This window comes from Streptomyces albicerus (assembly GCF_008905045.1).
GTDB lineage: Bacteria > Actinomycetota > Actinomycetes > Streptomycetales > Streptomycetaceae > Streptomyces > Streptomyces albicerus.
Genome location: NZ_VWMY01000022.1, coordinates 20340 through 135682 on the forward strand (window position 1 = coordinate 20340; position 115343 = coordinate 135682).

Sequence of the window (115343 nt, forward strand, 5' to 3'; positions counted from 1 at the left end):
ACGGGGATGGCACGACCTATCGAATCCCGTCGGGAGGTGAACCGCGTGTACGTCTGCAACTGCTTCGGGGTGACCGAAGCGCAGGTGAAGAAGCACGCGGCGGAGGGTGCCGGCACCCCCCGGCAGATAGCGTCGGCCTGCAAGGCGGGCACCGACTGCGGCTCCTGCGTACGACGCATCCAGGCACTGCTCGGCCGGGACGCCTGCCCCCGCCGCGGGCTGGCCGACCAGGGCATGCCCGTGCTCGCCGAAGTGGAGCTCTCCGAGGCAGAAGAACTCGAAGAGGCTGCTTAGCTCTCCGCCTGTCCGGCCCTGCGACTGCCTAGCTCTCCGGCTGCTCGATGAGCTGCGCGATGTAGAGCGCCTCGCCGAGCTTCTCCACCAGCTCCAGCTGGGTGTCCAGATAGTCGATGTGGTGCTCCTCGTCCTCGAGGATCGACTCGAAGATGTTCGCCGAGGTGATGTCGCCCTTGTTCCGCATCACCTCGATGCCGCGCCTGAGCCGGTCGATCGCCTCGACCTCGACCTGCCGGTCCGCCTGGAACATCTCGGTGACCGTCTGCCCGACCCGGACATGGAACAGCCGCTGGTAGTTCGGCAGACCTTCCAGGAAGAGGATCCGGTCGGTGAGCACCTCCGCGTGCTTCATCTCGTCGAACGACTCGTGCCGCGTGTACTTCGCGAGCTTCGTCCAGCCGAAGTTCTCCTGCATCTTCGCGTGCAGGAAGTACTGGTTGATCGCGGTGAGCTCAGCGGTCAGCTGCTCGTTCAGGAATTCAAGGACCTCGGGGTCGCCCTGCATCGCAGAGGCTCCTTCCAAGCGGGGGGACTGGCAGGTTGCGCCGCATGATTCCACCGGCTTCGAAGATCGTCCAGTAAGTGCATGCTTAGTAAGTAAGTACATGCTTAGTCCGGGTTATTCTGAATTGCCTGAATCGGGATGGACCTGGTCATGTCCACCTGCCCAGGTCTGTCAGGATGGAGTCATGGGTCAGCCGGTGGGTCGTGAATCTGGAGAAGCAGCGCAGTCGGAGCTTCCGCCGGGGCAGCGACTGCAGCGGGGATGGCCGGTCACGCACTACGGGCCCGTACCGAAGTTCCGCCCCGAGCGCTGGGAGTTCAGGGTCTTCGGCGCCACCGCCGACAGCGAGAAGCACTGCTGGACCCACGAGGAGTTCACGGCCCTGCCGTACGCCACGGTCGTGGCCGATCTGCACTGCGTGACGAAGTTCAGCATGGTCGGCGCGGAATGGGGCGGCATTCCGGCCCGTACGATCCTGGAGATCGCCCCGCCCGCACCCGCCATCACCCATGTGATGGTCTGGGCGGAGTACGGCTTCAGTTCGAATCTGCGCCTCGACGACTTCGCGTCCGAGCGCGCGATCTTCGCCACTCACAAGGACGGCGAGCTGCTCACCGCGGAACACGGTTTTCCGCTCCGCCTCGTCGTGCCGCACCTGTATGCGTGGAAGGGCCCCAAGTGGGTCCGCGGCATCGAGTACATGACCGCCGACCGCCGCGGCTTCTGGGAGGAGCGCGGCTACCACAACATCGGCGATCCCTGGCGCGAGCAGCGCTACTCGTACCAGGAAGAGCCCGGGGACGGCCCCGAGCTCTGAGTCCCGCATCGTTTTCCCGGCTGTGCAGAGCCTGGGATTTCAGTGGTGGTACTGGTGCACCACCGCGTGGCCCTTGCCGCGGCCGATCATCCACTTGTTCACGGGCACGGTGATCACGAAGGCGGCGGCCAGTGCGATGGCCAGCACCCACCAGAACATCGCGTCTGTGAGGTGGGCTTCCATCATGCCCGGCCAGAACGCGATCACGCCGTTGTCGATCAGCTCCATCACCGTGATGGAGAGCGTGTCCGCGGCGAGCGCGACCCGGATCGCGGTTCTGAGATCGACGCCGGCCTTGAGCACACCGCGCAACGTGAACGAGTAGCCGAAGAGGAACGCCAGGGTGATCGCCAGGATCATCGTGGGTACGTTGCCCCAGCCCAGCGCGGTACCGATCACCATGCCGAGGACCTCGCCTATGGCGCACCCGGTGAGGCAGTGGAGGGTCGCCTGGGCGGCCATGGACCAGCTGACCTTGCCAATGCCGGGCGCGTGGCCCTCGTGCGCGTGGCCCTCGTGTCCGTGGTCCTCGTGCGTGTGGTGCGCGTGTCCGGCGTGTGTGTCGTGCTCCATGGAAAGCCCCCAGTGTCCGGTAGCGGTTCCTGCGACTGACAGGAACCGTATACCCCCCTGGGGTATTTCCTCAAGAGGGAGATCCAGTGTGGGTGCCGCATGGTTTCTCAGCCGTCCCGGAGCTTCTTGAGCCGCTCCACGTCCGCCGCGTGCCCCAGCTTCCCGCCGGGCGTCTCGATGATCAGCGGTACGCCCTCGGTTGCGGGGTGGGTCATCAGCGCGCGGAACGGGTCCTCGCCGATATGGCCGGCGCCGATGTTCTCGTGGCGGTCCTTGTGGGCGCCGACCACATCCTTGGAGTCGTTGGCGTGGATCAGCTTCAGCCGGCCCTCGCCAACCGTGTCCACCAGCAGATCGAGCGTCTGGTGCATCCCGCTGGGCCCGGTCAGGTCGTGGCCCGCCGCGAAGATGTGGCAGGTGTCCAGGCAGACGCCCAGTTTCGGATGAGCGTCGAGCGCCTCGAAGTACGGTCCGAAGTCCCAGGTCCGCGAGCAGAGCGAGGAGCCCTGGCCGGCCGTCGACTCGAGGAGCAGATACGGGTCGTCGTCGTGGGTCAGCTCGTCGAGCAGCGGCAGCAGATGCTCGCGTACCTGCTTGAGCGCGACCGAGCGCTCCCGGCCGCCGGTCGCCGAGCCGGTGTGCACGACGACGCCCAGCGCCCCGATCGCGCGCCCGCGGCGCAATGAGTGCCGCAGCGACTCCACCGACTTCTCCACGGTCGCCTCGGTGTGCGAGCCGAAGTTGATCAGATAGGGCGCGTGGACGTACGCGGGGATCGACCCGGCGGCGCAGGCCGCGCGGAACTCCTCGTCCTGGAGCGGGTTTCCGGGCGGCGTCGCCCAGCCGCGCGGGTTGGCGACGAAGACCTGGACGGTCTCGGCGGCCAGGTCACGGGCGTACGAGAGGCCTACGGAGGCGAGGCCTCCGGCGACGGGGACGTGGCCGCCGACGGGGTTGCGGGACTGCTCAGTGCTCACTCGTTCAGGGTGTCACGTGGTCCCGGACGTCCCGTCGGCGGATACACGCACCTACCCGTACGGGGCGGATGCCCGCACCTGCCCCGTACGTACTTCTGCGTCCGCCGGTCTCGATCCTGTACGCACTTCCGCGTCAGCCGATCTCGATGGTGATCGTCGACCCCTTGGGCGCCGTGTCGCCGCCGTCCACCGACTGGCCCTTGACCGTGTCGCCGAAGAGGCCCAGCAGGCCGCGGTCCTCGTCGACCTTGAAGCCGGCCGCCTCCAGTTCCTGCTTCGCATCGTCGACCTTGTCGCCCACGACGTCCGGGACCTCGATCATCTCCGGGCCCTTGGAGATCGTCAGCGTGACGGTGTCGCCCTCGGCCGCCTGCCGGCCGGGACCCGGTGCCTGCTCGGCGACCTGACCGGCCTCGTACTCGGAGGTGACCCGGCCGGAGGCGACCTTGACCTTCAGGCCCGCGTCCTCCAGCTCCTGCCTCGCGTCCTCGAGGTCGTCGCCGAGGACCTCGGGCACGTCCACCGGGCTGCCCTTGCTGACGGTGATCGCGATGGCCGAACCCCCGCGGCGCTCCGTGCCCGCCCCCGGCTCCGTGCTGATCACGAAGCCCGGCGTGACCTCGTCGTGGAAGGCCTTGGTGACCATGCCCGGCACCAGGCCTTCGTTCCTCAGCCGCTCCTTGGCCTTGTCCAGCGCGTAGCCCTCCAGGTCCGGCACGCGCACGATCTCCGGGCCGCGCGAGACGACCAGTGTCACGGAGTCGTTGTCACGGATCCGGTCGCCCGGCGCCGGGTCGCTGTTGACGACCCTGCCGCGCTTGACCGTGTCGCTGTACTCGCGCTTGATCTGCTTCACGTCGAGCCCGGCGTTCGCGAGCTGATTCTTCGCCTCTGCCTCGGTCTTCGTGAGTACCGGCGGGACCTTGGTGAACTGGCCGGAGTTGATGTACCAGACGCCCGCGCCGAGTCCGAGGGCCAGCAGCACCACGGCGACGATCGCGAGCAGACCGCGGCGAGGAGCTATCGCGCGGCCCCGGCCGCGGCGCGGGGGCTCGGGCGGCGGGGACGGCAGGAAGCTCGTGCGGTTCAGCTCGGCGTCGTCGTCGTTCACCGGGAGCGGCCGCGGCACCGACAGCGAGCGCGGGATCACGCTCGTACGGTCCTCGGCGTTCTGGTGGTTCGTGGTGACCGCCTGCGGTGGCACCGCGTCCAGCTGGTCGGCGCTCAGCGCGTTCCGAGTGTCCAGGACCTGGGCGAGCAGCGCCACGGCGTCGTACGGACGGACGTCGGGATTGCGCGCGGTGGCCGAGGTGACCAGCTCGTCGAGCTCGTAGGCCAGGCCGGGCACGGCCGCCGACGGCGGGGGCACGTCCTCGTGGAGGTGCTTGTAGAGCACCGCGGCGGGCGAGTCACCCGAGTGCGGCCGGTCGCCGGTCAGCATCTCGGAGAGGAGGATGCCGCACGCGTACACGTCGACCCGGGGGTCGGCCGTGCCGTGTTCTATCTGCTCCGGCGCGAGATACGACACCGTGCCGAGCACGGCCCCCGTCGTGTTGGTGACCGTGTCCACCGCCCGTACGAGACCGAAGTCCGCCACCTTCACCCGGCCGTCGTCCCCTATCAGGACGTTCTCCGGCTTCATGTCGCGGTGCACGAACCCGGCGCGGTGCGCGGCTCCGAGCGCGGCGAGCACCGGCTCCAGGATGTCGAGGGCGGCCCGCGGCTGCAGCGCCCCGCGCTCGCGCAGCACGTCCCGCAGGGTGCATCCGGCCACGTACTCCATCGCCAGATAGACGTAACTGCCGTCCGTGCCCTGGTCGAAGACCTGCACCACGTTCGGATGCGCGAGCCTTGCCACCGACTTGGCCTCGCGGATGAAGCGGTCGACGAACGTGGCGTCGGCCGCCAGCGTCGGGTGCATCACCTTGAGCGCGAGCACCCGGTCCAGGCGGGTGTCCACGGCCCGGTAGACCGTGGCCATCCCGCCGACCGCGATGCGCGCGTCGACGCGATAGCGACCGTCGAGCACGTGCCCGACTAGCGGGTCCTGAAGGGTCGTATCCACGCAGGTGAGTGTACGAGCCGACACTGTCAACGCCGCCCGCACTGGCGATACCGGGGCGGGACTGCAGCCGAGCTGTGACGCACGTCGCAGGGCGGCGACCGCTGTGCGGCGTACGCGTTCGGACAGGTGTTCAGACCGACTTCGGGCAGACGCTCAGAAAGCGGGCCTTTCCGGGTCCAATCGCGCGACGCCCTCCACGGGAGAGGACGCCTCGGCGAAGTGGCGGCGCGGAATGCGGCCCGCGCGGTACGCGAGCCGGCCCGCCTCGACCGCGTGCCGCATGCCCTCGGCCATCAGTACCGGCTCCTGCGCCCGCGTCACGGCCGAGGCGAGCATCACACCCGCGCACCCCAGCTCCATGGCGAGCGCGGCGTCCGACGCCGTACCGGCCCCCGCGTCCAGAATCACCGGCACGCGCGCGTGCTCCACGATCAGCTGGAAGTTGTGCGGGTTGCGGATCCCGAGCCCGGACCCGATGGGCGAGCCGAGCGGCATGACCGCGGCGCAGCCCACGTCCTCGAGTTTGCGCGCGAGCACCGGGTCGTCGTTCGTGTACGGGAGGACCGTGAAGCCGTCGTCGACGAGGGTCTCGGCGGCGTCGAGCAGCTCGATGGGGTCGGGCAGCAGCGTGCGCTCGTCGGCGATGACCTCCAGCTTGACGAGGTCCGTGCCGAGCGCCTCCCGCGCGAGGCGTGCCGTCAGGACGGCCTCCCCGGCGGTGAAACAGCCCGCCGTGTTGGGCAGCACACGGATGCCGAGCCGGTCGAGCACGGACAGGACCGAACCGTGGGCCTCGGGGTTCACGCGCCGCATCGCGACCGTCGTCAGCTCCGTGCCGGACGCCACGAGCGAGCGCTCCAGGACGTCGAGGCTCGGCGCGCCGCCGGTGCCCATGATGAGGCGGGACGTGAAGGACGTACCGCCGAGGACGAAGGGGTCGTCGGCCATGGGTCAGCCTCCTTGGACGGCGGTGAGGACTTCGACGCGGTCTCCCTCGGAGAGGACCGTTTTCGACCACTGCGCGCGCGGGACGACGGTTTCGTTGAGCGCGGCCGCGACACCGGAGGGGGCCGCGGTGAGGGTGGCGACGAGGGCGTCGAGGGCGGTGCCCGCGGCGAGCTGCCGCCGCTCTCCATTGACGATGACGTTGACGTTCGTGCTCGTGCTCGTGCTCGTGCTCGTGCTCGTGCTCGTACTCGTGCTCATGCGGGCTGCTCCGTGAGTGCTGCGGTGCTGAACCGCCTCGGGGTGAACGGACGGGCCACGTCCGGGAGTTCGCCGGTGGTCAGGACATGCGCCATGGCGTCGCCGGTGACGGGTGTGAGCAGCACACCGTTGCGGTAGTGGCCGGTCGCCAGGAGCAGCCCCGGGAGGTCGGTCGGGCCGAGCAGGGGCGCGTTGTCGGGGGAGCCAGGTCGCAGTCCGGCCCGCGTTTCGGTGAGCGGCAGCTCGGTGATGCCGGGCACGAGTTCGTGGGCGTCCCGCAGCAGCTCGTACACGCCGCCCGCGGTCACCGTCGTGTCCCAGCCCAGCTCCTCGCTGGTCGCGCCGACGACCAGCTCGCCGCTCTCGCGCGGCACCAGATAGACATGGCTGCCCCGGACGACGGCGCGCACGGTCCGGCTCAGGAAGGGCGCGTACCGCTTCGGCACGGTCAGCCGCAGCACCTGTCCCTTCACGGGACGCACCGGCGGCAGCACGGCGTCGGGCACGCCCGGGAGGCTTCCGCTGAGGCTGCCCGCGGCGAGCACGACCTGGCCCGCGGACAGCTCTGTGCCGTCGGTGGCGACGACTCCGGCGGCCCGGTCCCGTACGACGGTCAGCCGCTCGGCCCAGGTCCGGTGGAAGGTCACCCCGGCCCGCTCGCAGGCCGCGACCAGGGCGCCGGCCAGCCGCCGCGGATCCACCTGGTGGTCGCCGTCGACCCGCAGGCCGCCCCGCACGCCCGGCGCGAGCATCGGCTCCAGGCGCCGGCACTCGCGGCCGCTCAGCCACTCCGACTCCAGGCCCGACTGGCGCTGCAGGGCGTGCAGTTCACGCAGATGGGCGCGGTCGTCGGCGTCGAGCGCGACGGCGAGCGTGCCGCACTGCCGGTAGCCGAGATCCTGGCCCGTCACCTCGGTCAGCTCGGCGGCGAAGTCCGGATAGCGGCGCGCGGAGGCCACATTGAGGCCGAGCAGGGTCTGCTCGCCGTAGTGGAGCTCGGTGACGGCGGCCAGCATCCCGGCCGCGACCTGCGCGGCGCCACCGCCGGGTTCGGGGTCCACGAGCGCGGTCGTGAACCCGCGCTGCGCGGCCCGCCAGGCCGTGACCAGGCCGATGATTCCGCCGCCGACGACGAGGACGTCGGATGTCCCCGATGGGCGCGGTGTCCTCTGAGGCGATGCTTCTGGTGTACGCGACATGGGCGTCCAGCCCCTCCCTTCGCCGGCATGACCCGGATCAGGTTCGTACGGTCGGAGGCCGTCCCAGCCTCCCTCTCAGCCCGGTGCGTCCGGGCTCCCGCGAGTGCTCTACGTTGGCCACCCTAGCCCTTCGTCTCACACCTCAGTAAGGGAGCCTTCACGCATGGCCCGGTCGCTCGACGGTCTCGTTCTCGCCCCGGTCGCGGACCAGGCCCCAGGTCAGGTGGGTACGCGCACCCGGTTCGCGTACCACGAGAAGGCGGGCCGGATCTGGGCCGAGTACGCGGGCGGGGACGTCGTACACGGCCACCTGGTGGGCACTCGGGAGGGCGACCGGCTCGACTTCCGGTACGTACAGCTGAAGCAGGACGGCACCACCTCCTCCGGGCACTGTGTGTCGCAGGTCGTCGAGCTGGCCGACGGGCGCGTGCGTCTGGAGGAGACCTGGGAGTGGGAGTCGCAGGCGGGCAGCGGGACAAGTGTGGTCGAAGAGGTCACCGAACGCTGACGCTGTGCAACAGCTCACTGATCGCGCCCCCTGACTGACAATTCGTCGGTGTCTATGGTGATCGTGTGAGCGAGCAGACGCAGGGGCGGAGCCCGGCGGCGCGACGGAGCGCCGTGATCGTCGGCGCCGGCATGGCCGGCGTACAGACGGCCGTCGCCCTGCGGGAACAGGGCTTCACCGGCAGCGTGACGCTGATCGGCGCCGAGCCCCACCAGCCGTACGACCGGCCGCCGCTCTCCAAGGCCGTACTGCTCGGCAAGGCCGAGGGCTCCGCCTTCGACGTCGACTTCGAGGCGCTGGGCGTCGAGCTGCGTCTGGGTCTCGAGGTGACCGGCCTCCGTCCCTCGCGGCACGAGCTCGACACGGCCGCCGGGCCCGTTCCGTACGACGTCCTGGTCGTCGCCACAGGTGCGGAACCCATCCAACTTCCGGGCGCCGAGGGCGTACCCGGAGTCCATCTGCTGCGCACGCTGGACGACGCCGAGCGGCTGCGCCCCGTACTCGCCCGGCAGCACGACATCGTGGTGGTGGGCGCGGGCTGGATCGGCGCGGAGTTCGCCACGGCGGCGCGCGAGGCGGGATGCGCGGTGACCGTCGTCGAGGCCGCCGGCCGGCCGCTTGCCGGCGCGCTGCCCGCCGAGGTGGCCGCTCCCATGGCCGCCTGGTACGCGGACAGCGGGGCGTCGCTCCGCACCCACGCGCGCGTGGAGCACGTCGAGCCCGGCGCGGTGGTGCTCGACGACGGCTCGCGGCTGCCCGCGGGCGCCGTCGTCGTCGGCATCGGGGCGCGGCCCGCCACGGCCTGGCTGGCCGGCTCCGGGATCGAGCTCGGCGCGCATCGCGAGGTGGTCGCGGACGACCATCTGCGCACCTCCGTGCCGGACGTGTACGCGGTCGGCGACTGCGCCTCGTTCCCGTCGGGCCGCTACGGCGAGCGCCTGCTCGTCCACCACTGGGACAACGCCCTCCAGGGTCCCCGTACGGTCGCCGCGAACATCGTCGGCGAGACGCCCGCCGTGTACGACCCCGTGCCGTACTTCTGGTCCGAGCAGTTCGGCCGCTTCGTCCAGTACGCGGGCCATCACGCGTCCGCCGACACCGCTGTGTGGCGCGGCGACCCGACCGGACCGTCCTGGTCGGTGTGCTGGCTCCGCGAGGACCGCCTGGTCGCGGTCCTGACAGTGGGGCGGCCGCGGGACCTGGCGCAGGGGCGGCGGCTGATCGAGGCGGGCACCCGAATGGACCCGGCCCTGCTGGCGGACCCGTCGCGGCCGCTGAAGACGACGACGATCTGAAGACTCCGGGCGGTGGGGCAGTCTTTCCCCGCCCTTTCCTCGCCTTTTCCTCGCCCGTTCCCTGTCCTTTTCCCGCCGTGACGGCGACGGTTCCGACTGTCCTGCCCGGCGGCGTCGAACGGCCGACGGGGTGTCCGACGTGCGTCAGCCTCGGGGTCGAACAGTGCGTCCCCGGCCAGGGTCGTGGCAGGCTTGTCTTCGTGACCGAGATTGACGCAAAGATCGATGCTCTCGTCCCCGCCTGGCTCACCCTCCCCGACATCGCCGAACAGCTCGGCGTCGAGGTGACCCGCGTCCGGCAGCTGGTCAAGGATGGCCAGCTCATCGCCGTACGCCGTGGTGAGAACCGCGCGCTGCACGTCCCCGCCGCCTTCATCGACGGGAACGAACAGAAGGTCGTCAAGGGCCTGTCCGGCACCCTGACGCTCCTGCGGGACGACGGCTTCACCGACGAAGAGATGCTCGAGTGGCTCTTCACTCCCGACGAGAGCCTGCCCGGCACCCCCGCGCAGGCTCTGAGCGAGAATCGCGGCACGGAGGTGAAGCGCCGCGCCCAGGCGCTCGCCGTCTGACCTGATCACGCCGCCCGGCGTACGGGCCGCGCTCCATACGGCCCGTACGCCACCGATACGACACGGGGGACCCACGCATGCCCGAATCCACCGCACGCGCGCAGCTCGCCGACGCCCGGGTCTACCTGTGCACGGATGCCCGCAAGGGCCAGGGCGACCTCGCCGACTTCCTGGACGCGGTCCTCGCGAACGGCGTGGACATCGTGCAACTGCGGGACAAGGGCATGGAAGCGGCCGAGGAGCTCGAACACCTCGCTGTGTTCGCCGAGGCCTGTCGTCGGCACGGCAAGCTGCTCGCGGTGAACGACCGGGCGGACGTCGCCCACGCCATCGGCGCCGACGTGCTGCATCTGGGCCAGGGCGACCTCCCCGTCCCCGCGGCCCGCGCGATCCTCGGCGACGAGGTCCTGATCGGCCGCTCCACGCACGCCGAGGCGGAGGCCGCGGCCTCCGCCGTCCAGGGGGGCGTGGACTACTTCTGCACCGGCCCCTGCTGGCCGACCCCCACCAAGCCGGGCCGCCACGCACCGGGCCTCGACCTGGTCCGGCACACGGCCGGGCTGGCCCCGGACCGCCCCTGGTTCGCCATCGGCGGCATCGACCTCGGCAATCTCGACAAGGTGCTCGAAGCGGGCGCCCGCCGTGTCGTCGTCGTACGGGCGATCACCGAGGCGGACGACCCGGGCGCGGCGGCGGCGGAGTTTGCGAAGCGCCTGCGCGCGACGTGACCTCGAGAATTCGAGGCATTCGAGACTCCCTCGAGCCGTGGTGTCCGAGGGGTGGACAACAAATCGACAAATGGGGCAATTCTCCAGATCCGGTTGGGGGACCGTCGCCCCCTGGTTAACCTGCGGGTATGGCCCTCGGATCTGCTTCCACCAGGACTGACCGCGCACGCACCGTGCGTGACATGCTCGCTACCGGCAAGGCGACCTACTCGTTCGAGTTCTGGGCCCCGAAGACCGAAAAGGGCGAGCGGAACCTGTGGAACGCGCTCCGCCGGGTCGAGGCCGTCGCACCCAGCTTCGTCTCCGTGACGTACGGCGCCGGCGGCTCCACGCGCGCGGGCACGGTCAAGGCGACGGAACAGATCGTCGCCGACACGACGCTCACCCCGGTCGCCCACCTCACCGCGGTCAACCACTCCATCGCGGAGCTGCGGAACATCATCGGCCAGTTCGCGGACGCCGGGATCCGGAACATGCTCGCCGTGCGCGGCGACCCGCCAGGCGACCCGATGGCCGACTGGGTGCCGCATCCCCAGGGCCTGACCTACGCGGCCGAACTCGTCCGGCTCATCAAGGAGTCCGGCGATTTCTGTGTGGGCGTCGCGGCCTTCCCCGAGATGCATCCGCGCTCGGCCGACTGGGACATGGACGTCGCGCACTTCGTCGACAAGTGCCGCGCCGGCGCCGACTACGCGATCACGCAGATGTTCTTCCATCCCGAGTCGTACCTGCGGCTGCGTGACCGAGTCGACGCGGCGGGCTGTGAGACCCCGGTGATCCCCGAGGTCATGCCGGTCACCAGCGTGAAGATGCTGGAACGGTTGCCGAAGCTCAGCAACGCCTCGTTCCCGGACGCCCTGAAAGAGCGGATCCTCACAGCCAAAGACGATCCGGCGGCTGTACGCTCCATTGGCATTGAGTTCGCTACGGAGTTCTGTGCGAGGCTGCTGGCCGAGGGAGTCCCCGGGCTGCACTTCATCACGTTGAACAACTCCACCGCGACGCTGGAAATCTACGAGAATCTGGGACTGCACCACCCACAGCAGGCCTAGACCGGTCGCATTGTCGTACGACACACTGCGTAGCGGCCACCTGGGAGAGGGGCGTACATGGGCTGGACGGTCCTCTACATCGCGTTCGGCATCGTCGCGCTGTGGCTGCTCGGCGAGGTACTTCTGCAGTACAAGGCGCGGCTGCGCTGGCGACTGCTGGCCTTCGCGGGCTTCCTCGGTGTGGTGCTCGGTGTGCTGATCCCGTCCGTGGTGATCATCGGCCTCGGTGCGGCCGCCTTCGCCGTCGGGCAGACCTACGTCACGCTGTCGTTCCGCAGCGGCTTCGCGGCCGGCTGGGCCGTCACCGGCCGCCCGGGCGCCAGCAAACGCCGCCGCGGGGAGGAACGGGACCCGACGCTGGAGGTCACCGACCTCCAGGCCACGGACAGTGGAACGTATCCGCGCGAGGACTTCGGCGGGGACGACCCCTACGGTCGCGACGACTCGGTCTTCGGACAGCGCCCCGAGAGCGCCGCCGAGTCCACCTCCGTCTACGAGCCGCAGCCGCTGCCGGACGACACGGGCCAGTACGGCGTCTACAGCGCCGCCGCCTACGCCGCCGCCACCGACGCGGCCTCCGCCCAGGCCCAGGGCCAGGACCCGCTCGGCCAGAACTACGCGTACGACGCCTACGCCGGCTACGACCAGCAGCAGTACGGCTATGACAACGGGCAGCAGCAGTACGCCGCCTACTCCGACCCGTACATAGGCACGCAGTCCTACGACGCCGCCTCGTACGGCCAGTCCTACGACGCCTCGCAGCAGCAGTACACGCAGCAGGGCTACACCCAGGACCCGTACGCCACCGGCACCGGCACCTACGGCGGCGAGACCCCGGCAGGCGGCGTCTGGGTGCCGCAACAGCGCACCAACGAGGACCCGTACGGCGGCGAACTCCCGCCGGAGCAGCCGTATCCGTACGACGGCAACAGCAACGGCAATGGCAACGGGCAGCAGGGTGGCGGGTACGACGAGCAGTACCGGTTCTGAACGGGATCGGTGCCGAGCAGGCCGGTGATTCGCGGAGCGGTGCCGAGCAGGGCTTGCGGCGACCGGCCGCCCCACCGCTTACTGCGAGCCCCGGAAGTCCGGCCCCTCCACGATCAGTCCGGCGACCAGCGCACCGGACATGCCCGCGTGCGGCAGTCCGCCACCGGGATGCGCCCAGCCGCCGACCGTGAACAGGCCTGGTATGCGGGTCGTGTTGGCGGGCCGCAGCAGCGTGCCATACGCGCCGGCCAACGAGGGAGCAGGCACTCCGCCGCCCTCGGCGCCGGTCTCCCGCTCCGTGTCCACGGGGGTGCGGACCTCGCGCCACAGCACGCGCTCGCGCAGGCCCGGTATCGCCCGCTCGGCGGCGGCGACCATACGGTCGGCGAAGGAGTCGGCGGCACCCGCCGCGGCCCAGTCGTGGTGTGCCAGGGACGGCACCGTCGCCGTGAGCACCACGGACTCGTGGCCGTCGTCGGGGCGCAGCTGCGGATCGTCCGGGCGGTGCAGCCACACGGTGGGCCGCTCCGGTGGCGTACCGAGCCCGAAGAGGTCCAACTCCCCGGCCCGGTCCGTGGTGTGCACCACCGTGCGGTGTGCGGCGCCCGGCTCGCGCGGGCCGCGCAGCGCGAGGCAGACGACGACCTTGCCGCAGGACAGCGATGCCAGGCCCGGCTCGGGGGCGTCAGCCTCGTACAGCCTCCCGTGGCCCGTCATCTCCTCCAGCCGCTCCGGTGAGCCGCCCACGACGAAGTCCGCCTCGGCGACGGTCCCGTCGCGCAGCTCCAGGCCCGCCGCCCGGCCGTCCTTCTCCGTGACCGAGACGACCTCGGCGCCGAAGTCGAACTCAACCCGGCGGGCCAGACACCGCTCGTACACCGCCCGCGCCAACTCCCGTATCCCGCCCCGCACATACCAGGCGCCGAAGGCGTGCTCCATGTACGGCAGGACGGCCGCGCTCGCCGGGGCGACCCGCGGGTCGAGGCCGTACGCGAGCGCGTGGCTCTCCAGGAGGGCGGCGAGCCGTGGGTCGGCCAGCTCCCAGGCGCCGACCTCCGCGAGCGTCCGCGCCGTACGCGTGCGCAGCAGGCGGCGCTGCCGCGGCGCCGGGTAGGGCTCACGCTCGGCCAGCACCTGCCAGTTGGGCCACAGGGGCTCCTCCAGGAGCGGGCGTCGGGTCCGGTCCCAGGCCTCGCGCGCCCGGACCAGGAAGTCGCCCCAGCGCTCGCCCGCGGCCGCCCCGAGGGCCTCGTCCAGGGCCGAGACGACCCCCGCGTGCGAAGCGTTGGGCAGCGAGACCTCCGTGCCGTCGGCGAAGACGTGCCGGGCCGCCGGGTCCACCTGGACCAGGTCGACGCACGCCTCCAAGGGCTCCTTGCCCGTCTTGACGAACAAGTCGCGGTAGACCGCGGGCAGCTGGAGCAGTCCGGGGCCGGTGTCGAAGGCGAAGCCGTCACGCTCGAAGCGGCCCACCGCTCCGCCGTACGTCGCCGCGCGCTCGTACACCGCCACCCGGTGGCCCGCGACGGCCAGCCGGGCAGCGGCCGCCATCGCGCCCATCCCGGCGCCGATCACCACAATTCGTGCCATGCCAGGGACTTTATCGGCCGCCACTGACAGCCGGGCCCCGGCCCTGTGCGGCGGGGGTCAGCCGGGCGGCCACCCCACCCGTGCCGTGAGCCGTTTCTCCTCGCGGCGCTCGGCCCTGCGGCGCAGGAACCGTCTGATCCGCGAGACCAGGAACAAGAGCAGCGCGAGCCCGGTGAGCAGCAGGACGCCCGCGATGATCGCCGCGGCCTCCGGGTGGAACATCGCGAAGGTGAGGATCCCGGCGACCCCGAGATCCTCGGCGGTGCTCAGCACGATGTTGCTGAACGGCTCCGGAGAGGTGTTGACCGCCATCCGCGTGCCGGCCTTGACGGCGTGACTCGCCAGCGCCGTCGAACCGCCGATCGCGCCTGCCGCCAGATCGGGCAGCGAACCGCTCTGCCCGGCGAGCAGCGCCGCGACGACGGCTCCGGACACCGGGCGGATCACGGTGTGCACGGTGTCCCACACCGAGTCCACGTACGGGATCTTGTCGGCGACGGCCTCGCAGGCGAACAGGATGCCCGCCGCGAGGAGGACGTCGGTGCGTTGCAGGGATTCGGGCACCTCGTCGGTCAGGCCGGTCGCGCCGAAGACGCCGAGGAGCAGCACCACCGCGTACGCGTTGACGCCGCTGGCCCAGCCGCTGGTGAACACCAAGGGGAGTACCGACACGGACGCGATAGTAACCACTCGGCAACGGTGCGTCCTGGGCCTGAGTGCGCAGGCTTGAGTATCCGTACCTAGGGAGTGAGTTGAGTACGCGCGCGGATGGGTGCCGACCTGCGCGAACGAGAGAGTGGAGGCACGGAAAGGGGCGCGGCTCCGGTACCGCCGACACGGGGCGGCGGAACGGACCTCGCGCCCTTGGCCGCTCCTTCCGCCGATCACTCGGCGGGAGCGAGGCACGGGGGGACCCGGGGGAGACCGAAAACGGGGGAACCAACGGGGGAACACGGGGGAAGTACGGGGGAGCACAAAAGGGGCGCCGGTCCGGCGTGGCCCGCGGGGGACGCGGCCACTTCGGACCGGCGCTTCACTTGTGTCCGAGCCCGTCCCCGCTGACCCGCCCCTGGAGCAGCCGGGACAGCGCCGCGTGGACGTCGTCCAGGGAGCGCTCCGGCTGGAAGGCCTGCCAGTCCAGGGCGGCGACCAGCACCATGCCGACCAGTGCCGCCGCCGTCAGCGGGATGTCGATCTCGTCGCTCAGCTCGCCGTTCGCGATCCCGTCGCGCAGGACGTCCTCGACGACCGCGACGGCCTGCTGCCGGACCACCATCAGGGTGGACTGCCAGGCCCGGTTGGTGCGCCACAGCTCCGCCACGTAGAGCTGCGTGAAGGCCGGATAGCGGCCGATGAAGACCAGGCCCGCCCGGATCATCGCGTCCAGCGTGTCGACCTTGCTGCCGCCCTCCTCGGCGGTCTTCTCGACCGCCTCCCGGAGGGAGGCGGTGAGGAGTCCCACACCGTGCCGGAGCAGCTCTTCGAAGAGGACGGATTTACTCGCGAAGTTGTAGTACACCGTGCCTTTCGCCACTCCGGCTCGCTCGGCGATCTCGTCCACGGTGGTGGCCGAGAAGCCCTGCTCCGCGATGAGGGTCACGGCCGCCTCGTAGAGCTTCTGCCGGGTCGCCTGTCTCCGGCTGCCGCCGCTTTCGACCGTCCTGCTGCTTTCCATGGCCCTGATTGTCACAGGCTCAGCTCCGGGTGCAGGCGGTCGAGGGTCCACACCTGCCTCCGGCGCGCGGACACCGCGGTGAGCGCGAGGGCGCCCGCGGTGAAGGCCGCGAGGACGGCGCACGCCTGCCAGACCGGGCCGAGACCGCCGCCGGTGATGAGCCTCCTCAGGGCCTCGACGACGTAACTCATCGGCATGAAGGGGTGGATCGCGTTGAAGAAGCCCGGGCTGGTCTGTACGGGGTAGGTGCCGCCCGCCGACGTCAGTTGCAGCATCAGGAAGGCGAGCACGAGGATCCGGCCGGCCGCTCCGAAGCGTGCGTTCAGCCACTGCACGATCGCCGCGAAGCACGCCGTCACCAGGAACAGGAAGCCCACCGTGCCGGCCGCCCGGGCCATCTCCAGGCCGAGCCCCCAGTGCAGTACCGACATCAGGGCAACCGTCTGGAGCACCCCCAGGGCGGCCACCGGCAGCCAGCCCGCCAGTGCGATGCGCCAGGCGGGGGAGCCCGCCGCGAGCGCGCGCCGGTTGAGGGGCGGGATCAGCATGTAGGCCACCATCGCGCCCACCCACAGGGAGAGCGGAATGAAGTACGGGGCGAAGCCGGTGCCGTAGTTGGGCGCCTTGTGCAGGTCCTTCGAAGCGAGCTGCACAGGATCGGCCATGACCTCGGTGCGCTGGTCGCGGTCCTTCTTGCCGTAGTCCGGAATCTGCTCGGCGCCGTCGTGCAGTCCGCCGGCGAGCTCGCCCGAGCCGTCGACGAGCTTGTACATGCCCCCTTCGAGGTCGGTCGCGCCCGTCTTGAGGTCGCCGACGCCGGTGTCGAGGTCGGCCGCGCCGGTCTTGGCCGTGCCGAGCCCCGTGTGCAGCGTCTTCGCCCCCTTGGCGACCTTCCCGGCGCCCTTGTCGAGCTCATTGATCTTGGCGACGGTCGTGGTGAGGTCTTCGGAGAGGTGCGGCGAGCGGTCGGCCAGCGCCTGGGCCTGTTTCTCCAGCGTGGCCAGGTGCCCGTCCAGCGCGTCCAGATCGCCGTCCTGGTCCGCCACCAGTTCGTTGACGTCGTCGGCGACCTTCGCCACGTCCGCGGCCGCCTCCTTGGCCTTCTTCAGCTCGGGGCAGGCGGCGTCGGGCAGCGGCAGGTTCTCGCAGCGCGTCTTGTAGACGCCGGTCAGCGTGTCGGAGGCCGTGTGGGCGCTCTTGGCGGCCGTCGGAGCCGCCTTCACCAGGGCGTCGAGGTTGTGGCGGATGGCCGAGGCGGAGTCCGCGACGAGCTGCGCCGTGTCGCCGATCTCCTTCTCGTTGTCCTTCAGGAAGGGCCCTACCTTGTCCGCGACGCCGTTGACCTTGTCCGCGAGCGCCCGCGTCCCCTCCGAGACCTGCCGTGAGCCGTCCTCCAGGTCACCGGCGCCCGTGTCGAGCTTCTTCAGCCCCGCGGAAAGCTTGCCGCTGCCCTCCTTGGCGTCCTTCAGCCCGTCCGCGAGATCCTTCGAGCCCTTCTTCGCCTTCCCGATCCCGCCCTTGAGCTTGTCGGCCCCCTCGGCGGCCTTTTCGGTCTCTCCGTGGATGTCCGAGAACGAGACGAAGATCCTGTCGAGGAACGACCGCGACGCCTTGGTCGAGGCGGCCGTACGCACCTCTCCGAAGACCGTCCGGGAGATCTGCCCGACGATGTAGTTGTTCGCGTCGTTCGTACGCACCTGGAGGGCGCCCGTCTCCGGGGAGTCGCCCGAGCTCGACGCGATCCTCTTACTGAAGTCGGACGGCATGGTCAGCGACAGGTAGTACGTGCCGTTCTCGACGCCCTCACGGGCCTCGGCGGCGCTCACCTCGTGCCACTCGAACGTCTTGCTCTCGTGCAGGCCCTTGGTGATCTCGTCGCCCATCACGATCTTCTTGTCGGCCGCTGTCGCCCCCTTGTCGTCGTTCACGAGCGCCACGGGGATGCGGTCGAGACGGCCGTACGGGTCCCAGAACGACCACAAGTAGAGGGCGCCGTACAGCAGGGGCAGCAACAGGAGCGAGGCGAGGGCCGCACGCGGGAGCCTTCCCCTGCCGAAGCGCCTGAGTTCAAGCGCGGCCAGCTTCGGCGAGCGCATCCGCGGTCTCCTTGTCTTCCCGGTCCTGGTCGTCTTCCTTGTGGGCTTCCTTGCGGGCCGGCCCGTCGGCGGGCCCGGTGGACACCACGACCGCGTCCTCGGGTGCCTCGCTGCACACCGCCACGACCGTGGTCCCGGACTCGGCGAGCGAGCGCAACAGCGCCCAGACCTCGGCCCGTTCGGACTCCGAGAGCTTCAGGTCGGCGTCGTCGACGCCGAGCAGCCGGGGGCGGCCGATCAGGGCGAGGGCCACGGAGAGGCGCAGCGCTTCGAGGCGCTCCAGGTCGCGAACGGCGGTCCGGGAGCCCTTGGGCAGCGCCTCCCGGTCGAGCCCGGCGGCGGCCAGCGCGCTGTCGATGCGCAGCCGGGCCTCCGTCAGCCTCTCCGTGCGCGGCCGCAGCAGCCCGCGTACGGAGCCGCCGAACCGCCGCTGGAGCAGCGCCCGTTCCCGAAGGTGCTCGGCGACGGACAGGGCCGGCTCAAGGTCGGTGACGCCGGGCACATGGGCCAGTGCGCTGAACCGGCGGACGGCCGCCATCTGCTTCGGCAGCTCGGACCGACCGACCCGCGCGTGCCCCTCGGTGGGCTTCATCCGCCCGGTGAGCGCGAGCAGCAGGCACGTACGCCCCGAGCCCGACGGTCCCTCGATCGCGATCAGCGAGCCGGGCTCCGCGTCGACGCCGATACCGCGGAACGCCCAGCCGCGAGGGCCCTTGAGCCCGAAATCCTCGGCCGTGACGCCGAGTCCGTGCGGACCGTCCACAACTTCCCCCACCCTCCGGGTCCTTGAGCCGACCGATTTTTGAACTGACTGGTCAGTGCAAAGCTATCCCGAACCTACGATCGAAGCAAAAGCCCAGGTCAGAACGGATTGTCAGTGGCATACCTCACGATGGGCACATACGGCCACAGTGCCGTCACACAGACGACAGGAGGTTCGTCATGGCCAGCTACTACGCAGCCGCCGCCCGTCGGCGCCGCGCCACCGGCCCTGCCCCCTCACTGACCGGCCCGGCGAGCGACGTGCACCCCGTGCTCCGCCGGGCCACGGCCCCGCCCGCCGCCCTCGACCTGCTCGCCCAGGCCCGCGCCGGACTCGACGAGGCGGCCCTGTTGGAAACGCCGAACGAGCGGTATGCGACGGCCCACCTCGCCGCCCTGCGCACCGCCGCCGCCGTGCTCGCCGCCCGGGGCCGGCCGGAGACCACCGCGAGGCGCCGGGCCAAGATCCGGAGCGCTTGGGAAGTGCTCCCCGAAATAGCGCCCGAACTCGCCGAGTGGAGCGTGCTGTTCGCCTCCGGAGCCCGCCGCCGCGCCCGCGCGGAAGCCGGCATCCAGGGCGCGGCCAGCACCCGCGACGCCGACGACCTCCTGCGCGACGTGGCGATGTTCCTCCGCCTCGTCGAGCGCATGCTGGTCCTCCAGCCGGTTCTGCCCCAGCCACGGCAGGAGGGCGACGAGGCCTCGCCGGACGCGCCTGATGTCCCGGACGCGGGGTGACCGGGGCCCGGGCCCACGCCCAGCGCCCCCCGGGCCCACGCCCCGGCGCCCCGGGTCTCCGTCCGGCGCACGAGACGGAGGGTTGGGTACGGGGCGGGAGGCAAGCGGGAGGCAATAGGGTTGGAGGTGCCTGCATCTCCCCGGCGCTGAACAGGGCTGGGGAGGTTTCCCCATCGCTCCGCCGTACACGAGGCGGTGCCGCGCCGAGGAGTCAACTGCCGTGTCGGACCCGATGCGCCCGCCCGGATCCCAGCACCGCCCTCAACCGACGGCGCTGCGCTCCGACCCCTCTCGCCCTCGCGCTTCTCTCCGTACCGCCGTGGTCTGGGACGTCCTGAAGGACGCCCTCGACCGCCGGGTCAAGGCCACCGGCCGGGAGTCGCTGGACGTGCTCGACACAGGAGGCGGCAGCGGCAACTTCGCGGTGCCCGTCGCCCGCCTCGGCCACCGCGTCACCGTCGTGGACCCCAGCCCGAACGCGCTGTTCGCGCTGGAGCGCCGGGCCGCCGAGGCCGGCGTCGCCGACCGCGTCCAGGGCGTCCAGGGCGACGCGCACGGCCTCTTCGACGTCGTCGAGCGCGGCGGCTACGACGCGGTGCTCTGCCACGGCGTTCTCGAGTACGTGGACGACCCCGCCGAGGGCATCCGCAACGCGGTCGGGGCACTGCGCCCCGAGGGCGTCCTCAGCCTGCTCGCCGCCGGCCTCGGCGGCGCGGTGCTCGCGCGCGCCCTCGCGGGCCACTTCACGGAGGCCCGCCAGGCCCTCGGTGACCCGGACGGCCGCTGGGGTGAGGGTGATCCTGTTCCCCGGCGCTTCACGACCGACCAGCTCACCGATCTGGTCGAGGGCGCGGGCCTGCGCGTCGGTGCCGTGCACGGCGTACGGGTCTTCGCGGACCTGGTCCCCGGCGTCCTCGTGGACACCGAGCCGGGAGCCCTGGACGCCCTGCTCAAGCTGGAGGCCGCGGCCGCCGAGATCCCCGCCTTCCACTCCGTGGCGACGCAGCTCCACGTGCTCGGTGAGACGCCGGAGTCCGCCGAGGCCTGAGCCACCTCCCGTGAGCAAGCCGCAGGGGCGCGCCGCTGATCAGCGGCGCGACGGCAGATGGAGTACGCCACAGGCCCCCCGATCGGGCGCTCGGAGCCGTATGATCGAGGGAGACCGTCCGGCATGACGGGCCGGTCGCTGGGGAATCTACGCCTCAGTGGATCGGAGCGCCATGGCGGGTTCCGGTTGGCGAATTGGCGCAGAGGGGCGGGTTTCACGGGGGCGATTCCCTGCCTATCCTGAAGGGGACCCCCGGTCGCCCCGGCGACTGCACGATGAGGAGGACGCCGTGCCGCTCTCGGAGCACGAGCAGCGAATGCTCGAGCAGATGGAGCGAGCGCTGTACGCCGAAGATCCCAAGTTCGCGACAGCGCTTGAGGGAAGCGGGCTGCGTACGTACACCCGGCGACGGGTCTACCAGGCGGTCGCGGGCTTCCTCGTAGGTATTGCGCTCCTCATGGCCGGAATGGTCGCACAGCAGATTTGGGTCAGCGTGGTGGGTTTTCTCGTCATGCTGGGCTGCGCGGTGCTCGCCGTCACCGGTTGGCGCAAGGCCCCCAAGCCGGGCGAGCAGCCCGCCGCGGGTGTGTCGGGCGCCGGTGCTGCGCCCGCCCGCCGTCAGGGCCGGCAGCGGCGCTCCATGATGGACCGCATCGAACAGCGCTGGCAGCGGCGCCGTGACGAACAGGGCGGCCAGTAGCCCTCTCAGGGCCTGTGCCGACAGACGCACGTAAGGGGTGACCACCTTGAGGTGGCCGCCCCTTCAGCGTGCCCGGCCGCGCCTTGATTGATCCTCATCCGAAGGCGTACGTCTTTGCGGCCGAGGCCTGCTCTCTGCGCACACGGCGTGTGCCTCGTGGCCGCTTGCCAGGCGCACACCTCGTGGACGACGGGCCGCGCTCCCAGGGCGCCGCGCGACGGACGAGACCCTGTTCCCTGCCCCCCTGCCCCCCTGCCCCCTCCTGCCCCCTGCCTCCTGTCCTCGGACACACGATTCGCATCACCGCCGAAGCCGCACAGGCGCCCAAGTCGCAAGGAAAGCCAAGCCGCACAGGCACCCAAGCTGCGAAGCGACGCACAGCAAAGGGGGCGCCCACCCGACCCGGGCAGGCACCCCCTTCCAGCTTGCGGAGCCGGAGCTTCCGGAGCCGGTCGTCCTCAGCCGCTGCTCTGCCCCGACGGCCGGCGCACGACCTCCGTCCAGCGGGCCGCAGCCCGGGACTTCAGCGCGAACCAGCCCTCGGACGTCGCCCACGCCACCCGTACAGCCGAGCGCGGTGCGAGGAGTGCGCGAAGGCGCGTGCCGCGGCTGACCGTGGCGCGCAGGCCCGCGGCCATGCGGCGTACGTCATCGGCCAGACCCGCGGTCGGCCGGGGACGCGGCGCGTACAGGACCTGTTCCACCGCGTCCGCGACCCGGTGGACGGAGGCCGCGGCCTCAGGATCGAGGAGCCCGATGCGGACGATCCGAGCCGCCGCCTTACGGGGCGTCTGGGACTCGTCCGGCGCGATGCCGAAGTCCCACGCCGTGTCGGTCACTTCCTGCCAGGCCGCCAGCGTGGCAGCCGCGGCATCCGCCTCGGTGCGCCCGTGCGAGCCGAGCCGCACGGCCCGGGCCCGCATCCGCCACAGCATCGGCAGCAGCGGCACCGCGAGCACGGCCAGCCCGGCCAGGGTGAGCCAGAGGATCCGGAACCACGGCGGACCGTCGTTCGTCGCTCCGAACGCCGCCTGCGGAGACTCGCTGCCGCAGGGCTGCTCCAGCTTCTTCTCCGCCGCCGTGCAGCTCTCGCTGCTCGACGGTGCGGCGGAGGGCGCCGCGGACGAGGACCGCGGCGGGACGTCCGGGTTGGGGATCGAGGTGCCCGGCGTGTCCGTCCGGGTGTACTCCGGAACCGTGCCGCGGTTCGGCGTCGGCTCGAAGCGGGTCCAGCCCACGCCCTCGAAGTACAGCTCGGGCCAGGCGTGCGCGTCCCGCAGCCCCACCCTCATGGTGCCGTCCGACTCGGGCGAACCCGGCGTGAAGCCCACCGCGACGCGGGCCGGTATGCCCAGCGTGCGCGCCATCGAGGCCATCGCGAAGGAGAAGTGGACGCAGAAGCCCTCCTTGTCCCTCAGGAAGCGCGCTATCGCCTGGGACCCACTGCCGACCTGCACCTGTGTGTCGTAGGTGAAGCCGCCCTCCAGGGCGAACCAGTCCTGGAGCTTCACCGCGCGCTCGTAGTTGTCGGCCGAGCCCGCCGTGATCTCCTCCGCCGTTTCCGCGACCACCGGAGGCAGCGAGTCCGGCACCTCGGTGAACTCGCGCTTCAGCGCCGCCGGCGCCTCCGGAGCGTTGGCGAGCTGCTCCGCGGTCGGCTGCACGATCAGGCTCTTGACCGTGTAGTCCAGGCCGCGTGTGGTCTGTCCGTGGTCGCCGACGAGCGTGCGGCCCATGGGCTCGTACCGCCACTTGCCGCTGATCCCCACCTGGCTGGCCGGGTAGGGCATGGGCAGCCAGTCCTGCGCGTACCAGTCCGCGGCCGAGATCCTCGTCTGGATCTCGGTGCGCTGGACGTCGTCGCCGAGGCCCGGCGGCGTCGGGAACGACCCCGGTACGTCGTCGACATGGCGCTTGGCCGGCCTCCACGCCGTGCCGTCGAACTCGTCGAGCGAGACGATCCGCAGGTAGAGGTCCTGCGTCTCCTCGGAGTTGGTGCGGTACGACATGACCTCGCGGTCGTTGTCCACGTTCAGGCTGTCGCGGAGCGAGACCAGTGGGTTCACCGCGGAGATCGTGCCGCCGCCTCCGGAGCCTGTGCCGACGCCGGTCCCCGTGCCGTCCAGCAGCCCGCCGTCCAGGGCGGGCAGGGCGAGCGGCACCACCAGGGCGATGCCGAGCGCGACGGCACCGATGCGCCGCCCCGTGCGGACCGGAGCGACCGCGCCACCCCCGGGGTCCGCGCTCGGGGTGCGGGGACCGCCGCCGAAGACCCGGCCCCACTGCGAGAGCCGGTCACGTCCCTCGGCCAGCAGCAGCACCAGATAACCGGCCGCCGCCAGCAGGAACCACAGCCAACCGGCGCCGCCGTCCGAGAGACCCGCGGCGACCGAGTACAGCGCGAGCAGCGGCAGTCCGGCCGGGGCCGCGCTGCGGAACGTCACCGCGAGCGCGTCCACCGCGAGCCCGATCACCACGACACCGCCGACCAGCATCAGCCGGATGCCGGGGGACAGCGGCGCCGGGATCGAGTACCGCCCGACGTCGTCCGCGCCGGCCTGCAGCAGCTCCCCGAAGTGCCGGAACACGTCAGGGCCGGGCAGAAGCCCGGCGATGGCCTGCTCGCGGGCGAACGACAGCGTCAGCAGCATCAGGGTCACCAGCGCCTGCACCGCAATGGTCAGCGCCCGCGCCAGCGGCACCCGCCGGGTCGCCGCGCCCACCCCGGTCTGCACCGCGAGCAGGAACGCCGCCTGCAGGATCCAGGTGGCCGGGTCGACCAGCGGCAGCAGCGCACAGGCCGCCATCAGCGTCGCCGCCACGGCGCACAGTGCGAGTCGCGCGCGCCCGCTCATGAGCCACCGCCTCCTGCCGTACTTCCCGTCGACGCGACCCCGTTGCGCTGCCGGTCCGCCTCTCGCCACAGGTCGCCCAGGCCCACGCCCGGCGGGACGGCCAGGGCGGTCCAGCCCGCCTCGCGCAGCATCCGAAGCCGCTCCTCGCTCTGTTCGTCGGCGGCGCCGCGGACCCACGCCTCACTGTCCAGCAGGAAGGCCACCGCCCCGCCGCTGCGCTGGCGCATCTTGGCGAGCACCGTCGCCTGCTCCTCGTCCAGGTCGCCGAGGAAGGCCACCAGCAGCCCCTCGTTGCCACCGCGCAACACGTCGTACGCCCGCGACAGACCCGTACCGTCGGAGTGGTCGATCACCGCGAGGGTGTCCATCATCAGCCCCGCCGCGTCCGCCGACTCCTGGTTGGCCCCGGCGAAGCCGTCGGCGCCCTCTCCGGGTACGGAGGTGCCGGTGTCGGTCAACAGCCGTACCGAAAAACCTCGTTCGAGCATGTGCACCAGCGTGGACGCCGTGCCCGACACCGCCCACTCGAAGGCCGAGTCCGGGCCCGCGCCGTCGAAGGCGATGCCCCGGGTGTCGAGGAGGACCGTGCAGCGGGACCGCTGGGGCTGCTCCTCGCGGCGCACCATCAGCTCGCCGTAGCGCGCGGTCAGCCGCCAGTGGACCCGGCGCAGATCGTCGCCGTAGCGGTACCCGCGCGGGATCACGTCGTCCTCGCCGGCCAGGGCCAGCGAGCGCTGCCGCCCGTCGCCGTACCCCTTCGCCTCGCCGGTGAGCCGCACCGGCGGCAGCGGCTCCACACGCGGGACGACCGTCAGGGTGTCGTACGTCGAGAAGGAGCGGGTCAGCTCGCACATCCCGAAGGGGTCGCTGAGCCGCAGCTGCAAGGGCCCCAGCGGATAGCGGCCGCGCAGGTCCGAACGCACCCGGTACGACACCTCGCGCCGGCCGCCCGCCTCGACCCGGTCCAGTACGAACCGGGGCCGCGGACCGAGCACGTACGGCACCCGGTCCTGGAGCATCAGCAGACCGGTGGGCAGCCGCGAGACGTTGTCCATCCGCAGATGGACGCGCGCCTCGGAACCCGCGGGCACGCGCCCGGGGGAGAGGCGGCGGCTGCCCGCGACCCGATAGCGCGTGCGGTACAGCACCGTCGCGCACACCAGTGGCAGCACGGCGAGCAGCAGCCCGACCCGGAGCAGATCGCTCTGCCCCAGGACGTACGCGCAGATGGCGGCCGCGACGCCGGCGGCCAGGAAGGACCGCCCGCGCGTGGTGAGGCCCGCGAGTGCCGTACGCAGCCCGCCCTTGTCCTCCTCCGCCGTCGCCGCCGGCATCCCCCCGGTGGTCATCACAGCCTCCGGGGCGGCTGTTGGCCGAAGGCGGACGTGCCGCGGCCCATGGCCAGACCGCTCGGCGTCTGGGGCGCCGCGGGCACGGGCGTGCGCTGGAGGATCTCCTGAACGACCTGCTCGGCCGTGCGCCGGTTCAACTGCGCCTGCGCGGTGGGCAGCAGCCGGTGGGCCAGGACCGCCACGGCGAGGGCCTGGATGTCGTCCGGCAGCGCGTACTCCCGGCCGCTGAGAGCGGCGGACGCCTTCGCCGCGCGCAGCAGATGCAGCGTGGCGCGCGGCGAGGCACCGAGTCTCAGATCCGGGTGGGTGCGCGTCGCGGCGACCAAGTCGACGGCATACCGCCGCACCGGGTCGGCGACGTGCACCGTGCGGACCGCGTCGATGAGCTTCACGATCTCGTGCGCGTGCGCCACCGGCTGGAGGTCGTCCAGCGGGGACACACCGCCGTGGACGTCCAGCATCTGCAGCTCGGCCTCCGCGCTGGGATAGCCGATGGAGACACGGGCCATGAAACGGTCGCGCTGCGCCTCCGGCAGCGGATAGGTGCCCTCCATCTCGACCGGGTTCTGCGTGGCCACCACCATGAACGGGCTGGGCAGCTCGTACGTCTGCCCGTCGATGGTGACCTGGCGCTCCTCCATGGACTCCAGGAGCGCGGACTGCGTCTTGGGCGACGCGCGGTTGATCTCGTCTCCGATCACGATCTGCGCGAAGATCGCGCCCGGCTTGAACTCGAAGTCCCTGCGCTGCTGGTCCCAGATGGACACGCCTGTGATGTCCGAGGGCAGCAGGTCGGGCGTGAACTGAATACGCCGCACCGAGCAGTCGATGGACCGCGCCAGTGCTTTGGCGAGCATGGTCTTGCCCACGCCCGGCACATCTTCGATCAGAAGATGCCCCTCGGCGAGCAGTACGGTCAGCGAAAGCCGTACGACCTCAGGCTTGCCCTCGATCACTTCCTCCACCGAACTGCGGACTCTCTCCACAGTGGCGGTCAGATCTGTAAGGCTCGCTCGATCGTCATAGGTCGTCACCCGGCCCTCCTCGGCCCGTTCTTTCCCGGGCCGACGCTCTGCGATGCGGACCGGCCCACCCCGAAACACGGACACCACGCGCGAATAGTTCCGCGTGACGCCACACCCGCATTCTTGTTGCCGTTACCGGTTCGTGTCACTCGCCTGTGGACAACTGGCTGCGATATGTCGGGTCTTACGACCTTTGGGTGGGTCGAAGTCGCGTCAAGTGGGGTCTATCTCACGCAGCAGGCCCGTCTTCACATCGAACACGAAACCACGTACGTCGTCGGTGTGCAGAAGGAATGGAGAGGTGCGCACCCGCTGCATGGACTGCCGCACGTCCTGTTCGACGTCCCGGAAGGCCTCCACGGCCCAGGCCGGCCGCTGGCCGACCTCCATCTCCAGGTCGTGCCGGAACTCCTCGGTGAGGGACTCCAGGCCGCAGCCGGTGTGGTGGATGAGCACGATGCTGCGGGTGCCGAGCGCGCGCTGGCTGATGGTGAGGGAGCGGATCACGTCGTCGGTGACCACGCCGCCCGCGTTGCGGATGGTGTGGCAGTCGCCGAGCTCCAGGCCCAGCGCGTCGTGCAGGTCGAGGCGTGCGTCCATGCACGCCACGACCGCGACCTGCAGGACGGGGTGGGCGTCCATGCCGGGGTCGGTGAAGGCGGCGGCGTACCGCGCGTTCGCCTCGACGAGGCGGTCGGTGACGGTGCCGTCGCTGGATATGGCGCCTTCGGACTCTGTGGGAACGGATGCGGAGGTCGTCATATCCAAGACGGTAATGGTCACAGCTGTTCAGGGCCTGCTGTGAGAGAGGACAAAGAACATCAATGAGCGTTGTTGTGAGCTAACCCACAAGGGTGGATCCAGTGCACCCATACGAGTGGAAAATCCGGGTTTGCCGCTTCAGCGCCGACGGGAGCCGCGACGCGCAGGCCGGTTCATTGACCGCGAGACACCGTGGACTAAAGTGACGCGAAGCGGGAGGCGAGACACCCTCCCTGCTGGACTGCAATCCCCCGGAGGACCGGCGACGTGCCGGGATCTCCCCGCGTGCGCGGCGCGTACGTACGGCTCGGCCTCCTCCCGCTCCCGGTCGGCTGACGCTTCCGGCGCCGGCAGGCCTTCCCCTTCACAGAGCGGGCGGGGACCCGGCGGTGCGTGGCGCCGCGCCGGACCTGAGAGGCCCCGATCAAATGGTGCGCGAAGCGCATTCGCATAAGGGTGGTGGCGGGCGACAGGAGGGGCAGAGTCGACATGTCCCGGTGATGCTCCAGCGGTGCCTGGACATGCTGGCGCCCGCACTGGAGCGGCCGGGAGCCGTGGTCGTCGACTGCACCCTCGGTCTCGGCGGGCACAGTGAGGCCCTGCTCACCCGGTTCCCCGAGGCCCGCCTGGTCGCCCTGGACCGCGACAAGGAGGCACTGCGCCTCTCCGGAGAGCGGCTCGCCCCCTTCGGTGACCGGGCCACCCTGGTGCACGCGGTCTACGACGAACTCCCCGACGTGCTCGACCGCCTGGGCCTCCCGCACGTCCACGGCGTCCTCTTCGACCTCGGCGTCTCCTCCATGCAGCTCGACGAGGCGGACCGCGGCTTCGCATACGCCCAGGACGCCCCGCTCGACATGCGCATGGACCAGACGACCGGCATCAGCGCGGCCGAGGTGCTCAACACCTATCCGCCGGGCGAACTCGTACGGATCCTCAGGGCGTACGGCGAGGAGAAGCAGGCCAAGCGGATCGTGTCCGCGATCGTGCGCGAGCGCGAGAAGGAGCCCTTCAGCAACAGTGCCCGGCTCGTCGAGCTGATCCGCGACTCGCTGCCGCAGGCCGCCAAGCGCACCGGGGGCAACCCCGCCAAGCGCACCTTCCAGGCACTGCGCATCGAGGTCAACGGCGAGCTCACCGTCCTTGAGAGGGCGATCCCCGCCGCCGTGAAGGCACTCGCCGTGGGGGGCCGTATCGCCGTGCTGTCGTACCACTCCCTGGAGGACCGGCTGGTCAAGCAGGTGTTCGCGGCGGGCGCCGCGAACACCGCGCCGCCCGGCCTGCCCGTCGTCCCCGAGCGCTACCAGCCCCGGCTCAAGCTGCTGACGCGCGGTGCCGAACTCCCCACCGAGGAAGAGGTCGCGGAGAACAGGCGGGCCGCCCCGGCCCGGCTGCGCGGGGCACAGCGCATCCGGGAGGAAGCCGAGTGACGGGAGAGCGTGTGAGTTGGACGGCCGAACTCACCGGGCTGGTGGGTTGGAAACTCGAACCCACCAGTCGGAATCCCGTACCCATCAGTCGAAAACCCCAGCTCACCGGGAGGGTGAGTGAGTAGGAAACCCGAACTGAGGGGGAGGGCGGCCCGGCTCGCGCGGCTCTTCCCGACGGGCTCAGGACAGGCGGCCCGTACGCCCTTCGTGCTCCTGGTGGTGCTACTGCTCGGCGGCGGCCTGATCGGACTCCTGGTCCTGAACTCCGCGCTCAGCGAAGGGTCGTTCAAGCTCGACGACCTCCAGAAGGACACCAAGAGCCTCACCGACGAGGAGCAGGCGCTCCAGCGGGACGTGGACGCCTACTCCGCCCCCGAGGCCCTCCAGCGCCGCGCCCGCGAGCTGGGCATGGTGCCCGGCGGCGACCCGGCCTTCCTCAACCCCGACGGCAGCGTCCGTGGCGTCCCCGGCGCGGCCGCCGATCAGTCGTCCGTGTCCGTGCCCGTGCCCGTGATCCGCCCGCCCGAGGTGCTCGCTCCAGCACCGGCTCCGGTGCCCACCGGGACCCCGACGCCTACCGGGACCCCGACGCCCCCCGCGGCGCCGGCTCCGGCCACGGAGCCGTCCCCGCAGCCCACGCCGCCTTCAACGACTCCCGGCAGGTGACGGAAGTGTCCGACAGGGAACCCCCGCGCCGCCGGGTGCCCTCGCCCGCCCGGCCCGTACGACCCGGCGGCCGGCAGCGTCCCGGCCCGGGCGCCCGGCCCGCGCGCCGCCCGGCCACGTCCCGGCCCCAGGGCCCGCGCGTCATCCGGCTCGGCAACCCCCGCCCGCGGCTGCGCCTGGTCAGCCTCGCCCTGACCCTGGTCGTGATCGCCTTCGTGGTGAGGCTCCTGCAGGTGCAGGCGGTCGACGCGAGCGAGTACACCGCCAAGGCGGAGCGGAACCGGTACCTCACCCACACGCTGGCCGCCGAGCGCGGCGGGATCACCGACCGCAACGGCGTCGACCTGGCGATCAGCGTGGACGCGAACGACATCACCGCCGACCCCACGCTGTTCACGCGCGAGGCGACGAAGATCGACGACGCCCCCGAGCAGGCCGCCGCCCTGCTCGGCCCGATCCTCGACAAGGACCCCGACGAGCTCGCGAAGAAGCTCCGGACCAAGAACACCCGGTACGTCGTGCTCGCCCGCCGCCAGACCCCCCAGGTCTGGACGCAGATCAAGGACCTGAAGAGCACGCTCGCCGACAAGGCCGCCGAGGACAAGACGGCCGTGAACGTCCTGGCGGGCGTCCTCCAGGAGCCCAGCAGCAAGCGGGTCTATCCGAACGGCGACCTCGGCGCCGGGATTCTGGGCTGGGTCAACGCCGACGGCAAGGGCGGCGGCGGTATCGAGCGGAAGCTGAACGAGGACCTGTCCGGCAAGGACGGCGAGATCCGCTACGCCCAGTCCGGCGGCCGCCAGGTGCCGACCGCGGGCTCCACCGAGAAGCCCGCCGTGGCGGGCTCCCAGGTCGAGCTGACGATCGACCGCGACATCCAGTGGGCCGCGCAGAACGCCATCACCGAGCAGGTGAAGGAGTCCAAGGCGGACCGCGGGTACGTCATAGTGCAGGACAACAAGACCGGCGAGATCCTCGCGATGGCCAACGCGCCCGGCTTCGACCCGAACGACCTCTCCCAGGCCGACGCGAACGCCCTGCACAACTGGAGCCTCGAAGACGCCTACGAGCCCGGCTCCACCGCCAAGCTCATGTCGATGGCCGCCGTCCTGGAGGAGAACGCCGCCACGCCCGCGACCCACGTGACCGTGCCCAACCGGCTGCACCGCGGCGACCGGCTCTTCCGCGACGACATCGACCACCCGACCTGGTACCTGACCCTCAACGGGGTCCTCGCCAAGTCCAGCAACATCGGCACCATCCTCGCGACCGGCCAGCTCGGCAGGACGCAGAAGGAGGCCAACCAGGTCCTCTACTCATATCTGCGCAAGTTCGGCATCGGCGGCTCCACCGGGCTCGGCTTCCCCGGCGAGACCAAGGGCATCCTCGCGCCCGCCGACCAGTGGTCGACCTCCCAGCAGTACACGATTCCTTTCGGCCAGGGCATGTCCATCAACGCGATGCAGGCGGCCTCCGTCTACTCGACCATCGCCAACGGCGGCGTACGTATCGAGCCGACACTCGTCCGCGGCACGAAGGGACCCGACGGACGCTTCACTCCGGCCGCCAAGCCCAAGAAGACAAGGGTCGTCAGCGAGAAGACGGCGAAAACCCTGGCGCAGATGCTGGAGTCCGTCGTGGACGACCGGGAGGGCACCGGCACCAAGGCGCGCATCCCCGGCTACCGCGTCGCGGGCAAGACCGGCACGGCCAACCGCGTGGATCCGGCCACCGGCCGCTACAACGGCTACACCTCGTCGTTCGCCGGATTCGCGCCCGCGGACAACCCCCGGGTCACCGTCTACTGCGCGATCCAGAACGCCACCGAGGGGAGCTACTTCGGCGGTCAGATCTGCGGGCCCGTCTACAAGGAAGTCCTGGAGTTCGCCCTGAAAACCCTCCAGGTGCCGCCCACCGGGGCCGCGCCCGCCAGACTCCCCGTCACCTTCACACCCTGATCAGCACCGACCGGAACACTCCGCGCCACCATCCGGACCACCCACCAGGAACCAGCCCGTGACAACGATCACTCCCGACCCCGGGAACCACGGCCCGCCGCACACCGCGCCAGGCCCCTCGCTTCGCTCCCCTGGGGGTGCGCCCGGTACGCTCACCGCCGTGCCACACGCTGATCAGTCCCAAACCACCCAGAAGGGCGTTCCTGTGACATATCCGGGGCCGCCACGACCGGTTCAGAACTCCGCCACACCCCTCGCGGAGCTCGCCGATCAGGTGGGTGTCGAACCGCCGGAGACACCGAAGGGCGCGGTCGAGATCACGGGTATCACCCATGACTCGCGCGCCGTGCGCCCCGGCGACCTCTACGCCGCGCTGCCCGGCGCCCGGATGCACGGCGCCGACTTCGTGACGCAGGCGGCCGGCCTCGGTGCCGTCGCCGTGCTGACCGACCCGACGGGCGCCGAGCGTGCCGCGTCCACCGGTCTGCCGGTCCTCGTCGTCGGGGACCCGCGCGGACGGATGGGCGAGCTGGCTGCCTCGATCTACGGCCATCCCGGGCGCGGCCTGCTCCAGATCGGGATCACCGGCACGTCCGGCAAGACCACGACGGCGTACCTCGTCGAAGGCGGTCTGAAGACGGTCCGCAGTACCGGACTGATCGGCACCGTGGAGATGCGCATCGGTGACGAGCGCATCAAGTCGGAGCGCACGACCCCCGAGGCCACCGACCTCCAGGCACTGTTCGCCGTCATGCGCGAGCGTGGCGTCGACGCGGTCGCCATGGAGGTCTCCAGCCACGCGCTGGTCCTCGGCCGGGTCGACGGCTGCGTCTTCGACATCGCGGTCTTCAACAACCTCAGCCCGGAACACATGGAGTTCCACTCCGACATGGAGGACTACTACCGGGCCAAGGCACAGCTGTTCACGCCGAAACGAAGCAAGCTCGGCGTGGTCAACTTCGACGACGAGTACGGACGGAGGCTCGCCAAGGAAGCCACCGTCCCCGTGGTCACGTTCTCCGCGGAGGGACACCCGGACGCCGACTGGCGCGCCGAGGAGGTCCAGGTCGGCCCGATGGACTCGGTCTTCGTCGCCATCGGCCCCAAGGGCGAGCGGATCACCGCCAAGTCGCCGCTCGCCGGCCCCTTCAACGTCGCCAACACGCTCGCCGCGATCGTCTCCCTCGCCGTCGCCGGGCTCGACCCGCAGACCGCGGCGGACGGCATCGCCGCCGTACCGGGCGTGCCCGGCCGGCTGGAGCGCGTGGACGCGGGACAGCCGTACCTCGCGGTCGTCGACTACGCGCACAAGACGGACGCCGTCGAGTCCGTCCTGCGGGCCCTGCGCAAGGTCACCGAGGGCAAACTGCACATCGTGCTCGGCTGCGGCGGCGACCGGGACAAGACCAAGCGGATGCCGATGGGTGCCGCCGCGGCCCGGCTCGCCGACACGGCCGTACTGACCTCCGACAACCCCCGCGGCGAGGACCCCCTCGCGATCCTCGCCACGATGCTCGCCGGCGCCGCCGAGGTGCCGGCGCACGAGCGCGGAGAGGTCCAGGTCTTCGAGGACCGGGCCGCCGCGATCGCCGCGGCCGTCGCCCGCGCACAGCCGGGCGACACCGTGCTGGTCGCGGGCAAGGGCCATGAGCAGGGCCAGGACATCGCCGGAGTGGTCCGTCCCTTCGACGACCGCCAGGTGCTTCGCGAAGCTATCCAGAAGACCCAGGGATGAACTTGTGATCGCCCTCTCTCTCGCCGAGATCGCCTCAGTCGTCGGCGGGCAGACACACGACATACCGGATCCGTCGGTCCAGGTCACCGGACGGGTCGTCAGAGACTCCCGTGAGGTGGAGCCAGGCAGCCTGTTCGTCGCCTTCGCGGGCGAGCGCGTGGACGGCCACGACTACGCCGCGGACGTCGTCGCGGCGGGCGCGGCGGCCGTCCTGGCCGCCCGGCCCGTGGGAGTCCCCGCGATCGTCGTGGACGACGTCCAGGCGGCCCTCGGCGCCCTCGCGCGACACGTCGTCGAACGGCTCGGCGCGACCCTCGTGGCCCTCACCGGCTCCGCGGGCAAGACCAGCACCAAGGACCTGATCGCGCAGGTGCTCCAGCGCAAGGCGCCGACGGTCTACACGCCGGGCTCGCTCAACAACGAGATCGGGCTGCCGCTCACCGCGCTCAGCGCCACCGAGGAGACCCGGTTCCTCGTCCTGGAGATGGGCGCCCGCGGCCTCGGCCACATCCGCTACCTCACGGATCTGACGCCCCCGAAGATCGGCCTCGTCCTGAACGTGGGCACCGCCCACATCGGCGAGTTCGGCGGCCGCGAACAAATCGCCCAGGCCAAGGGCGAGTTGGTGGAGGGGCTCCCCTCGGCGGATGCCGGCGGCGCAGCGATCCTGAACGCCGACGACCCCCTCGTACGGGCCATGGCCTCGCGTACGAAGGCACGCGTGATCCTCTTCGGAGAGTCCGGCGAAGCGGACGTACGGGCCGAGAACGTGCGGCTCACGGAGAGCGGACAGCCCTCGTTCAGCCTTCACACACCCTCCGGGTGCAGCGAAGTGACCATGCGCCTGTACGGTGAGCACCACGTGTCGAACGCGCTCGCCGCGGCCGCCGTCGCCCATGAGCTGGGCATGTCCGCAGACGAGATCGCCACCGCGCTCTCCGAGGCGGGCACCCTCTCCCGCTGGCGGATGGAGGTCACCGAGCGCCCGGACGGCGTGACGGTCGTCAACGACGCCTACAACGCGAACCCCGAGTCCATGCGAGCCGCCCTGCGCGCGCTCGTGGCCATGGGCAAGGGGCGGCGGACCTGGGCGGTGCTCGGTCAGATGGCCGAGCTCGGGGACGAGGCGCTCGCCGAGCACGACGCGGTCGGACGGCTCGCCGTCCGGCTCAACGTCAGCAAGCTCGTCGCGGTCGGGGGCAGGGAAGCGTCCTGGCTGCAACTGGGCGCATATAACGAGGGTTCGTGGGGTGAGGAGTCGGTGCACGTGTCCGACGCACAGTCGGCGATCGACCTGTTGCGCAGTCAATTGCGCCCGGGAGACGTCGTACTCGTGAAGGCGTCCCGGTCGGTCGGGCTCGAACGGGTGGCGCTGGCGCTGCTCGACAGCGGTGCCGAGGGTGAGGTTGCCGCCCGATGATGAACCAGATCCTGTTCGCGGGCGTCATCGGCCTCTTCCTGACGCTGGTCGGCACCCCGCTGCTGATCAAGCTCCTGGCGCGGAAGGGCTACGGCCAGTACATCCGCGACGACGGCCCGCGGGAGCACCACAGCAAGCGCGGTACCCCGACCATGGGTGGTATCGCCTTCATCCTCGCGACGATCATCGCGTACTTCCTGAGCAAGGTGATCACCGGCAAGCCGCCGACGTTCTCCGGACTGCTGGTGCTCGGTCTCATGGCGGGCATGGGTCTGGTCGGATTCCTCGACGACTACATCAAGATCGTCAAGCGGCGGTCGCTCGGTCTGCGGGCCAAGGCGAAGATGGCCGGACAGCTGATCGTCGGTGTCTCCTTCGCGGTGCTCTCGCTGCAGTTCGCGGACAACCGCAACAACACCCCGGCCTCCACCAAGCTCTCCTTCGTGCAGGACTTCGGCTGGTCCATCGGCCCGGTGCTGTTCGTGGTCTGGGCGCTGTTCATGATCCTCGCGATGTCGAACGGCGTGAACCTGACGGACGGTCTCGACGGCCTCGCCACCGGCGCCTCCGTGATGGTCTTCGGCGCGTACACGTTCATCGGCGTCTGGCAGTTCCAGGAGTCCTGCGCCAACGCGCAGACCCTGACCAACCCGGCCGCCTGTTACGAAGTACGAGATCCACTCGACCTCGCCGTCGTCGCCGCGGCCCTGATGGGCGCCTGCTTCGGCTTCCTGTGGTGGAACACCTCGCCCGCCAAGATCTTCATGGGGGACACCGGTTCCCTCGCGCTCGGCGGCGCGCTGGCCGGTCTCGCCATCTGCTCCCGCACCGAGCTGCTGGTCGCGCTGCTCGGCGGTCTCTTCGTCCTCATCACCATGTCGGTCGTCATCCAGGTCGGCTCGTTCCGCCTCACCGGCAAGCGCGTCTTCCGCATGGCACCGCTGCAGCACCACTTCGAACTCAAGGGGTGGTCCGAAGTCCTTGTGGTGGTCCGCTTCTGGATCATCCAGGGCATGTGCGTGATCGTCGGTCTCGGTCTCTTCTACGCGGGATGGGCAGCCAAGAAGTGACGACTGAGTTCGACTGGCAGAGCATGAACATCACCGTCGCCGGTCTCGGCGTGAGCGGCATCAGCGCCGCCCGCGCCCTGGCCGGCCTCGGCGCGTCGGTCACCGTCGTCGACGGGGGGTCCTCGGAGGCACACCGGGAGCGGGCCGCCTCCCTTGAGCAGCAAGGGATTTCGGTACGCCTCGCGGACGCCGAGACGTTTCCCGAAGGCACCGACCTCGTGGTCACCTCGCCGGGCTGGAAGCCGGGCAGCCCCCTCTTCCTGGCCGCCGCCGAGGCGGGCGTGGACGTCGTCGGAGACGTGGAGATCGCCTGGCGCCTGCGCGGCCCCGACGCGGCCCCCTGGCTCGGCATCACGGGCACCAACGGCAAGACCACCACGACGCAGATGCTCGCCTCGATCCTGGGTGCCGCGGGCCTTCGCACGGCCGCGGTGGGCAACATCGGCACGCCGATCATCGACGTCGTCCAGGAAGGCGACAACGCCTACGACGTCCTCGCCGTCGAGCTGTCCAGCTACCAGCTCCACTGGGCGCCCTCCCTGCGCGCCCACTCCGCCGTCGTCCTGAACCTCGCACCCGACCACCTCGACTGGCACGGCTCCATGGAGGCGTACGTCGCCGACAAGGGCCGTATCTACGAGGGCAATCGGGTCGCCTGCGTCTACAACGTGGCCGACAAGGCCACCGAGGACCTGGTGCGCCAGGCGGACGTCGAGGAGGGCTGCCGGGCGGTCGGCTTCACACTCGGAACGCCCGGACCGTCCCAACTCGGCGTCGTGGAGGGCATCCTGGTCGACCGCGCCTTCGTGGAGGACCGGCACAAGCAGGCCCAGGAGCTCGCCGAGATCGCGGACGTCAACCCGCCCGCCCCGCACAACATCGCCAACGCCCTCGCGGCGGCGGCCCTGGCCCGCGCCTTCGGGGTGCCCGCCGCGGCCGTACGGGACGGGCTGCGCGCGTTCCGGCCCGACGCCCACCGCATCGAGCACGTGGCCGACGTGGACGGTGTCACGTACATCGACGACTCCAAGGCCACCAACACGCATGCGGCGGAAGCCTCTTTGGCGGCGTACGAGTCGATCGTGTGGATCGCGGGCGGGCTCGCCAAGGGCGCGACCTTCGACGAGCTGGTCGCCAAGTCGGCAAAGCGACTTCGCGGTGTCGTCCTGTTCGGCGCGGACCGGGCCCGCATCCGGGAAGCGCTCGCGCGACACGCGCCGGAAGTGCCGGTCGTCGACCTCGACCGGACCGACACTGGGGCGATGCTCACGGCGGTTCGTGAGGCCGCACGGCTCTCCGAGCCGGGGGACACTGTTCTGCTGGCGCCGGCCTGTGCGTCCATGGACATGTTCACCAACTACAACAAGCGCGGTGACGCTTTCGCGGACGCGGTTCGCGAACTCGGCGCCGTAGACGGCTGACCCGGGTCCGCCTTGCCTGGCGGCGCCGGGCACACCTGGGAGGGACGCGTGACACGGATCCGGCTGGGGCTTCGTCGGCGGCTTTCCGCCGGTGGCACGGCACTGTGCCGACCCTCCCACCCTGTGGCAGGTGCCGCCGATGCCCAGTAGCCGCACCGGGCGTCCTCCCGCCCAGCGGGCCGCCAAACGGCCCGCTGCGCCGCGTACCCCGCGCGACAACCCCGTACGCCGCCTCTACACCCGTGCACGCCGTGCCTGGGACCGTCCGCTCACCGCGTACTACCTGATCCTCGGCGGCAGCCTGCTGATCACCGTGCTCGGTCTGGTGATGGTGTACTCGGCCTCGCAGATCACCGCGCTGCAGCTGTCGCTGCCGGGGTCGTACTTCTTCCGCAAGCAGTTCCTCGCGGCCGTGCTCGGCAGTCTGCTGCTGCTCGCGGCCTCGCGGATGCCGTCCAAGCTGCACCGGGCGCTGGCGTATCCGATGCTGCTGGGCTCGGTCTTCCTGATGATCCTCGTCCAGGTGCCGGGGATAGGAGTCGCGGTCAACGGCAACCAGAACTGGATCTCGGTCGGTGGCCCCTTCCAGCTGCAGCCCAGCGAGTTCGGCAAGCTCGCGCTCGTCCTCTGGGGAGCCGATCTGCTCGCCCGCAAACAGGACAAGCGGCTGCTGACCCAGTGGAAGCACATGCTGGTGCCGCTCGTGCCGGTCGCCTTCATGCTGCTCGGACTGATCATGCTCGGCGGCGACATGGGCACGGCGATCATCCTCACCGCGATCCTGTTCGGGCTGCTGTGGCTCGCGGGGGCGCCGACCCGGCTCTTCGGGGGCGTGCTCGCCGTCGCCGCGACCATCGGCGTCATCCTCATCAAGACCAGCCCGAACCGCATGGCGCGCCTCGCCTGCCTCGGCGCCACCGAGCCGGGCCCCGGCGACACCTGCTGGCAGGCCGTGCACGGCATCTACGCCCTCGCCTCCGGCGGGCTCTTCGGATCGGGCCTCGGCGCCAGTGTGGAAAAATGGGGGCAACTGCCCGAAGCACACACGGACTTCATCTTCGCGATCACCGGTGAGGAACTGGGCCTCGCGGGGACGCTGTCGGTGCTCGCACTCTTCGCGGCTCTAGGCTATGCGGGCATCCGCGTGGCCGGACGCACGGAGGACCCCTTCGTGAGGTACGCCGCGGGAGGCGTGACCACCTGGATCACGGCCCAGGCCGTGATCAACATCGGTGCGGTGCTCGGCCTGCTGCCGATCGCCGGAGTCCCGCTCCCGCTGTTCTCCTACGGGGGTTCCGCCCTGCTTCCGACCATGTTCGCCATCGGGCTGCTGATCGCCTTCGCGCGAGAGGATCCCGCTGCGCGGGCGGCGCTTGCGATGCGGCAGCCCCGCTTTGGCAGAAAGCGGGCTGCGGTGAGAGGCTCTGTGGCTGATCGGGGCCCTCGGAAGTGGAACACGATGCGACGGCGTGCCTCGGCGCGTTCGTCCGGAGAGCGGTGAATTTCGGTGCATGTCGTACTCGCCGGCGGGGGGACCGCCGGCCACATCGAGCCCGCGCTCGCCCTCGCGGACGCCCTGCGCAGGCAGGACCCGACCGTGGGAATCACGGCCCTGGGCACGGAGCGCGGACTCGAGACCCGACTCGTACCCGAGCGGGGCTATGACCTCGCGCTGATCCCCGCGGTACCGCTGCCACGCAAACCCACCCCCGAGCTGATCACCGTCCCGGGACGGCTGCGCGGCACGATCAAGGCGGCCGAGCAGATCCTGGAGCGCACCAAGGCGGACGCCGTCGTCGGCTTCGGCGGCTATGTCGCCCTGCCCGCGTACCTCGCGGCCAAGCGCCTCGGCGTCCCGATCATCGTCCACGAGGCCAACGCCCGGCCGGGCCTCGCCAACAAGATCGGTTCGCGGTACGCGGCCCAGGTCGCCGTCTCCACCCCGGACAGCAAGCTCCGTGGCGCCCGCTACATCGGCATCCCGCTGCGCCGCTCCATCGCCACCCTCGACCGGGCCGCCATGCGCCCCGAGGCCCGCGCCGCGTTCAGGCTCGACCCCGCCCTGCCGACCCTGCTGGTCTCCGGCGGCTCACAGGGCGCCCGCCGCCTCAACGAGGTGGTCGAGCAGGCCGCCCCGTACCTCCAGCAGGCCGGCATCCAGATCCTGCACGCGGTCGGCCCGAAGAACGAACTGCCGCAGGTCCACCAGATGCCGGGGATGCCCCCGTACATCCCGGTACCGTACGTGGACCGGATGGACCTCGCGTACGCCGCGGCCGACATGATGCTCTGCCGTGCCGGCGCGATGACCGTCGCCGAACTCTCCGCCGTCGGGCTCCCCGCCGCCTATGTCCCGCTGCCGATCGGCAACGGCGAACAGCGGCTGAACGCCCAGCCGGTGGTCAAGGCCGGCGGCGGACTGCTGGTCGACGACGCGGAACTGACACCGCAGTGGGTGCAGGCCAACGTCCTGCCCGTGCTCGCCGATCCGCACCGGCTGTTCGAGATGTCCCGCGCCGCCGCCGAGTTCGGCCGCCGGGACGCCGACGACCTGCTCGTCGGGATGGTGTACGAGGCGATCGCGTCACGCCGTTAGCGCGTGGCAGAAGGCAGGGGAGCGTGGCCGGACCGACCACCGCCGAACGCGGCGAACGTCAGCACCTGGACTCCGGCCCGCCCCGGCCACCCCTCCTCAAGAGGCTGCCGAAGCCGCGTACGCTCGTCATTGTGCTCGTCTGCCTCACCCTGCTCGGGGCGGGCGGCGTCTGGGTGTTCTACGGCTCCCAGTGGCTGCGCGTGGAGCGCGTAACGGCTTCGGGGACGCGGGTTCTGACGCCCGCCCAGGTCGTCGAGGCGGCCGACGTGCCGGTCGGATCGCCGTTGATTTCCGTCGACACCGATGTGATTGAGGCAAGACTGCGGCGGAAATTGCCCCGAATTGACTCGGTTGATGTCGTCCGTTCCTGGCCCCATGGAATCGGACTGAAAGTGACCGAACGTACTCCGGTTCTCATCGCAGAAAAGGGCGGAAAGTTCGTCGAAGTGGACGCCAAGGGCGTGCGATATGCCACGGTTTCGCGCGCCCCGAAGGGCGTGCCCGCGCTGGAATTGGATGTGTCCCCGTCCGCGGGTCTGCGCCGCTTCGGCACCGGCCGGCTGGTGCGCGAGGCGGTACGTGTCGCGGGTTCGCTTCCGGCCGCCGTCGCGCGCGACACCCGGATCGTCAAGGTCCGTTCATACGACTCCATCTCGCTGGAGTTGAGCGGTGACCGCACCGTCGCGTGGGGGAGTGGCGAGAAGGGCCGCGCCAAGGCCCGTACGCTCACCGCTCTCATGAAAGCCGCTCCGGAGGCGCGGCACTTCGACGTCAGCGTTCCCACCGCCCCTGCGTCAGCGGGGAGTTGACGCACATCCGCGCAGGCCAGCACCCTGGTTGGGCAGCGCTATGGCTGATCACATAGGGTGAAAAGAAAAACGGGAGGTTCGGCGTGTTCGTTGAACGTGCGCCACTTGTCGACTTAGTGTCCTGTTCGGAAGAGTCCAAGGAACAGACACACTGGTAACCCTAAACTTCAGCGTTAGGGTTCGGGTCGGCGTTCGGACCGTCCCATTCGGCATCAGTCGTCGGATCGCGAGAGTGCGAGGCGGCGACACGTAACTCGAGGCGAGAGGCCTTCGACGTGGCAGCACCGCAGAACTACCTCGCAGTCATCAAAGTCATCGGTGTCGGCGGCGGTGGTGTCAATGCCATCAACCGGATGATCGAGGTCGGTCTCAAGGGTGTCGAGTTCATCGCCATCAACACCGACGCCCAGGCGCTGTTGATGAGCGACGCCGACGTCAAGCTCGACGTCGGCCGCGAACTCACCCGCGGACTCGGCGCCGGAGCCAACCCGGCCGTCGGCCGGAAGGCCGCCGAGGACCACCGCGAGGAGATCGAGGAGGTCCTCAAGGGGGCCGACATGGTCTTCGTGACGGCCGGTGAAGGCGGCGGCACCGGCACCGGCGGCGCACCCGTCGTGGCCAACATCGCCCGCACGCTCGGCGCGCTCACCATCGGCGTGGTCACCCGACCGTTCACCTTCGAGGGCCGGCGTCGCGCCAACCAGGCCGAGGACGGCATCGCGGAACTCCGCGAAGAGGTCGACACCCTCATCGTCATCCCGAACGACCGGCTGCTGTCCATCTCGGACCGCCAGGTCTCCGTCCTCGACGCCTTCAAGTCGGCGGACCAGGTCCTGCTCTCCGGTGTCCAGGGCATCACCGACCTCATCACCACGCCCGGTCTGATCAACCTCGACTTCGCCGACGTCAAGTCCGTGATGTCCGAGGCCGGTTCGGCCCTCATGGGCATCGGCTCGGCCCGCGGCGACGACCGCGCGGTGGCCGCCGCCGAGATGGCGATCTCCTCGCCGCTCCTGGAGGCGTCCATCGACGGCGCCCGGGGCGTTCTGCTCTCCATCTCCGGCGGCTCCGACCTCGGCCTGTTCGAGATCAACGAAGCCGCCCAGCTGGTGAGCGAGGCCGCGCACCCCGAGGCCAACATCATCTTCGGCGCGGTCATCGACGACGCGCTCGGCGACGAGGTCCGGGTCACCGTCATCGCGGCCGGCTTCGACGGCGGACAGCCCCCGTCCAAGCGGGACAACGTCCTCGGCTCGTCCTCCGCCAAGCGCGACGAGCCCACGCCGGCGCGTTCCAACGACAGCCGCCCGTCCTTCGGCTCGCTCGGCAGCGTCACGCCGAAGGAGGCTCCGGAGCCCGCCCCGGAGCCGGTGAGCAACGAACTGCCCCAGTCCTCCCCGCCGGTCCCGCCGTCGCGGAGCTACTCCGACAGCGCGGCCGAAGAGCTGGACGTGCCGGACTTCCTCAAGTGATAGGAAAGCGCTCCGAAACGAGCACAGCGGGCGGCGCGCACTTCGCCTTCACCGACCGGTGGGGCGGGGTGAGCGCCGTTCCGTACGAGGAGCTCAACCTCGGCGGAGCGGTCGGCGACGACCCCGACGCCGTACGGACCAACCGGGAGCTGGCCGCCAAGTCGCTCGGCCTCGACCCGGACCTGGTCGTCTGGATGAACCAGGTGCACGGGCCGGAGGTCACCGTGGTCGACGAGCCGTGGGGAGACCGCCCGGTGCCGCAGGTCGACGCCGTGGTCACCGCGCGCCGGGGCCTTGCCCTCGCCGTGCTCACCGCCGACTGCACGCCGGTCCTGCTCGCCGACCCCGTCGCCGGAGTCGCGGCCGCCGCCCACGCGGGACGGCCCGGCATGATCGCCGGGGTCGTCCCCGCCGCCGTCGCGGCCATGGCCGAACTCGGCGCCGAGCCCGCCCGGATCGTCGCCCGTACCGGACCCGCCGTCTGCGGTCGCTGCTACGAAGTGCCGGACGCGATGCGCGCCGAGGTCGCGGCCGTCGAGCCCGCGGCGTACGCCGAGACCAGTTGGGGCACGCCCGCGGTCGACGTGACGGCCGGGGTGCACGCGCAACTGGAAAGGCTCGGGGTGTGCGACCGGGCCCAGTCGCCGGTGTGCACGCTCGAGTCGGGCGACCACTTCTCGTACCGCCGCGACCGCACCACGGGTCGGCTCGCGGGCTATGTGTGGCTGGACTGATGGGGCATGACGGACCGTAAGGCTCAACTCGCCGGAAATCTGGCGAAAGTGGAAGAGCGCATCACGGCGGCGTGCGTGGCTGCCGGACGCAAGCGCGAAGAGGTGACCCTGATCGTGGTCACCAAGACCTACCCCGCCGACGATGTGCGGATCCTGTCGGAACTCGGTGTGCGCCACGTCGCCGAGAACCGCGATCAGGACGCGGCACCCAAGGCCGCGGCCTGCTCGGATCTGCCCCTCTCGTGGCACTTTGTCGGTCAGTTGCAGACCAACAAGGTGCGCTCCGTGGTCGGTTATGCGAATGTCGTGCAGTCCGTCGACCGGGCCCGGCTCGTCACCGCTCTGTCCAAGGAGGCGGTGCGGCAGGAGCGCGAGGTGGGCTGCCTCATCCAGGTCGCGCTCGACGCCGCAGAACCTGTGGCGGGAAGCGGTGGACGCGGGGAGCGCGGTGGTGTAGAGCCCGGCGGCATCGAGGAGTTGGGCGAAATCGTCGCGCGGGCCCCGGGGCTGAGGCTCGACGGACTCATGACCGTCGCTCCGCTCACCGGACCGTACGCGGGGCGTGAACTGGCGGCGTTCGAGCGGCTGATGGATTTGTCGACTGACCTGCGCCGCGCCCATCCGGCTGCGAACATGGTCTCGGCAGGGATGAGTGCGGACCTCGAACAGGCCGTGGCAGCCGGAGCGACACATGTGCGCGTCGGCACTGCGGTACTCGGAGTCCGCCCCAGGCTCGGGTAACGTCGCCAAGAAGTCGGACCACAGCAGAAAATATGGTCATTACCGCTGATAGGCGGGCATAACGACCTCGTGGATCGCGGGCACTTGGCAACAGTCAGCCGATCCACCACAGAGCGGAGGACTCAGAGCATGGCCGGCGCGATGCGCAAGATGGCGGTCTACCTCGGCCTCGTGGAGGACGATGGGTACGACGGCAGGGGTTTCGACCCCGACGACGACTTCGAGCCCGAACTTGACCCGGAGCCCGAGCGGGACCGCCGACGGCACGAGCCGTCGCATCAGTCGCACCAGCCGCACCAGTCCCAACGGGACGAATCGGTGCGAGTGGTGCAGCCGCCCGTGCAACGCGATCCCGTGCCACATTCCGCTTCGCTGTCCGCGGAATCGGGGCGTCCGGCGCGAATCGCGCCCGTGGCGTCCATCACACAAGAACGTCAAAGCCTGGAGAAGAACGCACCGGTGATCATGCCCAAGGTCGTGTCGGAACGAGAGCCGTACAGGATCACCACACTGCACCCCCGGACCTACAACGAGGCCCGTACCATCGGGGAACACTTCCGTGAGGGCACCCCGGTGATCATGAATCTGACTGAGATGGATGACACAGACGCCAAGCGACTTGTCGACTTTGCGGCCGGTTTGGTGTTTGGTCTTCACGGGAGCATCGAGCGGGTGACGCAGAAGGTGTTCCTGTTGTCGCCTGCTAACGTCGATGTCACGGCGGAGGACAAGGCTCGCATCGCAGAGGGCGGGTTCTTCAACCAGAGCTGAGACGCAGGACCGGACAAGGCACGGAAACAGGGGAGAGGGAAGCACCGATCATGAGCGTGGTTGCGCAGGTTCTCTACGTCGCGCTGATGTGTTTCCTCATCGTGCTGATCTTCCGGTTGGTCATGGACTACGTCTTCCAGTTCGCCCGCTCATGGCAACCCGGCAAGGCGATGGTGGTCGTTCTGGAGGCCACCTACACTGTCACTGATCCACCGCTCAAGCTTCTGCGGCGGTTCATCCCGCCGTTGCGTCTCGGGGGCGTGGCGCTCGACCTGTCCTTCTTCGTACTGATGATCATCGTCTACATCCTGATCTCCGTTGTGAGCCGGCTGTGAACGATACGGTCTTGCCGAACGCCGACGATGCCGACGACTACGTTGAGGTGAAGAGATGCCGTTGACCCCCGAGGACGTGCGGAACAAGCAGTTCACGACCGTCCGCCTCCGAGAAGGCTATGACGAGGACGAGGTCGATGCCTTCCTCGACGAGGTCGAAGCCGAACTGACCCGCCTGCTCCGCGAGAACGAGGACCTGCGCGCCAAGCTGGCCGCCGCCACACGCGCCGCCGCGCAGAACCAACAGCAGGGCATGCGCAAGCCGCCTGAACAGCAGGACCAGCAGCAGGGCCCGCCGCAGGGCATGCGCGGTCCCGGTTCTCCCGTACCCGCCGGCATATCGGGCCCGCCGCAGCAGCAGATGGGTGGCCCCATGGGTGGCCCGCCCCAGCTGCCGAGCGGTGCACCGCAGCTGCCCGCGGGCCCCAGCGCCCAGGGCGGCCAGCAGGGTCCCGGCCCGATGGGTCAGGGTCCCATGGGCCAGGGCCCGATGGGTCAGGGTCCCGGCCCGATGCAGGGTCAGATGCAGCAGCAGATGCCCCAGCAGATGGGCGGCCCGATGGGCGGTCCCATGGGTGGCCCCATGGGCGGTCACGGCCCGCAGATGGGGCAGCCCGGTCAGGGCCCCGGTGGCGACAGTGCCGCTCGGGTGCTCTCGCTGGCTCAGCAGACCGCCGACCAGGCGATCGCCGAGGCCCGTTCCGAGGCCAACAAGATCGTCGGCGAGGCCCGCAGCCGCGCCGAGGGTCTTGAGCGCGACGCCCGTGCCAAGGCCGACGCTCTTGAGCGGGACGCCCAGGAGAAGCACCGCGTCGCGATGGGCTCCCTGGAGTCCGCCCGCGCCACGCTGGAGCGCAAGGTCGAGGACCTGCGCGGCTTCGAGCGCGAGTACCGGACGCGTCTGAAGTCCTACCTCGAGTCGCAGCTGCGTCAGCTGGAGACCCAGGCCGACGACTCGCTGGCCCCGCCGCGTACGCCGGCGACCGCGTCGCTGCCGTCGTCGCCGAGCCCGTCCATGGCTCCGGCCGGGGCGAGCGCGCCGTCCTACGGTGGCAACCAGATGGGCGGCCCGGCCCCCGCGGCTCCGTCCTACGGCGGCCAGCAGCAGATGTCGCCGGCCATGACCCAGCCGATGGCGCCGGTCCGGCCGCAGGGCCCGTCGCCCATGCAGCAGGCGCCCTCGCCGATGCGTGGCTTCCTGATCGACGAGGACGACAACTGACGGCCTCGGGTACGCCTTAGGCGTCGGCAGCGTTCAGGGCGGAGCCCCCGGATTTCCGGGGGCTCCGCCCTTTGCCGTGCGGGTGCGGGACTGCTTTCGCTGCAGGTGTCGGGACGGCTTTCGCTGTACGTGTTCGGAACGGTCCTGCTGTACGTGTTCGGGGGCGGGCGCACCTGTACGCGGGCACGCAACGCCGAAGGCCCGGGCCCACCAAATTCCTTGGCGGGCCCGGGCCTTCGAGGGTGCTGCTACGGCCTTCGCTGCACCTTTGCTACGCCTTGCGGAGGCGGAACGTCAGCGGCAGGGATTCGTCCGTGAACGGGCTGCCGTACGTGTCGTCCGCCTCGCCCTGGGCGCTGTGCTCATTCAAGAAGGCCGTGGCGAGGACCTCGTCGGAGATCAGGGCGGAGTGCTCGGTGAGCGCCGCGGTGACCTTCGGGTCCGTGGACGTCCAGCGCAGGGCGATCCGGTCGGCCACGTCGAGGCCGCTGTTCTTGCGGGCCTCCTGGATCAGGCGGATCGCGTCACGGGCCAGGCCCGCCTGACGCAGCTCCTCGGTGATCTCCAGGTCGAGGGCGACCGTCGCGCCGGAGTCCGAGGCGACGGACCAGCCCTCGCGCGGGGTCTCCGTGATGATCACCTCGTCCGGGGCGAGCGTGACGGTCTCGCCGTCGACCTCCACCGACGCCGTGCCCTCGCGCAGGGCCAGGGACAGCGCGGCCGCGTCGGCCTCGGCGACAGCCTTGGCCACCGCCTGGACGCCCTTGCCGAACCGCTTGCCCAGCGCGCGGAAGTTGGCCTTGGCCGTGGTGTCGACCAGCGAGCCGCCGACCTCGCTCAGGGAGGCCAGGGAGGAGACGTTCAGCTCCTCCGTGATCTGCGCGTGCAGTTCACGGTCGAGGGACTCGAACCCGGTCGCGGCGACCAGCGCGCGGGACAGCGGCTGACGCGTCTTGACGCCCGACTCCGCGCGCGTGGCACGGCCCAGCTCCACGAGACGGCGTACGAGCACCATCTGCTTCGACAGCTCCGGGTCGATGACGGACAGGTCCGCCTCCGGCCAGGACGACAGGTGTACGGACTCGGGGACGCCCGGCGTCACCGGCACCACGAGGTCCTGCCAGACCCGCTCGGTGATGAACGGGGTCAGCGGGGCCATCAGACGCGTGACCGTCTCGACGACCTCGTGCAGGGTGCGCAGCGCCGCCTTGTCGCCCTGCCAGAAGCGGCGACGGGAGCGGCGTACGTACCAGTTGGACAGGTCGTCGACGAACGCCGAGAGCAGCTTTCCGGCGCGCTGGGTGTCGTACGCCTCCAGGGCCTGCGTCACCTGGTCGGTGAGCGCGTGCAGCTCGGAGAGCAGCCAGCGGTCCAGGACCGGGCGGTCCGCCGGGGCCGGATCGGCCTCGCTGGGCGCCCAGTTGGACGTGCGCGCGTACAGGGCCTGGAAAGCGACCGTGTTCCAGTACGTGAGGAGCGTCTTGCGGACGACCTCCTGGATCGTGCCGTGGCCGACGCGGCGGGCCGCCCAGGGGGAGCCGCCGGCCGCCATGAACCAGCGCACCGCGTCCGCGCCGTGCTGGTCCATCAGCGGGATCGGCTGCAGGGTGTTGCCCAGGTGCTTGGACATCTTGCGGCCGTCCTCGGCGAGGATGTGGCCCAGGCACACCACGTTCTCGTACGACGACTTGTCGAAGACCAGCGTGCCGACCGCCATCAGTGTGTAGAACCAGCCGCGGGTCTGGTCGATGGCCTCCGAGATGAACTGCGCCGGGTAGCGGCTCTCGAAGAGGTCCTTGTTCTTGTACGGGTAGCCCCACTGCGCGAACGGCATCGAACCCGAGTCGTACCAGGCGTCGATGACCTCCGGGACGCGCGTGGCGGTCTGCCCGCAGCCGTCCTGGGGGCAGGCGAAGGTGACCTCGTCGATGAACGGGCGGTGCGGGTCCAGGTTCGACCGGTCCGTGCCCGACAGCTCGGTGAGCTCCGCGCGGGAGCCGACGACGGTGAGGTGGTCGTCCTCACAGCGCCAGATCGGCAGCGGGGTGCCCCAGTAGCGGTTGCGGGACAGGGCCCAGTCGATGTTGTTGTTCAGCCAGTCGCCGTACCGGCCGTTCTTGACCGAGTCCGGGAACCAGTTGGTCTTCTCGTTCTCCTGGAGGAGGCGGTCCTTGATGGCCGTGGTGCGGATGTACCAGGACGGCTGCGCGTAGTAGAGGAGCGCGGTGTGGCAGCGCCAGCAGTGCGGGTAGCTGTGCTCGTACGGGATGTGCCTGAAGAGCAGACCGCGGTTCTGGAGGTCTTCCGTGAGCTTTTCGTCGGCCTTCTTGAAGAAGACACCGCCTACGAGCGGGACGTCCTCTTCGAAGGTGCCGTCGGGGCGGACGGGGTTCACGACGGGCAGCCCGTACGCGCGGCAGACCTTGAGGTCGTCCTCACCGAAAGCGGGGGACTGGTGGACCAGACCCGTACCGTCCTCGGTCGTCACGTAGTCGGCGTTCACCACGTAGTGCGTCGGCACGTCCGTGGGGAACTCCACGAGCTCGAACGGACGTTGATACGACCAGCGCTCCATCTCGGCGCCCGTGAAGGACTGGCCGGTGGTCTCCCAGCCCTCGCCGAGCGCCTTCTCGACGAGCGGCTCGGCGACGACGAGCTTCTCCTCGCCGTTCGTCGCGACCACGTAGGTGACCTCGGCGTGCGCGGCGACCGCGGTGTTGGAGACCAGCGTCCACGGAGTCGTCGTCCACACCAGGAGCGCGGCCTCGCCCGCGAGCGGACCGGAGGTGAGCGGGAAACGGACGTACACCGAGGGGTCGACGACCGTCTCGTAGCCCTGGGCCAGCTCGTGGTCCGACAGGCCCGTACCGCAGCGCGGGCACCAGGGGGCGACGCGGTGGTCCTGGACGAGCAGGCCCTTGTTGAAGATCTCCTTGAGCGACCACCAGACGGACTCGATGTACTCGGGGTCCATGGTGCGGTAGGGGTCGTTCAGGTCGGTCCAGTAACCCATGCGGGTCGTGAGCTCTTCGAAGGCGTCGGTGTGGCGGGTCACGGACTCGCGGCACTTGGCGTTGAACTCGGCGATGCCGTACGCCTCGATGTCCTTCTTGCCGTTGAAGCCGAGCTCCTTCTCGACCGCCAGCTCCACCGGGAGCCCGTGACAGTCCCAGCCGGCCTTGCGGGCCACGTGGTAGCCGCGCATGGTGCGGAAGCGCGGGAAGACGTCCTTGAAGACGCGGGCTTCGATGTGGTGGGCGCCGGGCATGCCGTTGGCCGTGGGCGGGCCCTCGTAGAACACCCACTCCGGGCGGCCCTCGGACTGCTCCAAGGTCTTGGCGAAGATCTTCTGCTCGCGCCAGAAGTCGAGCACGGCGTGCTCGAGGGCGGGCAGGTCGACCTGGGCGGGCACCTGGCGGTACTGCGGCTGCGTATTCAACGAGCTTCCTCCGGCGGACTTTCTGCCTTCCGTCCGGAGGGACGAGAGCCTGTGCTGCTACGTAGTAGCTGCCACGTACGCCGTGTGCGGCGCGCTCCCGCGGTACCACCCTCCTTGGCCCTCCGCCGCCTGGTACGCGCCGGTGAGCCCCCTCATTGGGGTCGCGATGCCGGGTCTACCGGCCGCTGCTGGCTCGCTGCGGCTTTCTTTCGGCGGCTCCGGGGTGATCTTCACGTCGCGCTCGCCCCCGGGCTTCCACCGTCCCCGGGTCGCTCTGGGCTGCGTACGCCGCTACTCGTCCCCATCCACGCTTTTCGCTCCGTTCAGTGTACGGCGCCCGACCGACAGCGGCCGACCGGTTTTCCGGGACCCGCGGGCGCGGGGGCGGCGGGGCGCGGGGGAGGTGTGCGGACTGACCCGAATGGCGAGGCTGCGGTGTCCGCTTCCTGGGACGGCCGGCTCGGCGGATTACGCGGCGGGGAGCTGGGCACAACGCTTGCAGGCTCGTCGCGCGGTACGCGCGGGGCGGGCGAATCGGGCGGCGTGCCCCGTTGCCGCGGGACTCAAGTCGATTTATCGTCCCAGCACGATTCGCGAGCAAGATCACAATATGTGAAGGGGCCGCGGCCATGGTGGCGAAAAAGACCGCCGTACAGCAGTCGGCGTCCGGCAGATCCATGGGGGCGGCTGGTGGCGCCGGGGCGGCGGCCAAGGATGTGAGCGGCAAGAAGAGCACGCGGGGGGCCGCGAAGAGCACGGCGAGGGCTGTGAAGACGGTACGGGGGGCTGTCGCCGGGGGTGGTTCTGGTGCCGGGGCAGGTGGGACCGGTGGGGCTGCTGGAACTACTGGTGCCAGGAAGACGGCGGCGAGGAAGAGCGAGGCGAAGAGGACGACCGGCGTCAAGAAGACTGCTGGCGCGAAAACGGCCACTTCGAAGACGGCGGGTGGAAAGGCGGCCGCCTCGAAGAAGGCTGGGGCGAAAGCCAGCACTACGAAGAAGGGAACGGCGAGGGCGGCCACCGAGGGGAAGGGGTCCGCCGCGGGTAGGGCCGTGAAGAAGACGGCCGGTGGGAAGAAGGCCGCCGCGAGGCCGGCTGCCACGGAGAAGGGTGCGGCGGGTACGGCCGCCACGAAGAAGGCTGCGGCGGGAACGGCCGCTGCAAAGTCGGCGACTGCGGAGTCGGCTGCCGCAGGGAGGCCCGTCGCGGAAACTGCCGCTTCGAAGAAGGCTGCTGCGAAGACGACCTCTACGGAGGGGGCGATCGCGAAGAAGGCTGCTTCGAAGAGAGCCTCTGCGGAGAAGGCGGCCGTCAAGTCGGCCCCCAGGGAGAAGGCCGGGGCGAGGACCGGCTCTACGAAGAGGGCTCGCGCGAAGTCGGCGTCTACAGAGAAGGCCGGTACCAAGACCGTCTCTGCGAAGAAAGTCGGTGCCAAGTCGGCGTCTACGGAGAGGGCTCGCGCGAAGTCGGCCTCTACCGAGGGGGCTGGCGCGAAGGGTGGTGCGGCGAAGAAGGCCGGCGCCAAGACGGTGGCGGCGGGGAGGGGGCGGGCGAAGGCGGCCTCTTCCGAGAAGGGGGCCGGTAAGGCTGCTCCTGCGAAGAAGGTCGGCGCGCGGGCTGCCTCTGGGACGGAGGACGGGACCAAGGGCGCCTCCAGGAAGAAGGCGGCTGGGAAGACGGCCGCCGCTCGGGCGGACAGTACGAACGCGGTCGCTGCTGAGGCAGCGGCTTCTGAGGCGGTCGGCGCGAAGGCCGTGGATGACAGGGCGGCCGGGGGCAAGAAGGGCGCCGCGAAAAGAGCCCCCGCGAAGAGCGCCGCCGCTGCGAAGAGGGCGGGTGAGGCGGGCGTTTCCGTCACAGGGCCCTCCAAGAAGGCGGGCAGGAAGGGCACACGTACGGCCAAGAAGGCGGTCGCTTCCGCGGCCGAGGGTGCGGCCGAGGCCGCGAAGACGACGGGAGCCACGACGGTGGTTGCGAAGAAGACCCCTGGCACGGCCACGGCGGCGGACAAGGCCACCGCGGTCCCCAAGGCGCGGGTCGCCGCGGCGGAGCCGGGCGAGCTCGCGGTACGCCCCGGTGAGGACCCCTGGACCCCGGAAGAGGTCGCGGAGGCACGCGCGGGGCTGCTCTCCGAGGCGCTGCGGCTGCGCGCCGAGATCACACACTCCGAGGAGTCCCTGGCGGGCCTGATGCGCGACTCCGGAGACGGCGCCGGCGACGACCAGGCGGACACCGGCACCAAGAACATCACGCGCGAGCACGAGATGGCGCTCGCGGCCAACGCCCGGGAGATGCTGGAGCAGACCGAGCGCGCCCTGGAACGCCTGGACGCGGGCACGTACGGGCTCTGCGAGAACTGCGGCAACCCCATCGGCAAGGCACGCATGCAGGCGTTCCCGCGCGCCACCCTGTGCGTGGAGTGCAAGCAGAAGCAGGAGCGCCGCTACTGACCCGGCTCATGATCGGAAACCGATCGGCCCGGTGCGCTCCTGAGCACGTGGGCGCGGCCCGCCGTGCCGTACTCTCGTCCTCAGTCAGGCACCTAGGTTGAGGGACTCACGTGGCAGAGGCGGAGCGGATCATCGGTACGCCGGATATCCCGGAGGCGGCGGGCGCCGAACCGGAGCAGACCGACCAGAGCGCGGCGTCGGGCGAGCGGTCCGATGCCGGGGGAGCGCAGGGCCCGGCCGAGAGCTCCGGCTCAGACTCGGGTTCCGAGGAGGCGGCGGCCCCGGCCGAGCGCCCCAAGGGCAAGCGCCGGATCGCCGTGCTGTTCACGGTCGCCACCCTGGCGTACGCGCTGGACCTGATCAGCAAGATGATCGTGGTCGCGAAGCTGGAGCACCACGAACCGATCGAGATCATCGGGGACTGGCTGAAGTTCGAGGCGATCCGTAACGCGGGCGCGGCCTTCGGCTTCGGCGAAGCCTTCACCATCATCTTCACGGTGATCGCCGCGGCCGTGATCGTGGTGATCGCCCGGCTCGCCCGCAAGCTCTACAGCCTGCCCTGGGCCATCGCGCTCGGGCTGCTGCTCGGCGGTGCGCTCGGCAACCTCACCGACCGGATCTTCCGGTCGCCTGGCGTCTTCGAGGGCGCGGTCGTCGACTTCATCGCACCCAAGCACTTCGCGGTCTTCAACCTCGCCGACTCCGCGATCGTCTGCGGCGGCATCCTGATCGTGCTGCTGTCCTTCCGCGGGCTCGACCCGGACGGGACCGTCCACAAGGACTGACGTTCGGACTCCGGTCAGGACTGTCCGACCCGTCCTGCATACTCGACGGGTGAGCACGATTCCCGAGATCCGTACCCTGCCCGTGCCCGACGGCCTGGAGGGCGAGCGCGTCGACGCCGCCATTTCACGCATGTTCGGGTTCTCCCGCACGAAGGCCGCCGAGCTTGCCGCGGCGGGAAAGGTCACGGTCGACGGCTCGGTGGTCGGGAAGTCCGAGCGGGTGCACGGCGGCGCCTGGCTCGAGGTGGAGATGCCACAGGCGCCCGCGCCCGTGCAGATCGTCGCCGAGCCCGTCGAGGGCATGGAGATCGTGCACGACGACGATGACGTGGTCGTGATCGTCAAGCCCGTCGGAGTCGCCGCCCACCCCAGCCCCGGCTGGTCGGGCCCGACCGTGATCGGCGGTCTCGCGGCCGCCGGGTACCGGATCTCGACCTCGGGCGCCTCGGAGCGTCAGGGCATCGTGCACCGCCTCGACGTGGGCACGTCGGGCCTCATGGTGGTGGCCAAGTCGGAGTACGCGTACACGTCGCTCAAGCGCCAGTTCAAGGAGCGCACGGTCGACAAGCGGTACCACGCGCTGGTCCAGGGCCACCCGGACCCGACCAGCGGCACGATCGACGCACCCATCGGCCGGCATCCGAACCACGACTACAAGTGGGCGGTCACCGCCGAGGGCAAGCCCTCCGTGACGCACTACGACCTGGTCGAGGCGTTCCGCGCGGCCTCGCTGCTCGACGTCAAGCTGGAGACCGGGCGTACGCATCAGATCCGCGTCCACATGGCGGCCCACCGGCACCCCTGCGTCGGCGATCTGACGTACGGCGCCGACCCGACGCTGGCGAAGCGGCTCGGGCTCACCCGGCAGTGGCTGCACGCGGTGCGGCTCGGCTTCGAGCACCCCGGGGACGGCCAGTGGGCCGAGTTCGCGTGCGACTACCCCGAGGACCTGCAGCAGGCGCTGGACCGCGTCCGGGAGGAAAGCTACGCATGAGCTCGGCGTCCTACGTGGTGCGGGTGGCCGAGGACCCCGCCGACCGTGAGGCCTGCTTCGCGGTGCGCAAGGAGGTCTTCGTCGTCGAGCAGGGGGTCCCTCAGGACCTCGAGTACGACGCGTACGACGCCGATGCCGTGCATGTGGTCGCCGTGCGCGAGGACGGGGTGCCGCTCGGCGCGGGACGGCTGCTGTACGGCGAGGTGGCGGCCGCCAGGGCCGGTGGCGAGCCCGGTGTCGGGTCCCTGGGGCGGCTCGCCGTCGTGAAGGCCGCGCGGGGGCTCGGTATAGGGGTCGCGCTGGTCCGGGGTATCGAGGACGCGGCACGCGCGCGTGGGCTGACGGCGGTGGATCTGCACGCGCAGACGCATGCGCTGGGGTTCTACGAGCGGCTGGGGTATGCGGCGTACGGGCCGGAGTTCGACGACGCGGGGATGCCGCATCGGGCGATGCGGCGCGCTCTCTGAGCGGGATCGGTGAAGTCCGGCGGGCACCGCTCCCCGTAAGGGTTCAACGACGTGACGGCCATCGTGCTGTACCACGTCGCCATCGCCGCGGCCGTCAGTGGCACGTTCTCGCTGCCGGGCACCGCGCTCGACTGAGGGGCGGGTTCCTTCCCGCCCGCGCCGCGGAGCCGCATGTGTCACAGCGCCGCGCGCCTTTGGGGCGCTTCTGAGCAGCCGAGCTTCGTAGGATCGGCCCATGGCACGCAACGTGGTGATCAGTGGTGGTGGGACCGGGATCGGGCTCGCGGCGGCTCGCGGATTTGCGGCGGGTGGCGATCGGGTGTTGTTGGTCGGGCGGCGCCGGGAGGTGTTGGAGAAGGCCGCGGTGCCCGGGGCGCTCACCTACGCGGCCGACCTCAGTGATGTCGACGGGGTGCGCGGGGTCGCGCGGTACGTCGCCGATGAGCTCGGGACCGTTGACGTGCTCGTGCACAGTGCGGGCGGGAACGGGCAGTTGGAGCCCAAGGCCGACAGCGACGACCCCCTCGACGTCGCCGCGCACAACTGGACCGTCAACTTCCGGCTCAACACGCTGACCGCCGTGCTGCTCACCGAGGCTCTGCGGGACCGGCTCGCGTCGCCCGGCGGGCGGGTGCTCTTCCTCAGCTCCATCGCCGCGTACCGGGGGTCCGGGAGCGGGGCGTACGCGGCGTCCAAGGCCGCGTTGCACCCGTACGCCTTCGAACTCGCCCGGCAGCTCGGGCCGCGCGGCGTCACCGTGAACCTGGTGGCGCCCGGCTACGTCGAGGAGACCGAGTTCTTCGGCGGGCCCATCGAGGAGGCGCGCCGCGAGCGGCTGATCGCCGAGACCTCGACCGGCCGTGCCGGGACGCCCGGGGATGTCGCCGAGACCCTCCACTGGCTGGCGTCACCCGCCGCCGGGCACATCACGGCCCAGGTGATTCAGGTGAACGGCGGGGCCGAGCGGGGACATTGAGGACATCGACGACATCAGGGGGTGGGAGGGAGAGCCCGAGTTCAGCCCCGTCCCGTCCGTGGTGGTTCCACGGCGCGATTGCGCGGCGTTCTTCTCGGTTGTCCGTCGTTGCCGTTCGGGTGGGAGCCCGGGGGGAGGATCGCGTCGGCCGTGTTGACGCGGGGCAGTGCGTAGGGGTGCTGGGCGGTCAGCCAGCGGATCATTTCCTCGCGGACGGTGACGCGGACCGTCCAGACGTCGTCCGCGTCCTTCGCGGTGACCAGGGCGCGCACCTCCATGGTGCTGGGGGTGGAGTCGGTGACGGCGAGGCCGTAGTCGCGACCGTCCCAGGCGGGGCATGCGCGCAGGATGTCGCGGAGTTTCTCGCGTATCTCCTCGACGGGCGCGCTGTGGTCCAGGTGGAAGAAGACCGTGCCGGTCATCTGCACACTGCCGCGGGACCAGTTCTCGAACGGCTTGGACGTGAAGTACGAGACCGGCATGGTGATCCGGCGTTCGTCCCAGGTCAGTACGGTCAGAAAGGTCAGGGTGATCTCGTCGACCGTGCCCCACTCGCCGTCCACCACCACCGTGTCGCCGAGCCGAACCATGTCGCCGAAGGCGATCTGCAGCCCCGCGAAGAGGTTGCTGAGCGTGGACTGCGCGGCCACACCGGCGACGATGCCGAGGATGCCCGCCGAGGCCAGCAGCGAGGCTCCGGCCGCCTGCATCGCGGGGAACGTCAGCAGCATCGCGGCGATCGCGACCACACCGACGATCGCGGTGACCACGCGCTGGATCAGCGTCACCTGCGTACGGACGCGGCGGACCCTGGCCGGATCGCGGTGGGCGTTCGCGTAGCGGGAGTACGAGGATTCGACGATCGCCGCCGCGATACGCACCAGGAGCCAGGCGGTGGACCCGATGAGGACCAGCGTCAGGATCCGGCCGATCGCCTCGTCGTGCTCGGCGGCGATGTCCGCCTGGTCGTACGACGCTCTCAGCAGCGCCGTACACAGCACGAACTGCAGCGGCAGCCGGCAGCGCCGCAGCAGTCCCCACTGGGGGGTCTCGTTGTGGCGCTGGTCGGCACGGCGCAGCAGCAGGTCGACGACCCAGCCGACGAGCAGCGTCAGTACGAGCGAGCCGCCGACGACGATCAGCGGGCGCAGCACGTTCTCCATGCCTTCGACCGTAACCGGCTCGGGGCGGTCATGAACATGTGGTCTCGGCCCCATCGCCTGCCACGCGCCCCGACCTGCGTCGCCCCGCCCGGGCAGTGTCAGTCGTGGCTGGCACCATGGCCTCATGAACATCATGCTCTTCCATTCGACCTACGGTCTGCGGCCCGCGGTGCACGACGCGGCGGACCGGCTGCGCGCGGCGGGACACGAGGTGTGGACGCCCGATCTCTTCGAGGGGCGCACCTTCGAGACCGTCGAGGAGGGCATGGCCTTCAAGGACGAGATCGGCAAGGACGAGCTGCTCAAGCGCGCGATCCTGGCCGCGGCGCCGTATTCGGGGCGAGGGCTCGTGTACGCCGGGTTCTCGTTCGGCGCGGCGACCGCGCAGACCCTGGCGCTCGGTGACGACAAGGCCCGCGGGCTGCTGCTCCTGCACGGCACGTCCGACATCGCGGAGAGCGCCTCGGTGGACGAGCTGCCGGTCCAGCTGCACGTCGCCGAGCCGGACGCCTTCGAGACCGATGACTGGCTGAGCGCCTGGTACCTCCAGATGGGCAGGGCGGGCGCCGACGTGGAGATCTTCAGATACGCGGGCGCCGGGCACCTCTACACCGACCCCGGCCTGCCGGACTACGACGAGGAGGCCGCCGAGGCCACCTGGCGGGTGGCGCTCGGCTTCCTCGACAGCCTGTAGCCCGGACAGCCTGTTGCTCGGACAGCCTGGAGCCCGGCGACAGTCCGTAGCCCGTCGCCAGCCTGTCGCCGTGGGATCAGACCGGGTCGTACACCCGCTCCACCTTCTGTGTGCCGCTGCGCGTGCGGTACGAACGGGCCCAGGACGCCGTCGCGTTGGCGGACGTGCGGTTGGACAGGACGTAGTAGTCCATCTGCGCCCGCTCGGCGGTGAGGTCCAGGACGCCGTAGCCGTGCCGGTCGGTGTCGACCCAGTGGACGTGCCGGTTGGCGGCCCGGATCAGGGGCGAGGCGATGGCCGACACCGTGCCCTCCGGGACCTTGACGAGGTCGTCGAGGTTGTCGGAGGTCACCGACGTGACGACGAACTCGGTGGCGGCGGAGGCCGACAGCGGATACGTACCGGCGTTGTACGGCACGTCGTTGGCCCAGGCCATGTGGATGTCGCCGGTGAGGAAGACCGTGTTGCGGATCGCGTTGTCCCGCAGATGCGCGAGCAGTTCGCGGCGGTCGTCGGTGTAGCCGTCCCACTGGTCGGTGTTGAGGGCCAGGCCCTCCTTGGGCAGGCCGAGCAGCTCGGCGAGCGGCTTCAGGAGCTCGGCGGAGAGCGAGCCGATGGCGAACGGCGAGATCATCACCGAGTTGCCGACCAGCCGCCAGCTGGTGTCGGAGGTCTTCAACCCGGCCTTCAGCCAGTCGAGCTGCGCCCGGCCGGTGAGCGTACGGTTCGGGTCGTCCACCGAGCCGTTCCCGACCGTCACCTGCTGCGAGCGGTACGAGCGCAGGTCGAGCAGCGAGAGATCGGCCAGCCTGCCGAAGCGCAGCCGCCGGTAGGTGGTGCCCTCGGTCGCGGGCCGGACCGGCATCCACTCGAAGTAGGCCTGCTTGGCGGCCGACTGGCGGGCGGACCAGGTGCCCTCCGCGCCCTCGGTGTGGTTCTCGGCGCCGCCCGACCAGGCGTCGTTGGCGAACTCGTGGTCGTCCCAGATCGCGATGACGGGGGCCGCGGCGTGCAGGGCCTGAAGGTCGGGGTCGGTCTTGTAACGGCCGTGCCGGGTGCGGTAGTCGGCGAGGCTGACGATCTCGTGCGCCGGGGCGTGCGGGCGTACGACGGTGTCGCGCGTTCCGTACTCGCCGGTCCCGTACTCGTAGATGTAGTCGCCCAGATGCAGCCAGGCGTCCAGGTCGCCGCGCGCGGCCAGATGCCGGTACGCCGAGAAGTAGCCGGCCTCCCAGTTGGCGCAGGACACCACGCCGAAGCGCATCCCGGCCACGGCCGCGTCATGGGCGGGGGCGGTGCGGGTGCGGGCGGCCGGTGAGTCGGCGGTGCCGCTGGTGAAGCGGAACCAGTAGGTCGTGGCGGGCTTCAGGCCGCGGACGTCCGCCTTGACGGTGTGGTCGGTGGCGGCGGTCGCGGTGGTGGAGCCCTTGGCCACGATGTTCGTGAACGCCTTGTCCAGGGCCACCGTCCAGCCGACCTCGACGTCCGGGCCGAGCCCGGAGCCGGGGATCGCCTCGGCCGTGGGCGTCACCCGGGTCCACAGCAGGATGCCGTCCGGCAGCGGGTCACCGGAGGCGACGCCGTGCAGGAAGGCGGGGGCCTCGGCGGCGCGGGCCGGCAGCGCGGCGGCGAGCGGGGCCGCGAGTACGGCGGTCGCGGCGGCGGCCTTGACGACCGTACGGCGGCGCGGGGCGGGGGAGTTGGGGCTGGAGTGAGATCTGAGTCGACTGGTCACGGCCGGTCAGATTACTGATGGGTAGGGCTTTCTGTAAGGCGAAAAACGTGACGGGCGGGCGAACGTGGAAAAGTTCGCCCGCCCGTACAGAGCGCGTTACTTGGTGACGCCCGCGTCCTTGAGCGCCTTCTGCCAGTCGGCGACGGTGCTCGGGTTCTCGATCTTCTTGTCGTTGATCTTGATGGTCGGTGTCGAGTCGACACCCTCGGCGTCGTCGAAGGACTTGCTCATCTTCATCGCCCAGGCGTCGTACGTGCCCTTCTCGACGGCGTCCTGGAACTTCTTGTTGTTCTTCAGCGCGTCCACTGTGTTCGCCACCTCGATCAGGTAGCTGTCCTTGGCGAACTTGTCGGTGGACTCCTCCGGGTGGTACTTCGTCGAGTACAGCGCGGCCTTGTAGTCCAGGAACGCGTCGGTGCTCACGTTCAGCGCGGCGCCGAGCGCGCTCAGCGCGTTCTTCGAGCCGTCGCCGCCGAGGTTGCCGTCGAGGAACGTGCCGAGGGTGAAGGAGAGTTTGTAGTCGCCGTCCTCCATGCCCTTGTTGGCGGTCTCGCCGATGGTCTGCTCGAAGGAGGCGCAGGCCGGGCAGCGCGGGTCCTCGTAGAGGTGGACCGTGTTGTCGGTCTTGGAGTCGCCGACGACGACGGTGGTGCCGTTCTTGCCCGAGGTGTTGGCGGGGGCGACGACCTTCGCGTCGGCGGCCTCCTCCCACTTCGAGGGCTCGTTGTTCTGTACGACGGCGTAACCGATGCCGCCGGCTATCGCGAGGACGCCGACGACGGAACCGGCGACGATGACCTGTCGCCTGACCTTGTCGCGCTTGGCCTGACGCTCGCGCTCGATGCGCAGCCGCTCACGGGCCGCCGACTTCGCGGCCTGGCTGTTCCTTTTGCTCATGATCGTGTTCTCCGTGGTGATGGCGGGTGTATGGGGACCGGCGTGCTCAGGCGAAAACGGCCGAGCACGGCGGTCCACGCCGTCCCAGGGAGTGCACGAAGAGGCGCGTACGCGTGGCGGCGACCCGGTGCGTGGGGCGCGGCAGCCGGCGTACGGGAGTGCGGCGTACGGTCACCGCGGCGACCGCGAACAGCAGCGGCCGGAAGGTGGCCGCGGCCACCGCGCCCAGGAGCTGGGCCAGGGCCCGCTCGCCGCGCCGCAGCCAGGCGGCCGCGAGCAGGCCGACGCCGACATGTGCGCCGAGCAGCAGCCAGGCGGCGGCCGGGTCGGCGTTCGCGAGCAGGGCCGCGGCGGGCTGCGTTTCGCCACCTGTCACCCGGGCCAGCGGGGTGCCGACCTCACCGCCGCCGCACAACACGTCGAAGCCGACCGAGCGCAGCGGACCCGCGACCGGGCCGCCCGCCTTGCCGTAACAGGCGTGCTGGCCCGCGGTGAACAGCGTGTCGGCGGCCAGCTCCAGCGGGATCAGCAGGGCGGCGATCCGCCCGAAGCCACGCTCGCGGCCCGCCAGCGCGTACGCGACGACGAAGACGGCGCCGGCGATCGCGGCCACGGTGGTCACCGGCAGCGGGACTCGGGACAGCAGCACGTGCGACGCGGTGCTGAGCGTCACGACGAGTGCCGTGAACAGCGCCGCGCGCACGGCTCTGAGCTGGGTCCCGGATATGTCCATAGCGCTGGAAAGTGTGTCACGTACTCCTGTAGGGGAGCCCTAAAGGGTTCCTGTGAGTTGTCGGGTGGCTACAGACCCGGAATCCGTCCGTTACGGAACAGGTCCACGAAGATCTGGTGGTCGGCACGCGCGCGTGCCCCGTACTCATGCGCGAAGTCCACAAGGAGGTCGCCGAAGCTGTCCTCGTCGGCCGCGATCGCCGCGTCGATGGCGCGCTCCGTGGAGAACGGCACCAGCTCCGAGTGACCGCTCTCGTCGTCCGCCGCCGCGTGCATGGTGGCGGTGGACCGGCCCAGGTCGGCGACGACCGCGGCGATCTCCTCCGGGTCGTCGATGTCGCCCCAGTCCAGATCCACCGCGTACGGCGAGACCTCGGCGACCAGCTGGCCCTCGCCGTCCAGCTCGGTCCAGCCCAGCCACGGGTCGGCGTGCGCCTGGAGGGCGCGCTGGGAGATCACCGTGCGGTGGCCCTCGTGCTGGAAGTACTCGCGGATCGCCGGGTCGGTGATGTGCCGGGAGACGGCCGGGGTCTGGGCCTGCTTGATGTAGATCACGACATCGTTCTCCAGGGCGTCGGTGTGCCCCTCCAGAAGGATGTTGTACGAGGGCAGCCCCGCCGAGCCGATGCCGATGCCGCGGCGGCCCACGACGTCCTTCACCCGGTACGAGTCCGGGCGGGCGAGCGAAGCCTCCGGGAGCGTCTCCAGGTAGCCGTCGAAGGCCGCGAGGACCTTGTAGCGGGTGGCCGCGTCCAGCTCGATGGAACCGCCGCCCGGCGCGAAGCGGCGCTCGAAGTCGCGGATCTCGGTCATCGAGTCGAGCAGCCCGAAGCGGGTCAGCGAGCGCGCGTCACGCAGCGCGTCCAGGAGCGGTCCCTGCGCGGTGTCCAGCGTGAAGGGCGGCACCTCGTCGCTCTTGGCGCCCGTCGCGAGGGCGTGGATCCGCTCGCGGTAGGCGACCGCGTACGTCCGGACGAGATCGGTGATCTGCCCGTCGCTCAGCGCCTTCGCGTAGCCGATCAGGGCGACCGAGGCCGCGAGGCGCTTGAGGTCCCAGGTGAAGGGGCCCACATACGCCTCGTCGAAGTCGTTCACATTGAAGATCAGGCGGCCCTGGGCGTCCATGTACGTGCCGAAGTTCTCCGCGTGCAGGTCGCCGTGGATCCACACGCGCGAGGTGCGCTCGTCCAGGTACGGTCCGCCCCGCTTCTCCTGCTCCAGGTCGTGGTAGAACAGGCCCGCCGTGCCGCGGTAGAAGGCGAACGCCGAGGCCGCCATCTTCCGGAACTTCACGCGGAACGCGGCCGGGTCGGCGGCCAGCAGTTCGCCGAAGGCGGTGTCGAAGACGGCGAGGATCTGTTCGCCGCGTTGCTCGGCGCTGAGCTGCGGAACCGACATCGGTGGGTGCCTCCTGGTGCAGGTGGTGCGTGACGAATGGGACGGATGTGTCGTCCGCCGGAACGGATCTCTCCGTCACCTTCCAACGGACGAAGGTGCGCGGGAGTGCCCGTTTTCCCCGTATGAAGGTACGGGGGAGACCCCTCCGAGTGTCAGTGCTCAGGCATAGACTTCGACGCTGTCCCCCAGACTGTCCGCAGCCTGTTGGGAAGCTCGTCGACGCCCGTTTGCCTTGGAGGCCGAAGCCGTGTCAAAGCCGCCGTTCACGCACCTGCACGTCCACACCCAGTACTCGCTGCTGGACGGTGCCGCGCGGCTGAAGGACATGTTCGACGCGTGCAACGAGATGGGCATGACCCATATCGCGATGTCCGACCACGGCAATCTGCACGGGGCGTACGACTTCTTCCACTCGGCGAAGAAGGCGGGCGTCACGCCGATCATCGGGATCGAGGCGTACGTCGCCCCGGAGTCGCGGCGCAACAAGCGGAAGATCAGGTGGGGTCAGCCGCACCAGAAGCGCGACGACGTGTCGGGTTCGGGTGGGTACACGCACAAGACGATCTGGGCGGCGAACAACACGGGTCTGCACAACCTCTTCAAGCTCTCCTCGGACGCGTACGCCGAGGGCTGGCTGCAGAAGTGGCCCCGGATGGACAAGGAGACCATCTCCCAGTGGTCCGAGGGGCTCATCGCCTCCACGGGCTGCCCCTCCGGCGAGCTGCAGACCCGGCTGCGCCTCGGCCAGTTCGACGAGGCGGTCAAGGCAGCCTCCGAGTACCAGGACATCTTCGGCAAGGACCGCTACTTCCTGGAACTGATGGACCACGGCATCGACATCGAGCACCGGGTCCGTGACGATCTGCTGCGGGTGGGCAAGAAGCTGGGCATCCCGCCGCTGGTCACCAACGACTCGCACTACACGTACGCGCACGAGGCGAACGCGCACGACGCGCTGCTGTGCATCCAGACCGGCAAGAACCTCTCCGACCCGGACCGCTTCAAGTTCGACGGGGGCGGCTACTACCTGAAGTCCACGGACGAGATGTACGCCATCGACTCCTCGGACGCCTGGCAGCAGGGCTGCGCCAACACCTTGCTGGTCGCCGAGCAGATCGACACCTCCGGCATGTTCGAGGCCAGGAACCTCATGCCGAAGTTCGAGATCCCCGACGGCTACACCGAAGTCACCTGGTTCCAGGAGGAGGTGCGCCGCGGCATGGCGCGCCGCTTCCCCGGCGGCGTCCCCGACGATCGCCAGAAGCAGGCCGAGTACGAGATGGACGTCATCATCCAGATGGGGTTCCCGGGCTACTTCCTCGTGGTCGCCGACTTCATCATGTGGGCCAAGAAGCAGGGCATCGCGGTCGGCCCGGGCCGAGGCTCCGCGGCCGGCTCGATCGTCGCGTACGCCATGGGCATCACCGACCTCGACCCGATCCCGCACGGTCTGATCTTCGAGCGGTTCCTCAACCCCGAGCGCGTCTCGATGCCCGATGTCGACATCGACTTCGACGAGCGTCGGCGCGTCGAGGTGATCAGGTATGTGACGGAGAAGTACGGCGCCGACAAGGTCGCCATGATCGGCACGTACGGCAAGATCAAGGCGAAGAACGCGATCAAGGACTCCGCGCGCGTGCTGGGCTACCCGTACGCGATGGGCGACCGGCTCACCAAGGCGATGCCCGCAGACGTCCTCGGCAAGGGCATCGACCTGAACGGCATCACCGACCCCTCGCACCCGCGCTACAGCGAGGCCGGCGAGATCCGCGCGATGTACGAGAACGAACCGGACGTGAAGAAGGTCATCGACACCGCCAAGGGCGTCGAGGGCCTCGTCCGGCAGATGGGTGTGCACGCCGCCGGCGTGATCATGTCCAGCGAGCCCATCGTCGACCACGCCCCCATCTGGGTGCGGCACACCGACGGCGTGACCATCACACAGTGGGACTACCCCCAGTGCGAGTCGCTCGGCCTGCTGAAGATGGACTTCCTGGGCCTGCGCAACCTCACGATCATGGACGACGCCATCAAGATGGTGAAGGCCAACAAGGGCATCGACCTGGAGATGCTCTCCCTTTCGCTGGACGATCCCAAGACCTTCGAACTGCTCTGCCGCGGTGACACCCTCGGCGTCTTCCAGTTCGACGGCGGTCCCATGCGCTCGCTGCTCCGCCAGATGCAGCCCGACAACTTCGAGGACATCTCCGCCGTCTCGGCCCTCTACCGGCCGGGCCCGATGGGCATGAACTCGCACATCAACTACGCGGAGCGCAAGAACGGCCGCCAGGAGATCACGCCGATCCACAAGGAGCTCGAGGAGCCGCTCGAGGAGGTCCTGGCGGTCACCTACGGCCTGATCGTCTACCAGGAGCAGGTGCAGAAGGCCGCCCAGATCATCGCCGGTTACTCGCTGGGCGAGGCCGACATCCTGCGCCGAGTGATGGGCAAGAAGAAGCCCGACGAGTTGGCGAAGAACTTCGTCCTCTTCCAGGCAGGCGCCCGGAAGAACGGCTACAGCGACGAGGCGATCCAGGGCCTGTGGGACGTACTGGTCCCCTTCGCCGGCTACGCGTTCAACAAGGCCCACTCGGCCGCGTACGGACTCGTCTCGTACTGGACCGCGTACCTGAAGGCGAACTACCCCGCCGAGTACATGGCCGCGCTGCTCACCTCGGTCAAGGACGACAAGGACAAGTCGGCCGTCTACCTCAACGAGTGCCGGCGCATGGGCATCAAGGTGCTGCCGCCGAACGTCAACGAGTCGATGTCCAACTTCGCCGCGCAGGGCGACGACGTGATCCTCTTCGGCCTCTCGGCCGTCCGCAACGTCGGCACGAACGTCGTGGAGTCGATCATTCGCTCGCGCAAGGCGAAGGGAAAGTACGCCTCCTTCCCCGACTACCTCGACAAGGTCGAGGCGGTCGTCTGCAACAAGCGCACCACCGAATCGCTCATCAAGGCCGGCGCCTTCGACACCATGGGGCACACCCGCAAGGGCCTCACCGCGCACTTCGAGCCGATGATCGACAACGTGGTGGCGGTCAAGCGCAAGGAGGCCGAGGGCCAGTTCGACCTCTTCGGCGGCATGGGGGAGGAGGACACCAGCGAGCCCGGCTTCGGCCTCGACGTGGAGTTCACCACCGACGAGTGGGACAAGGCCTACCTGCTCGCCCAGGAACGGGAGATGCTCGGCCTGTACGTCTCCGACCACCCGCTCTTCGGCCTGGAGCACGTGCTGTCCGACAAGGCCGACGCAGGCATCGCCCAGCTCACCGGAGGCGAGCACGCGGACGGCGCGGTCGTCACCATCGGCGGCATCATCTCCGGCCTCCAGCGCAAGATGACCAAGCAGGGCAACGCCTGGGCGATCGCCACCGTCGAGGACCTGGCCGGCTCCATCGAGTGCATGTTCTTCCCCGCGACCTATCAGCTGGTGTCCACCCAACTCGTCGAGGACGCCGTGGTGTTCGTCAAGGGCCGTCTCGACAAACGCGAGGACGTGCCCCGCCTCGTCGCGATGGAACTCCAGGTCCCTGACCTGTCGAACGCGGGCACCAACGCGCCCGTGATCCTCACCATCCCGGCCCTGAAGGTCACCCCGCCCATGATCAGCCGCCTCGGCGAGATCCTCAGCCACCACAAGGGCGAGAGCGAGGTGCGGATCAAGCTCCAGGGCCCGAGCAAGACCACGGTGCTGCGGCTCGACCGGCACCGGGTGAAGCCCGACCCCGCGCTCTTCGGCGACCTGAAGGTGCTGCTGGGCCCGTCCTGCCTGGCGGGCTGACACGGCAACCGGCTGTACAAGGGGGCGCATCCGTCGCGGATGCGCCCCTCGTTGCGTGCCAGGGCTCAGGAGCCCTCAACAGGCCTCACGCGACCCTCAGTTGTGGCCGAAGCGCTTCTGGTGCTTACGGGCAACATCGGCAGGGCTGCCCTGAGTGTGCGGCGTAGGCGGCTGCTGCGCCTCCGCCGAGGACCGCTGCGCCCGCTCCTCCGCACGCTCGGCCTGCGAGGAGCGGTCCTGTTGGCCGCCCTGCTTGCGGTTCTTGTTCTTGGCCATGGTGATCTGCCTCCTACGGGGGATCTAGGGGCCAGGGCCGGGACCAGACTCACATAGCGCGACAAGCCGCGCATTTCAGAGAATTACCGTGCGTAATAAGCTCTGTCGTTGAGTGATCTTCCGATCCGCCACGCCGAAGATCGAGTTCCGGCCGTTAACCTCCGCACGGTCGGGCAGACTCGAAGGAAGCCCGAAGCAAACCTCCCGGAAAGAGGGTGGAACGCGTGGACCGCTGCATTGTCCTGGTGGACGCCGGGTACCTGCTCGGGGCTGCTGCCAGTCTCCTCGCCGGGGAACCTTCGCGATCGCGGATCACCGTCGACCACGCCGCCCTGATCCAGGGGCTGCGCGAGCGCGCCGAGTCCGACACGGAACGGCCCCTGTTGCGCATCTACTGGTTCGACGGCGCCCCCGACCGCGTACCGCAGCCCGAGCACCGCAGGCTGCGGGTGATGCCGCGGGTCACGGTGCGCCTGGGCGCGCTGACCCGCAGCGACGGGCGGTGGGCGCAGAAGGGCGTGGACGCCGCCATGCACGCCGAGCTCACGGAGCTGGCGCGCAACCGCGCCTGTTCCGACGTCGTGCTCGTCACCGGCGACGGGGATCTGCTGCCCGGGATGATGGCCGCCAAGGAGCACGGGGTCGCCGTGCACCTGTGGGCGGTGCAGGCCGCGGACGGCGACTACAACCAGTCCGAGGACCTCGTCGCCGAGGCCGACGAGCGGCGCGTGCTCGACCGGACCTGGATCACCAAGGCCGTACGGGCCAAGGAGTTCGGCGGGGTCTGCGCGCCGCCGCCCGTTCCACGGCCCGAGATCGCCGCGATCCTCTCGGCGCCGCTGCCCGAGTCCGCGCTGACCTCCGCGGGCGAGCGGCCCGCGCGCGAGGCCGAGCACGCGCAGGCCGCGCCACCGAGTGAGAACGGCACGGAGGAGCGGGTGCCGGCCACCAAGGGCGTGCCCACGCCGAAGGATCTGGCCGCGTTGCGCGCGCACGGTACGCAGACGCCGGCGCAGCCGGCGAACGCGACGCTTCGGTGGTCCTCCGACAAGGGATGGGTCGACCGGCCCGGTACCGCCGCCGAGTCCGCGGAGGCCGCCCTGCTGCCGACGCTCGCGCAGCTCACCACGGCCGAGCAGCGGTGGGCCGACCGTGAGGAGGACATCACGACGGTGGGCGGGGATCCGTACGAGGTCGGGCAGGTGTTCGCGCGGCGGTGGATGGGGCGGCTGTCGGACCAGGCCCACCTGCAGAAGCTGTCCACGATGTATCCCCGGGTGCCGCATCGGATCGACGGGGAGCTGCTGCGGTATGCCGCGCGGTTCGGGCTGCTCGCCCACAAGGACGACCAGATCGACGAGCACGACCGCTATGCGATTCGGGCCGGGTTCTGGCGGGAGATCGACGTACGGACCGCTGCCGAGCATGCTCCCGCGGGGGAGTAAGGGGTTCGGCTGAGGTTGGTTCGGTGCGGGGTGGCGGGCGTTGTGTGTGATCTGCGGGTGGGTGGGGGCTGGTCGCGCAGTTCCTCGCGCCCCTTACGGGGCCGATATCGGGTGTATGCCCGCCCCGGGCGTCGTCGGGCGGTCGTGACCCCGTACTCTCAATGCTCGTGAGTACGCGCACCGCACAGGCAGTCCGGAACGGGCACGGTGGGGATGTCGTGTGCGCGGTGCGGGATCTGACGAAGACCTATCCGGCGGTGCGCGGGCGGCGCGGCGCACCCGGTACGCCCGAGGTGCGGGCCACCGACGGCGTGGGGCTCGACATCCGGAAGGGCGAGATCTTCGGGCTGCTCGGGCCGAACGGAGCCGGCAAGACCACCCTCGTACGGCAGCTGACCGGGCTGATGCGCCCCGACCGCGGCAGCGTCGAGATCCTCGGGCACGACATCGTGCGCCATCCCGAGCGGGCGGCACGGATCCTCGCCTACCTCGGACAGGAGTCCACCGCCCTCGACGAGCTGACCGTTTCGCTCGCCTCGGAGACCACCGGGCGGCTGCGCGGGCTCGACGTACGGAGCGCGCGGGCCGAGCGGGACTCGGTCCTGGAGGAGCTGGGGCTCACCGCCCTCGCCTCGCGGCCGCTCAAGAAGCTGTCCGGCGGGCAGCGGCGGCTCGCCTGCTTCGCCACCACGCTCGTCGGCGCGCGGCCGCTCCTCGTCCTCGACGAGCCGACCACCGGTATGGACCCGGTGGCCCGCCGCGCCGTCTGGGGCGCCGTCGACCGGCGCCGGGCCGAGCACGGCACGACCGTCCTGCTGGTCACCCACAACGTCATCGAGGCGGAGACGGTCCTCGACCGCGTAGCCGTGCTCGACAGGGGCCGTGTCATCGCCTGCGACACCCCCTCCGGGCTGAAGGAGCAGGTCGCGGGCGAGGTGCGCCTCGAACTCGTCTGGCGCGAGCGCGCACCCCTCGACGTGCCCGAGGTCGCCGCCCTGCGCGACCGCGCCGTAGAGTCGGGCCGACTCTGGTCGCTGCGGCTCTCCCCCGAGGAGGCCCGCGCGGCCGTCGGTGCCGTCACCGGCGGCGCCGCCTTCGCGGCCCTGGACGACTTCACGCTCGCGACGCCGAGCCTGGAGGACGTGTATCTGGCGCTGGGCGGCAGCGCCGGGAACGTACGGGGGTTGGTCAAGGCATGAGCGTGCGGGCCCCCGCAGCCGTACGGAACAGGTACAGGACGACAGCCGAAGCGAACAGGAGCCGCTCGACGTGAGTGTCGTACCCGCCGAGGTCCTGCCCGGCGCAGCCCGCGCGGACGGGAACCGGGCCGCGGACGCCGAGAACGGCACGCGTGCTGTGGCCGGGCTCGGGCCGCGCGCGCGGCTGTGGCCGGCGCTGGCCGCCGTGTACCGGGCGCAGCTCTCCCGGGCCCGGGTGGCCCGGATCCCGCTGCTGTTCGTGGCGACCTTCCAGTCCGTCGGGATCATGGTCCTGATGCGCGGTGTCGTGGACGGCGGCGACGAGGCGCGGGCCGTGGTGGCCGGCTCGTCGGTCCTCGTGGTCGCGTTCGTCGCGCTCAACCTGCTCGCCCAGTACTTCGGCCAGCTGCGCGCCAGCGGCGGCCTCGACCACTACGCGACACTGCCCGTGCCGCCCGCCGCCATCGTGCTGGGCGCGGCCGCCGCGTACGCCTCCTTCACCGTGCCCGGGACGCTCGTCACCGCCGTGGTCGGCAGTGTGCTCTTCGGGCTGCCGCTGACCCACCTGTGGATCCTCGCCGCGGTGATCCCGCTCGCGGGCGCGGCGCTCGCCGGGCTCGGGGCGGCGCTCGGACTGCTCGCGCCGCGCCCCGAACTCGCCACGTTGCTGGGGCAGTTGGGTATGTCCGCCGCACTGCTGCTCGGGGTGCTGCCGCCGGACCGGCTGCCGACGGTCGTCCAGTACGCGCGTGACCTGCTGCCCTCCACGTACGGCGTCGAGGCCTTCGGGCTGACCTTCGAGGCGAACCCGGACTGGGGTGTCGTCCTGCTCGACCTCGCCGTGTGCGCGGGCGTCGGGGTCGCCTCGCTGGCGGTCGCGACCTGGGCCTACCGCCGGGCGGCCGTCCGGTGACGCGCCTGACAGGCGGGCCTGGCACGATGTCAGTGTGACCGCACCGCTGACTCCGCCTCCGCCGCCGAACCACCAGCCTCCGCACCATGCCTGGCAGGCGCCGCCCCCCGGGTATGCGTTCGGTCATCTCGGTCATGAGGAGGACGGTCCCGGGATGAAGACAGAACTGCGTGAGGCCGCCGTCATCACGGTCGCGATGGCGCTCAGCGGGGTGCTGCTCGGCGTGCTGTGGTGGTGGCTGGCGCCGCACGTGCCGCTGGTCTCCGACAGCTCCGCGGTCTACCTCAAGGACACGGAGGGTGAGCAGGCCATCGGCGTGGACGGCACGTTCACCCTGCTCGCGCTCGGCTTCGGCCTGGTCAGCGCGCTGGCCGTCTTCCTCGTACGACGCCGCGGCGGCATCCCGCTCATCATCGCGCTCACCGTCGGCGGCATCCTCGGCTCCCTGCTCGCCTGGCGCCTTGGTATATGGCTCGGGCCCACCCAGGACGTGGCCGCCCACGCCAAGGAGGTGGGCAAGGGCGTGACCTTCGACGCCCCCCTGGAACTCAACGCCAAGGGCGCCCTGCTCGCCTGGTCCGTCGCAGCCCTGTTGGTCCACCTGGGCCTGACGGCATTGTTCGCCCCGAGGGACCCGGACCCGTACCAGCAGACTCAGTACCCTCCGGCCCCGTAGCCTTGAAAACTCCGGGCAACGGGCGCCCCTTCAGGGGCGCGGGGAACTGCGCGATCAGCCCCCACGCACCCGCAGACAAAAACGTTCCTACGCAGGCCGGTGCCCGTGATTGGACCGCCCCTTTTTGACCCGCCACTTCCGCTTACGCGTCTTCTTCGACATGTCCTCGGTACTTAACCGAGAAGCTCACATCCGTCGAGGGGTCACGCACGACCGATCGGTGCCGACACCGCATCCGTGAGCTTGGCCAGGTCATCCGGAGCCAGCTCCACCTCAAGCCCCCGCCGCCCCGCCGAAACACAGATCGTGGCGTGTGCCGAGGCCGACGAGTCGAGCACCGTACGCAGCTTCTTCCGCTGCCCGAGCGGCGAGATGCCGCCACGCACATACCCGGTGGAACGCTCCGCGGCGGCCGGATCGGCCATGGCGGCCCGCTTGCCCCCCACCGCCGCGGCGAGCGCCTTCAGATCGAGCGAGCCCGCCACCGGCACGACGGCAACGGTGAGGTCCCCGTCGACGTCCGCTACGAGCGTCTTGAACACCCGGTCCGGCGAGACACCCATCGCCTCGGCCGCCTCCTCCCCGTACGAGGGATGCGACGGATCATGCTCATAGGCATGGACCGTGAACTCGACCCCGGCCGCCGCGAGCGCCACGGTCGCGGGCGTCCCTCCCGCCTGCTGCTTCTTCGACTTCTTCGCCAAGAGACCTACGCCTTACCTCAGTTCGGACTCGCGTCAGTTCAGACCCGCGTCAGTTCGGGCTCACGTCAGTTGAGATTCGTCGGCCCCCGCGTCAGCTCCGACGCGGGCAACGACGGCAGATTACGGATGATCGCGGTCTCCGCCCGCAGCAGCGTCAGCTCCTCCCGGAGCCGGGACGCCGTGTCCGGCGCCTGCAGCAGCCGCTGCTTCGCCGGAACGTCGAGCATCGCCGCGGCCGCGACCAGGTACGAGACGACGGCCGGCTCGTCCGGCAGCTCGGCCCCGGTCGACAGGGACCGCTCCCGGGCGCCCGCGAGCCGCTTCTGGTACTGCCGGAAGGCCCGCAGCACCCCCTCGGCCAGCGCCCCCGCCTCCTCGCCGGGATCCTCCTCCAGCTCCTCCAGCTCGGCCGTCAGATAGGCCCCGGAGGTGTCCACGGAGAGCAGCCGGACCCGGGTCGTCCCGGTGGCCAGCACCTCGAAGCTGCCGTCGGCCCGTTCCCGGATGGTCGCCGCGTCCGCGATGCAGCCCACCTCGTGGAAGGCCTTCGCCGGGGCGTCGCCGAAGCCGGCCGCGGGCCCGCGCCGCGGTACGGCCGTCACGTCCGGCATGCCGGGCGCGGTGGGCGCGACCTCGTGGCCGTCGCGGATGGCGACGACGGCGAACCGGCGCGATTCGTCCTCGGGGGTCTTCAGCAGATCGCGCATCATGGCGCGATAGCGCTCCTCGAAGACGTTCAGGGGCAGCACGAGCCCGGGAAACAGCACCGAGTTCAGAGGGAAGAGGGGGAGCCGGACGGTGGTCACGACGCAAAAGCCTAATGGTCACTGGAGGGCGCACGTCCGCCGTGCTCACTCCGTGGATACGGAAGATCCTCGTCGCGCGGTTTCAGGGGCATGTCCGAGGCCACCTGGAGCCGAATCCCGTCGCGCAGTTCGAGGAACTGGCCGAGCGGGTCGTCCGAGACCCGGTCCCAGGGGAACGAGGTGGCGTACGGCCCGATCCGGCGCACTTCCGCCAGTGCCTCGTCCCAGCGTTCGAGCCGGATCAGCACGTAGGTGAGCAGGTTGCGGACCTCCGCGGGCCATGGGTCGGCGGCCGCGTACTCCCCGGACACGGCGATCGCGAGGTCGGCCGCCGCGTCGAGGCGCTCGCGCGGCACGGTCGCACCGCCGCCCTCGGTCAGGTAGGCGAAGGCCGCGCGCACCGGCAGAGCCTGGACGAGGGAGCCGGGCAGCGAGTCCTGCGCGGCCCGCTCTGCGAAGTCGAAGCACTCGCGGTGCGAGCCGTACCAGGCGGCGGACAGGTACTTCAGGGCGGCCACATGGCAGCCGTAGTGGTGCGGCGAGCGGCGCACGGCCTCGGCCCACAGCTGCTCGAAGTCGGTGTGCGGGGCGTTCGTGCCCCGCGCGTGGTCGAGCGCGACCCGCCACGCCACCGGGTCGCGCGGGTCGCCCTCGGCGGCCGCGGAGATCAGCGGCCCGACCTGGCGCAGCAGCTCGGCGCGGGCCGGTGACTCCCAGCTCCGGCACACCGCCAGCTCGGCCTTGACCAGCAGCGCGTCCGGGTCGTGCGGGGCGGCGGAGCTCCAGTCGTCGAACCACTCGGTACGGGAACGTGCGAAGGCGGCGAGGCGCGTCGTGTACCGGTCCCGGTTCTCCCACTCGGCGGCTTCCCGGGTGGTGGCCAGCAGCTTGGCCGCGGGCCCGTACTCGCCACGGCCCGCCGCGACCAGCGCGGGACCGAGCCGCTCGTCCGGGGCGTCGAGCAGTACCTCGTCGTCGGCGGGCAGACCGGCGGCCAGACGCGAGGTGTTCCGTGCCATCCGGGCCGTACGGAGGAACGCGCGTAGTAAGGCCATGGTGTCCCCCTTTGTGCCAAAACCGACGCCGCTCTCGCGGACCGGGTGCTCGCCGTCGTGGTTGCTCGGGCGTGGTTGCTCGGTTGGTGGTTGCGGAGGGAAGACAGCTGAAATGAGCCAATGGTTGCATGCGGCCCGGCAGCGGTTCAGCCTCTGCGCAGCAGCCTGGTCGCGCCCGCCGCCACCGTCGTCGCCAGGACCCAGCCGAGGAGGATCACCACAGCGGCCAACCACTGCCAGCCGCCGCGCAGTTGCCAGTAGCCGGTGTGGCCGAGATCGATGACCGGCAGGAGCAGGTCGAGGGCGAACAGCGACGGGTTCCACGGCGGATGCTCGCCGCTCTTGATCGGCGGATGGTCGGCGTGCCGGAAGGCTAAAGAGGTCGCCGCCCACAGCACCGCCATCCATACGGCGGCCCGTCCCGGCCGGTACCCGTAGGCGACGGTCCAGTCCTGCGCGTACCCCCAGAGCTTGGCCGCGAGCGGCAGGAACTCGCGTCTGTGGCGCTGCTTGGCGAGCAGCACCTCACGCGCGTCCTCGTCCTCACCGCCGTTGCGCAGCACGGTCGCCAGCCGCTCGTACGGCTCCGGGCTGTACTCCGGTGTCGCCGCGGCCACCCACTGCAGGCGCCGGGTCAGCGGGAACGGGCCGCGCGGCACGAGGTTCTCGTACTGGAAGCCGCCCATCTGCAGCTGGCCCGCGCCCGGCCAGCTGGTCGCCTGGTCGACGAGGTTGACCACCCGCGCCCCGTTCAGCACGATCCGCCCGCGCTCGGGCCGCTCGCCGAGGAAGCGCAGCTCGGGCACCTGGACGCGGCGCAGCGAGACCTCCTGGCCGTTCTGCAGGATGAGGCGGGCCTGCTCGAAGTCCACCGCGTCGCCGAACCGGCCGTCGTCGAGCCGGATGCCGCCGTCGCACTCGAAGCGCTGCACGCGCGTGCCGCGCGCCGGTGTCCTGCCGCTTGTCTGCAGGGGATTGGTGACGCCTGCCGGGGTCATGTACAGCGTGCGCTCGACGGTCAGCTGCGGGGCGTTGAGCGCGATGCGCCCGTACTGGTTGGCCAGCCGGCTGCCGCGCAGGCTGAGCGAGACGCCGACCGTCGCGCCGCGCAGGCTCAGCTCGCCGTGCGACTCCAGCATCTCGGCCTGGAGGTCCTGTCCGACGGTCATCCCGTCGCCGGTGATGGAACGGCCGCGCCGGTCCCGGTAGACCACGGCCTGGTTGAGCAGCAGGTCCGTGCCGATGTGCGCGTCGGTGAGGCGCACGCCGTTGTGGAAGTGGCAGCGCGGCAGATGCAGATCGCCCTCGGTGTGCAGCCGGGCGGCCTCGAGACGCGGCACCGAGCAGTCCACGAAACGGACGGTCGTGAACCGGGACTCGGGCAGCAGGATCTCCTTCTCGAACCGGCAGCCCTTCATCTCGACGTACGGCTCGATCGCGCCGCCCGCGAGATCGAGCACGTCGGTGATCTGCACGCCGGTCAGCTTCAGAGACGAGACCCGGCCGTCGAGCGCGGGCGGTCCGCCCAGCAGCAGCCAGGCCACTATCCGCGCCCGCACGCTGCGCTCGGGACCCCATGGATGGCCGCCGTGCGGATCGTCCACGGTCGCGTCACCGACGCGCAGGTCGTACACGCTGCCGTTGCGGAACGCCTGCCACATGCCGGCCTCGGCGGCGGTCAGGTCGTCGGGCAGGTCTCCGGCGCGGATGCCGGCCCCCTCGGTCACAGATCTTCCCTTTCTCCCCCGCTACTCGCGGGTTTCGTACAGTCGTTCATGTGATGCCCGCTGAGTGACGCGCCGAACGCAAGCCGTGAAGGTGATCTTCCGGAACACGTAACAGGCGTGAAATCGGGCCATGTAGGGCCCGGTGATCCACAACGCGTATCAGCGATTGATACAGGCGTCCAACGCCAGATCCCCGTCTGAGAGAATTGGCCCTGTGATCTCCCGAATCGATCTGCGCGGCGACGCCCTCCCCGAGGGCTCGGCCCTGCGCGACCTGCTGCCCCGAGCCGACTTCGACGTTTCGGCCGCCCTGGAGAAGGTGCGTCCGATCTGCGAGGCCGTGCATCATCGGGGCGACGCGGCGCTGATCGACTACGCGGAGAGGTTCGACGGCGTACGCCTGGAGTCCGTACGGGTCCCGGCGCGGGCGCTCACGGACGCGCTCGAGCGGCTCGAACCGGCCGTTCGCGCGGCCCTCGAGGAGTCGATCCGACGCGCCCGTATCGTCCACCGCGCGCAGCGCCGCACCGCGCACACGACCAACGTGACGCTCGGCGGCTCGGTCACCGAGAAGTGGGTGCCGGTCGATCGCGTCGGGCTGTACGCGCCCGGCGGCCGGTCCGTCTACCCGTCGTCCGTGATCATGAACGTGGTTCCGGCACAGGAGGCGGGAGTCGAGTCGATCGCGCTCGCCTCGCCCGCCCAGTCCGAGTTCGGCGGTCTGCCGCACCCCACGATCCTGGCCGCCTGCGCGCTGCTCGGGATCGACGAGGTGTACGCGGCCGGCGGCGCGACCGCCGTCGCGATGTTCGCGTACGGCACCGAGTCCTGCGCGCCCGCCAACATGGTCACCGGACCGGGCAACATCTGGGTCGCCGCGGCCAAGCGCTACTTCGCGGGCAAGATCGGCATCGACGCCGAGGCCGGTCCGACCGAGATCGCGATCCTCGCGGACGAGACCGCCGACCCCGTGCACGTCGCCTCCGACCTGATCAGCCAGGCCGAGCACGACCCGCTCGCCGCCGCCGTCCTCGTCACCGACTCGGTCGCGCTGGCCGACGCGGTGGCGAAGGAGCTGGAGCCGCAGGTCGCGGCCACCAAGCACATCGAGGACCGGATCGTCCCCGCGCTGAACGGCAGGCAGTCCGCGATCGTGCTGGTCGACGGCGTGGAAGAGGGCCTGCGGGTCGTCAACGCCTACGGCGCCGAGCACCTGGAGATCCAGACGGCCGACGCGACCGCGGTGGCGGACCGCGTACGGAACGCCGGCGCGATCTTCGTCGGCCCCTGGGCGCCCGTGTCGCTGGGCGACTACGCGGCCGGCTCCAATCACGTGCTCCCGACCGGCGGCTGCGCCTGCCACTCCTCGGGCCTGTCGGTCCAGTCCTTCCTGCGCGGGATCCACATCGTCGACTACACGCGCGACGCGCTGGCCGAGGTCGCGCACCACGTGGTGACGCTCGCGGAGGCGGAGGACCTGCCCGCGCACGGTGCGGCGATCAAGGCCAGGTTCGATTGGAAGGTGCCCAGCAAGTGAGTACCTTCGGAAGCACCTCCGTGTCCCCCTGGGACGAGCTCCCCGTCCGGGACGAGCTGCGCGGCAAGTCCCCCTACGGCGCGCCCCAACTCGACGTCCCCGTACGGCTGAACACCAACGAGAACCCGTACCCGCTGCCCGAGCCGCTCGTCGAGCGGATCGTCGAGCGCGTGCGCGAGGCCGCCCGCAACCTCAACCGCTACCCCGACCGGGACGCTGTGGAGCTGCGCACCGAACTGGCCAAGTACCTGACCAAGACCGGCAAGTACGCGGTCGGCGTCGAGAACGTCTGGGCGGCCAACGGCTCGAACGAGGTCATCCAGCAGCTGCTGCAGACCTTCGGCGGACCCGGCCGGACGGCGATCGGCTTCGAGCCCTCGTACTCGATGCACGGCCTGATCTCGCGCGGCACCGGGACCGGATGGATTTCCGGTCCGCGCAACGAGGACTTCACGATCGATCTCGTGGCCGCCGAGAAGGCGATCGCCGAGAACCGGCCCGAGGTCGTCTTCATCACGACCCCCAACAACCCCACGGGCAACGCGGTACCGCCCGAGACGGTCCTCGCGCTGTACGAGGCCGCGCAGGCCGCCAAGCCGTCGATGGTCGTGGTCGACGAGGCGTACATCGAGTTCAGTCACGGCGATTCGCTGCTTCCGCTGCTCGAAGGTCGGCCGAATCTCGTCGTCTCGCGGACGATGTCGAAGGCGTTCGGCGCGGCCGGGCTGCGCCTCGGCTATCTCGCCGCGCACCCGGCGGTGGTGGACGCCGTCCAGCTCGTACGGCTGCCGTACCACCTGTCGGCCGTCACGCAGGCGACCGCGCTGGCCGCCCTGGAGCACACCGACACGCTGCTGGGGTACGTGGAGCAGCTGAAGGCCGAGCGGGACCGGCTGGTCGCCGAACTGCGTGCGATCGGCTACGACGTGACCGAGTCGGACGCGAACTTCGTACAGTTCGGGCGGTTCGACGGCAGCGCCGGATCCCATGAGGCCTGGCAGAAGATCCTCGACCGGGGCGTCCTGGTCCGGGACAACGGCGTACCGGGGTGGCTGCGGGTCAGCGCCGGTACGCCCGAAGAGAACGACGCGTTCCTCGATGCGGTACGCGAACTGAAGAAGGACCTAGAACAGGAGCAGAGCGCATGAGCCGCGTCGGCCGTGTCGAACGGAACACCAAGGAGACCTCGGTCGTCGTCGAGATCGACCTCGACGGCAGCGGAAAGGTCGACGTGTCGACCGGGGTCGGCTTCTACGACCACATGCTCGACCAGCTCGGCCGCCACGGTCTGTTCGACCTGACGGTGAAGACCGAGGGCGATCTGCACATCGACTCGCACCACACCATCGAGGACACCGCCCTCGCGCTGGGCGCCGCCTTCAAGCAGGCGCTCGGCGACAAGGTGGGGATCTACCGTTTCGGCAACTGCACGGTCCCGCTGGACGAGTCGCTCGCCCAGGTGACCGTCGACCTGTCCGGGCGTCCGTACCTCGTGCACACCGAGCCCGAGAAGATGGCGCCGATGATCGGCGAGTACGACACGACGATGACCCGGCACATCCTGGAGTCCTTCGTCGCGCAGGCCCAGATCGCGCTGCACGTCCACGTGCCGTACGGGCGGAACGCCCACCACATCGTGGAGTGCCAGTTCAAGGCGCTCGCCCGCGCGCTGCGGTACGCCTCCGAGCGTGACCCGCGCGCGGCGGGCATCCTCCCCTCCACGAAGGGCGCCCTGTAAAGCCATGAGCGGTCTCTCCACCGTACTGATCGTCGTCGGGCTCTTCCTGCTCGGCGGCGTCTACTCCTTCGTCAAGCAGAAGATGCCGAAGAACCTCATCGTGCTGCTGTCGATCGGCGCCGGCATGTGTCTTGTGGCGGGCGTCCTGAGGCTGGAGGTGTGGAATTGAGCACCCCTTCCAAACGAGTGGTCGTCTTCGACTACGGCTTCGGGAACGTGCGGTCCGCGGAGCGTGCTCTCGCGCGCGCGGGCGCCGACGTCGAGATCACGCGTGACTTCGACAAGGCCATGAACGCGGACGGGCTGCTGGTGCCGGGAGTCGGCGCCTTCGCCGCGTGTATGCAGGGGCTGAAGGAGGCGCGCGGCAACTGGATCGTCGACCGTCGCCTCGCGGGCGGCCGCCCGGTGATGGGCATCTGCGTCGGTATGCAGATCCTGTTCGCGCGCGGCATCGAGCACGGCGTCGAGACCGAGGGCCTCGACGAGTGGCCCGGCTCGGTCGAGCCGCTGCAGGCCGACATCGTGCCGCACATGGGCTGGAACACCGTCGAGGCACCGGCGGGATCCGAGCTCTTCGCCGGCCTGGACGCGGACGCGCGCTTCTACTTCGTGCACTCGTACGCCGTCCACGACTGGTCCCTGGAGACCGCGAACCCGGCGATGCGCGCACCCCTGGTGACCTGGTCCACGCACGGCAAGCCCTTCGTGGCGGCCGTCGAGAACGGCGCGTTGTGGGCCACCCAGTTCCACCCCGAGAAGTCCGGCGACGCCGGAGCGCAGCTGCTGAACAACTGGATCGGAACCCTCTGATGACGTCGAATCCCTCTGGGAAGCTCGAACTCCTCCCCGCCGTGGACGTCCGTGACGGCCAGGCGGTCCGGCTCGTACACGGCGAGTCCGGTACGGAGACCTCGTACGGCTCTCCCCTGGAGGCGGCTCTCGCCTGGCAGCGGTCGGGCGCCGAGTGGCTGCACCTGGTGGACCTCGATGCGGCGTTCGGCACTGGCGACAACCGTGAGCTGATCGCCGAGGTCGCCAAGGCGATGGACATCAAGGTGGAGCTGTCCGGCGGCATCCGCGACGACGCCTCGCTGGCCGCCGCCCTGGCCACCGGCTGCACCCGTGTCAACCTCGGCACCGCCGCCCTGGAGACCCCGGAGTGGGTCGCCAAGGTCATCGCCGAGCACGGCGACAAGATCGCGGTCGGTCTCGACGTACGCGGCACGACCCTGCGCGGCCGCGGCTGGACCCGCGACGGCGGCGACCTCTACGAGACGCTGGAGCGCCTCAACAAGGAGGGCTGCGCGCGGTACGTGGTGACGGACATCGCCAAGGACGGCACGCTGCAGGGCCCGAACCTGGAGCTCCTGAAGAACGTCTGCGCGGCGACGGACCGCCCGGTGATCGCCTCCGGCGGCGTCTCCTCCCTGGATGACCTCCGCGCCATCGCCGAGCTCGTGCCCCTCGGTGTCGAGGGCTCGATCGTCGGGAAGGCCCTGTACGCGAAGGCGTTCACGCTGGAAGAGGCCTTGGAGGCAGTGGCGTCATGAGCGATGCCGTGCGGCGCGTGCAGAGCGGAAGTCCCTGGGAAGAGTCCTTCGGTTTCGCACGCGCCGTCGCGGCGGGCGACCGCGTCCTGGTGGCGGGCACGACGTCCTTCAAGGGCGATGTGCTGTACGGGGAGGGCGACCCGTATGAGCAGGCCAGGACGGCCTTCTCCACCGCCCTGGACGCGATAGCCGAGTTCGGGCTCGGCGTGGAGTCCGTGATCCGTACGAGGATGTACTTGACGCACGCGCGCGACGTGGACGACGTCGGCCGGGCCCACAAGGAGCTCTTCGACTCGGTGCGCCCGGTCTCGACCCTGCTGGTCGTGGAGGGCTTCGTCGACCCGCGCATCCTGGTCGAAGTGGAAATAGAAGCAATCACAGGACGTTAGAGGAGCCGGTTTCATGACCCTGGCGGTCCGAGTCATCCCCTGCCTGGACGTCGACAACGGCCGGGTCGTCAAGGGCGTCAACTTCCAGAACCTTCGCGACGCGGGCGACCCCGTCGAGATGGCCAAGGTGTACGACGCCGAGGGCGCCGACGAGCTGACGTTCCTGGACATCACCGCGTCCTCCGGCGACCGCGAGACGACGTACGACGTGGTGCGCCGCACGGCCGAGCAGGTCTTCATCCCGCTGACGGTGGGCGGCGGCGTCCGTGCGGCCGAGGACGTCGACAAGCTGCTGCGCGCAGGGGCGGACAAGGTCGGGGTCAACACGGCCGCGATCGCCCGCCCCGACCTGATCCGCGAGATCGCGGAGCGTTTCGGGCGGCAGGTGCTGGTCCTGTCGGTGGACGCGCGCCGGACGCCTGACGGGACCTTCGAGGTCACCACGCACGGCGGCCGTCGCGGCACCGGCATCGACGCCGTCGAGTGGGCGCACCGGGCGGCCGAGCTGGGCGCCGGCGAGATCCTGCTCAACTCGATGGACGCCGACGGCACCAAGGACGGCTACGACATCGAGATGATCGAGGCCGTACGCAAACACGTCACCGTCCCGGTCATCGCCTCCGGCGGCGCCGGCAGACTGTCCGACTTCCCACCGGCCGTCGCCGCGGGCGCGGACGCCGTGCTCGCCGCGTCCGTCTTCCACTTCGGAGATCTGCGGATCGGCGAGGTGAAGCAGGCGCTGCGGGAGGCGGGGCACCCCGTCAGGTGAGCTCTTTGGTGTAAGCCCCGGTCACCAGGTGGCCGGGGCTTACACATGGCCACATGCAAAAGAAAAGTTGCGCAAAATAGATTGCGCAACTTTTCTTGCGTATCTACGGTAGGGGCATGACAGGCAAGGAGAGAGACCGCCGGATCACGGACCTGGGCACGCTCAAGGCACTCGCCCACCCGCTGCGCATGCAGCTCTACAGGGCCCTGACCGTCGCGCGCGTGGCCACCGCCTCGCAGCTCGCCGAGCAGGTCGACGAGGCGGTGGCGCTGGTCAGCTACCACCTGCGCAAGCTCGCCGAGCACGGGCTGATCGAGGAGGCCGAACCGCAGAGCGGGGATGCCCGTGAGCGCTGGTGGCAGCCCTCGTCGGAAGGCCTGAGCATCAGGGACAAGGACTTCCGGGACGCGCCTGAGAAAGCGGCCGCGCACCTGGCCGCCACCAGGCTCTTCCACGAGCAGCGCGCCGCCATGTACCGCCGCTACCTCGACGAACGCCCCACCTGGGGCTCCGAGTGGAACTCCGCCGCGCCGGACAACGAGTCGCTGCTGCGGCTGACCCCCGCCGAACTGGCCGAGCTCAGCGAGGAGTTGCTCACCCTCGCCAGGAAGTACGACGAGAAGGGCCGCGCCGCCGAGGCGGCCGGTGACACCGAGGGGCGCGAGAACGTCGCGCTGCACGTGTACGGCTTCCCGTTCCGAGCCTGAGAGACCGCGGCTCGCGCCTGAGGCTCCGCAGCTCGAGAGGGCACACCCGTATGTCCACCACGCTCATACCCCCGGCCCCTGTGTCCGACAGACCCGCACACCGTGACGGCAACGTTCTGCGCTGGCTCGGCGCCTACACCGCGTCCATGGTCGGGGACAACGTCTACTACCTCGCGCTGACCTGGGCCGCCGTCCAGGCGGGCACGCCCGCGCAGGCGGGGCTCGTGGCCGCCCTCAGTGCCGTGCCACGCGCCCTGCTGATGCTCGGCGGGGGAGTGCTGGCCGACCGGTTCGGGCCCCGGAAGGTCGTCATCGCCAGTGACGCCGTACGGTGCGCGGCCGTGCTCGCGGTGGCCGCGCTGCTCTTCGCCACGACGCCCGGACTGTGGCCGCTGGCGGTGCTCGCCCTCGTCTTCGGCACGGTCGACGCCGTCTTCATGCCCGCCGTGGGCGCCCTGCCGGCCCGCATCACCGGCCACGGCCAGCTCACCCGCGTGCAGGGCATGCGCGGACTCGCCATCCGCTTCGCCAACGTCGTGGGCGCGCCGCTGGGCGGCCTCGGCGTGGCGATCGGCGGGTCGGCCGCGGCCTTCGGGTTCGCCGGACTGCTGATCGCGGTGTCCGTGCCCCTGCTGGTCTCCGTCCGGGTCGCCGAACTCCCCGGCGACGACAACGCCACCGAGCGCCGTACCGCCTGGCGCGACCTCCGCGACGGGCTGCGCTACATCCGCGGCCACCGCGTCCTCGCCCCGCTGATCGTCGCCATCGCCCTCAGCGAGCTCGGCTTCGTCGGACCGCTCAACGTGGGGCTGACCCTGCTCGCCGACGAGCGCGGCTGGGGCGCCTCCGGCATGGGCTGGGTGCTCGCCGGATTCGGCGTGGGCGCCGGCGCCGCCGCACTGCTGCTCGCCGTACGCGGGAGCCTTCCGTATGCCGGACGCGTCATGGCGGTGACCATCCTCGTCGGCTCGGTCGCGATCGGCGCGCTCGCCCATGTGCCGAACGTCGTCGCGGCCGCGGGCGTCGCCGTCCTCATCGGCCTGCTCACGGGCCTCAGCGGCGCCCTTTGCGGCGCGCTGCTGCAGACCCGGACGGACCCCGCCTACCTGGGCCGCGTCAGCTCCGTGTCCGGCATCGTCAGCCTCGGGCTCGCCCCGCTCGGCATGCCGGTGTCCGCCGCCGCGATCGGCGCGTGGGGCACCGGCCCCGTGTTCGTCGTCAGTGCGGCCGTCTGCGGTCTCGGCGGGGTGCTGGCGCTGTGCGTCCGCGACCTTCGCCGGGCGGAGCTCCCGAAGTAGCGGTCAGATTCCCAGCTGCTTCGCGTCGTGCAGCTTGGTGATTGCTTCCTTGTCGCCCTCCAGCTCGACGTCCGCCGCGTTCTGCCGCCCGTACAGGAACAGCAGCAGTTCCGAGGGTTCGCCGGTGGCCGTCACGACCGGGGTGCCCCTGTGTGCGACCGCCGTCTGGCCGTCGGGGCGGCGGAGGACCAGGCCCGTCGGGGTGCCGCGGCCCATGAGGCGGGCCGTGCGTTCGAGGCGGGACCAGAGGGCGTCCTGGAAGACCGGGTCGAGTTCGCGGGGTGTCCAGTCGGGCTGGGCGCGGCGTACGTCCTCGGTGTGGACGTAGAACTCGATCGCGTTCGACGCCTCGTCGATCTGCTTGAGGGAGAACGGCGAGAAGCGGGGCGGCCCCGTACGGATCAGCTGGATCAGCTCCTCGTACGGTTTCTCGGTGAACTCGGTCATCACCCGCTCCAGACGTGGCGCGAGCTGCTTGATCAGGATGCCCCCCGCGGCGTCGGGGCGGCGCTCGCGCACCACGACATGGGCGGCCAGATCACGGGTGTTCCAGCCCTCGCACAGGGTCGCGGCGTCCGGGCCCTCGGCTTCCAACAGATCGGCGAGGAGAAGTCGTTCACGCTTGGCATGGGTCGACATGTCAGCAAGCCTACGACCGCCGACCCGGTCCGCCCACCCGTCTCCCGGCCACCACCCCTCATCGAGGCGCTTCGCGCCGCCATTTTCCATCAGATGGACATCGGCCAGCTGTGTCCGACCGGCGCGGCACAATGGTCGGCATGACCAGCACGCCCCCGCCCAGCAGCCTCGATCCCGAGATCGCCGCGCGCCTCAGGCGCAGCGCCGACGGGCTCGTACCCGCCATCGCCCAGCAGTACGACACCGGTGAGGTGCTGATGCTCGGCTGGATGGATGACGAGGCGCTGCATCGCACGCTGACGACCGGCCGGTGCACGTACTGGTCGCGCAGCCGCCAGGAGTACTGGGTGAAGGGCGACACCTCCGGCCACTTCCAGTACGTGAAGTCCGTCGCCCTCGACTGTGACGCCGACACCGTGCTCGTCAAGGTCGACCAGATCGGCGCCGCCTGCCACACCGGCGCCCGCACCTGCTTCGACGCCGACGTGCTCCTCAAAGACGCCAAAGACGCCAAGGACGCCAAGGACGTCGATTCCGGCGTACCGGCCGTGGATCAGTAAGGTCAGCCGCCATGGACCTCGAGACCTTCCGCAAGCTGGCCACCGACCGGCGTGTCATCCCCGTCAGCCGCAAGCTCCTCGCGGACGGCGACACGCCCGTCGCGCTCTACCGCAAGCTCGCCGCCGAGCGCCCCGGCACGTTCCTCCTGGAGTCCGCGGAGAACGGCCGGTCCTGGTCCCGCTACTCCTTCGTGGGCGTCCGCTCGGCCGCCACCCTCACCGAGCACGGCGGCCAGGCGCACTGGCTGGGCACCCCGCCCGTCGGCGTCCCGGTCGACGGCGACCCGCTGGCCGCCCTGCGCGCCACCATCGAAGCCCTGCACACACCCCACGACCTCGTGTACGACCAGGGCCTGCCGCCGTTCACCGGCGGCATGGTCGGCTACCTCGGCTACGACATCGTGCGCCGCCTGGAGAAGATCGGCCCCGGTGAGCGCGACGACCTGAAGCTCCCCGAGCTCACCATGCTGCTGACCAGCGATCTGGCGGTCATGGACCACTGGGACGGCTCGGTCATGCTGATCGCCAACGCGATCAACCACAACGACCTCGACACGGGCGTCGACGAGGCCTACGCCGACGCGGTGGCCCGCCTCGACGCCATGGAGGCGGACCTCTCGCGGGCCGTCTCGCAGCCCCCGGCCGCGCTGCCGCCCTCCGAGCTCCCGGAGTACACCGCGCTGTGGGGCGGCCCCGACTACCAGGCCGCCGTCGACGACATCAAGGAGCGCATCCGGGCCGGCGAGGCCTTCCAGGTCGTCCCCTCCCAGCGCTTCGAGACGCCGTGCACGGCAAGCGCGTTGGACGTGTACCGGGTGCTGCGGGCCACCAACCCCTCCCCGTACATGTACCTCTTCCGCTTCGACGGCTTCGACGTCGTGGGCTCCTCCCCGGAGGCCCTGGTCAAGGTCGAGGACGGGCAGGCGATGGTGCACCCCATCGCGGGCACCCGGCCCCGCGGCGCCACGCTCCAGGAGGACCAGGCACTCGCCGACGAGCTGATCGCCGACCCCAAGGAGCGCGCCGAGCACCTGATGCTCGTCGACCTGGGACGCAATGACCTGGGCCGGGTCTGCGAGCCCGGTTCCGTAGAGGTCGTCGACTTCATGTCCATCGAGCGGTACTCGCACGTCATGCACATCGTGTCGACGGTGACGGGCAAGGTCTCCGAAGGCCGTACGGCCTTCGACGTACTGACCGCCTGCTTCCCCGCGGGCACCCTCTCCGGCGCCCCCAAGCCCCGCGCGATGCAGATCATCGACGAACTGGAGCCGTCCCGGCGCGGCTTGTACGGCGGCTGCGTCGGCTACCTCGACTTCGCGGGCGACTCCGACACCGCCATCGCCATCCGTACGGCCCTGCTGCGCGGCGGCACGGCGTACGTGCAGGCCGGCGCCGGAATCGTCGCCGACTCGGACCCCGTGGCCGAGGACACCGAGTGCCGCAACAAGGCGGCGGCGGTCCTCCGCGCGGTCCACACGGCGAACCGGCTCGCACGGTAGGAAGCCGAACCGACAGGGACATACGGCGAACAGTGGGACGCGGCTCACGTGAACCCCGGGTGACGGTTCGCCCGGGGTTCAGGCGATAGTGGAGTACGTGACTGCTGTACCGCACCCCCGATCCGAAGCCCCCGGACCCGCCCGGTCCGGCCGCCGAAGCCTCGCCCTCGCCCTGCTGTTCGGCGCGCTCGGCGCGGCCGTCGCGCTGCTCTCCTCGCGGCAGGGCTGGTCGGAGGGCACCGCGACGGTGGCCGGCGGCGACTTCCCGCTGAGCGCCAAGGGCGGCGACGTCACGGGCGTGCCCGCGTCGCTGGCCATAGTGGGCCTCGCCGCCCTCGTCGCCGTCTTCGCCGTCCGCCGCGCCGGCCGTTTCCTCGTCGCCGGACTCCTCGCGCTGTCCGGCGCGGGCACGATCGTCTCGGCGCTCCTCGGTGTCTCCGACAGCTCCGCGCTCGACGAGAAGGCCGCGGAGGCCTCCGGCGACACCGGCGCGACCGTGGGGGCCATGACCCACACCGCGTGGCCGTACGTGGCCGCGGCGGGTGGGCTGCTGCTCCTCCTCGCGGGACTGCTCGCCCTGCGCTATGGCCGGCTCTGGCCGGCCATGTCGGGGCGGTACGAGCGCGAGGGCGCGCCCCGGCCCCGCAGGACCCGGGCCCCCGCGGACCCGGACCGGCCCGAGGAGATCTGGAAGGCGCTGGACCGGGGCGAGGACCCCACAGGCGCGTGAGCGCTCCGCTGGGGTGCGGTACGTGGGTGGTACGTAGGCTGCCGGCCGGTGGGGGCTGGGCGCGCAGTTCCCCGCGCCCCTTATGGGGCGCGGTACCCCCGCTCCGGTCCTCGGCGCGCGTACGGGACAATGGGCGGTGAGCGTCCGGCTCACCCACGCGCACACACGCACAGAGCAACGAGGAGCAAGTCATGGCGGGCAGCAACCACGGTCACACCCCGGCCGCCTGGACCGGTGTCATCATCGCCTTCATCGGTTTCTGCGTTTCCGGTGCCTTCATGGTGATGGCCGAGCCGCTGGGCTTCTGGGCCGGTCTGGTCATCGTCGGCCTGGGCGGCGTGGTCGGCATGGTGATGAGCGCGGCGGGTCTCGGCCAGTCGAAGGGCGCCCGCCAGAACGACAAGGTGGCCTCCGCCCAGAGCTGACCCCGTACGGGATCACGGCATCACAGCGTCAAGGCATCGCGGGAGGCGGGTCCGGCTTCGAGCGCCGGGGCCGCCTCTTTCGTACGTGCGAGCTTCGTCCACGAGGGGCAGAATGCGTGGGGTGAACGCCGAAACCCAGAGGGTCACGCCGGCTCCCGGATCCGTACCGCGCGGGTCCGTAGTGCGGCGGCTCGTCGTGCCCGGCGGGATACTCGCGGCCGTCGTCGGGGCCTTCGCATACGTGGGGGCCGTCGATCCGAACGAACCCGGGCACTACCCCGTCTGTCCGCTGCTCCACTTCACGGGCCTGTACTGCCCCGGCTGCGGCGGACTGCGCAGCGCGCACGCCGTCGTGCACGGGGACCTCGCGGCGGCGTTCGGGGCCAACGCGGTCGCCGTCCTGGGGTATCTGGTGTTCGCCGTGGTGTGGACCGTCTGGGTGGTCCGCTCCGTCCAGGGGCGGCCGTTGCGCGTCGATCCGAAGCCGTCCCTGCTGTGGGGACTCGGCGCGCTGCTGCTGGTCTTCACGGTTGTCCGGAACCTGCCGTTCGGTGGCTGGCTCCACCCTTGATCAACTGGCGAATGTCCAGGTAGTGGGACCGGCGTCAACCGGATGCGAGGCCTAAGCCTTCCTCCGGATACCATCGCAGTGACCATCGGTTTCGTCTGATGCGAGACGGACCCGTCTCGACCGCAGAACCGCTTCAACTGTCCACCGCACGGAAGGGGGCCGCTCGCGTGAGTGTGCTCGACGAGATCATCGACGGAGTCCGTGCCGACCTCGCGGAGCGGCAGGCGCGCGTCAGCCTCGACGAGCTCAAGGAGCGCGCCGCGAAGGCTCCGGCTGCCAAGGACGGTGTCGCGGCCCTGCGCGGCGACGGCGTCAAGGTCATCTGCGAGGTCAAGCGCTCCAGCCCGTCCAAGGGCGCGCTCGCCGCGATCGCCGACCCCGCCGCACTCGCCGCCGACTACGAGGCGGGCGGCGCGGCCGTCATCTCCGTCCTCACCGAGCAGCGCCGCTTCGGCGGTTCGCTGGCCGACCTGGAGGCCGTGCGCGCCCGGGTCGACATCCCGGTGCTGCGCAAGGACTTCATCGTCACCTCGTACCAGCTGTGGGAGGCCCGGGCGTACGGCGCGGACCTCGCGCTGCTCATCGTCGCGGCCCTCGACCAGGCCGCCCTGGAGTCGCTCATCGAGCGCGCCGAGTCCATCGGGCTCACGCCGCTCGTCGAGGTGCACGACGAGGACGAGGTCGAGCGGGCGGTGGACGCGGGCGCGAAGATCATCGGTGTCAACGCGCGTAATCTCAAGGACCTCAAGGTCGACCGCGGCACCTTCGAGCGCGTCGCGCCCGAGATCCCGGCGCACATCGTCAAGATCGCCGAGTCCGGCGTCCGCGGACCGCACGACCTCATCGCGTACGCCAACGCCGGCGCCGACGCCGTGCTCGTGGGCGAGTCCCTGGTCACCGGCCGGGACCCGAAGACAGCCGTGTCCGACCTGGTCGCCGCCGGCGCGCACCCCGCGCTGCGGCACGGACGGGGCTGACGCTCCTGATGTACGCCGACCGTTCCCTCGCCGCCACCACCCGTCCGGGCTCCCGCCCCGACGGTGGTCCGGCGTGCGTGCGGTCGGCTGTCGCGGGGTCGGCGGGGGCTCGCGACCCGTACGCCCGCCTCGCCCGCGGCTGCCGTCCGCGCGGCTGCCGGGCGCCCGCCCGGCGCGTGCACGGCCGACGGGTGCGGTACGTCATCGGTGACGAGCCCGGCCAGGTGAACGGGATGCGATGGCGTCGGCGCGTGTCACCTGCGGTGAGCTGAGCCGCGTCTCGTGAACACCGGGTGGGTTGTCGTCGCCGGACCGTGAGTGGGTTCCGGCTGGTTCGGCACCGCCGGTCTGCGCCGTTCGGCGTGCTCGCCGTCGCGGCGGGGATGCTGTGCCGCGGCGAGACGAGACGAGCTGCTCATCGACGGTGACACGCCACTCACGTGACCCCATTCCGACCAACCCGGGGCTGTCGCCCCTGTGAGGTAACCGCATGTCCAGCGAGTTCTTCATTCCTGACCCCGAGGGTCAAGTTCCCAGCGCCGAGGGGTACTTCGGCGCGTTCGGCGGAAAGTTCATCCCGGAGGCGCTGGTCGCCGCCGTGGACGAGGTCGCCGTGGAGTACGACAAGGCGAAGTCCGATCCCGAGTTCGCCCGGGAACTGGACGACCTGCTCGTCCACTACACCGGCCGGCCCAGCTCCCTCACCGAGGTGCCGCGCTTCGCCGAACACGCCGGTGGCGCCCGTGTGTTCCTGAAGAGGGAGGACCTCAACCACACGGGGTCCCACAAGATCAACAACGTTCTCGGGCAGGCCCTGCTCACCAAGAGGATGGGCAAGACCCGCGTCATCGCCGAGACCGGCGCGGGCCAGCACGGTGTGGCCACCGCCACCGCCTGCGCGCTGTTCGGTCTCGAGTGCACCATCTACATGGGTGAGATCGACACTCGGCGGCAGGCGCTCAACGTCGCCCGGATGCGCATGCTCGGCGCCGAGGTCATCGCCGTGAAGTCCGGCAGCCGCACGCTGAAGGACGCCATCAACGAGGCCTTCCGCGACTGGGTCGCCAACGTCGAGCACACCCACTACCTCTTCGGGACAGTCGCCGGCCCGCACCCCTTCCCGGCCATGGTCCGCGACTTCCACCGCGTCATCGGCGTGGAGGCCCGGCGGCAGATCCTGGAGCGCGCCGGCCGCCTCCCCGACGCGGCCGTGGCTTGCGTCGGCGGCGGCTCGAACGCCATCGGCCTCTTCCACGCCTTCATCCCCGACGCGGGCGTCCGCCTCATCGGCTGCGAGCCGGCCGGACACGGCATCGAGACCGGCGAACACGCGGCCACGCTGACGGCGGGCGAGCCGGGCATCCTGCACGGTTCCCGCTCCTACGTCCTCCAGGACGAGGAAGGCCAGATCACCGAGCCGTACTCGATCTCGGCCGGCCTCGACTACCCGGGCATCGGCCCCGAGCACTCGTACCTCAAGGACAGCGGCCGCGGCGAGTACCGCGCGGTCACCGACGACGCGGCCATGCAGGCTCTGCGCCTGCTGTCGCAGACCGAGGGCATCATCCCGGCGATCGAGAGCGCCCACGCGCTCGCCGGCGCCCTGGAGGTCGGCAGGGAGCTGGGCCCGGACGGGCTGATCATCGTCAACCTGTCGGGCCGCGGCGACAAGGACATGGACACGGCCGCCCGCTACTTCGGCCTGTACGACAACGGCGCCGACGCCGTCGTCGAGGCGGACGCCGACAGCGACCACGCCGAGATCGAGGGGGACGCCAAGTGAGCGGCAACATCCAGCTGTTGAGCGACACCCTCGCCGGCGCGAAGGCGGAAGGCAGGTCCGCCCTGATCGCGTACCTGCCGGCCGGCTTCCCGACCGTCGACGGCGGGATCGACGCCATCAAGGCCGTCTTCGACGGCGGCGCGGACGTCGTCGAGGTGGGGCTGCCGCACAGCGACCCCGTCCTCGACGGCCCGGTCATCCAGACCGCCGACGACATCGCCCTGCGCGGCGGCGTCAAGATCGCGGACGTGATGCGCACGGTCCGCGAGGCGTACCAGGCGACCGGCAAGCCCGTGCTCGTGATGACGTACTGGAACCCGATCGACCGCTACGGCGTCGAGCGCTTCACCGCCGAGCTGGCCGAAGCGGGCGGGGCGGGCTGCATCCTGCCCGACCTCCCCGTGCAGGAGTCCGCGCTCTGGAGGGAGCACGCCGAGAAGCACGGCCTCGCGACCGTCTTCGTCGTCGCGCCCAGCAGCAAGGACGCCCGGCTCGCCGACATCACCGCGGCGGGCTCCGGCTTCGTGTACGCGGCCTCGCTGATGGGCGTCACGGGTACGCGCGAGTCGGTCGGGGCCCAGGCCCAGGACCTGGTGCGGCGCACCAAGGCCACCACCGACCTGCCGGTCTGCGTCGGACTCGGTGTCTCGAACGCCGAGCAGGCCGCCGAGGTCGCCGGCTTCGCCGACGGCGTCATCGTCGGCTCGGCCTTCGTGAAGCGGATGCTCGACGCCCCGGACGAGGCCGCGGGCCTGGACGCCGTACGCGCCCTCGCCGCCGACCTCGCGAAGGGCGTGCGCGGAACGGCGTAACCAACGCCGTTCACATGGGGGCGTAACGGACAATACGCTCACTCGAACGGGTGGACCTGGGACCGGGGAGGCGCGCTGTGCCTCCCCGGTTCGTTCTGCCGGATGTGAGCGAGAAGAACCGTGAGGGAAAGCGCACCGCCCGCGAGCGGCTGGCGGAAGAGCGAGAGAAGCAGAAGACGGCGGAGAAGCGCCGCCGGGTGCTGGTCGTGGGCGGTGCAGTCGTCTGCGTACTGGCACTGGCCGGGGTGATCGGCGTACTGGCCGCGAACTCGGGCAAGGACAAGACGGATACGGCAGGCCCGGTGACGGCACCCTCGGGGGCGAACGGCGACGACGGTCTCGCCATCCCCGTCGGCAGGGCGAGCGCCAAGTCGACCCTCACCGTGTGGGAGGACTTCCGCTGCCCGGCCTGCAAGAGCTTCGAGGACGCCTACCGCTCGACGATCCACGAGCTGACGGACGCCGGACAGCTGAAGGTCGAGTACCACCTGGCGACCCTGATCGACGGGAACATGGGCGGCAGCGGCTCACTGCACGCCGCCAACGCGGCGGCGTGCGCGCAGGACGCCGGGAAGTTCACCGCGTACCACGACGTGCTGTTCCAGAACCAGCCCCTCGAGACGGACGACGCCTTCGCGGAGAACGGCAAGCTGATCGAGCTGGCCGGCAAGGTCGACGGGCTCGGCACCGACACGTTCAAGAAGTGCGTGGAGGACGGCACGCACAACAGCTGGGTCGCCAAGTCCCACAAGGCGTTCCAGAGCGGCCGCTTCGAAGGCACGCCGACGGTGCTGCTGAACGGGAAGAACATCTACAAGGACCGGACGATGACCCCGGCCAAGCTGAAGCAGATGGTGCAGCAGGCCGACAAGGCGTGAGCCCCGTGGGCCGTCGGGTGCCGCGTTCGGTATCCCGTCGGCCCCAGTGGTCCCGCCGGTCCCGGCGGTCTCGTTATGGAGCCGTATCCCGGGCGGGTTGCCGCGCTTGCCGCCCGGCAGGGTAGCGTCGACCCTGCCATGGAATTTGCCTACATCCCCAGCCCGTCGCGCGGAGTGCTGCACCTCGGCCCCATTCCGCTGCGCGGCTACGCGTTCTGCATCATCATCGGCGTCTTCGTAGCCGTCTGGCTCGGCAACAAGCGGTGGATCGCGCGCGGGGGCCGGCCAGGCACCGTGGCGGACATCTCCGTGTGGGCCGTGCCCTTCGGTCTCGTCGGCGGGCGGCTGTACCACGTCATCACCGACTACCAGCTGTACTTCAGCGAGGGTGAGAACTGGGTCGACGCCTTCAAGATCTGGGAGGGCGGCCTCGGGATCTGGGGCGCCATCGCGTTCGGCGCGGTGGGCGCGTGGATCGGCTGCCGTCGGCGTGGCATCCCCCTTCCCGCCTGGGCCGACGCCCTCGCGCCCGGCATCGCCCTCGCGCAGGCCATCGGGCGCTGGGGGAACTGGTTCAACCAGGAGCTGTACGGGCGGGAGACCGACCTTCCCTGGGCGCTGCACATCACGTCCTCGACGGACGGCCGGGTGCCCGGCTACTACCACCCGACGTTCCTGTACGAGTCGCTGTGGTGCGTCGGTGTCGCGGTCCTCGTCATCTGGGCCGACCGCCGCTTCAAGCTCGGCCACGGCCGTGCCTTCGCCCTGTACGTCGCCGCGTACTGCGTGGGCCGCTTCTGGATCGAGTACATGCGTGTCGACGAGGCCCACCACTTCCTCGGACTGCGACTCAACGGCTGGACCTCGATCGTGGTCTTCGTCCTCGCCGTGGTCTACATGGTGGTGTCGGCCCGGCGCCGGCCGGGGCGTGAGGAAGTAGTCGAACCGGGTGTCCCTGACGGTGACGGTGTCTCCGACGGTGAGGCGGATGAGGCCGGTGACTCGGTGAAGCTGGACAAGAAGTCCGAGGAGTCCTCGGACTCCGCAGACGAGAAGGACGAGGCCGAGTCGGCCAAGAAGTCCTGACCTCGGCTTGTACGGCTGTACGTCGAAGGGGGCGCCCAAGTGGTTGGGGCGTCCCCTTCGTGTGTGCGGGTTTTGGAGCGCCCCGGAGGGGCGCGGGGAACTGCGCGACCAGCCACGACGGACCCGCAGACGATCGACGGACTATCGCGGCACTTCCAGCGGAGCGCTCAGGTGCGGCGGGCCAGCGTCAGCGTGCGGTGGGCGGCTGCCACCACCGCCGCGTCGATGAAGCGGCCGTCCGGGAGGGCCTGGGCGCCGGGGTGGGTGGCGGCGGCCTTCAGCACTGACTCGGCTGTTTCGATTTCCTCCGGGGTCGGGAGGTAGGCGGCCTCGATCACCGGGAGCTGGCGGGGGTGGATGGCCGCGCGGCCCAGGAAGCCCAGGGCGCGGCCGTGGGCGCAGGACTCGGCCAGGCCGGCGAGGTCGCGTACGTCGGGGTGGACGGACTGGGCCGGTGGGGGCAGGCCCGCCGCGCGGGCGGCCAGGACGACGCGGGAGCGGGGCCAGTCGAGGCCCGCGTCGTCGCGTACGCCGAGGTCGGCCTGTAGATCGGCCTCGCCGAGTGCGATGCCGCGCAGGGCGGGGTGGGCCGTGGCGATCGGATAGGCGTGCTCGATGGCGAGGGCCGATTCCAGGAGGGCGTACAGGGGGACCCCGGCGGCGCGTTCCGTCGTACGTACGACCTGCGTGGGGGAGGTGATCTTGGGGAGGCGCAGGGCCGAGAGGCCCGGGAGTGCGGCCAGGGCGTCGAGGTCGGCGGTGGATTCCGGGCTGTCCGGGGCGTTGACGCGGACGTGGACCGGGACCGGGGGCGGCTCGCAGAGGAGGTCGGCGGTGGCGGCGCGGGCGTACTCCTTGCGGTCGGGGGCGACCGCGTCCTCCAGGTCGACGACGACCACGTCGGCGCCGCAGACCAGCGCCTTCGCCACCACCTCGGGGCGGTCGCCGGGGACGTACAGCCAGGTGAGCGGGAAGGAGCCGGGGGTCACAGGGCTCCCTCCGCTCGGAGTGTGGTGATCTCGGCCTCCGTCAGGCCGAGTTCGGTGAGGACCGTGTCCGTGTCGGCGCCGTGCGGGCGGCCCGCCCAGCGGATCCCGCCGGGGGTGTCGGTGAGGCGGAAGAGGATGTTCTGCATGCGCAGCGGGCCCAGTTCGGGGTCGTCGACGGTGGTGATCGTGTCGAGGGCCGCGTACTGCGGGTTCGCCATGACGTCGCGTACGTCCTGGATGGGAGCCACCGCCGCCTCCGCCTTCTCGAAGGCGTCGATGACCTCGGCACGGGTGTGCCGGGCGATCCACGCGCCGACCGCCTCGTCGAGGACGTCGGAGTGGCGGGCCCGGTCCGCGCCCGTGGCGAACCAGGGCTCGGTGGTCAGGTCCGGGCGGCCGACCAGGCGCATCACGCGTTCGGCGATCGACTGGGCCGAGGTCGAGACGGCGACCCAGGTGCCGTCGGCGGTGCGGTAGGTGTTGCGGGGCGCGTTGTTCTGCGAGCGGTTGCCCATACGGGGCTGGACGTGGCTCAACTGGTCGTACCAGAGCGGCTGCGGGCCGAGGACCGTGAGGATCGGCTCGATGATCGCCATGTCCACGACCTGCCCACGACCCGTGCGGTCGCGGGCCGCGAGGGCCGTCATCACCGCGTACGCCGTGGCCAGGCCCGCGATCGAGTCGGCGAGGCCGAAGGGCGGGAGGGTCGGCGGGGCGTCCGGTTCGCCGGTGATCGCGGCGAAACCGCTCATCGCCTCGGCGAGCGTGCCGAAGCCGGGGCGGTGCGCGTACGGGCCGAACTGGCCGAAGCCGGTGACCCGGGCGAGGACCAGGCGGGGGTTCGCGGCCGAGAGTTCCTCCCAGCCGAGGTCCCACTTCTCCAGCGTGCCCGGGCGGAAGTTCTCGATGATCACGTCGGTGGAGGCGGCGAGGCGGAGGAGGGTGGCGCGGCCGCCGTTGGTGGACAGGTCCAGTGTCATCGTGCGTTTGTTGCGGCCGAGGAGTTTCCACCACAGGCCGATGCCGTTCTTGGACGGGCCGTGGCCGCGGGACGGGTCCGGCTTGCGGGGGTGCTCGATCTTGATGACCTCCGCGCCGAAGTCGCCGAGCATCGTGGCGGCGAGAGGGCCGGCGAAGAGGGTCGCGAGGTCCAGGACACGGAGGCCGGTGAGGGGTGGCGGTGTGGTCATGAGGTGAGCCGCGCTTGGGTGTTCGTGCTGCCGGCTACGGCGATGCGGGTCATGGGTGGAGGGCCTCCGAGTGGGTTCGGTGGGCGGTCGGCCGGGTGGTCGGTTCGGCGGTCGGGCGGTGGGCCGTCGGCTGGGTGGTCAGTTGGGCTGTCAGGCGGGCGAGCGTGTCGAAGCCGGTTCCGTCGAAGTCGCCGATGGAGGTGGCCAGTCGGTTCTTCAGCGGCGTTGTCCAGCGGGGTGGGATCGCCTCCGGGGCGCCTGCGAGCAGGCCCGCGATCGAGCCGGCCGTCGCGCCGTTCGAGTCCGTGTCCCAGCCGCCCGACACCGTGCGGCAGATGGACGCCGAGAAGTCGCCGTCCGCGTGGGTGAGGGCGGCGGTGAGCAGGGCCGTGTTGGGGATGGCGTGGACCCAGTGGTACGTCGCGTGGGTGGCGTGCAGTTCGTCGACGATCGTTTCGAAGTCCCGGTGTTCCTGGGCCAGTTGGATCGCGTGGCGGACGGCTCGGGCGAGGCGGGAGTCGGGGGGTACGACCGTGAGGCCCGTGCGCAGGCAGGTGTGGATGTCGCTGGTGCCGGTGGCTGCCTCGGCGAGGGTGGCCGCCGTGAACATCGCCGCGTAGACGCCGTTTGCGGTGTGGGTGAGGGTGGCGTCTCGGTGGGCCTGTTCCGCGGCGGTCGCGGGGGCGTCCGGGTTGGTCCAGCCGTGGGCGTCCGCGCGGATCAGGGCGCCGATCCATTCGCGGAACGGGTTGCGGTGGGTGGCTGTGTGCGGGGGTTCGATGCCGTCCAGGAGGTTGCGGTACGCGATGCGTTCCGCTGTGAACGTGCGGCCTGCGGGGAGTTCGTCCAGCCAGAGGTCGGCTACGTCCGTGGTGGTGAAGTGTGTGCCGTGGCGTTGGAGCAACAGGAGGTTCAGGACGGGGTAGTTGAGGTCGTCGTCCTCCGGCATGCCGTCGATGTTCTCGGCGAGGGAGGTTGGTGCGGAGCGGTGGTTCCAGGGGTACTTGGCTGCGAGTCCGGGTGGGAGTCCGTGGGCTGTGAACCAGGTGGTGAGGGGCCAGTTGCCGGTGGCTCGGGCGAGGGCGCGGATACCTTTCAAGGGGAGCTTCTCCACTGGCTTGCCGAGGAGGCAGCCTGCGGCTCTGCCCAGCCAGGCGGCTTCCAGGCGGGGGTGGAGTGCGGCTGGGGTCAGGGCGGGTTCTTCATCCCCGCTGTGCTCCTTGAGCGCGCTCCGCGCGCGGGCACCCCTTCCTGAAACCGGGGGCCAGTCGGGGCACAGGGCTCTGATCTCGGTCAGGTCCGTTGGTTCCTTGTCCGCCAAGCTGCTTGGCAGGTCCGCCAGTTCGTCCAGGAGGTCCTTGGCCAGTGTTCGCAGATACGGGGGCGCGGGAGTCCGTGACGCGCCCGCTCGGAGTGGGGCCTCCGGGCCGCCCGCCCTGTGCCAGCGGGCCGCGATGGCCGAGGGCTCGCGGCCGTCCTGGCTCGCCTGGCGGAGTTCGTGGCCCAGCAGGTCCTCGGGCTGGACCCAGGTCAGGCGGAGGTGCGTCATGACAGCTCCGCGTATGCCGCCTCGTGGGCGCGTCGGCGTTGGACGTCGCGGGCGAAGATCTCGCGTGTCACCTCCGTGAGTGTCGTCGCCGGGGCGTGCAGGTCCAGGCGGCTGGACTCCGCGACCGTCTTGGACCAGTCGGACGGGATCTCCGCGCCGAGAGCACCCGCCAGAGCGCCGGACATCGTGGCGATCGAGTCGCAGTCGCGGCCGTAGTTCACCGAGCCCAGGACCGCGTGGCGGTAGTCGCCGCGGGAGATCAGCAACATGCCCAGGGCCACCGGGAGTTCCTCGATGGAGTGGATGCGGGAGGGGCGGCGGGCGCCCAGGGAGGGGGAGCGGTAGTCCGGGCCGACCGTGTCGTAGGGAGCCACCGCCTCGCGCAGGGGGCGCAGCGCCGACTCGAAGTCCGGGTAGCGGGTGGCCGTGTCGCAGACCGTCTCGATCGCCGCCCGGGTGCCGTCCTTCGCCACGGCGAGGCAGGCCTCGACGACCGAGTCCGGGGTCGCCCCCGGCGTACAGGCCGCGGCGACCGCTGCCGCGAACACGCCCGCGGCCTCGCGTCCGTACGACGACTGGTGGGCGCCTGCGATGTCGACGGCCTCGGCGTACGCGCCCGCCGGGTTGGCCGCGTTGACCAGGCCGACGGGGGCCATGTACATCGCGGCCCCGCAGTTGACGATGTTGCCGGTGCCGGCCTCGCGGGGGTCTACGTGGCCGTAGTGGAGCCGGGCCACCAGCCACTTCTCGGCGAGGAAGACCCGCTGGAGGGGGAGTGCCTCGGCTTCGAGTTCCGGGATCCAGCGTGGCGTCGTCATCAGGTCGGGGACCAGGTGCTCGGCGACGGCGTACGCGTCCAGATGGTCGCGGACGGTCGCGTACACCCGTACCAGCGCGTGGGTCATCAAGGTGTCGTCGGTGACGTGGCCGTCGCCCTTGTGGTACGGGGCGATGGGGCGGGCCGTGCGCCAGGCGTCGCCGTTCCAGGGGCCGACGATGCCGTGGACGCGGCCGCCGTGGCGTTCGGCGATCTGGTCGGGCGAGTAGCCCTCCACGGGGCCGCCGAGCGCGTCGCCGACGGCGGCTCCCACGAGGCTGCGGGTGATTCGTTCTTCCAGGGTTGCGGGTGCGATGGGCGTCATGTCCGAATCATCCCCCCGGGAGGGCCAGTTCTGTGGCTGCCAGGAGTTCGGCGAGTTCCACCAGGTCCGTGCCGGTCAGACGCGGGAGCGCGCAGCCCGAGAGGGTGCGGCAGGCGTCGCGCCAGGCGGCGGGGATCGCGGCGCCGCCGCCGAGCGCGCCGGTCAGCGCGCCTGCCAGGGCCGGGGCCGAGTCCGCGACCCGCGACAGGCACGCGGCGGCGGGCACCGCCTCGGCGATCCGGCCGCGCGCGGCGGTGGCGAGGGCCAGGGCGACCGGGACGGTCTCGGCCGCGGCGATGCCGTAGCTGTAGACGTGGTCGACGATTTGGTGTTCGAGGAGGGGGACGAGGGCGAAGGCGCTGCCCTCTTTGAGGCTGTCCTCTTTCAGGCTGTCCCCTTTCAGACAGTCCCCTTTCAGGTTGTCGCCTTTCAGGACGGCGTCGTGGGCCAGGCTCAGCGCGTGGCGGGCGTTGCGGCCGATCTCCGTGGACTCGGGGAGTTCGGCGATCGCGGCGGCCGCACAGGTGTCGACGTCCGCGCCGGCCAGCGCGAGCGCGACCGCCGCGGCCATCGCCCGGGCACCGTGCACGCCGTCGCCGTCCTGGGTGTAGCGGGCGTCGAACTCGGCCAGTTCCGCGGCGAGTTGGGGGTCCCCGGCGTGGGCCACTGCCAGCACACAGGCCCGTACGCAGGCCGCGTCGTCGAAGTAGTGGGGGTTGTCGTGGCCGGTGGCGGGTGGGCGCAGGCCGGTGGCGAGGTTGCCGAGACCGGCCCGTACGGAGATGCGGGCGCGCAGTGGGAGCACGGCCGACTCGACCTCGGGGGCGCGGTCGGCTGCCGCGGCGACTTCGCTGGCCACGGCGTTCCAGGACAGGTCGATGGCCGCGCGCATGCGGCGCCCTTGGCTCAGGTCGCCCAGCACGCCGGCGTCGGCGGCCCGCAGGACCGCCTCGGCCGCGAACGCCGCCCATTCGGCGTCGTCCGAGGGGCCGAGCCTGAGGGGTTCCGGTGGTTGGTTCAGGGCGATGGGGACGGGGAGGGTTGTCGTGGCGTTCTGTTCGGCGAAGGTGTCCAGTTCCCGGGTCAGGCGTCTTGTCCACTCGGGCATGCGGGCTGCGCGGTGGCGGGCTGCGGGCCAGCCGGCGGCGTCGCCTGCGGCCAGGCCCAGGAAGAGGCCTTCGATTCGCCGTGGGGCGTCCGTTCGGTGTGCGATGTGCGGGTCTGTTGTGGCTGGTCGCGCAGTTCCCCGCGCCCCTGAAGGGGCGCCGTTGGGGCTGAGGCGCGTCACGGGTGCACCTCGTCCTTGTCGGCAGCCAGCACGTACGCGGCGGTGTCCGTGGGTGCCCCGTCCGCCGTCCATGTGAAGGCGCCTGGGTCGGGAGCCCTCCGCTCGGCGGAGTGAACGTCGTCCTCCTCGTCCGGCGTCAGCAAGTCCGCCACGTCCAGGACGTGGTGGCCCTGCATGGAAGGCAGGCAGCTGCCTCTCGCCGGGCCGATCGCCGCCGCCCAGGCCGCCGGGATCGAGGACGCGCCCTGGGTCGCGCCCGCCAGGGCGCCGGCCACCGCCGCCGTCGTGTCCGCGTCGCGGCCCATGTTCACCGCGGCGAGGACCGCTTCCGTGAAGTCGCCGTCGGCGGCCGCGTACGCGCCGAAGGCCAGGGCCACGGCCTCCGGGGCGAGGTCCGTCCAGGGGTAGCCGCCGATGACGACGGCGGAGCGGACCGCGCGTTCGCCGCGGTGGGCGCAGGCGACGGCCCGGCGCAGGGAGCGGGCGGTCCAGGAGTCGTCGGGGATGACGGCCAGGGCCGAGGCGACCACGACGATCGTCGGGGCGCCCGCCATCGCCGCGGCGACGCCGGCCGCGACGGCCTGGCCGCCGTAGATGCCCTCGCCGTCGTGGCTCACCGAACCGTCGATCGCCACCAGGCGGGCCGCCTCCGCGGGGCGGCCCGCCGCGAAGACGCCGAAGGGGGCCGCGCGCATGGCGAGACCGTCGCTCCAGGCATGCCGGTGCTGCGCGGAGATGGGGGCGGCGAGCCCCCGGCGCAGGTTCTCCAGCGTGCCCCGCTCACTGAAGCCCGCGCCCCGGAACGGGCCCTCGTCCCGGTCGGCGATCCACTGGTGCCAGGCCGCCTCCACATGCGCGACCGTGAGCGCCGAACCGTGCCGGGCCAGCAGGAGCCCCGAGAAGATCGCGTACTCCGTGTCGTCCGTACCGGCCGGGTGCTCGGCCACGTACCCCGTGATGCGGCCCCAGCGCGCGCGGATCTCGGACGGCTTCATGTTCTCGGCGGGCGCCCCCAGCGCGTCCCCGACGGCGAGCCCCAGCAGCGCGCCGCGCGCCCGCTCGCGGAGATCGGCGGCGTCCCCGGGCGCCGGGACCGAGGGAACGCAGGCAATCGAAGCCATGACGGTGCCTCTCCATCGCGGGGTCCCAGAAGGTCGGAAGGACCCTTTGCGCATGTGTCCCCGGTGAGCGGTTCGGCGGAGCCATGCGCGCCTCAGCGTCACCCGGTCGACATTTGTGCGCAGGTCACCACGGATGAGCGAGAGAGGCAAAAGCGCAGGTAAGTACGGCCTTCCTTGCTGGCGGGCGCGAAATTCCGGGCGTAGGTTTGGCGTTGTCCAAAAGTAGAAGCTGTCCAATCAGACCCCTGGGGGATTCCGGCATGGCCATCATCGAGACCGAGGCGGCGCTGCACGAGGCGCACCGCGACAACCACACCCACCGGGATGTCAACGGGGGATGGCTGCGCCCCGCCGTCTTCGGTGCGATGGACGGTCTTGTCTCCAACCTGGCGCTGATGACGGGTGTGGCGGGCGGGTCCGTCTCCCACCAGACCGTCGTCATCACCGGACTCGCGGGCCTGGCCGCCGGAGCCTTCTCCATGGCGGCCGGCGAGTACACCTCCGTCGCCTCGCAGCGCGAACTAGTAGAGGCCGAACTCGACGTCGAGCGGCGGGAGTTGAGAAAGCACCCGAAGGATGAGGAGCGCGAGCTCGCCGAGCTGTACCAGGCCCGCGGAGTCGCCCCTGTCCTCGCCCGCGAAGTCGCCCGGCAGTTGTCCAAGGACCCGGAGCAGGCCCTCGAGATACACGCGCGGGAGGAGCTGGGCATCGACCCCGGCGACCTGCCCTCGCCGACCGTCGCCGCCGTGTCCAGCTTCGGCTCGTTCGCCCTGGGCGCCCTGCTCCCCGTACTCCCGTATCTGCTGGGCGCGACCGCCCTCTGGCCCGCTGTCCTGCTCGCACTCCTCGGACTCTTCGCGTGCGGTGCGATCGTGGCCAAGGTGACCGCGAAGTCCTGGTGGTACAGCGGTGTGCGGCAGCTCGCGCTGGGCGGGGCCGCGGCCGGTGTGACGTACGCCCTGGGCAGTCTGTTCGGTACGGCCGTAGGATGACCCAGCGCCGTCCGAGTCGAGCAGCTATGCAAGGGACTGCATAAGTAGCCGTTACTCGGCGGTTTCGATTCCTTAACCACTGGGCATGAGCCGTAAGCGCTGCGGGCAATGACGCCTGCTCCGCACTTCAAGCGGCGGGCGACGTTGCCTGCCGCGATCGGGCCGACGGTCACTGATCTGTCCGAAAAGGTCCCCTTATTTCGCCGCTACGAGCGGCACCTCCGCCGCCACCCGCGGCGTCCGCATGCTGGAACGCGGTATCCGGTTCCCGGGAACCGCTCCATCATGTAACCTGCACGAAATTTTGCACCTATCGCAGAGGGCCAACGTCGTCCCTCGGCACTTGCATATGCCACGACGACGACGGGAGAGCCGATGCGTACGCCGCGCCAGCCGTCCCAGCACTCCGCGAATGGCCAGAACTGGTCCTTCATGGATGCTCGCCCTGCCGCGCAGGGGATGTACGACCCGCGCAACGAGCACGACGCCTGCGGCGTCGGCTTCGTGGCGACCCTCACCGGTGAGGCGAGCCACGCGCTGGTCGAGCAGGCGCTGACCGTGCTCCGCAACCTGGAGCACCGCGGCGCGACCGGCTCGGAGCCCGACTCGGGCGACGGCGCGGGCATCCTGTCCCAGGTCCCCGACGCCTTCTTCCGTGAGGTGGCCGGTTTTGAGCTGCCCGAGGCGGGCTCGTACGCGGTCGGTATCGCCTTCCTTCCGGAGGACACCGCCTCCGAGGCTGTCTCACGGATCGAGACGATCGCCGCCGACGAGGGCCTGACGGTCCTCGGCTGGCGCGAGGTCCCGATCGCCCCTGAACTCCTCGGCGCCACCGCCCGCTCGACGATGCCCGTCTTCCGTCAGATCTTTGTGGCGGACGGATCAAGCCAGGGCATCGACCTCGACCGCAAGGCGTTCGTGCTGCGCAAGCGCGCCGAGCGTGAGGCCGACGTGTACTTCCCGTCGCTCTCCGCCCGGACCATCGTCTACAAGGGCATGCTGACCACCGGCCAGCTGGAGCCCTTCTTCCCGGACCTGTCCGACCGCCGCTTCGCCTCCGCGATCGCGCTCGTGCACTCCCGGTTCTCCACCAACACCTTCCCGAGCTGGCCGCTCGCCCACCCGTACCGCTTCGTCGCGCACAACGGCGAGATCAACACGGTCAAGGGCAACCGCAACTGGATGGTGGCCCGCGAGTCCCAGCTCGTCTCGGACCTCTTCGGCAACGAGGACAAGCTGGAGCGGATCTTCCCGATCTGTACGCCGGACGCCTCCGACTCCGCCTCCTTCGACGAGGTGCTCGAACTCCTGCACCTGGGCGGCCGCTCGCTCCCGCACTCCGTGCTGATGATGATCCCGGAGGCGTGGGAGAACCACGACTCCATGGACCCGGCCCGCCGTGCCTTCTACCAGTTCCACTCCACGATGATGGAGCCCTGGGACGGCCCGGCCTGTGTCACCTTCACCGACGGCACCCAGGTCGGCGCGGTCCTCGACCGCAACGGCCTGCGCCCCGGCCGCTACTGGGTCACCGACGAGGGCCTCGTCGTCCTCGGCTCCGAGGTCGGTGTCCTCGACATCGACCCCGCGAAGGTCGTCCGCAAGGGCCGGCTGCAGCCCGGCAAGATGTTCCTCGTCGACACCGCCGAGCACCGCATCATCGAGGACGACGAGATCAAGGCCGGTCTCGCCACCGAGAAGCCCTACGCGGAGTGGCTGGAAGCCGGCGAGATCGAGCTGTCCGACCTGCCCGAGCGCGAGCACATCGTGCACACGCACGCCTCGGTCACCCGCCGCCAGCAGACCTTCGGCTACACCGAGGAGGAGCTGCGCGTCATCCTCGCGCCGATGGCCAAGACTGCCGGCGAACCGCTGGGCTCCATGGGCACGGACTCGCCGATCGCGGCCCTGTCCGAGCGTCCGCGACTGCTCTTCGACTACTTCACCCAGCTGTTCGCGCAGGTCACGAACCCGCCGCTGGACGCCATCCGCGAGGAGCTCGTCACCTCGCTGCGCTCGTCCCTCGGCCCCGCGGGCAACCTCCTTGAGCCGACCGCCGCTTCGTGCCGCTCGGTCACCCTGCCCTTCCCGGTGATCGACAACGACGAGCTGGCCAAGCTCATCCACATCAACGCCGACGGCGACATGCCGGGCATGAAGGCCGCGACCCTGTCCGGTCTCTACCGGGTCAGCGGTGGTGGCGACTCCCTCGCCGCGCGCATCGAGGAGATCTGCACCGAGGCCGACGCCGCCATCGAGAACGGCGCCCGGCTGATCGTCCTCTCGGACCGGCACTCCGACGCCGAGCACGCGCCGATCCCGTCGCTGCTGCTCACCGCGGCCGTCCACCACCACCTCATCCGTACGAAGCAGCGCACCCAGGTGGGTCTGCTCGTCGAGGCGGGCGACGTCCGCGAGGTCCACCACGTGGCCCTCCTCATCGGCTTCGGCGCCGCGGCCGTCAACCCGTACCTGGCGATGGAGTCCGTCGAGGACCTCGTCCGGGCCGGAACGTTCCTCCCCGGTATCGAGCCCGAGCAGGCCATCCGCAACCTGATCTACGCGCTCGGCAAGGGCGTCCTCAAGGTCATGTCCAAGATGGGCATCTCGACCGTCGCCTCCTACCGCGGCGCCCAGGTCTTCGAGGCCGTCGGTCTCGACACGGCCTTCGTCCAGAAGTACTTCATCGGTACGGCCACCAAGATCGGCGGCGTCGGCATCGACGTCATCGCCAAGGAGGTCGCCGCCCGCCACGCGAAGGCGTACCCGGCCAGCGGCATCGCGCCCGCGCACCGCGCCCTCGACATAGGCGGCGAGTACCAGTGGCGCCGCGAGGGCGAGCCGCACCTGTTCGACCCGGAGACGGTCTTCCGCCTCCAGCACTCGACGCGCACCCGCAGCTACGACATCTTCAAGAAGTACACGGACCGGGTGAACGAGCAGTCCGAGCGCCTGATGACGCTCCGCGGCCTGTTCGGCTTCAAGTCCGGCCGCGAGCCGATCTCCATCGACGAGGTCGAGCCGGCGAGCGAGATCGTCAAGCGCTTCTCCACCGGCGCCATGTCGTACGGCTCCATCTCGAAGGAAGCCCACGAGACGCTCGCCATCGCCATGAACCAGCTGGGCGGCAAGTCCAACACGGGTGAGGGCGGCGAGGACGCGGACCGTCTGTACGACCCGGCGCGCCGGTCAAGCATCAAGCAGGTCGCCTCCGGCCGCTTCGGTGTGACGTCCGAGTACCTGGTCAACGCGGACGACATCCAGATCAAGATGGCCCAGGGCGCCAAGCCCGGCGAGGGCGGCCAGCTGCCCGGTCACAAGGTCTACCCGTGGGTGGCCAAGACCCGTCACTCGACCCCGGGTGTCGGCCTGATCTCCCCGCCGCCGCACCACGACATCTACTCGATCGAGGACCTGGCCCAGCTGATCCACGACCTGAAGAACGCGAACCCGCAGGCGCGGATTCACGTGAAGCTGGTCTCCGAGGTCGGCGTCGGCACGGTCGCCGCGGGTGTCTCCAAGGCGCACGCGGACGTCGTACTGATCTCCGGTCACGACGGTGGTACGGGCGCGTCGCCGCTGACGTCGCTCAAGCACGCCGGTGGTCCCTGGGAGCTCGGCCTCGCCGAGACCCAGCAGACCCTCCTGCTCAACGGCCTGCGCGACCGCATCGTCGTGCAGACCGACGGCCAGCTGAAGACCGGCCGTGACGTGGTCATCGCCGCGCTGCTCGGCGCCGAGGAGTTCGGTTTCGCGACCGCGCCGCTCGTCGTCTCCGGCTGCGTCATGATGCGCGTCTGCCACCTGGACACCTGCCCGGTCGGCATCGCCACGCAGAACCCGACGCTCCGCGACCGGTTCACGGGCAAGGCCGAGTACGTCGTGAACTTCTTCGAGTTCATCGCCGAGGAGGTCCGCGAGATCCTCGCCGAGCTGGGCTTCCGCACGATCGAGGAGGCCGTCGGCCACGCCGAGTCCCTCGACGTGGAGCGGGCGATCACCCACTGGAAGGCGCAGGGCCTGGACCTGTCCCCGCTCTTCTATGTGCCCGAGCTGCCCGAGGGGGCCCCGCTCCACCAAGTCGTCGAGCAGGACCACGGCCTGGAGAAGGCGCTCGACAACGAGCTGATCAAGCTCGCCGCCGACGCCCTCGCCGCGTCCAGCGCGACCGACGCCCAGCCGGTCCGCGCGCAGGTCGCGATCCGCAACATCAACCGCACGGTCGGCACCATGCTCGGCCACGAGGTGACGAAGAAGTTCGGCGGCGCGGGCCTGCCCGACGACACCATCGACATCACCTTCACCGGCTCGGCGGGCCAGTCCTTCGGTGCCTTCCTGCCGCGCGGCGTCACGCTGCGTCTGGAGGGCGACGCCAACGACTACGTCGGCAAGGGCCTCTCCGGCGGCCGGGTGATCGTCCGTCCCGACCGGGGCGCCGACCACCTCGCCGAGTTCTCGACGATCGCGGGCAACACGATCGCGTACGGCGCGACCGGTGGCGAGCTGTTCCTCCGGGGTCGTACGGGCGAGCGGTTCTGCGTCCGCAACTCCGGCGCGACCGTCGTGTCCGAGGGCGTGGGCGACCACGGCTGCGAGTACATGACCGGCGGTCACGCGGTCGTGCTCGGCGAGACGGGCCGCAACTTCGCGGCCGGTATGTCGGGCGGCATCGCGTACGTCATCGACCTGAACCGCGACAACGTCAACGTGGGCAACCTCGGCGCCGTCGAGGAACTGGACGACACCGACAAGCAGTGGCTGCACGACGTGGTGCGCCGGCACCAGGAGGAGACGGCCTCGACCGTCGCCGAGAAGCTCCTGGCCGAGTGGGACACGGCGGTGGAGCGCTTCAGCAAGATCATTCCCAGCACGTACAAGGCAGTGCTCGCCGCCAAGGACGCCGCCGAGCGAGCCGGACTCCCCGAGTCCGAGATCACCGAGAAGATGATGGAGGCGGCGACCAATGGCTGATCCCAAGGGCTTTCTGAACCACGGCCGCGAGGTCGCCAGGACCCGTCCGGTCGAGGAGCGCGTCAAGGACTGGAACGAGGTCTACGTTCCCGGCTCGCTGCTCCCCATCATCAGTAAGCAGGCCGGCCGCTGCATGGACTGCGGCATCCCGTTCTGCCACAACGGCTGTCCGCTGGGGAACCTCATCCCCGAGTGGAACGACTACGCGTACCGCGAGGACTGGTCCGCCGCGTCGGAGCGCCTGCACGCCACGAACAACTTCCCGGAGTTCACGGGCCGGCTGTGCCCGGCCCCGTGCGAGTCGGCGTGCGTCCTCGGGATCAACCAGCCCGCGGTGACCATCAAGAACGTCGAGGTCTCGATCATCGACAAGGCGTGGGACACCGGCGATGTCGCGCCGCAGATCCCCGAGCGCCTGAGCGGCAAGACGGTCGCGGTGATCGGCTCGGGCCCGGCCGGCCTGGCCGCCGCCCAGCAGCTCACGCGCGCCGGTCACACGGTCGCGGTGTACGAGCGCGCGGACCGCGTCGGCGGCCTGCTCCGCTACGGCATCCCCGAGTTCAAGATGGAGAAGCGGCACATCAACCGCCGCATCGAGCAGATGCGCGCGGAGGGCACCCGCTTCCGCACGGGCATCGAGATCGGCCGCGACCTCAAGGCGACCGACCTGCGCAAGCGGTACGACGCCGTGGTCATCGCCGCCGGCGCGACCGTCTCGCGCGACCTGCCGGTCCCCGGGCGCGAGCTGAACGGCATCCACTTCGCCATGGAGTACCTGCCGCTCGCCAACAAGGTGCAGGAGGGCGACTACGTGGCGCCCCCGCTCACCGCCGAGGGCAAGCACGTCGTCGTCATCGGCGGCGGTGACACCGGCGCGGACTGCGTGGGCACCGCCCACCGCCAGGGCGCGGCCTCCGTCACGCAGCTGGAGATCATGCCGCAGCCGGGCGAGGAGCGGAACCCCGGGCAGCCCTGGCCGACGTTCCCCATGCTCTACAAGGTCACGTCGGCGCACGAGGAGGGCGGCGAGCGGGTCTACTCCGTCTCCACCACCCACTTCGAGGGCGACGAGGACGGCAACGTGCAGTGGCTGCACCTTGTCGAGGTCGAGTTCATCGACGGCAAGCTGACGCAGAAGGCGGGCACGGAGCGCAAGATCCCGGCCCAGCTGGTGACGCTGGCCATGGGCTTCACGGGTACCGACCAGGAGAACGGCCTGGTCTCCCAGTTCGGCCTGGAGCTCGACGAGCGCGGAAACATCGCGCGTGACGCCGACTTCGCGACCAACGTCCCCGGCGTGTACGTCGCCGGTGACGCGGGCCGCGGCCAGTCCCTCATCGTGTGGGCCATCGCGGAGGGCCGCTCCGCCGCCCGCGGGGTCGACCGCTTCCTCACGGGCGCGAGCGACCTGCCGGCCCCCATCCGTCCGACTGACCGTTCCCTGATGGTCTGACGGCTGCTCAAAAACGTCCCGTACAAAGGCGTACGGAACAACCACGGCGCTCGCCTTGTCCCCGACCGGACGCTGGCGGGCGCCGCGGCGCGTCCGAGGCCGTCGAAAGAGCGGTCGGCGCCTGCCCTCTTGTCCCCGACCGGACGAATGGGCAGGCGCCGCGCATGTTCAGGAACTCGGGCTCGCCTTCAGCCCCTCGAACTTCACCGTGGCGTCCTCGGTGTAGGCCCCCACCTTGCCCTGCAGGTAAGGACGTTCGGCATCCGTGAAGGTCACCAGCGGCTTCCCGCTCACCGTGACCTTCAGCTCCGCGCCCCGCTGCTCCGCCCGCACCTCGTACCAGTCGTCCACCGAGTACTCCTCATGACCCGTCGCCAGGAAGCGCTGGCCGCCCGGATAGGCGGGGTCGCGCTTGCCGAGCTCCCAGCCGTTCGGCTTCAGGGTGATGTAGTAGAAGTGCTCCGGATCGGTGTACGCCCAGACCAGCCACGGCACCTCCCACGGGTTCGGGTGCGGGGTGCGCAGCTGCTTCACGGTCCGCATCCGGGCCTCGAAACGCACGTCCGCGTAGGAGTCTGTGCTGACGATCAGCCCGGCGTGGGTGGTGCCGGGGTCCTCGGCGGCCCTGGGGGAGAGGTAGAGGGAGTCGTCGTCGCCCGCGTTGGTGCCGTGGCCGTTGAACACCGAGAACCAGCGGCCGTGCGTGGAGCCGTCGGCCCAGGGGACCGGCGGCGACGGTGACGTGTCCTCCGAGCCGCACTGGCTCAGCGTGACCGTCATGACGACGGTCAGCGCGAGAGCCAGTGCCACGGCGGCGAGGACCCCGCCCCTGCGCCCCGGCCGAAGTCCGGGCGGAACCAGGGGGATCCGTCGCCGGGGGCGCAGGAGTAACGGGTCATGCCGTCGAGTATGGCCCGGGCGCGGACACGGTGACCGGTACAGCGGCCGCAAAGTCCTCGGCCAGTTGGGCCAGGACGCGGTCCGCGGCCTTGCCGTCGCCGAACGGATTGCGGGCGCCCGCCATCCTGCGGTACTTCGCCTGGTCGTCGAGCAGTTCCTCGGCGGCGCTCACGATGGCATCCGGGTCCGTGCCGATCAGCCGGGCCGCGCCGGCCTCGACCGCCTCCGGGCGCTCGGTGGTGGTGCGCAGGACGAGCGCGGGCTTGCTCAGGCTGGGAGCCTCCTCCTGGATGCCGCCGGAGTCGGTGAGGACGAGGTCGCACTCGGCCAGCGTCGCCGCGAAGTCCACGTAGTCGAGCGGTTCGACCAGCGAAATGCCCTCGTGGCCGTCGAGTTCGGGCAGCAGTACGTCCCGTACGGCCGGGCTCTTGTGCAGGGGCAGCACGATCTCCACGTCCCCGCGTCCGGCGAGCTTGCGCAGCGCCCGGCCCATGCCGCGCATCCGCTCGCCCTGGTTCTCCCGGCGGTGCAGGGTCACCAGGATCCGCTTGGCGGGGGTACGGAACGCGGAGGTGCCGGTGCCCTCGGCCAGCACCCACAGCAGGTTGTCGATCACCGTGTTGCCGGTGGTGAACACCTGCTCCGCGGGCACGCCCTCATCGGTCAGCTGTCGGGCCGCGCGCGGTGTCGGGGCGAAGTGCCAGCGGGCGATGCGCCCGATCAGACTGCGGTTGAGCTCCTCCGGGAACGGGTTGTCAATGACGCCGGTGCGCAGTCCGGCCTCGACATGGGCGACCGGGATCTTCTCGTAGAAGGCGGCCAGGGCGCCGACCAGTGCGGTCGTGGTGTCCCCCTGCACCACGACCAGGTCGGGCCGCTCGGCCCGCATGACCTCGCCGAGTTCCCTGACCAGACGGGCGGTCAGCTCGGACAGTTGCTGGCGGCTGCGCATCACGTCGAGCGCGATCCGGACGTCGATGCCCAGCAGGCCGAGCATCTGATGGAGCATCTCGCGGTGCTGGCCCGTGGTGACGACGATCGGCTCGAACTGCGCGCCGGTGGCCATCGCCCGCGCCACCGGGGCCAGTTTGATCGCTTCGGGCCGCGTACCGAGCACGAGCATCGCGCGTACGGGCACGACTGACGGCTGTGTGGACATGGAGCCCCCCTTGGGCGTGCGCGATCGCAGGACCGCGCCAGGGTGAAAGAGGCAGATGAGAGAGATGAGAGAGAAGAGCGAACAAGAACCGGCGCGCCCCGGAAGGTCGTCAGGTGCGCGCCGTCTTCAGCCAGGTCCGCTTGCCGGTGAGCATGCGCCACAGTCCCCACCAGCCGGCGGCGAACCAGATGTAGCCGTAGAAGACGAAGACGTGGGCGAGCAACACCGAGCGCACCAGTCCGAGGTCCCGCTCACGCTTGGCGTAGACGAAGCCGTACGCGTAGGCGGCGGTGAACGAGAGCAGATACGGGCCGAGCAGCCACATGGGCGAGATGAGCGGGTGTCCCTCCTGGACCGAGGCCACGGTGGTGGCACCGACGGCGACGAGGAAGGACAGCGGCAGCAGCGAGGTGAACAGGATCAGCACCGGGCTGGACAGGTGGTAGAGGAGGTCCAGTGCCGCCCGGGTCGGCACGTCCCGCAGGATGAGCGGGACGAGGCCGGCCGACTGCAGATGGCCCTGGAACCACCGGGATCGCTGGCGGACCAGGCGCCGCAGGCTGAGCACGGCCTGCTGGGAGACGGCGGCGGCGGTGCAGTGCTGGTTGGTCCAGCCCTTGGCGATCAGCCGCACCCCGAGGTCGAGGTCCTCGGTGAGGCTGTCGCTCCACGGGCCGTCCCCGCCCAGGGTGTTGAGGGCGGACAGCCGCATGAACTGTCCGTTGCCGCCCATGCCCACGCTGCCGATGAAACGGCGGGCGCTCTGGAAGACATCGCCGTAGACGACGAACTCCATGTCCTGCATACGGGCGAGCAGTCCCTTGTGCCGGTTGTACATCCGGACGCAGACCTGAACCGCGCCCGTGTGAGGGTCGTCGAAATAGGGGTCGACCGACTGCACGACGTGCGGGTCGAGCCGTCCGTCCGCGTCGACCACGCAGAGGACCACGTCGTCGGGGTCACGGCCGGCGAGCAGACCGGACTCCCTCAGGTGCCGCACCCCGTCGTTGAGCGCGGCTCCCTTGCCCCGGCGGGCGTTGGGCAGGGTGCGCCGGTGCAGCCGGACCCGGTCCGGGTCGGCGGCCAGCGCGATCTCGGAGGTCCGGTCGTCCGACCCGTCGTCGATGACCAGCGCCATGAAATTCCCGGCGGGCAGCGAGGTGATGCGCGCCAGGCTTTCGGACAGCACTTGTTCTTCGTTGAGACATGCCAGCAGGAATACGTAGAATCGCTCTCTCCGCTTTACCCGGGAGCGCCGAATTCTGCGTCGGGACAGGAGGAACAGCCCCGAGTTGTAGCAGCCGGCCATCACGATAAGGGTGACGCTCGACCACAGGAGCAGCTCAACGATCATGGCCGCTCCCGGCGTCGACCTGCGTCTTCTGTGCCTGTCTGCGTAAACGCACGCGGGCCAGGAGTATGAGACAGGCCGTCAGGCAGTAGAGCAGGAACCCGGCTCCGGCCGTTGCCTGGAGGGCTCTGGCCATGGGTAAGCCCGGTATCGCTTCCGGCGCGGCCATCACCCCTGCCAAGGGCAGGACTGCCCCCAGGGCGGGTCTTCCGTACATTGTCCCCCCACATTTTTCACCGCGCGTCCCCATCGCGCGAAAGTGAACGCAGCAGAAGCCCGGGCCGATCCAGAAGGGGAATCGGAAAGTGGCGCTTTCGATCACCTGGCGGGATCTGACGGTGTACCGGGAATTCACTCGTCGTCCCATTGGCACTCTTCTTGATCGCGAAGAAGAATCAGTGGCTTCTTGCTGGAAAAACCTTTGCCATTCATTGGCAAAGTGGGGGGTGTGATGGTGAGACCAGTGAACCGTCCATACAGAAGCAGAAGAGGAATCTCAAGGCTCTCTTTACTGCTCCTACTGGTGGCGGCCCTGCTGAGCGGCACTTTCCTCGCCGCGGGCGCACAGGCCGCCGGGGGAAAGCGGAATCCCGGTGAAGCAAGCGGCACGAGTTCCGCACTGAACCGCGTCGACCTCAAAGGCTGGGCCAAGGCCCAGATCAAGGCCGACAAGGCGCGCCACGCCAAGGCGCGCAAGAAGCCCGCGACGACCACCGCCCTGACGAGCGCGTCCTCGGCCGCCTCGTCGTCGACGGCCTCGGCCGTGAGCCGCCAGGCGGCCCGACTGGCCCCGGACGACGTCTCCGTCCAGGCCGACCCGACCACCCTCGTGCTCTACGACACGGCGGGCCCCTACGGGCACCTGGGCGAGCTGTACGCGATGGCCACGGCCAACCTTGCCGGCCACTTCGGCACCGTGACGGCCAAGCCGGTGTCGCAGTACACCGCGGGGATGCTCGACTCGTACACGGCCGTGATCTACATCGGCTCGACCTACTACTGCTGCGACACCCCGGACGCGATCCCGGCCGCCTTCTACCAGGACGCGCTGACCACCACCAAGCCCGTGACCTGGATGGGCGCCAACATCTGGAACATGGCGAACGCAGTGGGCGTGCCCCAGTTCACCCAGAAGTACGGCTGGGACCCGACGACCTCGTACTACGAGGACGGCGGCTCTGTCGGCACCATGACGCAGGTGACGTACAAGGGCCAGACCCTCACCCGGAAGATCCCGGCCGGACAGGACAGCGGCGTGCTGCGCCCCAACGTCCTGACGGGGCCCGGATATCCGGCGGTCACCCGGCTCGCGGAGGGCCTGGACAGCTCGAACGATCACACCTTCGGCTGGGCGGTCCGCTCCTCCAACCTCACCTACCTCGGTGAGATCCCCTTCGCCTACGTCTCCGAGAGCGACCGCGTCATCGTCTTCGAGGACCTGCTCTTCGACGCCCTCGCCCCGGACACAGCCGAACGGCACCGGGCGATCGTGCGCCTGGAGGACATCAGCCCCAACTCGGACCCGGACGAACTGCGGGACATCGCCGACTACCTCTACTCGCAGCAGATCCCCTACGGCATCAACGTCCTCCCCGTCTACACGGACCCCAACGGCACCTACAACAACGGTGTCCCCGAAACGGTCAAGCTCTCCCAGCGGCCGCAGCTGGTCAGCGCGCTGAACTACATGCTCGCCCGGGGCGCGGTCCTGATGAACCACGGATACACGCACCAGTACGGCAACGCGGCCAACCCGTACAACGGTGTGAGCGGTGACGACTTCGAGTTCTACCGCGCGCACGTGGACGCGGCGAACAGCGTGATCTACGACGGTCCGGTCGCCGAGGACTCCACCGCGTGGGCCCAGGGCCGGGTCGACAGCGCGCTGGCCGAGTTCGCGGCCGCGGGCCTGCCGAGGCCGACGCTGTGGACGACACCGCACTATGCGGCGTCGGCCGCCGACTACCAGGTGTTCAGTTCGAACTTCTCGGCCCGCCTGGAGCGGTCGTTGTATTTCGCCGGAACGCTGAGTGGCGTGTCGTCGGATCCGAACCGCTTCATCGGCCAGTTCTTCCCGTATGTGGTGCGTGATGTGTACGGGACCAAAGTGATTCCCGAAAACATCGGGAATTACGAGCCGGACGAATTCAACAACCATCCGCCGCGGCTGCCGGCCGATCTGATCGCCTCGGCCAAGGCCAATCTCGCGGTCCGGGACGGGTTCGCCAGCTTCTTCTACCACCCGTACTTCCCGGTACAGCCGCTGCGGGAGACGATCGAGGGCATCAAGGCACTCGGCTACACCTTCGTCGACCCGGCAACCCTGTGAGCGCAGCACCAGGCATGGGTGTGAGCACGGCACAAGACATGAGGAGGAAGGCATGAGGGGGAGGACCGTCGCCGCCGTGGCGGCGGTCCTCCTCGCCGTCGGCGCCTGCTCGGCCGACGGCGCGGCGCCGGGCCCCGACGGCGGCACCCGCCCGCCGCGTCCCGGCCCCGGGGAGGGCGGCTCCGTGATGCGGGGCGTCACCCTGCCCTCCTGGTACCGGACCGACTACGACAGCCCCGCCGCCGCCCGGTATCTGCGGGACATCAGGGCGACCGGGGCGGGCTGGGTCACCTTCACACCGACCTGGTACCAGAAGCGGCGCGGCGACTCCGTCATGCGGCCCACCGAAGAGACGGCGAGCGACGCCGGACTCGAGCGGATCGTGCGCCGCGCGCACGCCGCCGGCCTCAAGGTGATGATCAAACCGCATGTGGACCTGCCCGGCGACGGCGACCGCGCCGAGATCCGCCCCCGCGACCGGGCCGCCTGGTTCGCCGCCTACCGCAGCTTCATCACCCACTACGCGGACCTCGCGGCGGACACGGACGCCGAGCAGTTCGCCGTGGGCACCGAACTCGCCGGAGTCTCCGGCGACGGCAAGGCCTGGACACGGGTCGTCGACGCAGTCCGCGACCACTACGACGGCCCCCTGACCTACGCCGCCAACTACGACGAGTACGAGAAGATCCCCTTCTGGAAGGAACTCGACCTCATCGGCATCGACACCTACTGGCCCCTGTCCGACCGAGCGACCGAGGACGCCGGACAGCTGCGCCGCGCCTGGGAGCCGATCAGCGGGAAGCTCGCCGCCTTCGCCCGACGGCACGACCGGCGGATCCTGTTCACCGAGGCCGGGTACGTCAGCCAGCGCGGCACGACCACGGCGCCGTACTCCTGGGACATCAGCAGCCGCGCCGGGAACGCCGAACAGGCCGCCGCCTACCGGGCGTTGCTGGACACCTTCACCGGCAGGCAATGGTGGGCCGGGGTGTCCTGGTGGATGTGGGACGACTGGCCGGACAGCGGGGAGACACCGAAGCGGCTGGCGTACACCCCGCGCGGCAAACCCGCCGAGCAGGTGCTGCGCGACAGCTGGTCCGACTGACCGCCGGTCCTTCCAACTGACCTCCGGTCCTATGGCACCCGGTACGTCGTCCCGTACACCTGCCACTCCAACGGCGTCCTGAGCTCCAGGTTCCCGTCGTCCAGGAACCGCCGCTGAGCCGTGTCCACACGGGTCGTGTCGCGCTTCTCGCCCCGCATGGTGGTGCGCCGGGTGTCCAGGAAGATGTCGAGGTAGGCCTTCTCGGAGCCGCCCTCCGCGGGGGTGTCCGCCTCGGCCAGGGCGCGCTCGCGGATGCCGTAGAAGCCGGGGTCGGTGCCGGGGCCGTGCATGACCATGGCGTCGTAGTAGATGAACTGGCCCAGGGTGCCCAGACCGTCGCGCTTGGCCAGGCGGACCGCCGGATTGAAGTAGACGCGGTCCCGTTCGGAGTCCTGGGCCCGGCGGAAGGCCGGTTTCCGCGACTTCGCCTGCCAGGCCGCGGTGAAGCCGGGGTCCAGGCCCTCGTGGGAGTCGGAGCCGTCGACCGCGCGGAGGGCGGGGAGATACGGGGCCAGGGCGTTGTCCGGGTGGGACTCGGTGTAGCGCTCCACCAGGACGAGCAGATCGTGCGTGCCGGTCGTGAAGCCAATGATGCCCGCGGTGTAGCCGCGGCCGTCGCCGATGTCCTCGATGTAGTCGTACTGGGCGCGCCAGTCGAGGCTGGAGTTCTCGGCGCTGGACACGATCTGCTGGGCGAGCTCCTTCTTCTCCGGAGAGTCCAGACCGGCGGCCGACCGGGACGAGGACGCCGACGGGGCCGGTGTCCGGGCGTCGGAGCCCGCGCCGTCGGTGTTCTGGTCGGGCACGAGGAAGTACGCCGTCACCGCGACGAGAGGGACGGCGACGAACAGCAGACGGCCAGCGCGTTTCATGCGGCAAAGAGTACGATCGGACCGGAGTGCCGTCCCGCATCGGGTGGAGTTTCTGTGAGCGTCGGGGGAGGACCTGTGAGCGCGGAGGAACTGGCGCTGCTGCGAGCGGAGTTGGGCGCTCCACTGCCGGAGAGCTTCGGAACGCTGGACGACGCGCAGGTCCGCCTGCTCGCGCAGGCACTGCGGCGGGCCCGGGAGCGCCGGGCGTCCGGGCTGAACGAGGCCGTCGAGGACGCCCTCACCCTCGTACCGGCCCTGACCAGGGAACCTGTCCGCCGGATGCTTTTTCGCTGAGCGCTCCGCGGAGCGCTCAGCCAAAGGACGGTGATGAACCTGCGGGCCGGTGGGGGCTGGTCGCTCCCCCACTCTCGGCTTCGCTCGAGCGGGGGGACCCCCATCGCGACGGAGCCGCAAATGTCACGGCCCCGCGCCCCTTACGGGACGCGTGGTACCGAACCGGATTCGCCAAGGCCGCTGAGGGGACCTTCTCGCATGGACACGTTGCGCAGCAGGGCCGAGACCCTGAAGCTCGCCCGTCTGCTGGATGTCGAGCCGCGGCAGCTGGCGTTCCTCGAAGAGCTGCCCGTCGAGGAGGTGCGCGTCTTCCGCGAACGGTCCGTCGCCGCGCTGTTCGACGACGCCCCCGAGATCCTCGACCGCATCGCCGCCATGACGAAAGTGCTGCCCGCAGGCGTCGCCGCGGGCATCGCCCAGAAGGCGCTCGGGCCGCGCCTGGCCGCCGCCCTCGCCGGGCGCCTCGAACCGGCCCGCGCCGCCGACATCATCGACAGACTGCCCGCCGAGTTCACGGCCCGCTGCTGCCATCACCTCGACCCGCGCCGGATCGCCGGGATCATGGGCAGACTGGACGACGACATCGTCGTACGCGTCGCACT

At 70.5% G+C, this 115343-nt stretch carries 104 protein-coding genes and 1 riboswitch (1 of these 105 only partly in view); of the genes, 66 read left to right on the forward strand and 38 right to left on the reverse strand.

The features are described 5' to 3' along the window. Nucleotides 1-36 precede the first annotated feature (36 nt). Nucleotides 37-294, forward strand: coding sequence for a (2Fe-2S)-binding protein (locus GAS53_RS20865; RefSeq protein WP_192583205.1), 258 nt, complete (start codon nt 37-39; stop codon nt 292-294). A gap of 28 nt (nt 295-322) precedes the next feature. On the opposite strand, the gene bfr is transcribed toward GAS53_RS20865, so the two are convergent. Continuing rightward, nucleotides 323-802: a bacterioferritin gene (gene bfr, locus GAS53_RS20870; protein WP_151479165.1), complete on the reverse strand. Its 480-nt coding sequence runs from the start codon at nt 800-802 to the stop codon at nt 323-325. A 184-nt stretch (nt 803-986) separates the two neighbouring features. Here bfr and GAS53_RS20875 point away from each other — a divergent pair, with 184 nt between their 5' ends. Beyond that, the gene (locus GAS53_RS20875) at nt 987-1619 is read left to right on the forward strand and encodes a sulfite oxidase-like oxidoreductase (RefSeq protein ID WP_151479166.1); all 633 of its coding nucleotides are present in this window, start codon (nt 987-989) and stop codon (nt 1617-1619) included. A gap of 39 nt (nt 1620-1658) precedes the next feature. Here GAS53_RS20875 and GAS53_RS20880 read toward each other — a convergent pair whose 3' ends face one another. The 6 genes from GAS53_RS20880 to thiO all read right to left on the reverse strand — a co-directional run bounded on the left by GAS53_RS20880 (nt 1659) and on the right by thiO (nt 7639). After that, nucleotides 1659-2192 (reverse strand): DUF4396 domain-containing protein, encoded by a 534-nt coding sequence (locus tag GAS53_RS20880; RefSeq protein WP_151479167.1) that lies wholly within the window; start codon nt 2190-2192, stop codon nt 1659-1661. A 107-nt stretch (nt 2193-2299) separates the two neighbouring features. Then, nucleotides 2300-3169, reverse strand: coding sequence for a deoxyribonuclease IV (locus GAS53_RS20885; protein WP_151479168.1), 870 nt, complete (start codon nt 3167-3169; stop codon nt 2300-2302). A 133-nt stretch (nt 3170-3302) separates the two neighbouring features. Next, entirely contained in the window at nt 3303-5234 is a 1932-nt protein-coding gene (gene pknB, locus GAS53_RS20890; protein ID WP_192583206.1) for a Stk1 family PASTA domain-containing Ser/Thr kinase, read from the reverse strand. Between the two features lie 153 nt (nt 5235-5387). Continuing rightward, nucleotides 5388-6182 (reverse strand): thiazole synthase, encoded by a 795-nt coding sequence (locus GAS53_RS20895; protein WP_151479170.1) that lies wholly within the window; start codon nt 6180-6182, stop codon nt 5388-5390. Between the two features lie 3 nt (nt 6183-6185). After that, nucleotides 6186-6440, reverse strand: coding sequence for a sulfur carrier protein ThiS (thiS, locus tag GAS53_RS20900; RefSeq protein ID WP_151479171.1), 255 nt, complete (start codon nt 6438-6440; stop codon nt 6186-6188). Then, nucleotides 6437-7639: a glycine oxidase ThiO gene (gene thiO, locus GAS53_RS20905; protein ID WP_151479172.1), complete on the reverse strand. Its 1203-nt coding sequence runs from the start codon at nt 7637-7639 to the stop codon at nt 6437-6439. Before thiO ends, thiS begins: the two co-directional genes overlap by 4 nt. Next, a riboswitch (TPP riboswitch) is annotated at nt 7637-7750 on the reverse strand. It overlaps the preceding gene by 3 nt. A gap of 52 nt (nt 7751-7802) precedes the next feature. Here thiO and GAS53_RS20910 point away from each other — a divergent pair. The 6 genes from GAS53_RS20910 (at nt 7803) to GAS53_RS20935 (ending at nt 12784) form a co-directional block, all read left to right on the forward strand. Next, complete coding sequence (locus GAS53_RS20910) at nt 7803-8147, forward strand: hypothetical protein (RefSeq protein WP_151479173.1); 345 nt, start codon at nt 7803-7805, stop codon at nt 8145-8147. 65 nt (nt 8148-8212) lie between these two features. Next, nucleotides 8213-9442, forward strand: a complete 1230-nt coding sequence (locus tag GAS53_RS20915; RefSeq protein WP_151479174.1) for an NAD(P)/FAD-dependent oxidoreductase — start codon at nt 8213-8215, stop codon at nt 9440-9442. A gap of 200 nt (nt 9443-9642) precedes the next feature. Beyond that, nucleotides 9643-10014, forward strand: coding sequence for an Rv2175c family DNA-binding protein (locus GAS53_RS20920; RefSeq protein ID WP_151479175.1), 372 nt, complete (start codon nt 9643-9645; stop codon nt 10012-10014). A 77-nt stretch (nt 10015-10091) separates the two neighbouring features. Further along, a complete protein-coding gene (thiE, locus tag GAS53_RS20925; RefSeq protein WP_151479176.1) occupies nt 10092-10742 on the forward strand; it encodes a thiamine phosphate synthase in 651 nt (216 codons plus the stop codon). A 128-nt stretch (nt 10743-10870) separates the two neighbouring features. Further along, on the forward strand, nt 10871-11794 hold the full coding sequence (gene metF / locus GAS53_RS20930; RefSeq protein WP_151479177.1) for a methylenetetrahydrofolate reductase [NAD(P)H]: 924 nt from the start codon (nt 10871-10873) through the stop codon (nt 11792-11794). Between the two features lie 57 nt (nt 11795-11851). After that, the gene (locus tag GAS53_RS20935; protein ID WP_151479178.1) at nt 11852-12784 is read left to right on the forward strand and encodes an SCO2102 family sporulation regulator; all 933 of its coding nucleotides are present in this window, start codon (nt 11852-11854) and stop codon (nt 12782-12784) included. 78 nt (nt 12785-12862) lie between these two features. Here the strand turns inward: GAS53_RS20935 and GAS53_RS20940 are convergent, their stop codons facing one another. From GAS53_RS20940 to GAS53_RS20960, 5 genes are all read right to left on the reverse strand, one after another. Next, nucleotides 12863-14374 (reverse strand): phytoene desaturase family protein, encoded by a 1512-nt coding sequence (locus tag GAS53_RS20940; RefSeq protein ID WP_151479179.1) that lies wholly within the window; start codon nt 14372-14374, stop codon nt 12863-12865. 57 nt (nt 14375-14431) lie between these two features. Beyond that, nucleotides 14432-15046 carry a DUF4126 domain-containing protein gene (locus tag GAS53_RS20945; protein ID WP_192583207.1) on the reverse strand — a complete coding sequence of 205 codons (615 nt, stop codon included), beginning with the start codon at nt 15044-15046 and terminating at the stop codon, nt 14432-14434. 361 nt (nt 15047-15407) lie between these two features. Continuing rightward, nucleotides 15408-16049, reverse strand: a complete 642-nt coding sequence (locus GAS53_RS20950; RefSeq protein WP_151479181.1) for a TetR/AcrR family transcriptional regulator — start codon at nt 16047-16049, stop codon at nt 15408-15410. Nucleotides 16050-16060: 11 nt separating this feature from the next. Beyond that, complete coding sequence (locus tag GAS53_RS20955) at nt 16061-18145, reverse strand: YhgE/Pip family protein (RefSeq protein ID WP_151479182.1); 2085 nt, start codon at nt 18143-18145, stop codon at nt 16061-16063. Continuing rightward, nucleotides 18117-18908, reverse strand: coding sequence for an ATP-binding cassette domain-containing protein (locus GAS53_RS20960; protein ID WP_151479284.1), 792 nt, complete (start codon nt 18906-18908; stop codon nt 18117-18119). The genes GAS53_RS20955 and GAS53_RS20960 overlap by 29 nt, the downstream gene beginning before the upstream one ends. Before the next feature lie 179 nt (nt 18909-19087). Between GAS53_RS20960 and GAS53_RS20965 the strand changes: the two genes are divergently transcribed. From GAS53_RS20965 to GAS53_RS20975, 3 genes are all read left to right on the forward strand, one after another. Beyond that, the gene (locus tag GAS53_RS20965; RefSeq protein ID WP_151479183.1) at nt 19088-19645 is read left to right on the forward strand and encodes an SAV_6107 family HEPN domain-containing protein; all 558 of its coding nucleotides are present in this window, start codon (nt 19088-19090) and stop codon (nt 19643-19645) included. 220 nt (nt 19646-19865) lie between these two features. After that, on the forward strand, nt 19866-20693 hold the full coding sequence (locus GAS53_RS20970; RefSeq protein ID WP_192583208.1) for a class I SAM-dependent methyltransferase: 828 nt from the start codon (nt 19866-19868) through the stop codon (nt 20691-20693). Between the two features lie 289 nt (nt 20694-20982). Continuing rightward, the gene (locus GAS53_RS20975; RefSeq protein ID WP_151479184.1) at nt 20983-21393 is read left to right on the forward strand and encodes a DUF3040 domain-containing protein; all 411 of its coding nucleotides are present in this window, start codon (nt 20983-20985) and stop codon (nt 21391-21393) included. A gap of 458 nt (nt 21394-21851) precedes the next feature. Here GAS53_RS20975 and GAS53_RS20980 read toward each other — a convergent pair whose 3' ends face one another. The 4 genes from GAS53_RS20980 to GAS53_RS20995 all read right to left on the reverse strand — a co-directional run bounded on the left by GAS53_RS20980 (nt 21852) and on the right by GAS53_RS20995 (nt 27387). After that, nucleotides 21852-24248, reverse strand: coding sequence for a transglutaminase TgpA family protein (locus GAS53_RS20980; protein WP_151479185.1), 2397 nt, complete (start codon nt 24246-24248; stop codon nt 21852-21854). Further along, nucleotides 24245-25597: a DUF58 domain-containing protein gene (locus GAS53_RS20985; protein WP_151479186.1), complete on the reverse strand. Its 1353-nt coding sequence runs from the start codon at nt 25595-25597 to the stop codon at nt 24245-24247. The genes GAS53_RS20980 and GAS53_RS20985 overlap by 4 nt, the downstream gene beginning before the upstream one ends. Beyond that, on the reverse strand, nt 25597-26634 hold the full coding sequence (locus GAS53_RS20990) for an AAA family ATPase (protein ID WP_151479187.1): 1038 nt from the start codon (nt 26632-26634) through the stop codon (nt 25597-25599). Before GAS53_RS20990 ends, GAS53_RS20985 begins: the two co-directional genes overlap by 1 nt. A 204-nt stretch (nt 26635-26838) precedes the next feature. Next, nucleotides 26839-27387: a beta-class carbonic anhydrase gene (locus GAS53_RS20995; protein WP_151479188.1), complete on the reverse strand. Its 549-nt coding sequence runs from the start codon at nt 27385-27387 to the stop codon at nt 26839-26841. A 428-nt stretch (nt 27388-27815) separates the two neighbouring features. On the opposite strand from GAS53_RS20995, the gene rsmH reads away from it, so the two are divergent. From rsmH to GAS53_RS21075, 16 genes are all read left to right on the forward strand, one after another. Beyond that, nucleotides 27816-28817, forward strand: coding sequence for a 16S rRNA (cytosine(1402)-N(4))-methyltransferase RsmH (gene rsmH / locus GAS53_RS21000; RefSeq protein WP_192583209.1), 1002 nt, complete (start codon nt 27816-27818; stop codon nt 28815-28817). A gap of 117 nt (nt 28818-28934) precedes the next feature. Beyond that, nucleotides 28935-29483 carry a septum formation initiator family protein gene (locus tag GAS53_RS21005; RefSeq protein WP_151479190.1) on the forward strand — a complete coding sequence of 183 codons (549 nt, stop codon included), beginning with the start codon at nt 28935-28937 and terminating at the stop codon, nt 29481-29483. 5 nt (nt 29484-29488) lie between these two features. Then, on the forward strand, nt 29489-31441 hold the full coding sequence (locus GAS53_RS21010; protein WP_318722798.1) for a peptidoglycan D,D-transpeptidase FtsI family protein: 1953 nt from the start codon (nt 29489-29491) through the stop codon (nt 31439-31441). A gap of 58 nt (nt 31442-31499) precedes the next feature. Beyond that, complete coding sequence (locus GAS53_RS21015; RefSeq protein WP_192583210.1) at nt 31500-33176, forward strand: UDP-N-acetylmuramoyl-L-alanyl-D-glutamate--2,6-diaminopimelate ligase; 1677 nt, start codon at nt 31500-31502, stop codon at nt 33174-33176. A gap of 4 nt (nt 33177-33180) precedes the next feature. Next, a complete protein-coding gene (locus GAS53_RS21020) occupies nt 33181-34596 on the forward strand; it encodes a UDP-N-acetylmuramoyl-tripeptide--D-alanyl-D-alanine ligase (RefSeq protein WP_151479192.1) in 1416 nt (471 codons plus the stop codon). Further along, nucleotides 34596-35666, forward strand: coding sequence for a phospho-N-acetylmuramoyl-pentapeptide-transferase (gene mraY, locus GAS53_RS21025; protein WP_192583216.1), 1071 nt, complete (start codon nt 34596-34598; stop codon nt 35664-35666). The genes GAS53_RS21020 and mraY overlap by 1 nt, the downstream gene beginning before the upstream one ends. Continuing rightward, entirely contained in the window at nt 35648-37087 is a 1440-nt protein-coding gene (gene murD, locus GAS53_RS21030) for a UDP-N-acetylmuramoyl-L-alanine--D-glutamate ligase (RefSeq protein WP_151479194.1), read from the forward strand. Before mraY ends, murD begins: the two co-directional genes overlap by 19 nt. A 139-nt stretch (nt 37088-37226) precedes the next feature. Next, nucleotides 37227-38588, forward strand: a complete 1362-nt coding sequence (gene ftsW / locus GAS53_RS21035) for a putative lipid II flippase FtsW (protein WP_192583211.1) — start codon at nt 37227-37229, stop codon at nt 38586-38588. Between the two features lie 6 nt (nt 38589-38594). After that, the gene (murG, locus tag GAS53_RS21040) at nt 38595-39683 is read left to right on the forward strand and encodes an undecaprenyldiphospho-muramoylpentapeptide beta-N-acetylglucosaminyltransferase (RefSeq protein WP_151479196.1); all 1089 of its coding nucleotides are present in this window, start codon (nt 38595-38597) and stop codon (nt 39681-39683) included. 23 nt (nt 39684-39706) lie between these two features. Beyond that, on the forward strand, nt 39707-40492 hold the full coding sequence (locus GAS53_RS21045) for a cell division protein FtsQ/DivIB (RefSeq protein WP_151479197.1): 786 nt from the start codon (nt 39707-39709) through the stop codon (nt 40490-40492). Between the two features lie 275 nt (nt 40493-40767). After that, nucleotides 40768-41964, forward strand: a complete 1197-nt coding sequence (ftsZ, locus tag GAS53_RS21050; RefSeq protein ID WP_151479198.1) for a cell division protein FtsZ — start codon at nt 40768-40770, stop codon at nt 41962-41964. Continuing rightward, nucleotides 41961-42698 carry a peptidoglycan editing factor PgeF gene (pgeF, locus tag GAS53_RS21055; protein ID WP_151479199.1) on the forward strand — a complete coding sequence of 246 codons (738 nt, stop codon included), beginning with the start codon at nt 41961-41963 and terminating at the stop codon, nt 42696-42698. Before ftsZ ends, pgeF begins: the two co-directional genes overlap by 4 nt. A 6-nt stretch (nt 42699-42704) precedes the next feature. Further along, a complete protein-coding gene (locus GAS53_RS21060; protein WP_151479200.1) occupies nt 42705-43439 on the forward strand; it encodes a YggS family pyridoxal phosphate-dependent enzyme in 735 nt (244 codons plus the stop codon). Between the two features lie 129 nt (nt 43440-43568). Then, nucleotides 43569-44210, forward strand: a complete 642-nt coding sequence (locus GAS53_RS21065; protein WP_151479201.1) for a cell division protein SepF — start codon at nt 43569-43571, stop codon at nt 44208-44210. 50 nt (nt 44211-44260) lie between these two features. Then, the gene (locus tag GAS53_RS21070; protein ID WP_055612103.1) at nt 44261-44545 is read left to right on the forward strand and encodes a YggT family protein; all 285 of its coding nucleotides are present in this window, start codon (nt 44261-44263) and stop codon (nt 44543-44545) included. A gap of 55 nt (nt 44546-44600) precedes the next feature. Continuing rightward, the gene (locus tag GAS53_RS21075) at nt 44601-45767 is read left to right on the forward strand and encodes a DivIVA domain-containing protein (protein WP_151479202.1); all 1167 of its coding nucleotides are present in this window, start codon (nt 44601-44603) and stop codon (nt 45765-45767) included. Between the two features lie 271 nt (nt 45768-46038). Here the strand turns inward: GAS53_RS21075 and ileS are convergent, their stop codons facing one another. Then, nucleotides 46039-49206 (reverse strand): isoleucine--tRNA ligase, encoded by a 3168-nt coding sequence (gene ileS / locus GAS53_RS21080; protein ID WP_151479203.1) that lies wholly within the window; start codon nt 49204-49206, stop codon nt 46039-46041. Between the two features lie 629 nt (nt 49207-49835). Here ileS and GAS53_RS21090 point away from each other — a divergent pair. The 5 genes from GAS53_RS21090 to GAS53_RS21110 all read left to right on the forward strand — a co-directional run bounded on the left by GAS53_RS21090 (nt 49836) and on the right by GAS53_RS21110 (nt 54878). Further along, the gene (locus tag GAS53_RS21090; protein WP_225859014.1) at nt 49836-51656 is read left to right on the forward strand and encodes a TraR/DksA family transcriptional regulator; all 1821 of its coding nucleotides are present in this window, start codon (nt 49836-49838) and stop codon (nt 51654-51656) included. A 110-nt stretch (nt 51657-51766) separates the two neighbouring features. Further along, the gene (lspA, locus tag GAS53_RS21095) at nt 51767-52441 is read left to right on the forward strand and encodes a signal peptidase II (protein ID WP_151479204.1); all 675 of its coding nucleotides are present in this window, start codon (nt 51767-51769) and stop codon (nt 52439-52441) included. A 49-nt stretch (nt 52442-52490) separates the two neighbouring features. Further along, complete coding sequence (locus GAS53_RS21100; RefSeq protein ID WP_151479205.1) at nt 52491-53435, forward strand: RluA family pseudouridine synthase; 945 nt, start codon at nt 52491-52493, stop codon at nt 53433-53435. Continuing rightward, nucleotides 53432-53902 carry a GNAT family N-acetyltransferase gene (locus tag GAS53_RS21105; protein ID WP_151479206.1) on the forward strand — a complete coding sequence of 157 codons (471 nt, stop codon included), beginning with the start codon at nt 53432-53434 and terminating at the stop codon, nt 53900-53902. Before GAS53_RS21100 ends, GAS53_RS21105 begins: the two co-directional genes overlap by 4 nt. Nucleotides 53903-54137: 235 nt before the next feature. Then, nucleotides 54138-54878 carry an SDR family NAD(P)-dependent oxidoreductase gene (locus tag GAS53_RS21110; RefSeq protein ID WP_151479207.1) on the forward strand — a complete coding sequence of 247 codons (741 nt, stop codon included), beginning with the start codon at nt 54138-54140 and terminating at the stop codon, nt 54876-54878. A gap of 41 nt (nt 54879-54919) precedes the next feature. Here GAS53_RS21110 and GAS53_RS21115 read toward each other — a convergent pair whose 3' ends face one another. After that, nucleotides 54920-56041 carry a mechanosensitive ion channel family protein gene (locus GAS53_RS21115; RefSeq protein WP_151479208.1) on the reverse strand — a complete coding sequence of 374 codons (1122 nt, stop codon included), beginning with the start codon at nt 56039-56041 and terminating at the stop codon, nt 54920-54922. 124 nt (nt 56042-56165) lie between these two features. Here GAS53_RS21115 and GAS53_RS21120 point away from each other — a divergent pair, with 124 nt between their 5' ends. After that, nucleotides 56166-56735, forward strand: a complete 570-nt coding sequence (locus GAS53_RS21120; RefSeq protein WP_151479209.1) for a dienelactone hydrolase family protein — start codon at nt 56166-56168, stop codon at nt 56733-56735. Nucleotides 56736-56811: 76 nt separating this feature from the next. On the opposite strand, the gene GAS53_RS21125 is transcribed toward GAS53_RS21120, so the two are convergent. From GAS53_RS21125 to GAS53_RS21140, 4 genes are all read right to left on the reverse strand, one after another. Further along, the gene (locus GAS53_RS21125) at nt 56812-58470 is read right to left on the reverse strand and encodes an alkaline phosphatase D family protein (RefSeq protein ID WP_151479210.1); all 1659 of its coding nucleotides are present in this window, start codon (nt 58468-58470) and stop codon (nt 56812-56814) included. Nucleotides 58471-58566: 96 nt separating this feature from the next. Continuing rightward, nucleotides 58567-59367, reverse strand: coding sequence for a DsbA family protein (locus tag GAS53_RS21130; protein ID WP_151479211.1), 801 nt, complete (start codon nt 59365-59367; stop codon nt 58567-58569). 46 nt (nt 59368-59413) lie between these two features. Then, the gene (locus GAS53_RS21135) at nt 59414-60100 is read right to left on the reverse strand and encodes a hypothetical protein (RefSeq protein WP_151479212.1); all 687 of its coding nucleotides are present in this window, start codon (nt 60098-60100) and stop codon (nt 59414-59416) included. Between the two features lie 68 nt (nt 60101-60168). Next, on the reverse strand, nt 60169-61497 hold the full coding sequence (locus tag GAS53_RS21140; protein WP_151479213.1) for a DUF2252 domain-containing protein: 1329 nt from the start codon (nt 61495-61497) through the stop codon (nt 60169-60171). Between the two features lie 247 nt (nt 61498-61744). On the opposite strand from GAS53_RS21140, the gene dnaE reads away from it, so the two are divergent. After that, nucleotides 61745-65284 carry a DNA polymerase III subunit alpha gene (dnaE, locus tag GAS53_RS21145; protein WP_151479214.1) on the forward strand — a complete coding sequence of 1180 codons (3540 nt, stop codon included), beginning with the start codon at nt 61745-61747 and terminating at the stop codon, nt 65282-65284. Between the two features lie 96 nt (nt 65285-65380). Here the strand turns inward: dnaE and GAS53_RS21150 are convergent, their stop codons facing one another. Continuing rightward, nucleotides 65381-65560, reverse strand: coding sequence for a hypothetical protein (locus GAS53_RS21150; RefSeq protein ID WP_151479215.1), 180 nt, complete (start codon nt 65558-65560; stop codon nt 65381-65383). A gap of 224 nt (nt 65561-65784) precedes the next feature. On the opposite strand from GAS53_RS21150, the gene GAS53_RS21155 reads away from it, so the two are divergent. The 4 genes from GAS53_RS21155 to GAS53_RS21170 all read left to right on the forward strand — a co-directional run bounded on the left by GAS53_RS21155 (nt 65785) and on the right by GAS53_RS21170 (nt 69793). Further along, nucleotides 65785-67005 (forward strand): NYN domain-containing protein, encoded by a 1221-nt coding sequence (locus GAS53_RS21155; RefSeq protein WP_151479216.1) that lies wholly within the window; start codon nt 65785-65787, stop codon nt 67003-67005. Nucleotides 67006-67223: 218 nt separating this feature from the next. Further along, nucleotides 67224-68204, forward strand: a complete 981-nt coding sequence (locus tag GAS53_RS21160; RefSeq protein WP_151479288.1) for an ABC transporter ATP-binding protein — start codon at nt 67224-67226, stop codon at nt 68202-68204. A 70-nt stretch (nt 68205-68274) separates the two neighbouring features. Continuing rightward, the gene (locus tag GAS53_RS21165) at nt 68275-69117 is read left to right on the forward strand and encodes an ABC transporter permease (protein WP_151479217.1); all 843 of its coding nucleotides are present in this window, start codon (nt 68275-68277) and stop codon (nt 69115-69117) included. A 34-nt stretch (nt 69118-69151) separates the two neighbouring features. Continuing rightward, complete coding sequence (locus GAS53_RS21170) at nt 69152-69793, forward strand: AAA family ATPase (protein ID WP_151479218.1); 642 nt, start codon at nt 69152-69154, stop codon at nt 69791-69793. Nucleotides 69794-69996: 203 nt separating this feature from the next. On the opposite strand, the gene ybaK is transcribed toward GAS53_RS21170, so the two are convergent. The 4 genes from ybaK to GAS53_RS21190 all read right to left on the reverse strand — a co-directional run bounded on the left by ybaK (nt 69997) and on the right by GAS53_RS21190 (nt 74085). After that, nucleotides 69997-70497 (reverse strand): Cys-tRNA(Pro) deacylase, encoded by a 501-nt coding sequence (gene ybaK / locus GAS53_RS21175; protein WP_151479219.1) that lies wholly within the window; start codon nt 70495-70497, stop codon nt 69997-69999. 65 nt (nt 70498-70562) lie between these two features. Then, nucleotides 70563-71303 carry an LON peptidase substrate-binding domain-containing protein gene (locus GAS53_RS21180; RefSeq protein WP_151479220.1) on the reverse strand — a complete coding sequence of 247 codons (741 nt, stop codon included), beginning with the start codon at nt 71301-71303 and terminating at the stop codon, nt 70563-70565. An 11-nt stretch (nt 71304-71314) separates the two neighbouring features. Continuing rightward, entirely contained in the window at nt 71315-72358 is a 1044-nt protein-coding gene (locus tag GAS53_RS21185) for a hypothetical protein (RefSeq protein WP_151479221.1), read from the reverse strand. A 146-nt stretch (nt 72359-72504) separates the two neighbouring features. Then, nucleotides 72505-74085: an oxidoreductase gene (locus GAS53_RS21190; protein WP_151479222.1), complete on the reverse strand. Its 1581-nt coding sequence runs from the start codon at nt 74083-74085 to the stop codon at nt 72505-72507. Between the two features lie 214 nt (nt 74086-74299). Here GAS53_RS21190 and hisD point away from each other — a divergent pair, with 214 nt between their 5' ends. The 10 genes from hisD (at nt 74300) to GAS53_RS21235 (ending at nt 82073) form a co-directional block, all read left to right on the forward strand. Then, nucleotides 74300-75622: a histidinol dehydrogenase gene (gene hisD / locus GAS53_RS21195; RefSeq protein ID WP_151479223.1), complete on the forward strand. Its 1323-nt coding sequence runs from the start codon at nt 74300-74302 to the stop codon at nt 75620-75622. Continuing rightward, entirely contained in the window at nt 75619-76770 is a 1152-nt protein-coding gene (locus GAS53_RS21200) for a histidinol-phosphate transaminase (RefSeq protein ID WP_404829260.1), read from the forward strand. The genes hisD and GAS53_RS21200 overlap by 4 nt, the downstream gene beginning before the upstream one ends. Further along, on the forward strand, nt 76767-77360 hold the full coding sequence (hisB, locus tag GAS53_RS21205) for an imidazoleglycerol-phosphate dehydratase HisB (protein WP_151479224.1): 594 nt from the start codon (nt 76767-76769) through the stop codon (nt 77358-77360). The genes GAS53_RS21200 and hisB overlap by 4 nt, the downstream gene beginning before the upstream one ends. Before the next feature lie 4 nt (nt 77361-77364). Further along, complete coding sequence (locus tag GAS53_RS55260; protein ID WP_192583212.1) at nt 77365-77529, forward strand: hypothetical protein; 165 nt, start codon at nt 77365-77367, stop codon at nt 77527-77529. Further along, the gene (hisH, locus tag GAS53_RS21210) at nt 77520-78170 is read left to right on the forward strand and encodes an imidazole glycerol phosphate synthase subunit HisH (RefSeq protein WP_151479225.1); all 651 of its coding nucleotides are present in this window, start codon (nt 77520-77522) and stop codon (nt 78168-78170) included. The genes GAS53_RS55260 and hisH overlap by 10 nt, the downstream gene beginning before the upstream one ends. Beyond that, nucleotides 78170-78910: a bifunctional 1-(5-phosphoribosyl)-5-((5-phosphoribosylamino)methylideneamino)imidazole-4-carboxamide isomerase/phosphoribosylanthranilate isomerase PriA gene (priA, locus tag GAS53_RS21215; protein ID WP_151479226.1), complete on the forward strand. Its 741-nt coding sequence runs from the start codon at nt 78170-78172 to the stop codon at nt 78908-78910. The genes hisH and priA overlap by 1 nt, the downstream gene beginning before the upstream one ends. After that, a complete protein-coding gene (locus tag GAS53_RS21220; protein WP_151479227.1) occupies nt 78907-79299 on the forward strand; it encodes a RidA family protein in 393 nt (130 codons plus the stop codon). Before priA ends, GAS53_RS21220 begins: the two co-directional genes overlap by 4 nt. Nucleotides 79300-79312: 13 nt before the next feature. Further along, nucleotides 79313-80068: an imidazole glycerol phosphate synthase subunit HisF gene (hisF, locus tag GAS53_RS21225; protein ID WP_151479228.1), complete on the forward strand. Its 756-nt coding sequence runs from the start codon at nt 79313-79315 to the stop codon at nt 80066-80068. 116 nt (nt 80069-80184) lie between these two features. Then, nucleotides 80185-80775, forward strand: coding sequence for an ArsR/SmtB family transcription factor (locus GAS53_RS21230; protein WP_151479229.1), 591 nt, complete (start codon nt 80185-80187; stop codon nt 80773-80775). Nucleotides 80776-80825: 50 nt separating this feature from the next. After that, nucleotides 80826-82073, forward strand: coding sequence for an MFS transporter (locus tag GAS53_RS21235; protein WP_151479230.1), 1248 nt, complete (start codon nt 80826-80828; stop codon nt 82071-82073). A 3-nt stretch (nt 82074-82076) separates the two neighbouring features. Here the strand turns inward: GAS53_RS21235 and GAS53_RS21240 are convergent, their stop codons facing one another. Continuing rightward, nucleotides 82077-82712, reverse strand: a complete 636-nt coding sequence (locus GAS53_RS21240; RefSeq protein WP_151479231.1) for a TIGR03085 family metal-binding protein — start codon at nt 82710-82712, stop codon at nt 82077-82079. Between the two features lie 140 nt (nt 82713-82852). Between GAS53_RS21240 and hisI the strand changes: the two genes are divergently transcribed. The 11 genes from hisI to lgt all read left to right on the forward strand — a co-directional run bounded on the left by hisI (nt 82853) and on the right by lgt (nt 92036). Further along, a complete protein-coding gene (gene hisI / locus GAS53_RS21245; protein ID WP_151479232.1) occupies nt 82853-83272 on the forward strand; it encodes a phosphoribosyl-AMP cyclohydrolase in 420 nt (139 codons plus the stop codon). An 11-nt stretch (nt 83273-83283) separates the two neighbouring features. Next, the gene (locus tag GAS53_RS21250; protein ID WP_151479233.1) at nt 83284-84774 is read left to right on the forward strand and encodes an anthranilate synthase component I; all 1491 of its coding nucleotides are present in this window, start codon (nt 83284-83286) and stop codon (nt 84772-84774) included. Between the two features lie 88 nt (nt 84775-84862). Beyond that, nucleotides 84863-85504: a TIGR02234 family membrane protein gene (locus tag GAS53_RS21255; protein WP_192583213.1), complete on the forward strand. Its 642-nt coding sequence runs from the start codon at nt 84863-84865 to the stop codon at nt 85502-85504. Nucleotides 85505-85695: 191 nt separating this feature from the next. Further along, nucleotides 85696-85929, forward strand: coding sequence for an HGxxPAAW family protein (locus GAS53_RS21260; protein ID WP_151479235.1), 234 nt, complete (start codon nt 85696-85698; stop codon nt 85927-85929). A 112-nt stretch (nt 85930-86041) separates the two neighbouring features. Next, on the forward strand, nt 86042-86500 hold the full coding sequence (locus GAS53_RS21265; RefSeq protein WP_151479236.1) for a DUF2752 domain-containing protein: 459 nt from the start codon (nt 86042-86044) through the stop codon (nt 86498-86500). Nucleotides 86501-86667: 167 nt separating this feature from the next. Then, a complete protein-coding gene (gene trpC, locus GAS53_RS21270; RefSeq protein WP_151479237.1) occupies nt 86668-87477 on the forward strand; it encodes an indole-3-glycerol phosphate synthase TrpC in 810 nt (269 codons plus the stop codon). Between the two features lie 8 nt (nt 87478-87485). After that, on the forward strand, nt 87486-87749 hold the full coding sequence (trpM, locus tag GAS53_RS56400) for a tryptophan biosynthesis modulator TrpM (RefSeq protein WP_225859015.1): 264 nt from the start codon (nt 87486-87488) through the stop codon (nt 87747-87749). A 218-nt stretch (nt 87750-87967) separates the two neighbouring features. Next, a complete protein-coding gene (gene trpB, locus GAS53_RS21280) occupies nt 87968-89260 on the forward strand; it encodes a tryptophan synthase subunit beta (protein WP_151479238.1) in 1293 nt (430 codons plus the stop codon). Beyond that, nucleotides 89257-90072 carry a tryptophan synthase subunit alpha gene (gene trpA, locus GAS53_RS21285; RefSeq protein WP_151479239.1) on the forward strand — a complete coding sequence of 272 codons (816 nt, stop codon included), beginning with the start codon at nt 89257-89259 and terminating at the stop codon, nt 90070-90072. Before trpB ends, trpA begins: the two co-directional genes overlap by 4 nt. 104 nt (nt 90073-90176) lie before the next feature. Continuing rightward, nucleotides 90177-90950: a DsbA family protein gene (locus tag GAS53_RS21290; RefSeq protein WP_192583214.1), complete on the forward strand. Its 774-nt coding sequence runs from the start codon at nt 90177-90179 to the stop codon at nt 90948-90950. A 138-nt stretch (nt 90951-91088) separates the two neighbouring features. Then, nucleotides 91089-92036 (forward strand): prolipoprotein diacylglyceryl transferase, encoded by a 948-nt coding sequence (gene lgt, locus GAS53_RS21295; RefSeq protein ID WP_151479241.1) that lies wholly within the window; start codon nt 91089-91091, stop codon nt 92034-92036. A 167-nt stretch (nt 92037-92203) separates the two neighbouring features. On the opposite strand, the gene GAS53_RS21300 is transcribed toward lgt, so the two are convergent. The 6 genes from GAS53_RS21300 to GAS53_RS21325 are packed head-to-tail and all read right to left on the reverse strand — an operon-like array spanning nt 92204 to nt 99315. After that, nucleotides 92204-93025 (reverse strand): HpcH/HpaI aldolase/citrate lyase family protein, encoded by an 822-nt coding sequence (locus GAS53_RS21300; protein ID WP_151479242.1) that lies wholly within the window; start codon nt 93023-93025, stop codon nt 92204-92206. Beyond that, nucleotides 93022-94215, reverse strand: coding sequence for a CaiB/BaiF CoA transferase family protein (locus tag GAS53_RS21305; RefSeq protein WP_151479243.1), 1194 nt, complete (start codon nt 94213-94215; stop codon nt 93022-93024). The genes GAS53_RS21300 and GAS53_RS21305 overlap by 4 nt, the downstream gene beginning before the upstream one ends. A 49-nt stretch (nt 94216-94264) precedes the next feature. Continuing rightward, on the reverse strand, nt 94265-95764 hold the full coding sequence (locus GAS53_RS21310; RefSeq protein ID WP_151479244.1) for an ADP-ribosylglycohydrolase family protein: 1500 nt from the start codon (nt 95762-95764) through the stop codon (nt 94265-94267). Beyond that, nucleotides 95761-96906, reverse strand: coding sequence for an ADP-ribosylglycohydrolase family protein (locus GAS53_RS21315; RefSeq protein WP_151479245.1), 1146 nt, complete (start codon nt 96904-96906; stop codon nt 95761-95763). Before GAS53_RS21315 ends, GAS53_RS21310 begins: the two co-directional genes overlap by 4 nt. Before the next feature lie 7 nt (nt 96907-96913). Next, the gene (locus GAS53_RS21320) at nt 96914-98266 is read right to left on the reverse strand and encodes an ADP-ribosylglycohydrolase family protein (RefSeq protein WP_225859016.1); all 1353 of its coding nucleotides are present in this window, start codon (nt 98264-98266) and stop codon (nt 96914-96916) included. Further along, complete coding sequence (locus GAS53_RS21325; protein WP_225859017.1) at nt 98191-99315, reverse strand: ADP-ribosylglycohydrolase family protein; 1125 nt, start codon at nt 99313-99315, stop codon at nt 98191-98193. Before GAS53_RS21325 ends, GAS53_RS21320 begins: the two co-directional genes overlap by 76 nt. Nucleotides 99316-99575: 260 nt before the next feature. Here GAS53_RS21325 and GAS53_RS21330 point away from each other — a divergent pair, with 260 nt between their 5' ends. The 3 genes from GAS53_RS21330 (at nt 99576) to GAS53_RS21340 (ending at nt 106731) form a co-directional block, all read left to right on the forward strand. Beyond that, the gene (locus GAS53_RS21330) at nt 99576-100307 is read left to right on the forward strand and encodes a VIT1/CCC1 transporter family protein (RefSeq protein WP_151479246.1); all 732 of its coding nucleotides are present in this window, start codon (nt 99576-99578) and stop codon (nt 100305-100307) included. Between the two features lie 375 nt (nt 100308-100682). Continuing rightward, nucleotides 100683-105278: a glutamate synthase large subunit gene (gene gltB / locus GAS53_RS21335; protein ID WP_151479247.1), complete on the forward strand. Its 4596-nt coding sequence runs from the start codon at nt 100683-100685 to the stop codon at nt 105276-105278. Next, nucleotides 105271-106731 carry a glutamate synthase subunit beta gene (locus GAS53_RS21340; RefSeq protein ID WP_151479248.1) on the forward strand — a complete coding sequence of 487 codons (1461 nt, stop codon included), beginning with the start codon at nt 105271-105273 and terminating at the stop codon, nt 106729-106731. Before gltB ends, GAS53_RS21340 begins: the two co-directional genes overlap by 8 nt. A 168-nt stretch (nt 106732-106899) precedes the next feature. Here GAS53_RS21340 and GAS53_RS21345 read toward each other — a convergent pair whose 3' ends face one another. From GAS53_RS21345 to GAS53_RS21355, 3 genes are all read right to left on the reverse strand, one after another. Then, entirely contained in the window at nt 106900-107541 is a 642-nt protein-coding gene (locus tag GAS53_RS21345) for a LamG domain-containing protein (RefSeq protein ID WP_225859018.1), read from the reverse strand. An 85-nt stretch (nt 107542-107626) separates the two neighbouring features. Beyond that, on the reverse strand, nt 107627-108790 hold the full coding sequence (wecB, locus tag GAS53_RS21350) for a non-hydrolyzing UDP-N-acetylglucosamine 2-epimerase (RefSeq protein ID WP_151479249.1): 1164 nt from the start codon (nt 108788-108790) through the stop codon (nt 107627-107629). Nucleotides 108791-108899: 109 nt separating this feature from the next. Next, nucleotides 108900-110144 (reverse strand): glycosyltransferase, encoded by a 1245-nt coding sequence (locus GAS53_RS21355; protein ID WP_151479250.1) that lies wholly within the window; start codon nt 110142-110144, stop codon nt 108900-108902. 520 nt (nt 110145-110664) lie between these two features. On the opposite strand from GAS53_RS21355, the gene GAS53_RS21360 reads away from it, so the two are divergent. Both GAS53_RS21360 and GAS53_RS21365 read left to right on the forward strand, forming a co-directional pair. Then, a complete protein-coding gene (locus GAS53_RS21360; RefSeq protein WP_225859019.1) occupies nt 110665-112470 on the forward strand; it encodes a DUF2334 domain-containing protein in 1806 nt (601 codons plus the stop codon). Nucleotides 112471-112522: 52 nt separating this feature from the next. Then, nucleotides 112523-113575 (forward strand): glycoside hydrolase family 113, encoded by a 1053-nt coding sequence (locus GAS53_RS21365; protein ID WP_225859020.1) that lies wholly within the window; start codon nt 112523-112525, stop codon nt 113573-113575. A gap of 29 nt (nt 113576-113604) precedes the next feature. Here GAS53_RS21365 and GAS53_RS21370 read toward each other — a convergent pair whose 3' ends face one another. After that, nucleotides 113605-114447, reverse strand: a complete 843-nt coding sequence (locus GAS53_RS21370) for a chitosanase (RefSeq protein WP_151479252.1) — start codon at nt 114445-114447, stop codon at nt 113605-113607. 75 nt (nt 114448-114522) lie between these two features. Between GAS53_RS21370 and GAS53_RS21375 the strand changes: the two genes are divergently transcribed. Then, on the forward strand, nt 114523-114741 hold the full coding sequence (locus tag GAS53_RS21375; protein ID WP_151479253.1) for a hypothetical protein: 219 nt from the start codon (nt 114523-114525) through the stop codon (nt 114739-114741). 198 nt (nt 114742-114939) lie between these two features. Further along, nucleotides 114940-115343, forward strand: partial view of a hypothetical protein gene (locus GAS53_RS21380; RefSeq protein ID WP_151479254.1) — the 5' end (the start) only. It continues 700 nt past the right edge of the window; the window shows 404 of its 1104 coding nt (coding positions 1-404); its start codon is at nt 114940-114942; the stop codon falls past the right edge of the window.

Coding starts and splice junctions, on each gene's coding strand:
- ftsW (WP_192583211.1), top strand. CDS start 37,227: ATGCCCAGTAGCCGCACCGGGCGTCCTCCCGCCCAGCGGGCCGCCAAA.
- lgt (WP_151479241.1), top strand. CDS start 91,089: ATGGAATTTGCCTACATCCCCAGCCCGTCGCGCGGAGTGCTGCACCTC.
- GAS53_RS21320 (WP_225859016.1), bottom strand. CDS start 98,266: ATGGACGGCGGACGGGGCACCCACGGACACCGCCGCGTACGTGCTGGC.
- GAS53_RS21305 (WP_151479243.1), bottom strand. CDS start 94,215: ATGACCACACCGCCACCCCTCACCGGCCTCCGTGTCCTGGACCTCGCG.
- gltB (WP_151479247.1), top strand. CDS start 100,683: ATGCGTACGCCGCGCCAGCCGTCCCAGCACTCCGCGAATGGCCAGAAC.
- GAS53_RS21070 (WP_055612103.1), top strand. CDS start 44,261: ATGAGCGTGGTTGCGCAGGTTCTCTACGTCGCGCTGATGTGTTTCCTC.
- GAS53_RS21065 (WP_151479201.1), top strand. CDS start 43,569: ATGGCCGGCGCGATGCGCAAGATGGCGGTCTACCTCGGCCTCGTGGAG.
- GAS53_RS21240 (WP_151479231.1), bottom strand. CDS start 82,712: ATGTCGACCCATGCCAAGCGTGAACGACTTCTCCTCGCCGATCTGTTG.
- wecB (WP_151479249.1), bottom strand. CDS start 108,790: ATGTCCACACAGCCGTCAGTCGTGCCCGTACGCGCGATGCTCGTGCTC.
- GAS53_RS21330 (WP_151479246.1), top strand. CDS start 99,576: ATGGCCATCATCGAGACCGAGGCGGCGCTGCACGAGGCGCACCGCGAC.
- GAS53_RS21260 (WP_151479235.1), top strand. CDS start 85,696: ATGGCGGGCAGCAACCACGGTCACACCCCGGCCGCCTGGACCGGTGTC.
- GAS53_RS20895 (WP_151479170.1), bottom strand. CDS start 6,182: ATGGCCGACGACCCCTTCGTCCTCGGCGGTACGTCCTTCACGTCCCGC.
- GAS53_RS20875 (WP_151479166.1), top strand. CDS start 987: ATGGGTCAGCCGGTGGGTCGTGAATCTGGAGAAGCAGCGCAGTCGGAG.
- GAS53_RS21325 (WP_225859017.1), bottom strand. CDS start 99,315: ATGGCTTCGATTGCCTGCGTTCCCTCGGTCCCGGCGCCCGGGGACGCC.
- GAS53_RS21090 (WP_225859014.1), top strand. CDS start 49,836: ATGGTGGCGAAAAAGACCGCCGTACAGCAGTCGGCGTCCGGCAGATCC.
- hisF (WP_151479228.1), top strand. CDS start 79,313: ATGACCCTGGCGGTCCGAGTCATCCCCTGCCTGGACGTCGACAACGGC.
- GAS53_RS21110 (WP_151479207.1), top strand. CDS start 54,138: ATGGCACGCAACGTGGTGATCAGTGGTGGTGGGACCGGGATCGGGCTC.
- GAS53_RS21060 (WP_151479200.1), top strand. CDS start 42,705: ATGACGGACCGTAAGGCTCAACTCGCCGGAAATCTGGCGAAAGTGGAA.
- murD (WP_151479194.1), top strand. CDS start 35,648: ATGGGCAGCCAAGAAGTGACGACTGAGTTCGACTGGCAGAGCATGAAC.
- metF (WP_151479177.1), top strand. CDS start 10,871: ATGGCCCTCGGATCTGCTTCCACCAGGACTGACCGCGCACGCACCGTG.
- GAS53_RS21115 (WP_151479208.1), bottom strand. CDS start 56,041: ATGGAGAACGTGCTGCGCCCGCTGATCGTCGTCGGCGGCTCGCTCGTA.
- GAS53_RS21135 (WP_151479212.1), bottom strand. CDS start 60,100: ATGGACATATCCGGGACCCAGCTCAGAGCCGTGCGCGCGGCGCTGTTC.
- priA (WP_151479226.1), top strand. CDS start 78,170: ATGACGTCGAATCCCTCTGGGAAGCTCGAACTCCTCCCCGCCGTGGAC.
- thiE (WP_151479176.1), top strand. CDS start 10,092: ATGCCCGAATCCACCGCACGCGCGCAGCTCGCCGACGCCCGGGTCTAC.
- GAS53_RS21365 (WP_225859020.1), top strand. CDS start 112,523: ATGAGGGGGAGGACCGTCGCCGCCGTGGCGGCGGTCCTCCTCGCCGTC.
- GAS53_RS21140 (WP_151479213.1), bottom strand. CDS start 61,497: ATGTCGGTTCCGCAGCTCAGCGCCGAGCAACGCGGCGAACAGATCCTC.
- GAS53_RS20980 (WP_151479185.1), bottom strand. CDS start 24,248: ATGAGCGGGCGCGCGCGACTCGCACTGTGCGCCGTGGCGGCGACGCTG.
- GAS53_RS21130 (WP_151479211.1), bottom strand. CDS start 59,367: ATGAGCAAAAGGAACAGCCAGGCCGCGAAGTCGGCGGCCCGTGAGCGG.
- GAS53_RS21105 (WP_151479206.1), top strand. CDS start 53,432: ATGAGCTCGGCGTCCTACGTGGTGCGGGTGGCCGAGGACCCCGCCGAC.
- GAS53_RS21265 (WP_151479236.1), top strand. CDS start 86,042: ATGCGTGGGGTGAACGCCGAAACCCAGAGGGTCACGCCGGCTCCCGGA.
- GAS53_RS20935 (WP_151479178.1), top strand. CDS start 11,852: ATGGGCTGGACGGTCCTCTACATCGCGTTCGGCATCGTCGCGCTGTGG.
- thiS (WP_151479171.1), bottom strand. CDS start 6,440: ATGAGCACGAGTACGAGCACGAGCACGAGCACGAGCACGAGCACGAGC.
- hisI (WP_151479232.1), top strand. CDS start 82,853: ATGACCAGCACGCCCCCGCCCAGCAGCCTCGATCCCGAGATCGCCGCG.
- GAS53_RS21075 (WP_151479202.1), top strand. CDS start 44,601: ATGCCGTTGACCCCCGAGGACGTGCGGAACAAGCAGTTCACGACCGTC.
- GAS53_RS20985 (WP_151479186.1), bottom strand. CDS start 25,597: ATGACCACCGGGGGGATGCCGGCGGCGACGGCGGAGGAGGACAAGGGC.
- GAS53_RS21235 (WP_151479230.1), top strand. CDS start 80,826: ATGTCCACCACGCTCATACCCCCGGCCCCTGTGTCCGACAGACCCGCA.
- GAS53_RS21150 (WP_151479215.1), bottom strand. CDS start 65,560: ATGGCCAAGAACAAGAACCGCAAGCAGGGCGGCCAACAGGACCGCTCC.
- trpM (WP_225859015.1), top strand. CDS start 87,486: ATGTACGCCGACCGTTCCCTCGCCGCCACCACCCGTCCGGGCTCCCGC.
- GAS53_RS21310 (WP_151479244.1), bottom strand. CDS start 95,764: ATGACGCACCTCCGCCTGACCTGGGTCCAGCCCGAGGACCTGCTGGGC.
- GAS53_RS21220 (WP_151479227.1), top strand. CDS start 78,907: ATGAGCGATGCCGTGCGGCGCGTGCAGAGCGGAAGTCCCTGGGAAGAG.
- GAS53_RS21355 (WP_151479250.1), bottom strand. CDS start 110,144: ATGATCGTTGAGCTGCTCCTGTGGTCGAGCGTCACCCTTATCGTGATG.
- GAS53_RS21340 (WP_151479248.1), top strand. CDS start 105,271: ATGGCTGATCCCAAGGGCTTTCTGAACCACGGCCGCGAGGTCGCCAGG.
- GAS53_RS20955 (WP_151479182.1), bottom strand. CDS start 18,145: ATGCGCTCGCCGAAGCTGGCCGCGCTTGAACTCAGGCGCTTCGGCAGG.
- trpB (WP_151479238.1), top strand. CDS start 87,968: ATGTCCAGCGAGTTCTTCATTCCTGACCCCGAGGGTCAAGTTCCCAGC.
- GAS53_RS21250 (WP_151479233.1), top strand. CDS start 83,284: ATGGACCTCGAGACCTTCCGCAAGCTGGCCACCGACCGGCGTGTCATC.
- GAS53_RS20965 (WP_151479183.1), top strand. CDS start 19,088: ATGGCCAGCTACTACGCAGCCGCCGCCCGTCGGCGCCGCGCCACCGGC.
- GAS53_RS21370 (WP_151479252.1), bottom strand. CDS start 114,447: ATGAAACGCGCTGGCCGTCTGCTGTTCGTCGCCGTCCCTCTCGTCGCG.
- GAS53_RS20880 (WP_151479167.1), bottom strand. CDS start 2,192: ATGGAGCACGACACACACGCCGGACACGCGCACCACACGCACGAGGAC.
- GAS53_RS21315 (WP_151479245.1), bottom strand. CDS start 96,906: ATGACGCCCATCGCACCCGCAACCCTGGAAGAACGAATCACCCGCAGC.
- GAS53_RS21185 (WP_151479221.1), bottom strand. CDS start 72,358: ATGGCCTTACTACGCGCGTTCCTCCGTACGGCCCGGATGGCACGGAAC.
- GAS53_RS21120 (WP_151479209.1), top strand. CDS start 56,166: ATGAACATCATGCTCTTCCATTCGACCTACGGTCTGCGGCCCGCGGTG.
- rsmH (WP_192583209.1), top strand. CDS start 27,816: ATGGTGCGCGAAGCGCATTCGCATAAGGGTGGTGGCGGGCGACAGGAG.
- GAS53_RS20950 (WP_151479181.1), bottom strand. CDS start 16,049: ATGGAAAGCAGCAGGACGGTCGAAAGCGGCGGCAGCCGGAGACAGGCG.
- GAS53_RS21230 (WP_151479229.1), top strand. CDS start 80,185: ATGACAGGCAAGGAGAGAGACCGCCGGATCACGGACCTGGGCACGCTC.
- GAS53_RS20940 (WP_151479179.1), bottom strand. CDS start 14,374: ATGGCACGAATTGTGGTGATCGGCGCCGGGATGGGCGCGATGGCGGCC.
- hisB (WP_151479224.1), top strand. CDS start 76,767: ATGAGCCGCGTCGGCCGTGTCGAACGGAACACCAAGGAGACCTCGGTC.
- GAS53_RS55260 (WP_192583212.1), top strand. CDS start 77,365: ATGAGCGGTCTCTCCACCGTACTGATCGTCGTCGGGCTCTTCCTGCTC.
- mraY (WP_192583216.1), top strand. CDS start 34,596: ATGAACCAGATCCTGTTCGCGGGCGTCATCGGCCTCTTCCTGACGCTG.
- thiO (WP_151479172.1), bottom strand. CDS start 7,639: ATGTCGCGTACACCAGAAGCATCGCCTCAGAGGACACCGCGCCCATCG.
- bfr (WP_151479165.1), bottom strand. CDS start 802: ATGCAGGGCGACCCCGAGGTCCTTGAATTCCTGAACGAGCAGCTGACC.
- GAS53_RS20995 (WP_151479188.1), bottom strand. CDS start 27,387: ATGACGACCTCCGCATCCGTTCCCACAGAGTCCGAAGGCGCCATATCC.
- GAS53_RS20910 (WP_151479173.1), top strand. CDS start 7,803: ATGGCCCGGTCGCTCGACGGTCTCGTTCTCGCCCCGGTCGCGGACCAG.